The 110,600-nt window shown below is 64.3% G+C and carries 113 protein-coding genes, 1 tRNA gene and 2 pseudogenes (2 of these 116 cut by a window edge); 38 read left to right on the top strand and 78 right to left on the bottom strand.

The genetic code is table 11. The features are described from left to right. A protein-coding gene (locus ACNJYD_RS15875) for a winged helix-turn-helix domain-containing protein (protein ID WP_172783225.1) crosses the window boundary here: on the top strand, window positions 1-444 show its 3' portion. The gene continues 246 nt to the left of window position 1, outside the view; 444 of the gene's 690 nt are visible here — the last part of the coding sequence; its start codon lies beyond the left edge, outside the window; its stop codon occupies window positions 442-444. Window positions 445-667: 223 nt separating this feature from the next. Then, window positions 668-919, top strand: coding sequence for a GCG_CRPN prefix-to-repeats domain-containing protein (locus ACNJYD_RS15870; protein WP_172783804.1), 252 nt, complete (start codon window positions 668-670; stop codon window positions 917-919). Window positions 920-1,076: 157 nt separating this feature from the next. On the opposite strand, the pseudogene ACNJYD_RS15865 reads toward ACNJYD_RS15870, so the two are convergent. Beyond that, window positions 1,077-1,363: pseudogene (locus ACNJYD_RS15865) on the bottom strand (twin-arginine translocation (Tat)). Between the two features lie 114 nt (window positions 1,364-1,477). Then, window positions 1,478-1,792 (bottom strand): annotated as a pseudogene (locus ACNJYD_RS15860) (hypothetical protein). A 128-nt stretch (window positions 1,793-1,920) separates the two neighbouring features. Here ACNJYD_RS15860 and ACNJYD_RS15855 point away from each other — a divergent pair. Together ACNJYD_RS15855 and ACNJYD_RS15850 are read left to right on the top strand one after the other, a co-directional pair. Next, a complete protein-coding gene (locus ACNJYD_RS15855) occupies window positions 1,921-2,574 on the top strand; it encodes a glutathione S-transferase family protein (protein ID WP_439366862.1) in 654 nt (217 codons plus the stop codon). A gap of 75 nt (window positions 2,575-2,649) precedes the next feature. Beyond that, window positions 2,650-2,802, top strand: coding sequence for a hypothetical protein (locus ACNJYD_RS15850; RefSeq protein ID WP_172783222.1), 153 nt, complete (start codon window positions 2,650-2,652; stop codon window positions 2,800-2,802). Window positions 2,803-2,913: 111 nt separating this feature from the next. On the opposite strand, the gene ACNJYD_RS15845 is transcribed toward ACNJYD_RS15850, so the two are convergent. Continuing rightward, complete coding sequence (locus ACNJYD_RS15845) at window positions 2,914-3,261, bottom strand: hypothetical protein (protein WP_439366861.1); 348 nt, start codon at window positions 3,259-3,261, stop codon at window positions 2,914-2,916. Window positions 3,262-3,363: 102 nt separating this feature from the next. Further along, a complete protein-coding gene (locus ACNJYD_RS15840) occupies window positions 3,364-4,896 on the bottom strand; it encodes an acyl-CoA carboxylase subunit beta (protein WP_172783220.1) in 1,533 nt (510 codons plus the stop codon). A 140-nt stretch (window positions 4,897-5,036) separates the two neighbouring features. Between ACNJYD_RS15840 and ACNJYD_RS15835 the strand changes: the two genes are divergently transcribed. From ACNJYD_RS15835 to ACNJYD_RS15825, 3 genes are all read left to right on the top strand, one after another. Then, the gene (locus ACNJYD_RS15835) at window positions 5,037-5,441 is read left to right on the top strand and encodes a DUF4260 domain-containing protein (protein WP_439366860.1); all 405 of its coding nucleotides are present in this window, start codon (window positions 5,037-5,039) and stop codon (window positions 5,439-5,441) included. 147 nt (window positions 5,442-5,588) lie between these two features. Continuing rightward, window positions 5,589-6,179 carry a hypothetical protein gene (locus tag ACNJYD_RS15830; protein ID WP_439366859.1) on the top strand — a complete coding sequence of 197 codons (591 nt, stop codon included), beginning with the start codon at window positions 5,589-5,591 and terminating at the stop codon, window positions 6,177-6,179. A gap of 280 nt (window positions 6,180-6,459) precedes the next feature. Then, the gene (locus ACNJYD_RS15825) at window positions 6,460-6,879 is read left to right on the top strand and encodes a hypothetical protein (RefSeq protein WP_172783218.1); all 420 of its coding nucleotides are present in this window, start codon (window positions 6,460-6,462) and stop codon (window positions 6,877-6,879) included. An 11-nt stretch (window positions 6,880-6,890) separates the two neighbouring features. Here the strand turns inward: ACNJYD_RS15825 and blaOXA are convergent, their stop codons facing one another. The 4 genes from blaOXA to ACNJYD_RS15805 all read right to left on the bottom strand — a co-directional run bounded on the left by blaOXA (window position 6,891) and on the right by ACNJYD_RS15805 (window position 10,529). Next, the gene (gene blaOXA, locus ACNJYD_RS15820; RefSeq protein ID WP_439366858.1) at window positions 6,891-7,709 is read right to left on the bottom strand and encodes a class D beta-lactamase; all 819 of its coding nucleotides are present in this window, start codon (window positions 7,707-7,709) and stop codon (window positions 6,891-6,893) included. A 74-nt stretch (window positions 7,710-7,783) separates the two neighbouring features. After that, window positions 7,784-8,047, bottom strand: coding sequence for an EscU/YscU/HrcU family type III secretion system export apparatus switch protein (locus tag ACNJYD_RS15815; RefSeq protein ID WP_025036968.1), 264 nt, complete (start codon window positions 8,045-8,047; stop codon window positions 7,784-7,786). After that, window positions 8,044-9,678: a flagellar hook-length control protein FliK gene (gene fliK, locus ACNJYD_RS15810; protein ID WP_439366857.1), complete on the bottom strand. Its 1,635-nt coding sequence runs from the start codon at window positions 9,676-9,678 to the stop codon at window positions 8,044-8,046. The genes ACNJYD_RS15815 and fliK overlap by 4 nt, the downstream gene beginning before the upstream one ends. A 56-nt stretch (window positions 9,679-9,734) precedes the next feature. Beyond that, window positions 9,735-10,529, bottom strand: a complete 795-nt coding sequence (locus ACNJYD_RS15805; RefSeq protein ID WP_439366856.1) for an ATP12 family chaperone protein — start codon at window positions 10,527-10,529, stop codon at window positions 9,735-9,737. 75 nt (window positions 10,530-10,604) lie between these two features. Here ACNJYD_RS15805 and ACNJYD_RS15800 point away from each other — a divergent pair, with 75 nt between their 5' ends. Continuing rightward, a complete protein-coding gene (locus ACNJYD_RS15800) occupies window positions 10,605-11,051 on the top strand; it encodes a hypothetical protein (protein WP_212254957.1) in 447 nt (148 codons plus the stop codon). A gap of 167 nt (window positions 11,052-11,218) precedes the next feature. Here ACNJYD_RS15800 and ACNJYD_RS15795 read toward each other — a convergent pair whose 3' ends face one another. Genes ACNJYD_RS15795 through ACNJYD_RS15785 form a run of 3 tightly spaced genes read right to left on the bottom strand, consistent with a single transcriptional unit; the run spans window position 11,219 to window position 15,235 of the window. After that, window positions 11,219-12,442, bottom strand: coding sequence for an RluA family pseudouridine synthase (locus ACNJYD_RS15795; protein ID WP_439366855.1), 1,224 nt, complete (start codon window positions 12,440-12,442; stop codon window positions 11,219-11,221). Between the two features lie 52 nt (window positions 12,443-12,494). Beyond that, window positions 12,495-13,832: a replication-associated recombination protein A gene (locus tag ACNJYD_RS15790; protein ID WP_172783212.1), complete on the bottom strand. Its 1,338-nt coding sequence runs from the start codon at window positions 13,830-13,832 to the stop codon at window positions 12,495-12,497. Then, entirely contained in the window at window positions 13,829-15,235 is a 1,407-nt protein-coding gene (locus tag ACNJYD_RS15785; RefSeq protein WP_439366854.1) for a DegQ family serine endoprotease, read from the bottom strand. The genes ACNJYD_RS15790 and ACNJYD_RS15785 overlap by 4 nt, the downstream gene beginning before the upstream one ends. Before the next feature lie 312 nt (window positions 15,236-15,547). On the opposite strand from ACNJYD_RS15785, the gene ACNJYD_RS15780 reads away from it, so the two are divergent. Then, window positions 15,548-17,161, top strand: a complete 1,614-nt coding sequence (locus ACNJYD_RS15780) for an OprO/OprP family phosphate-selective porin (protein WP_439366853.1) — start codon at window positions 15,548-15,550, stop codon at window positions 17,159-17,161. A gap of 172 nt (window positions 17,162-17,333) precedes the next feature. Here ACNJYD_RS15780 and ACNJYD_RS15775 read toward each other — a convergent pair whose 3' ends face one another. After that, entirely contained in the window at window positions 17,334-17,708 is a 375-nt protein-coding gene (locus ACNJYD_RS15775; RefSeq protein ID WP_439366852.1) for a winged helix-turn-helix transcriptional regulator, read from the bottom strand. A 122-nt stretch (window positions 17,709-17,830) separates the two neighbouring features. Here ACNJYD_RS15775 and ACNJYD_RS15770 point away from each other — a divergent pair, with 122 nt between their 5' ends. The 3 genes from ACNJYD_RS15770 (at window position 17,831) to ACNJYD_RS15760 (ending at window position 21,434) form a co-directional block, all read left to right on the top strand. Then, complete coding sequence (locus ACNJYD_RS15770; RefSeq protein WP_212254954.1) at window positions 17,831-18,844, top strand: zinc-binding alcohol dehydrogenase family protein; 1,014 nt, start codon at window positions 17,831-17,833, stop codon at window positions 18,842-18,844. A 96-nt stretch (window positions 18,845-18,940) separates the two neighbouring features. After that, window positions 18,941-20,434 carry an amidase gene (locus tag ACNJYD_RS15765; RefSeq protein ID WP_439366851.1) on the top strand — a complete coding sequence of 498 codons (1,494 nt, stop codon included), beginning with the start codon at window positions 18,941-18,943 and terminating at the stop codon, window positions 20,432-20,434. A gap of 25 nt (window positions 20,435-20,459) precedes the next feature. After that, window positions 20,460-21,434 (top strand): Bug family tripartite tricarboxylate transporter substrate binding protein, encoded by a 975-nt coding sequence (locus ACNJYD_RS15760; protein WP_172783207.1) that lies wholly within the window; start codon window positions 20,460-20,462, stop codon window positions 21,432-21,434. Window positions 21,435-21,442: 8 nt separating this feature from the next. On the opposite strand, the gene ACNJYD_RS15755 is transcribed toward ACNJYD_RS15760, so the two are convergent. The 48 genes from ACNJYD_RS15755 to ACNJYD_RS15520 form a co-directional block, all read right to left on the bottom strand. Then, entirely contained in the window at window positions 21,443-21,739 is a 297-nt protein-coding gene (locus ACNJYD_RS15755; protein WP_212254952.1) for a DUF1330 domain-containing protein, read from the bottom strand. Window positions 21,740-21,749: 10 nt separating this feature from the next. After that, a complete protein-coding gene (locus ACNJYD_RS15750; protein ID WP_439366850.1) occupies window positions 21,750-22,538 on the bottom strand; it encodes an SDR family NAD(P)-dependent oxidoreductase in 789 nt (262 codons plus the stop codon). Between the two features lie 195 nt (window positions 22,539-22,733). Then, window positions 22,734-23,150, bottom strand: a complete 417-nt coding sequence (gene rplQ / locus ACNJYD_RS15745) for a 50S ribosomal protein L17 (protein WP_025036979.1) — start codon at window positions 23,148-23,150, stop codon at window positions 22,734-22,736. Window positions 23,151-23,271: 121 nt separating this feature from the next. Beyond that, window positions 23,272-24,303, bottom strand: a complete 1,032-nt coding sequence (locus tag ACNJYD_RS15740) for a DNA-directed RNA polymerase subunit alpha (RefSeq protein WP_029674561.1) — start codon at window positions 24,301-24,303, stop codon at window positions 23,272-23,274. 115 nt (window positions 24,304-24,418) lie between these two features. Further along, the gene (gene rpsK, locus ACNJYD_RS15735; RefSeq protein WP_007603045.1) at window positions 24,419-24,808 is read right to left on the bottom strand and encodes a 30S ribosomal protein S11; all 390 of its coding nucleotides are present in this window, start codon (window positions 24,806-24,808) and stop codon (window positions 24,419-24,421) included. A gap of 122 nt (window positions 24,809-24,930) precedes the next feature. After that, on the bottom strand, window positions 24,931-25,299 hold the full coding sequence (gene rpsM / locus ACNJYD_RS15730; protein WP_008549231.1) for a 30S ribosomal protein S13: 369 nt from the start codon (window positions 25,297-25,299) through the stop codon (window positions 24,931-24,933). A gap of 187 nt (window positions 25,300-25,486) precedes the next feature. Beyond that, window positions 25,487-26,329 (bottom strand): adenylate kinase, encoded by an 843-nt coding sequence (locus tag ACNJYD_RS15725; protein ID WP_172783205.1) that lies wholly within the window; start codon window positions 26,327-26,329, stop codon window positions 25,487-25,489. Further along, complete coding sequence (locus tag ACNJYD_RS15720; RefSeq protein ID WP_172783204.1) at window positions 26,326-27,537, bottom strand: preprotein translocase subunit SecY; 1,212 nt, start codon at window positions 27,535-27,537, stop codon at window positions 26,326-26,328. Before ACNJYD_RS15720 ends, ACNJYD_RS15725 begins: the two co-directional genes overlap by 4 nt. Further along, entirely contained in the window at window positions 27,534-28,865 is a 1,332-nt protein-coding gene (gene secY, locus ACNJYD_RS15715; protein WP_172783203.1) for a preprotein translocase subunit SecY, read from the bottom strand. The genes ACNJYD_RS15720 and secY overlap by 4 nt, the downstream gene beginning before the upstream one ends. A gap of 148 nt (window positions 28,866-29,013) precedes the next feature. Then, on the bottom strand, window positions 29,014-29,499 hold the full coding sequence (gene rplO / locus ACNJYD_RS15710; RefSeq protein WP_025036983.1) for a 50S ribosomal protein L15: 486 nt from the start codon (window positions 29,497-29,499) through the stop codon (window positions 29,014-29,016). Between the two features lie 75 nt (window positions 29,500-29,574). Beyond that, window positions 29,575-29,769: a 50S ribosomal protein L30 gene (gene rpmD / locus ACNJYD_RS15705; RefSeq protein WP_025036984.1), complete on the bottom strand. Its 195-nt coding sequence runs from the start codon at window positions 29,767-29,769 to the stop codon at window positions 29,575-29,577. 25 nt (window positions 29,770-29,794) lie between these two features. Continuing rightward, entirely contained in the window at window positions 29,795-30,391 is a 597-nt protein-coding gene (gene rpsE / locus ACNJYD_RS15700; RefSeq protein WP_014494507.1) for a 30S ribosomal protein S5, read from the bottom strand. Window positions 30,392-30,438: 47 nt separating this feature from the next. Further along, on the bottom strand, window positions 30,439-30,801 hold the full coding sequence (gene rplR, locus ACNJYD_RS15695; protein ID WP_024342458.1) for a 50S ribosomal protein L18: 363 nt from the start codon (window positions 30,799-30,801) through the stop codon (window positions 30,439-30,441). Window positions 30,802-30,812: 11 nt separating this feature from the next. Then, the gene (gene rplF / locus ACNJYD_RS15690; protein WP_172783202.1) at window positions 30,813-31,346 is read right to left on the bottom strand and encodes a 50S ribosomal protein L6; all 534 of its coding nucleotides are present in this window, start codon (window positions 31,344-31,346) and stop codon (window positions 30,813-30,815) included. A gap of 16 nt (window positions 31,347-31,362) precedes the next feature. Beyond that, window positions 31,363-31,761, bottom strand: a complete 399-nt coding sequence (gene rpsH / locus ACNJYD_RS15685) for a 30S ribosomal protein S8 (protein ID WP_018322269.1) — start codon at window positions 31,759-31,761, stop codon at window positions 31,363-31,365. A gap of 14 nt (window positions 31,762-31,775) precedes the next feature. Continuing rightward, the gene (gene rpsN, locus ACNJYD_RS15680; RefSeq protein ID WP_028137018.1) at window positions 31,776-32,081 is read right to left on the bottom strand and encodes a 30S ribosomal protein S14; all 306 of its coding nucleotides are present in this window, start codon (window positions 32,079-32,081) and stop codon (window positions 31,776-31,778) included. 46 nt (window positions 32,082-32,127) lie between these two features. Continuing rightward, window positions 32,128-32,685: a 50S ribosomal protein L5 gene (gene rplE / locus ACNJYD_RS15675; RefSeq protein ID WP_025036988.1), complete on the bottom strand. Its 558-nt coding sequence runs from the start codon at window positions 32,683-32,685 to the stop codon at window positions 32,128-32,130. Further along, window positions 32,678-32,992: a 50S ribosomal protein L24 gene (gene rplX / locus ACNJYD_RS15670; RefSeq protein ID WP_011088142.1), complete on the bottom strand. Its 315-nt coding sequence runs from the start codon at window positions 32,990-32,992 to the stop codon at window positions 32,678-32,680. The genes rplE and rplX overlap by 8 nt, the downstream gene beginning before the upstream one ends. Then, window positions 32,992-33,360 carry a 50S ribosomal protein L14 gene (rplN, locus tag ACNJYD_RS15665; protein WP_007603030.1) on the bottom strand — a complete coding sequence of 123 codons (369 nt, stop codon included), beginning with the start codon at window positions 33,358-33,360 and terminating at the stop codon, window positions 32,992-32,994. Before rplN ends, rplX begins: the two co-directional genes overlap by 1 nt. 84 nt (window positions 33,361-33,444) lie before the next feature. After that, window positions 33,445-33,693, bottom strand: coding sequence for a 30S ribosomal protein S17 (rpsQ, locus tag ACNJYD_RS15660; RefSeq protein ID WP_024342452.1), 249 nt, complete (start codon window positions 33,691-33,693; stop codon window positions 33,445-33,447). Between the two features lie 13 nt (window positions 33,694-33,706). Beyond that, entirely contained in the window at window positions 33,707-33,913 is a 207-nt protein-coding gene (rpmC, locus tag ACNJYD_RS15655) for a 50S ribosomal protein L29 (RefSeq protein WP_025036989.1), read from the bottom strand. Window positions 33,914-33,918: 5 nt separating this feature from the next. Then, window positions 33,919-34,332 carry a 50S ribosomal protein L16 gene (gene rplP, locus ACNJYD_RS15650; RefSeq protein WP_008136349.1) on the bottom strand — a complete coding sequence of 138 codons (414 nt, stop codon included), beginning with the start codon at window positions 34,330-34,332 and terminating at the stop codon, window positions 33,919-33,921. Window positions 34,333-34,362: 30 nt separating this feature from the next. Then, a complete protein-coding gene (rpsC, locus tag ACNJYD_RS15645; RefSeq protein WP_061876881.1) occupies window positions 34,363-35,088 on the bottom strand; it encodes a 30S ribosomal protein S3 in 726 nt (241 codons plus the stop codon). 17 nt (window positions 35,089-35,105) lie between these two features. Next, the gene (rplV, locus tag ACNJYD_RS15640; protein WP_024342451.1) at window positions 35,106-35,492 is read right to left on the bottom strand and encodes a 50S ribosomal protein L22; all 387 of its coding nucleotides are present in this window, start codon (window positions 35,490-35,492) and stop codon (window positions 35,106-35,108) included. 10 nt (window positions 35,493-35,502) lie between these two features. Beyond that, entirely contained in the window at window positions 35,503-35,781 is a 279-nt protein-coding gene (gene rpsS / locus ACNJYD_RS15635) for a 30S ribosomal protein S19 (RefSeq protein WP_008136357.1), read from the bottom strand. A gap of 12 nt (window positions 35,782-35,793) precedes the next feature. Next, window positions 35,794-36,627 carry a 50S ribosomal protein L2 gene (rplB, locus tag ACNJYD_RS15630; protein WP_172783201.1) on the bottom strand — a complete coding sequence of 278 codons (834 nt, stop codon included), beginning with the start codon at window positions 36,625-36,627 and terminating at the stop codon, window positions 35,794-35,796. A gap of 12 nt (window positions 36,628-36,639) precedes the next feature. Continuing rightward, complete coding sequence (locus tag ACNJYD_RS15625; RefSeq protein ID WP_025036992.1) at window positions 36,640-36,942, bottom strand: 50S ribosomal protein L23; 303 nt, start codon at window positions 36,940-36,942, stop codon at window positions 36,640-36,642. Continuing rightward, the gene (gene rplD / locus ACNJYD_RS15620; protein ID WP_018647243.1) at window positions 36,939-37,559 is read right to left on the bottom strand and encodes a 50S ribosomal protein L4; all 621 of its coding nucleotides are present in this window, start codon (window positions 37,557-37,559) and stop codon (window positions 36,939-36,941) included. Before rplD ends, ACNJYD_RS15625 begins: the two co-directional genes overlap by 4 nt. A gap of 1 nt (window position 37,560) precedes the next feature. Continuing rightward, a complete protein-coding gene (rplC, locus tag ACNJYD_RS15615; RefSeq protein ID WP_025036993.1) occupies window positions 37,561-38,274 on the bottom strand; it encodes a 50S ribosomal protein L3 in 714 nt (237 codons plus the stop codon). Between the two features lie 52 nt (window positions 38,275-38,326). Then, window positions 38,327-38,635: a 30S ribosomal protein S10 gene (gene rpsJ, locus ACNJYD_RS15610; protein WP_002712302.1), complete on the bottom strand. Its 309-nt coding sequence runs from the start codon at window positions 38,633-38,635 to the stop codon at window positions 38,327-38,329. A gap of 81 nt (window positions 38,636-38,716) precedes the next feature. Then, window positions 38,717-39,907, bottom strand: coding sequence for an elongation factor Tu (gene tuf, locus ACNJYD_RS15605; RefSeq protein ID WP_025036994.1), 1,191 nt, complete (start codon window positions 39,905-39,907; stop codon window positions 38,717-38,719). A 40-nt stretch (window positions 39,908-39,947) separates the two neighbouring features. Further along, window positions 39,948-42,020, bottom strand: a complete 2,073-nt coding sequence (gene fusA / locus ACNJYD_RS15600) for an elongation factor G (protein WP_212254949.1) — start codon at window positions 42,018-42,020, stop codon at window positions 39,948-39,950. 33 nt (window positions 42,021-42,053) lie between these two features. Continuing rightward, window positions 42,054-42,524 (bottom strand): 30S ribosomal protein S7, encoded by a 471-nt coding sequence (gene rpsG, locus ACNJYD_RS15595; protein ID WP_018647239.1) that lies wholly within the window; start codon window positions 42,522-42,524, stop codon window positions 42,054-42,056. A gap of 15 nt (window positions 42,525-42,539) precedes the next feature. Further along, on the bottom strand, window positions 42,540-42,911 hold the full coding sequence (gene rpsL / locus ACNJYD_RS15590) for a 30S ribosomal protein S12 (protein WP_007603006.1): 372 nt from the start codon (window positions 42,909-42,911) through the stop codon (window positions 42,540-42,542). Between the two features lie 886 nt (window positions 42,912-43,797). Beyond that, on the bottom strand, window positions 43,798-45,795 hold the full coding sequence (locus ACNJYD_RS15585; protein ID WP_439366848.1) for an ABC transporter ATP-binding protein: 1,998 nt from the start codon (window positions 45,793-45,795) through the stop codon (window positions 43,798-43,800). Window positions 45,796-45,929: 134 nt separating this feature from the next. After that, window positions 45,930-47,984 carry an FAD-dependent oxidoreductase gene (locus ACNJYD_RS15580; RefSeq protein ID WP_439366847.1) on the bottom strand — a complete coding sequence of 685 codons (2,055 nt, stop codon included), beginning with the start codon at window positions 47,982-47,984 and terminating at the stop codon, window positions 45,930-45,932. A 193-nt stretch (window positions 47,985-48,177) separates the two neighbouring features. Further along, window positions 48,178-52,374, bottom strand: coding sequence for a DNA-directed RNA polymerase subunit beta' (rpoC, locus tag ACNJYD_RS15575; protein WP_172783197.1), 4,197 nt, complete (start codon window positions 52,372-52,374; stop codon window positions 48,178-48,180). Between the two features lie 129 nt (window positions 52,375-52,503). Continuing rightward, window positions 52,504-56,628: a DNA-directed RNA polymerase subunit beta gene (rpoB, locus tag ACNJYD_RS15570; protein ID WP_124157675.1), complete on the bottom strand. Its 4,125-nt coding sequence runs from the start codon at window positions 56,626-56,628 to the stop codon at window positions 52,504-52,506. A 481-nt stretch (window positions 56,629-57,109) separates the two neighbouring features. Further along, a complete protein-coding gene (gene rplL / locus ACNJYD_RS15565) occupies window positions 57,110-57,487 on the bottom strand; it encodes a 50S ribosomal protein L7/L12 (protein ID WP_024342440.1) in 378 nt (125 codons plus the stop codon). A gap of 54 nt (window positions 57,488-57,541) precedes the next feature. After that, window positions 57,542-58,060 (bottom strand): 50S ribosomal protein L10, encoded by a 519-nt coding sequence (rplJ, locus tag ACNJYD_RS15560; RefSeq protein ID WP_025037001.1) that lies wholly within the window; start codon window positions 58,058-58,060, stop codon window positions 57,542-57,544. A 583-nt stretch (window positions 58,061-58,643) separates the two neighbouring features. After that, complete coding sequence (locus tag ACNJYD_RS15555; RefSeq protein ID WP_439366846.1) at window positions 58,644-59,597, bottom strand: 2-hydroxyacid dehydrogenase; 954 nt, start codon at window positions 59,595-59,597, stop codon at window positions 58,644-58,646. A 90-nt stretch (window positions 59,598-59,687) separates the two neighbouring features. Further along, window positions 59,688-60,380, bottom strand: coding sequence for a 50S ribosomal protein L1 (gene rplA, locus ACNJYD_RS15550; RefSeq protein ID WP_025037003.1), 693 nt, complete (start codon window positions 60,378-60,380; stop codon window positions 59,688-59,690). Window positions 60,381-60,386: 6 nt separating this feature from the next. Further along, window positions 60,387-60,815 (bottom strand): 50S ribosomal protein L11, encoded by a 429-nt coding sequence (gene rplK / locus ACNJYD_RS15545; RefSeq protein WP_011088164.1) that lies wholly within the window; start codon window positions 60,813-60,815, stop codon window positions 60,387-60,389. Between the two features lie 131 nt (window positions 60,816-60,946). Further along, window positions 60,947-61,501 carry a transcription termination/antitermination protein NusG gene (gene nusG, locus ACNJYD_RS15540; protein ID WP_018647229.1) on the bottom strand — a complete coding sequence of 185 codons (555 nt, stop codon included), beginning with the start codon at window positions 61,499-61,501 and terminating at the stop codon, window positions 60,947-60,949. After that, window positions 61,501-61,692 carry a preprotein translocase subunit SecE gene (gene secE, locus ACNJYD_RS15535; protein ID WP_026202711.1) on the bottom strand — a complete coding sequence of 64 codons (192 nt, stop codon included), beginning with the start codon at window positions 61,690-61,692 and terminating at the stop codon, window positions 61,501-61,503. Before secE ends, nusG begins: the two co-directional genes overlap by 1 nt. Window positions 61,693-61,998: 306 nt before the next feature. Then, window positions 61,999-63,195: a methyltransferase domain-containing protein gene (locus tag ACNJYD_RS15530; RefSeq protein ID WP_439366844.1), complete on the bottom strand. Its 1,197-nt coding sequence runs from the start codon at window positions 63,193-63,195 to the stop codon at window positions 61,999-62,001. 154 nt (window positions 63,196-63,349) lie between these two features. Further along, on the bottom strand, window positions 63,350-64,330 hold the full coding sequence (locus ACNJYD_RS15525; protein WP_257187441.1) for a lysylphosphatidylglycerol synthase transmembrane domain-containing protein: 981 nt from the start codon (window positions 64,328-64,330) through the stop codon (window positions 63,350-63,352). A gap of 49 nt (window positions 64,331-64,379) precedes the next feature. Next, window positions 64,380-64,967: an SIS domain-containing protein gene (locus tag ACNJYD_RS15520; RefSeq protein ID WP_439366843.1), complete on the bottom strand. Its 588-nt coding sequence runs from the start codon at window positions 64,965-64,967 to the stop codon at window positions 64,380-64,382. Window positions 64,968-65,132: 165 nt separating this feature from the next. Here ACNJYD_RS15520 and ACNJYD_RS15515 point away from each other — a divergent pair, with 165 nt between their 5' ends. The 18 genes from ACNJYD_RS15515 (at window position 65,133) to ACNJYD_RS15430 (ending at window position 83,929) form a co-directional block, all read left to right on the top strand. After that, window positions 65,133-66,146: an SDR family oxidoreductase gene (locus ACNJYD_RS15515; protein WP_172783193.1), complete on the top strand. Its 1,014-nt coding sequence runs from the start codon at window positions 65,133-65,135 to the stop codon at window positions 66,144-66,146. Between the two features lie 87 nt (window positions 66,147-66,233). Beyond that, the gene (locus ACNJYD_RS15510) at window positions 66,234-67,799 is read left to right on the top strand and encodes a PfkB family carbohydrate kinase (protein ID WP_172783192.1); all 1,566 of its coding nucleotides are present in this window, start codon (window positions 66,234-66,236) and stop codon (window positions 67,797-67,799) included. Between the two features lie 29 nt (window positions 67,800-67,828). Beyond that, window positions 67,829-68,830: an NAD-dependent epimerase/dehydratase family protein gene (locus tag ACNJYD_RS15505; protein ID WP_172783191.1), complete on the top strand. Its 1,002-nt coding sequence runs from the start codon at window positions 67,829-67,831 to the stop codon at window positions 68,828-68,830. Window positions 68,831-68,835: 5 nt separating this feature from the next. Next, window positions 68,836-69,447, top strand: a complete 612-nt coding sequence (locus ACNJYD_RS15500; RefSeq protein WP_246570703.1) for a hypothetical protein — start codon at window positions 68,836-68,838, stop codon at window positions 69,445-69,447. Further along, window positions 69,444-70,481, top strand: a complete 1,038-nt coding sequence (locus ACNJYD_RS15495; RefSeq protein ID WP_439366842.1) for an aminoglycoside phosphotransferase family protein — start codon at window positions 69,444-69,446, stop codon at window positions 70,479-70,481. The genes ACNJYD_RS15500 and ACNJYD_RS15495 overlap by 4 nt, the downstream gene beginning before the upstream one ends. Further along, the gene (locus tag ACNJYD_RS15490) at window positions 70,456-71,304 is read left to right on the top strand and encodes a transketolase (RefSeq protein ID WP_172783188.1); all 849 of its coding nucleotides are present in this window, start codon (window positions 70,456-70,458) and stop codon (window positions 71,302-71,304) included. Before ACNJYD_RS15495 ends, ACNJYD_RS15490 begins: the two co-directional genes overlap by 26 nt. A gap of 10 nt (window positions 71,305-71,314) precedes the next feature. Continuing rightward, a complete protein-coding gene (locus ACNJYD_RS15485; RefSeq protein WP_439366841.1) occupies window positions 71,315-72,274 on the top strand; it encodes a transketolase family protein in 960 nt (319 codons plus the stop codon). Window positions 72,275-72,282: 8 nt separating this feature from the next. After that, window positions 72,283-73,389, top strand: a complete 1,107-nt coding sequence (locus ACNJYD_RS15480; RefSeq protein ID WP_212254937.1) for a DegT/DnrJ/EryC1/StrS family aminotransferase — start codon at window positions 72,283-72,285, stop codon at window positions 73,387-73,389. Further along, window positions 73,379-74,497, top strand: coding sequence for a DegT/DnrJ/EryC1/StrS family aminotransferase (locus ACNJYD_RS15475; protein WP_212254936.1), 1,119 nt, complete (start codon window positions 73,379-73,381; stop codon window positions 74,495-74,497). The genes ACNJYD_RS15480 and ACNJYD_RS15475 overlap by 11 nt, the downstream gene beginning before the upstream one ends. Further along, window positions 74,494-75,300 carry a sporadic carbohydrate cluster 2OG-Fe(II) oxygenase gene (locus ACNJYD_RS15470; protein ID WP_439366840.1) on the top strand — a complete coding sequence of 269 codons (807 nt, stop codon included), beginning with the start codon at window positions 74,494-74,496 and terminating at the stop codon, window positions 75,298-75,300. Before ACNJYD_RS15475 ends, ACNJYD_RS15470 begins: the two co-directional genes overlap by 4 nt. Beyond that, window positions 75,293-75,685 carry an LIC12192 family sporadic carbohydrate cluster protein gene (locus ACNJYD_RS15465; RefSeq protein WP_439366839.1) on the top strand — a complete coding sequence of 131 codons (393 nt, stop codon included), beginning with the start codon at window positions 75,293-75,295 and terminating at the stop codon, window positions 75,683-75,685. Before ACNJYD_RS15470 ends, ACNJYD_RS15465 begins: the two co-directional genes overlap by 8 nt. 25 nt (window positions 75,686-75,710) lie before the next feature. Further along, a complete protein-coding gene (locus ACNJYD_RS15460; RefSeq protein ID WP_439366837.1) occupies window positions 75,711-76,376 on the top strand; it encodes a class I SAM-dependent methyltransferase in 666 nt (221 codons plus the stop codon). Beyond that, window positions 76,354-76,929, top strand: a complete 576-nt coding sequence (locus ACNJYD_RS15455; protein ID WP_212254934.1) for a WbuC family cupin fold metalloprotein — start codon at window positions 76,354-76,356, stop codon at window positions 76,927-76,929. Before ACNJYD_RS15460 ends, ACNJYD_RS15455 begins: the two co-directional genes overlap by 23 nt. Window positions 76,930-76,983: 54 nt before the next feature. Beyond that, the gene (locus tag ACNJYD_RS15450) at window positions 76,984-77,964 is read left to right on the top strand and encodes a lysylphosphatidylglycerol synthase transmembrane domain-containing protein (RefSeq protein WP_212254933.1); all 981 of its coding nucleotides are present in this window, start codon (window positions 76,984-76,986) and stop codon (window positions 77,962-77,964) included. A gap of 28 nt (window positions 77,965-77,992) precedes the next feature. Beyond that, window positions 77,993-80,281: a hypothetical protein gene (locus ACNJYD_RS15445; protein ID WP_349628381.1), complete on the top strand. Its 2,289-nt coding sequence runs from the start codon at window positions 77,993-77,995 to the stop codon at window positions 80,279-80,281. 180 nt (window positions 80,282-80,461) lie between these two features. Then, entirely contained in the window at window positions 80,462-81,667 is a 1,206-nt protein-coding gene (locus ACNJYD_RS15440) for a class I SAM-dependent methyltransferase (protein ID WP_439366834.1), read from the top strand. Window positions 81,668-81,679: 12 nt separating this feature from the next. Further along, window positions 81,680-82,885, top strand: coding sequence for a class I SAM-dependent methyltransferase (locus ACNJYD_RS15435; protein WP_439366833.1), 1,206 nt, complete (start codon window positions 81,680-81,682; stop codon window positions 82,883-82,885). Between the two features lie 36 nt (window positions 82,886-82,921). Beyond that, the gene (locus ACNJYD_RS15430; RefSeq protein ID WP_439366831.1) at window positions 82,922-83,929 is read left to right on the top strand and encodes a Gfo/Idh/MocA family protein; all 1,008 of its coding nucleotides are present in this window, start codon (window positions 82,922-82,924) and stop codon (window positions 83,927-83,929) included. On the opposite strand, the gene ACNJYD_RS15425 is transcribed toward ACNJYD_RS15430, so the two are convergent. Continuing rightward, a complete protein-coding gene (locus tag ACNJYD_RS15425) occupies window positions 83,913-85,574 on the bottom strand; it encodes a hypothetical protein (protein WP_439366830.1) in 1,662 nt (553 codons plus the stop codon). The two genes, ACNJYD_RS15430 and ACNJYD_RS15425, sit on opposite strands and share 17 nt — an antisense overlap. 166 nt (window positions 85,575-85,740) lie before the next feature. On the opposite strand from ACNJYD_RS15425, the gene ACNJYD_RS15420 reads away from it, so the two are divergent. The 3 genes from ACNJYD_RS15420 to ACNJYD_RS15410 all read left to right on the top strand — a co-directional run bounded on the left by ACNJYD_RS15420 (window position 85,741) and on the right by ACNJYD_RS15410 (window position 87,664). Next, on the top strand, window positions 85,741-86,247 hold the full coding sequence (locus ACNJYD_RS15420) for a hypothetical protein (RefSeq protein WP_212254927.1): 507 nt from the start codon (window positions 85,741-85,743) through the stop codon (window positions 86,245-86,247). A gap of 8 nt (window positions 86,248-86,255) precedes the next feature. After that, window positions 86,256-86,762 carry a hypothetical protein gene (locus ACNJYD_RS15415; RefSeq protein WP_172783174.1) on the top strand — a complete coding sequence of 169 codons (507 nt, stop codon included), beginning with the start codon at window positions 86,256-86,258 and terminating at the stop codon, window positions 86,760-86,762. 140 nt (window positions 86,763-86,902) lie between these two features. After that, window positions 86,903-87,664 carry a glycosyltransferase family 2 protein gene (locus ACNJYD_RS15410; protein WP_212254926.1) on the top strand — a complete coding sequence of 254 codons (762 nt, stop codon included), beginning with the start codon at window positions 86,903-86,905 and terminating at the stop codon, window positions 87,662-87,664. Window positions 87,665-87,780: 116 nt separating this feature from the next. Here ACNJYD_RS15410 and ACNJYD_RS15405 read toward each other — a convergent pair. After that, window positions 87,781-87,856: transfer RNA gene (locus tag ACNJYD_RS15405), tRNA-Trp, on the bottom strand. A 148-nt stretch (window positions 87,857-88,004) separates the two neighbouring features. On the opposite strand from ACNJYD_RS15405, the gene ACNJYD_RS15400 reads away from it, so the two are divergent. Beyond that, window positions 88,005-89,240: a serine hydrolase domain-containing protein gene (locus ACNJYD_RS15400; protein ID WP_439366828.1), complete on the top strand. Its 1,236-nt coding sequence runs from the start codon at window positions 88,005-88,007 to the stop codon at window positions 89,238-89,240. A 194-nt stretch (window positions 89,241-89,434) separates the two neighbouring features. Here ACNJYD_RS15400 and ACNJYD_RS15395 read toward each other — a convergent pair whose 3' ends face one another. Beyond that, window positions 89,435-90,202: an SDR family NAD(P)-dependent oxidoreductase gene (locus tag ACNJYD_RS15395; protein WP_439366827.1), complete on the bottom strand. Its 768-nt coding sequence runs from the start codon at window positions 90,200-90,202 to the stop codon at window positions 89,435-89,437. A gap of 33 nt (window positions 90,203-90,235) precedes the next feature. After that, window positions 90,236-90,934: a histidine phosphatase family protein gene (locus tag ACNJYD_RS15390; protein ID WP_172783171.1), complete on the bottom strand. Its 699-nt coding sequence runs from the start codon at window positions 90,932-90,934 to the stop codon at window positions 90,236-90,238. Window positions 90,935-91,067: 133 nt separating this feature from the next. On the opposite strand from ACNJYD_RS15390, the gene ACNJYD_RS15385 reads away from it, so the two are divergent. Then, window positions 91,068-91,853, top strand: coding sequence for an SDR family NAD(P)-dependent oxidoreductase (locus tag ACNJYD_RS15385; protein WP_212254923.1), 786 nt, complete (start codon window positions 91,068-91,070; stop codon window positions 91,851-91,853). A 1,220-nt stretch (window positions 91,854-93,073) separates the two neighbouring features. Then, window positions 93,074-94,252, top strand: coding sequence for an acetylornithine deacetylase (argE, locus tag ACNJYD_RS15380; protein WP_439366825.1), 1,179 nt, complete (start codon window positions 93,074-93,076; stop codon window positions 94,250-94,252). Between the two features lie 119 nt (window positions 94,253-94,371). Here the strand turns inward: argE and ACNJYD_RS15375 are convergent, their stop codons facing one another. The 3 genes from ACNJYD_RS15375 to ACNJYD_RS15365 all read right to left on the bottom strand — a co-directional run bounded on the left by ACNJYD_RS15375 (window position 94,372) and on the right by ACNJYD_RS15365 (window position 97,783). After that, complete coding sequence (locus tag ACNJYD_RS15375) at window positions 94,372-94,998, bottom strand: LysE family translocator (RefSeq protein ID WP_439366823.1); 627 nt, start codon at window positions 94,996-94,998, stop codon at window positions 94,372-94,374. Between the two features lie 350 nt (window positions 94,999-95,348). After that, entirely contained in the window at window positions 95,349-96,407 is a 1,059-nt protein-coding gene (locus ACNJYD_RS15370) for a phosphotransferase family protein (RefSeq protein ID WP_439366821.1), read from the bottom strand. 140 nt (window positions 96,408-96,547) lie between these two features. Beyond that, complete coding sequence (locus tag ACNJYD_RS15365) at window positions 96,548-97,783, bottom strand: acyl-CoA dehydrogenase family protein (protein ID WP_172783166.1); 1,236 nt, start codon at window positions 97,781-97,783, stop codon at window positions 96,548-96,550. A 207-nt stretch (window positions 97,784-97,990) separates the two neighbouring features. Here ACNJYD_RS15365 and ACNJYD_RS15360 point away from each other — a divergent pair, with 207 nt between their 5' ends. Beyond that, window positions 97,991-98,662 (top strand): TetR/AcrR family transcriptional regulator, encoded by a 672-nt coding sequence (locus ACNJYD_RS15360; protein WP_439366819.1) that lies wholly within the window; start codon window positions 97,991-97,993, stop codon window positions 98,660-98,662. Between the two features lie 182 nt (window positions 98,663-98,844). On the opposite strand, the gene ACNJYD_RS15355 is transcribed toward ACNJYD_RS15360, so the two are convergent. The 11 genes from ACNJYD_RS15355 to ACNJYD_RS15305 form a co-directional block, all read right to left on the bottom strand. Next, window positions 98,845-99,237 (bottom strand): RidA family protein, encoded by a 393-nt coding sequence (locus ACNJYD_RS15355; RefSeq protein ID WP_212260369.1) that lies wholly within the window; start codon window positions 99,235-99,237, stop codon window positions 98,845-98,847. 93 nt (window positions 99,238-99,330) lie between these two features. After that, window positions 99,331-99,546, bottom strand: coding sequence for a hypothetical protein (locus tag ACNJYD_RS15350; RefSeq protein WP_025037058.1), 216 nt, complete (start codon window positions 99,544-99,546; stop codon window positions 99,331-99,333). Between the two features lie 201 nt (window positions 99,547-99,747). Next, window positions 99,748-100,977 carry a CaiB/BaiF CoA transferase family protein gene (locus ACNJYD_RS15345; protein WP_439366816.1) on the bottom strand — a complete coding sequence of 410 codons (1,230 nt, stop codon included), beginning with the start codon at window positions 100,975-100,977 and terminating at the stop codon, window positions 99,748-99,750. Between the two features lie 186 nt (window positions 100,978-101,163). Continuing rightward, entirely contained in the window at window positions 101,164-103,359 is a 2,196-nt protein-coding gene (locus ACNJYD_RS15340; protein ID WP_439366815.1) for a pentapeptide repeat-containing protein, read from the bottom strand. 102 nt (window positions 103,360-103,461) lie between these two features. After that, window positions 103,462-104,682, bottom strand: coding sequence for an MFS transporter (locus ACNJYD_RS15335; protein ID WP_439366813.1), 1,221 nt, complete (start codon window positions 104,680-104,682; stop codon window positions 103,462-103,464). A gap of 131 nt (window positions 104,683-104,813) precedes the next feature. Then, a complete protein-coding gene (locus ACNJYD_RS15330; protein ID WP_439366811.1) occupies window positions 104,814-105,641 on the bottom strand; it encodes a 3-keto-5-aminohexanoate cleavage protein in 828 nt (275 codons plus the stop codon). Between the two features lie 117 nt (window positions 105,642-105,758). Beyond that, entirely contained in the window at window positions 105,759-107,156 is a 1,398-nt protein-coding gene (locus ACNJYD_RS15325; RefSeq protein ID WP_439366810.1) for an MFS transporter, read from the bottom strand. A 367-nt stretch (window positions 107,157-107,523) separates the two neighbouring features. After that, the gene (locus ACNJYD_RS15320; protein WP_192859617.1) at window positions 107,524-107,694 is read right to left on the bottom strand and encodes a hypothetical protein; all 171 of its coding nucleotides are present in this window, start codon (window positions 107,692-107,694) and stop codon (window positions 107,524-107,526) included. Between the two features lie 13 nt (window positions 107,695-107,707). Continuing rightward, complete coding sequence (locus ACNJYD_RS15315) at window positions 107,708-107,923, bottom strand: hypothetical protein (RefSeq protein WP_172783156.1); 216 nt, start codon at window positions 107,921-107,923, stop codon at window positions 107,708-107,710. Window positions 107,924-107,981: 58 nt separating this feature from the next. Next, complete coding sequence (locus ACNJYD_RS15310) at window positions 107,982-109,316, bottom strand: PQQ-dependent sugar dehydrogenase (protein WP_439366808.1); 1,335 nt, start codon at window positions 109,314-109,316, stop codon at window positions 107,982-107,984. Continuing rightward, window positions 109,313-109,705 (bottom strand): DUF2231 domain-containing protein, encoded by a 393-nt coding sequence (locus tag ACNJYD_RS15305; protein ID WP_439367480.1) that lies wholly within the window; start codon window positions 109,703-109,705, stop codon window positions 109,313-109,315. The genes ACNJYD_RS15310 and ACNJYD_RS15305 overlap by 4 nt, the downstream gene beginning before the upstream one ends. Before the next feature lie 363 nt (window positions 109,706-110,068). On the opposite strand from ACNJYD_RS15305, the gene ACNJYD_RS15300 reads away from it, so the two are divergent. Further along, window positions 110,069-110,600, top strand: partial view of a hypothetical protein gene (locus tag ACNJYD_RS15300; protein WP_439366807.1) — the start only. The gene runs 929 nt beyond the window's last position; the window shows 532 of its 1,461 coding nt (coding positions 1-532); it begins with the start codon at window positions 110,069-110,071; its stop codon lies off the right edge, out of view.

The raw sequence follows: 110,600 nt of genomic DNA, 5'->3' as shown, positions 1-110,600 counted from the left end.
CTCGAGGGGCTGGCTGGGCTTGCGGCGCGCACCGGCCATATGCGCGTGCGCACCGGGCCGAAGGATCCTGCGCTGCGGCGCGCGCGGATCTGCTACGACCATCTCGCCGGCGATCTCGGCGTGCAGATGCTGGACTCCTTGCGCGAGCGGCATCTGGTCAGGCAGAGGAAGCAGGAGATTGAGCTGACCGCCGAGGGCGAGCGCTTTCTCGCCAGGCACCTGCAGATCTCGCCCGACATGCTCAGCCACCCGCGCCGCCCGGTCTGCAAGGCCTGCCTCGACTGGAGCGAACGGCGTCACCACCTCGCCGGCACGTTGGGGGCTGCCATGATGCAGCGCTTTGCCGAGCTGAAATGGGCGGCGCGCGATCCCACGCCCGGCAGCCGCGTCGTGAATTTCACCCGCACCGGCGAGAAGCAGTTCGCTGCGTTGTTCGGCAAGTGATCCGGGCATCGGTCACCTTCGCGGCCGCTAGCGACAGCAGCGTGTCGTCCGAGACCCAATGCTGCCAACGTTCATGCCGCATTCAGGTCATGATTGGCAGGTTTGGATCGCGACGTCTCGGCACGTCCCAGATTTAACGTGTCGAATCGTGTCTCTTGATTCATTGTGCGCCCGCAAGCGCTATTCCCCGAAGCCTGCCCCCAAGGACAAGAAGGAAGATCAAATGAAATACCTGTTCGCCGCCGTCATGCTCGCCAGTGCGGTCGTCGGTTTCAGCGAGGCGGCCAGCGCCGCCGGCGGTTGCGGCCCGGGCTGGTATCGCGGCCCCTATGGCGGCTGCCGTCCGATGCGCGGCGCTGTCGTGGTTCGCCCCGCCCCGGTGGTGGTCGCCCCGGCGCCGGTCGTCGTCGTGCCTCGTGCGCGCGTATGCCCCTACGGTTTCCGCTGGTACGCCGGCCGCTGCCGCCCGTTCTGATCTCCTTCCATTCCGTTGCAAAATGGCCGCGCGGCGAAAGCCTGCGCGGCCAATTTTTGTTGCTGACGATTCGTCCGCAGCGGAACCGGAGCACTTCCCAAATCGAAACGGGGACCGCCAGCGGCGATCCCCGTCGCGTCCGAGAATGGCCGCGAGCTTACCAGTAATGGCGGCGGTGCCAGCGCCGGTAATGCCGGCGCCAATGGCGGCGGCGCCAGCCCCAGTGGCGGCCGCGCCCACGCCAATGAACCTGCTCAGGCGTCAGCTTGGCGGCTTCCTCGCTGGTGGTAACGCAGGATGAGCGTCGGGATTGCCTTGCGGCGTACGGGCGGGATCAGCGAGCGGCTGCGGTGACAGCGGCGCGGCCTGCGCGGCAGTCGCGGCGAAGGCGGCGGCGCCCGCCGTCAATCCCAAGGCAAGTTTCAAAAAGTTCCGGCGCTCCATGGCAATTCCTCTAGGCTACCTGGCAAGTGATGCAGAGGAAGTGTCGCGGCCACGACATGAACCAAGGCTGAATCGCGTGTTCAGAATTCGTTGCGAGCGGACATTCGGTGCGCCCTATTGAGAAAACTCCTGCGCCAGCAGCAGCGTCTCACGCGAGCGCTTCACGTCGGGCCAGTCGCGGTTGAAATCGGCGACGAGCTTTTGCAGCGCGTCACCGTTCAGCATCGCATTCAGCTTGGCCTCGTCCTCGAACTGATACATCGCCTGGTGCAGCGAGGGATCGTCGAGACTCCAGAACCGCCAGGCTTTGCTCACGCCGAAGGCCTTCACCGCGTCGGGCAAATGTTCCGACTCGTACCATCAGTCGAAAGCAGCGCGCTTGCTGGCGTCGGGAATGACGGCGCGAACGACGAAGAAGGCTGCTGGCATCGGGTTTCCTCCCTTTGTTTGCCGCAAAACTAACCGCTTTCCGCCGCCGGCGACAAAAAGGTTGGCCTTGGTGTCGGAACGGACGCCCTTCGCTCGTCCTATGCGTCGAACCAGGACGGAGACAGCAAATGGCCGACCTCACCCTGATCACCTTCAATTGGGTTCCCGAGCCGCCGCGTGGCCTCGTGCGCGACTTGCGCGTGCGCTGGGCCCTCGAAGAGGCCGCCCTGCCCTATCGCGTCGCCAGTACCCCATTCGACGATCGCGGGCCTGCGCACCTCGCACACCAGCCGTTCGGCCAGGTGCCGTGGCTGACCGACGGCGACATCTCGATCTTCGAGAGCGGCGCGATCCTGCTGCATCTCGGCGAGCGCAGCGACAAGCTGATGCCGACAGATCCGCGCGGCCGCACTGAAGCGACGAAATGGGTGTTCGCGGCGCTCAATTCGGTGGAGATGGCCAGCCTGCCCTGGACGATGTCAAAGTTCATGGGACATCCGACCGACACGGCGGCGTGGAAATTCGTCGACGACTTCCTCAAGCTCCGGCTCAGGCGTCTCGAGCCGGTGCTCGGCCCCCGCCAATGGCTGGCCGGATCCTTCTCCGTCGCCGACATCCTGATGGCGGACGTACTGCGCGTGGTCGACAAGTTCGACGGGCTTGCGGACAGTCCTGCCTGCCGCGCCTATGCCGCGCGCGCCACGGCCCGCCCGGCGTTCGCCAAGGCGCACGCCGACCAGATGGCGCATTTTGCTGCGGGGGACAAGGCGCGCGGGGCGTGATGCGCCTCACATAATCAATCCTGTGCCCGGCGTACAGTCGCCACCATTGGAAGAAAGCAATTTGACAGGTGCCACATGGTCCGCATCGAATATCTCAAACGACAGATCGCGCGCGCCGAGCGGCTGGCCAAGGCCATCCTCGACCGGCAGACCGCCGACCGGCTCCAGGCCTACGCCGCCGAATGCCGCGCCGAATTGTCGGAGCTGACGCTCAAGACCGCCGCGTGAGGCGGACCGGGGAGATACGTAGGGCGGATTAGCGCTAGCGTAATCCGCCAGTTCTCCATCCCGGTGACGCATACCTTGGTGGATTACGCTGTCGCTAATCCACCCTGCGCGTCACACCAGCTTCAGCGGAGCATCGGCGACGACCCTCAGATCAATGCTGCCGATCAACGCTGAACGCCGCGCCTCCGCAGCTCTGATGGCCTCGTCCGTCTGTCGCAACGTCGAGACGTTCGAGCCGAGCGAGACGATCCCGCCCAGCACAAGTGCGATCGATCCGAGCGCGGCAGTCTGACCGAAGCTGAACAGACCGAGGATCGTCACGAGCAGCAGCGCCGCCCCGCCCCCGATCGCGATCTTGGAGGCGAGGATGTACTTGCGGCACCGCTCGGCGATCTCGGCGAGCCGCTCGATCCGATCTTCGATCTCGGAGATTTCGTCGGTCGGGTCGTCTTCGGTCATTGGATTGAGGATACCGATTGTAGGGCGGAGTAGGCGCAGCCGTAATCCGCGGGTTCGGATGAGTGGCGGGTTACGCTTCGCTAACCCGCCCTACGCCTCCCCTCACAACGGCAAATTGTCGTGCTTCTTCGCCGGCATTTCCGTTTTCTTGTCCTTCAGCATCGAAAGCGCCCGCGCGATCCGCTTGCGGGTTGAGTGCGGCATGATGACGTCGTCGATATAGCCGCGCTCGGCGGCGATGAAGGGGGACAGGAAGCGGTCTTCGTATTCCTTGGTGCGGGCTGCGATCTTGTCGGGGTCGCCGATGTCGCTGCGGAAGATGATCTCGACCGCGCCCTTGGCGCCCATCACCGCGATCTGGGCGGTCGGCCAGGCGTAGTTCATGTCGGCGCCGATCTCCTTGGAGGCCATGACGTCGAAGGCGCCGCCATAGGCCTTGCGGGTGATGATGGTGACGAGCGGCACGGTGCATTGCGAGTAGGCGAACAAGAGCTTGGCGCCGTGCTTGATCAGGCCGCCATATTCCTGCGCGGTGCCGGGCAGGAAGCCCGGCACGTCGACGAAGGTGACGATCGGGATGTTGAAGGCGTCGCAGAAGCGGACGAAGCGCGCCGCCTTGCGCGAGGCGTCGCTGTCGAGCACGCCGGCCAGCACCATCGGCTGGTTGGCGACGAAGCCGACGGTGCGCCCCGCAATGCGGCCAAAGCCGGTGACGATGTTCTTGGCGAAGGCTTCCGCGATCTCGAAGAAGTCGCCCTCGTCCACGACCTTCAGGATCAGCTCCTTCATGTCATAGGGCTTGTTCGGATTGTCGGGGATCAGCGTGTCGAGCGACATGTCGACCCGCTCGATGTCATCGAAGCTCGGCCATTCCGGCACGCCGTCGGTGTTGTTGGAGGGCAGGAAGTCGATCAGGCGCCGCATCTGCAACAGCGTCTCGACGTCGTTCTCGAAGGCGCCGTCGGCGATCGAGGATCGCGTCGCATGCACCGAGGCGCCGCCGAGTTCCTCGGCGGTGACGACCTCGTTGGTCACGGTCTTCACCACGTCGGGGCCGGTGACGAACATGTAGCTGGTGTTCTTCACCATGAAGATGAAGTCGGTCATCGCAGGTGAATAGACGTCGCCGCCGGCGCAGGGGCCCATGATGACGGAGATCTGCGGGATCACGCCCGAGGCGAGCACGTTGCGGCGGAACACGTAGGAATAGCCGGCGAGCGCGGCGACGCCTTCCTGGATGCGGGCGCCGCCGGCGTCATAGAGGCCGATGATGGGCGCCCTCGCCTTCATCGCCATGTCCTGCAACTTGGTGATCTTGAGCGCATGGGTCTCGGACAGCGAGCCGCCGAACACCGTAAAGTCTTTGGCGAAGACGAAGGTCTTGCGGCCGTTGACGGTGCCCCATCCCGTGACGACGCCGTCGCCCGGCACCTTGGTCTTCTCCATGCCGAACTCGGTGGAGCGGTGCTCGACGAACATGTCGAACTCCTCGAACGACCCCTTGTCGAGCAACAGCTCGATGCGCTCGCGGGCCGTCAGCTTGCCGCGGGCGTGCTGCGCCTCGATGCGCTTCTCCCCGCCGCCGAGCTTTGCGCCGGCACGACGATCTTCAAGGGCGTCCAGGATGTGTTTCATTTGCTCCCGCCAGTTCTTAAGTGATGGGCGGGTTCTAACACGGCATTTTGCGACCCGGAAAGCCGCTTTCGCCGTCGCAGGGCTGGCTTGCCGTAGCGGGAAAGCGCAAGGAATTACAAAGTTTTGCCGAGGAGGCGAGCGTGACGGAAGGAAGGGGCGAGACGGGCGCCGCGACTGGCGGCGTCAACATCCTGCTGCGGCTGGAGGGCCTGACCCTGTTTGCAGCGATGGTGACGCTCTATGCGGCCTGGGACGGGTCGTGGCTGGTGTTTGCCCTGCTGTTCTTCGTGCCCGATCTGAGCTTCCTGGCCTACCTGTCCGACGCCAGGTTCGGCGCGATGATCTACAACGCCGCCCACAGCTACATGGCACCGGTGGCGTTGCTGACGCTGGGCTTCGGCCTCGCCTCGCCCCTCACCCTTTCCATCGCCTTGATCTGGCTTGCCCATATCGGCCTCGACCGGGCGCTCGGCTACGGCCTGAAATATTCCGCCGGGTTCGGCTTCACCCATTTGGGACGGATCGGGCGGCAGAAGGACTCCTGACCTCAAATTTGGCAGCCCGGCAGGTTGACCGGGCCGACCGATTCAGGCTTGCTCCGGAACGATCAGGCGCCGAATGTTGCGTGAGCCCAGTGTACGGCGGCGGTTCTTTACGCCTTAGCTCGAGCATCACCAACTGGCATCACCGAGATGTCCGCGACGGTCGTCCCCCTGCCGCCGAACCGAGCGTCCGAAACCATCGACTTCCTGCGCCGCATGGCCGGCATGGTGTCGGGGCGGAACGGCGAGATGCTGCTGCGTGCAGCCAGCATGATCGAGTCGCTGAGCCAGCGGGCGATGTCGGCCGAGCGGCTCTATCATCAGGCACAGGAAGAGAGCACGCGCAACGCCGAGCTGCGCGAGTCCGCCGAACTCGCTTCCGACGCCATGGTCGGCCAGATCGCGGCGCTGCGGGCGCAGCTCGCCGAGCTCACCGCCGCGACCGCAGCCGAGCGCGCCGCCTTCGATGCCGAGCGCAACAAGCTTGTCGGCCTGATGCAGCATGCGGAAAGCCATATCGTCAAAATCACCGGCGAGCTCGACAGCCTGCGCGCCTCCGTCGACAGTTTCAACGAGACAGCGGTCTCGGTGCCGATCGAGGCGCTGCGGCTGGCGCGGACGCAGTTCGATTATCTCTCGAGCGGCTTTGCCCGGCGCGGCGATCCAATCTCGCAGGCCATGAGCGAGATCGGCGGCTTCGCCATTGACCAGGCGCTGACGGCGAAGCCTGACCCTGCCTGAACGCCGCCCGGCGACCGAAGCAGGCCCGGTCTAGCCACGATAATCCCATGTCGATGCACTCTCTGAGAGGACCCGCAAGAGACTGCGGATCCGTGTCGGCATCTGTTTGCGGCTGACCTGGACGGCGTGGATCGGCGTATTCGGCACGCGCCAGCCGGAGTTGCTGATGGCTGCGTGGTGTTGCCATGACGTCATCATAGCAGTGACTTCGAAACCACTACAAGGCCGGGCGTCCGAAGCGATATCAGCTCGCAGCAAGAACTCACGACCGGAGAGAACAATGTTCGTCGATATCGATAATGGATCACTCGTGACCGCAGGCTCGAGCTTGCCCGGAGATCAACCCATCTTCATGCTCAATCTTCTACGCTATCGGGATGAGGCCTTGTACCGGGACAAGTCCGAGCTTCCGGCCTGCAGCGGGCGCGAAGCCTATTACACGCGCTATGTCCCCGCATTTCGCAAGGTCGCAATTCCGCTAGGGGTCACGCCGACTTGGCTTGGCTCTGTCGGAGCCCTGCTGGTTGCGGCGCAAGGCGAAGCCTGGCACGACGCCGCAATGGTCCGCTACCCCGACTTCGCGACCTTTCGAGCCATCGTCTTGAGCTCCGACTACCGACGTGAGGCCGAGCCCCACCGCTTGGCCGCGCTCGCCGATTGGCGTCTGATTGCGACGACCGAGGTTCAGGTGCCGGCTTGACGACGGTCGCGCTAGATCGCGCCGATCTCGGAAAGGCAGGCTTGCGTCAGCGTCATGCGAGCCTCGATGTGGCGCGGCTCCTTGCAATCCATGTTGAGCGCGAACACGGTATGCGCCTCGCCCTTCTCGGCCCAGCCGACCATCCAGCCGAGCGAAGGCTCGCCGCGCTCGGCGCCCAGGAGGCCGGACTTGGCGCGGATGACGCTGTTGCCGACCTTGGTCGCCGGCAGGATGTCGCAGACGAGGTCCTGGCTGCGCTTTGAGATCGGCAGCGCACGGCGGCGCAGCCGGTCGACGAAATCGACTTGCTCGACCGGATCGATGCGCAAGGCCCCGGTGAGCCAGAACTGGTCGATGCCGCCGCCGATGTCGCGATTGCCGTAGTCGAACGCGTCGACGTATTGCTGCATGCGCACCTCGCCGATGCGGCGCGCGATCTCCTGATAGACCGGCACCGCGCTCACGAGAATCGCGCTGCGCAGCGTGTGATCCTTGTTCCAGGCCTCGATCGGGCGCTTGACGCCGTCCCAGGGAAACACGTCCTTGTCGGGATCAGTGACGACACCGCTCTCGAGCGCAATCAGCGAGTTGGGAATCTTGAAGGTCGAGGCCGGCAGCTTGCCCTCGCCCGAGCGTTCCTTGTCGCTGGCGACGATCAGATAATCCTCGACCTTGTAGCCGACGAACGTGCCTGACGTGCCGAGCTCGGTGAAGCGCTTTGCAAGAGTGTCGCTGATTTCATTGCGCGGTGGCGCGACATGGGCGCGCGCGCGTCGGGGCAGGATCGCGGTTGCGGCGAGGAGGCCGAGGGTGGAACGGCGGGTGAGCAAGGCAGTGTCCGTCGAATGATGAAAGTGGCCGCGACCATGCAGCCGAGACGTGGTGAAACGATGACAGATGGTTTCTATCGCCCCCGGCCTGACAGCCGCAGCACGAACACCAGCACCTCGGCGACGGCCTTGTAGAGATCCGGCGGGATCTCGTCGCCGAGCTCGACCTTCGACAGCGCGCCGGCCAGAACCTCGTTCTCCTCGATCGGAATATCGTGGGCCTTGGCGATCTCGACGATCTTTTCGCCGATCGTGCCCTTGCCCTTGGCGACGACGACGGGCGCGCCGGAGCCCTTCTCGTAATGCAGCGCGATCGCGAGCTTGGACGGATCGCTCATGTGGCGCGATCCAGGAAGTGGCCGGCGCGGGCCGGCGCCGGTGGCGGCGGCGTGCCGTCGCGGACCACGATATCACCGGGCTTGAGCTCGGCCTTCGTCAAGGCCTGGCTGAGCTCACCGATGCCGGCGCGGAGCTGCCGCGCCGTCGCCGGCCGCTCCGCCCACATCCGTACGAAGGTCTTGTCGCCGTTCAGCGTGATCAGCGCATGCACGGGTCCGGCCGGCTCGACATTGAGCGAGAAGCGCGCGCGCCAGGCGCGCGTGGCGGGATCGGCGGCCTCGTTGCCGCCATCGCGCGAGATCTCGAACTGCGCCATCGCGGTGCCTTGCGGAGTCGCGAACGGAATCTCGAAATTCCACTGCGGCACGGCCGGATCGGTGCGGTGGCCGCTGGCGTCGGTGCGATCGGGGAGCGAAGCAATTTGCAACAACGTCTGCCGGGCGATCGCGGCATCGGTGTCATCGAGCAGACGATGCACGGTCGCAGCCAGCGGCGTGTCCGGCGCAAGCGACGGCGCGGCGATGGACTGCGGCGCCGGCAGCGCACCGCGGACTGGCGGAGGTGTCGGCTGTGCGGCAGCCTCGAAGACATGGGCATCCGGCAACGCCTTGTTGGAGCCCGGTACGTTGCCGGTCAGGCGCGGCAGGTTTTGCGTGAGCTCTTGCAGCAGGCTCGCGGCAAGGCCGGCGGACATGGTTCGCGGCACCGCGGCTTGCGGATTGTTGCCCGTCACCTCGGCCAGCACGGCGGCAGCAAGCGCACCGCGCGACAATTGCGCCGGTTGGGCGACGTCCGCATCCGGTGACGGCGACGCCGCTTGTGCCGTCCCGCCCGCCAGCCCAGCCGCGGAGGCTGCGGTCTGCGTCGTGGCCGCAGCACTCGCCGGCAGCGACACACCTTGCGGAGTTGCCTGCGGCACTCCCGTCTCGATCGCGCCGGAGGTCGACGCCAGCGTCTGGCGCAACACCAGCAGTGCGGCCTTCAAGTCCGGGATCACGCCGGAGGACGGCGTTGTGCCTGCCGCCAATGACGCCTCGAAAAACAGCCCGGACTTCTGGAAGGCAGATTCGATATCGCCGCCGTCGAGGGCCTGGTTGAGCGGCGTCTGTTGCGCAAGCACGTCGAGCACCGCCTGCTTCAGCCCTGCGGGCAGGTTGCTGCCTGTCACGACGGAGGCCAGGTTGGCGAACAGCGGCGCCTGGCTCCCCTGTTTGGTCGCGGCCTCGGCAGAGGCCGTCGCGACGGCGGCCTGCTCGGACGGCGTCAGGGTGTTCCGTGCCGTTGCCACTGACGGCGCCAGCGGCGGGCCGTCCACCAGCGCGGCCGCCCGCGGCGTCAGCGTAACCTGATCGCCCGCCGCCTCGCCTGCCCCGCTCATGACGGCGAGGCGAATGGTGCCGTTGTTCTGCGAGACCGCGAGCTGGAGGTTCTGCCCCGGCGTCAGCGCCACCTCCGACATCACGTCCATCGACAGGTTGGCGATCGCGATCCGCACCAGATTGTCGGCGAGCACGCTGACCACCCTGGCATCAACCACACTGCCCGCTTGAAGCACGAGATCCGGTGTCGCCGCATCAGCCGGGCGGCTGGCAGCGTTGACGGGAGCAATGGAAGTGACCGGCGTCGGCATCTCGGCAGCCCAAGGGGAGCGCCAACTACCGTAACCGCTGCCTCGTAAACCTCTCGTTAAGGACCTTGGACGGACGGCGACTTCACCGCCGCCAGAACCGTCACGGCGGCCTGGAAATCCTTCAGGCGGGCGGCGCGGCGGGCGGCCGCCTCCTCGTCCACGCCCCATTGCTCCGCGTTCCAGTCCTCGTCGACATGGGCGGCGGCCCAGACCTGGTCGGCATCGCGCACGCCCTGGTCCAGCGCCAGCGCCAGCAGCGCCGAGCCGGTCAGGGTGGTCACCATGTGGAGCGCAGCGACCGACCAGGGGTCGCCGGGCAGCGCGGCCCGTGCGGCCTTCAAAGCCTCGTCCGGCTGCTTCACGTGCATCACGCCCTCCGACAGGATGAAATGCGCCCCCAGCGTCTCCGCCGCCCAGAACAGCACGGGGTCCCAATGCGCAGCCTCGCGGGCGACCAGTCCCTCGGGATGGCCGGCTCGATAGAACAGCAAGTCGGACTCGAAATATTTGGCGAGGTCGTCGCTGACGAGCTCGACGCGATCGACGACGCCCTCGACCACGCTGTTGGCGATCCGCGTCAACGGCATGGTCACGGGATCGATCGTCTCACCCTGGGCCGCCCATTCCGCGGCGACGCGATCTGCAAGCGCGCGCGTCGGGATCACCACCTGGCGACCCGACGGAGTGCGGATCGGCTTGCCGTCGAGAGTGATGGCGAAGCGGCCCTCGGCATCGGCGACGCCGGCCTCCTTGTAGAAGCGCTTGCGCAGGGGCGCGCGCGCGGAGGCGCGCGCAGAGTCCCGGGGATCCGGCGGGGGCTGGCTTGCTGCTTCTTCGAACAATTCGCGCATGTCGGTTTTCGGTTCCGGTCGCTGGATGCTAGGCTTCTAAGATAAGACCGGCGGCCGATAAAGCGAGCGGCGGGCATGAGGGAAGTTGCGGGCATTGGGGCCCTGTTGGCAGGATTTTGGCTGGCCGCGGCGGAGGCCGGCTTCCGCACCCCGGAATCGCTGGTCCGCAACGTCTATGCCCATTACGGCGAAGGGGCGCCGGAGCTGTCAAAAGGCTTGCCGCGGGATGCCGTGACCGCCCGCCAATTCTTCGATCCGCCACTGCGCAAGGCCTGGAGCGCGCCGAGAGTCGAGCCCTATGATTTCCTGGTGCAGAGCCAGAGCTGGAAGATCGGCCCTGTTACGATCGCGGTCGTCCGTAGGCAATACGACAAGACATATGTCGCCGCGAATTTCGACAATCGCGGTCGCCGGGTGGCGCTGAACTTTGTCGTGGTCAACGGGCCCGAGGGCTGGCTGATCACAGATGTCGAGAGTCCGCATGACTCCTTGCGGATGTTTCTGGAGCAGTTCCGGAATTGAGGGTGGCCAACCATTGCTGTCTCCGCACCGTTATTGCGAGCGTAGCGAAGCAATCCAGAATCTCTCCGTGGAGGCAGTCTGGATTGCTTCGTCGCACCAGCGCAAAATTGCTACGCAATTTTGTCGCGGGCTCCTCGCAATGACGGGACTAACAGCGGAGCTCAGCCCTACTCCTCTGGCGCGTTCTCGATCGGATCAAATCTGGTTGCGTCGAGCCCGAGCAGGTTCCACGACTGCTGCATGTGCGGTGGCAATGGCGCGGTGGCGTCGATCACGCCGCCGCGCGGATGCGGGATGACGATGCGGCGTGCGAGCAGATGCAGCCGGTTCTGCAGGCCGCCCGGCAGCTGCCAGTTCTCGATGTTGAAATATTTGGGATCGCCGACGATGGGATGGCCGATATGGGCCATGTGGGCGCGCAGCTGATGGGTGCGGCCCGTCACTGGCTTCAGCGACACCCAGGTCAGCTTGTTGCCGGCGGTCTCGACCACGGCGTAGTACGTCACCGCGTGACTGGCGCCCTCATCGCCATGCTGGGCGATGCGCATGATGGTGTCGTCCTCGCCCTCCTCCTTTGCGAGGAAGGTCGAGATGCGGCCCTGCTTCGGCTTCGGCAGGCCCGGCACCAGGGCCCAATAGACCTTGCGCGCCGAGCGCGAGCGGAACGCGCCGGTCAGATGCGAGGCGGCAAAGCGTGTCTTGGCGATCAGGAGACAGCCCGACGTCTCGCGATCGATACGGTGGACGAGACGCGGCTTCTGGCCCTTGGCATCGCGCATCACCTCCAGCATCTGGTCGATGTGGCGCGTCATGCCCGAGCCGCCCTGCACGGCAAGGCCGGCCGGCTTGTTCAGGACGAGGACGTCGTCGTCTTCCCAGATCGTCATCTCCTTCAGCGCCTTGAGCGTCTTCTGCGCAGCCTCCGAGAGCGGGCCTGCCGCCTTCGGCGCATCGAGCTTCAGCGGCGGAATGCGGACGCTCTGCCCCTCCTCCAGCCGGTCCTTGCTGTCGACGCGCTTGCCGTCGACGCGCAGCTCGCCTTTGCGCACGACGCGCTGGATGTGGGAGAACGACAGGCCGGGAAAGCGCGCCTCCAGGAAGCGGTCAACGCGCATGTTGTTCTCGTCGGCCGTGACCGTGACGGTCTGCACCTTGGTCGGCAGCAGCGCCTCGACGGACTTCTCAGGCGCAGGCCTCTCCTGGACCGCTTTGGGTGGACGCCGCTCGGCGCGCTCGCCCACAAAGCGCGGCTTTGCACCCGGCTTGCCGCCGGGCTTGCCACCCGCACGCGGCCCGGCCTTCTTCGCGCTACGCGCCTGATGCGGGCGCGAATCGTCGCGCTCGTCACGCGAACGCGGCTTTGGGTTCATTCTCTTGATGCGGCGGCTCATGATTGCCTGCGTACCCTAAAAGCCGCCTGTCGTCACGACGAAATGGCCGCTTCTAGGGCGAGCCGCCCCGCTCCTTGCGCAGCTTGGCCCAATAATCCAGCCGCTTCCGAATCTCGCGCTCGAAGCCGCGCTCGGGCGGGTCGTAGAAGGTCTGGCGACCCAGGGCCTCCGGGAAATAGTCCTGGCCGGAGAAGGCGTCCGGCGCGTCGTGGTCGTATTCGTAGCCGGAGCCGTACCCTTCCGACTTCATCAGCTTGGTCGGGGAATTGAGGATGTGTTTTGGCGGCAGCAGCGAGCCGGCCTGCTTGGCGACCTGCATCGCGGTGCCGAAGGCGGTGTAGACCGCGTTCGATTTCGGCGCGGTGGCGAGATAGACCACGGCCTGCGCGATGGCGAGCTCGCCCTCGGGATGGCCGAGGAAGTCGAAGGCGTCTTTCGCCGCGTTGGCGATGACGAGCGCCTGCGGATCGGCAAGGCCGATGTCCTCCACCGCCATGCGCACGACGCGGCGGGCCAGGAACAGCGGGTCCTCGCCGGCGTCCAGCATGCGCGCGAGGTAATACAGCGCCGCATCGGGATCGGAGCCGCGCACCGATTTATGCAGCGCCGAGATCAGATTGTAGTGGCCGTCGGCCGATTTGTCGTAGATCGGCGCGCGGCGCTGCAGGATCTCCTGCAGCTGCGCGGCATTGAAGATCTCGTCCGCACGCGCCGAACGCCAGACCTCTTCGGCGAGCGTCAACGACGCACGGCCATCGCCGTCGGCCATGCGGACCAGCACCGCGCGCGCCTCCGCATCGAGCGGCAGCTTCCTGCCCTCGACGGCTTCAGCATGCGCGAACAGCTTTTCGATCGCGGCCGCATCGAGCGAGCGGAATACCAGCACGCGCGCGCGGGACAAAAGCGCCGCGTTGAGCTCGAAGGACGGGTTTTCGGTGGTGGCGCCGACCATCACCACCGTGCCGTCTTCCATCACGGGTAGAAAGGAGTCCTGCTGCGCGCGGTTGAAGCGATGCACCTCATCGACGAACAGCAGCGTGCCCTTGCCCATCTCGCGGCGGGCGCGCGCGGCGTCGAACGCCTTCTTGAGGTCGGCGACGCCGGAGAACACCGCCGAGATCTGCTCGAAATGCAGATCGGTCGCGTCAGCCAAGAGCCGCGCCACCGTGGTCTTGCCGGTGCCGGGCGGGCCCCAGAACACCAGCGAGCCCAGCGTGCGCGTCTCCAGCATGCGCGTCAGCGCACCGTCCGGACCGAGGATGTGATCCTGGCCGACGACTTCGGAAAGCGTGCGCGGGCGCAGCCGGTCCGGCAGCGGATGCGGAGCATCGTGATCGAGCCCCGCCGCGGCAAAGAGAGTCGGCGTCTCCTGTGGTCGCTTCGGACTCATCCGCCCAGCGTGACGTTGATCTGCTGGCCGCCGCGCACCAGCGTAATGCGCCAGATCCGCGGCCGCTCGCCCGCGGCCTTCTCGAGGTCGCCGGTCTTGCTGATCTTCTGGTTGTTCACGGCGAGGATGATGTCGCCTTTCTGGAAGCCGACACTCGCAGCCGCGGTATCGCCGCCGATATCGGTGATCACGACACCTTCGGTGTCGGCATCCAGACGCAGCTCATCGGCCACGGCCGGCGTGATGGTCGAAACCTTGGCGCCCTGGAACGGCGAGCGCGCGGTGACGACGAGCTCGTTGCGCCCGGTGTCGGGCGCCGTCTCCAGCGCCACCGTCAGCTTCACCAACTTGCCACCGCGCTGCACGTCGAGCTGCGCGGTGCCGCCGAGCGGACGTGTTGCGAAGCGATAGTCGAAGGCGTTGGGATCATCCACGGTCTGGCCGTCGATCCCGGTGATGAGGTCGGAGGATTTCAGGCCGGCTTTCGCCGCCGGACCGTTCGACACCACGCTCGCGACCAGCGCACCGGTCGGCGAGCGCAGGCCGAGGCTCTCGGCGATCTCCGGCGTGACCGCCTGCAATTTCGCACCGAGCCAGGGACGCTTCACCGCCTTGCCGCCGCTCTTGGCGGAGGCGACGACGACGCGCACCATGTTGGCGGGAATCGCAAAGCCGATTCCTTGCGAGCCGCCGGAGCGCGAATAGATCGCGGTGTTGATGCCGGCTAGCTTGCCGCTCATGTCGACCAGCGCGCCGCCGGAATTGCCGGGATTGATCGCCGCATCGGTCTGAATGAAGAACTGATAGTCAGTGATGCCGACTTGCGTGCGCGCCAGCGCCGAGATGATGCCGTGGGTCACGGTCTGGCCGACGCCGAAGGGATTGCCGATCGCGAGCACGACGTCGCCGACCAGGAGTTCATCGGAATTGGTGAAGTCGAGCGTTGGGAACTTCTCCCTGCTGTCCTTCAGGCGCAGCACGGCGAGATCGGTCCGGGAATCCTTGAGCAGGATCTCGGCCTCGAACTCGCGCTTGTCCGACAGCGACACCTTCACCTGGTCGGCGCCCTCGATGACGTGAACGTTGGTGACGACGAGACCGGAGGCATCGACGATGACGCCGGAGCCGAGCGAGCGCTGCATCTGCTCGGGCTGCTGGCCCGGCACGCCGAAGAAGCGGCGGAAGATCGGATCATCCAGCAGCGGGTTGCGGTTCTGCACGACCTTTGCGGCATAGACGTTGACGACCGCCGGCTGCACCCGCTGCACGATCGGCGCATAGGACATCCGCAGCTCGGCCGGCGACGACGGGACCCGACGGTCCTGCGCAACAGTCGGATTGAAGGTGGCCGAAAGGGCTACGCACAGCGCCGTGACGGCGGCAGTCCAGGTCGCTCGAAACATTCCTACCTCTTGGAAAAGACGCCGGAATATAGGCGCGTTCGCCCCCCAATAGAAGGGCGCCGGAGGGCAATATTCGCCCCCTTCTCCGGCGTGTCCGGCATGCAAGGGTGCCGTGCGAATCTGCAATTTACCCGGGCGGCGGATTGGCATGATGTGCATCATCTTGCATGGTGGTGTGAGGCGGATTCGGTTGCGGCGAATTTGCATCAGTGGGAACCCACGCAATCGTTCGCAGCGTCGCGGGGCAGTCATCGATCACACCTAGGCTCTCCGTTCGCGACTTGGGGAAACAGTCAAATGATGGAGCGTAACGTGAGCAGAACAAGAATTGCGGCCACCGCGATTGGTCTCGCCGGCGCGCTGGCGGCATCGCAGGCCCAAGCCCAATCGGCAAGCAGCAGCGAGCAGGAGATCGCGCTGTTGAAGCAGCAGCTGAAAATGCTCGAGCAGAAGCTCGACAAGCTCCAGAGCCAGACCGCGGCGAACACGGCGGCCGCGGCAAAGGCAAAAGCCGAAACCAAGGCAGAGGCAAAGGCCGAGGCGCGCGGGGAGGCAAAGGCCGCGGTGGCCAACGCCAACGCGGCAATCCCGGTCAAGGGGCCGGCGCCGACATCCGGCGTCGTCGTGACGATGCCAAACAACCGGCCGACGATCTGCACCGCCGACCAGGCCAACTGCGTCGCCATCACCAGCCGCGTGCATTGGGACGTCGGCGGCTATGACTACCGCCCCAACACCGCAGCCACCGTGCCGCAGAAGCTCGACAGCGGCCAGAATGTCCGCCGCGCGCGCATCGGCGTCACCGGCAAGTTCTTCAACGACTGGAATTTTGCGCTGGTCTACGATTTCGGCGGCTCGTCCGACGGATTCGGCGGCACAGCTCCGGGATCGCTGCCGGGCGGCGGCGTCTCCGGCGTCGAGAACGCGTATCTCAGCTACACCGGCCTGAAGCCGTTCGGCGGCAAGATGGCAATCGAGGCCGGCATCATGGACTTGCCCTACACCATGGACGAGGCGACGAGTTCGAACGACATCATGTTCATGGAGCGCGCCTCGCCCGGCGTGATCGCGACCAACATCGCCGCCGGTGACTTCCGTTCCGCAGCCGGTGCGCGCTGGTTCAACGACCAGCTCTGGATCGGCGGCTATGTCACGGGGCCCTCGACCGGCGCGATCCATTCCGCCTCGAGCGCGGCGCCGGGGGGCACCAGCGAGCAATATGGCGCCGTGGCACGCGTGGCCGGCAATCCCATCAGCGGCAAGGATTATTCGGTGCATATCGGCGCCGATGCGCAATGGCTGATCCAGCCGCCGCGCAATCTCATCGCCAACACGCAGACGGTCACGCTGAGCGATCGTCCGGAATTGCGTCTCGACCCGACCACGCTAATCTCGACCGGCGCCATCGCCAATGCCTCGGGCGCGCAGGTCTACAGCGTCGAGGCGGCAGCGACCTACGGCCCGTTCATCGTCCAGGGCGAGTATTTCTGGTACAATGTCGATCGCACCGCCAACACCGGTGTGCCGCTGGTCGGCGCACCGAGCCTGAAATTCCAGGGCGGCTATGCGCAGGCCGGCTATGTGCTGACCGGCGAAGGCCGCTCCTACAATGCGGCGAACGCGGCCTATAGCGGCGTCAAGCCGGCGCATCCGTTCTCGCTCGACGGCGGCGGCTGGGGCGCGTGGGAGATCGCCGGACGCTTCTCGACGATCGACCTCAACGATCAGCTCGCCACGGCGAGCGGCGTCGCAGGCGGTCGGCAGACGGTCTATACGCTCGCGCTCAACTGGTACGTCAACGGCAACGTGCGCTTCATGCTCGACTATCTGCACGGCACGGTGTCGCGGCAGGCCTCGCCGATATCGACCGCAGACGTCGGCTCGAAGTTCGACGCGGTCGCGATGCGCACGCAGTTCGCGTTCTGACTTTACACCTCTCCCGCAGGGAGAAGTCGCGAAGGCGCGGTGTGAGGGGTTACGCTCTATCGAGGATGCCGCGCCCCCTCACCCGAATTGCTCTGGACGATGCTGCGCATCGCCAGGCGTAATTCGACCTCTCCCCGTCGGGGAGAGGTAACGGCACCATCCCTCATCTTCATCACGCTGCGCGCTTCTTCTTCACGACCACGGGTGGCGGCGCGCAGGACAGCCGCTCCTGATGGCTCTCGCCCCAGGCCTTCAGGATATCGATCACGGGCCTCAGGCTCTCACCCAGCTCGGACAAGCAATACTCCACGCGCGGCGGCACCTCGGCGTAGACCTTGCGGATGACGAGCTTGTCTTCCTCCAGCGCGCGCAGCTGCTTCGTCAGCATGCGCTGGGTGATGCCGGGCATCCGGCGGCGCAATTCGCCAAAGCGCTGGGTGCCGCTCTGCAGGTGGTAGAGGATCACGCCCTTCCACTTGCCGTCGATCAGGTCCAGCGTCGCCTCGACCGAGCAGCCGGGACGACGGGCGAAATCGCGGCGTTTCATGCGGGTTTTCCCAATAGTATCCAAACAGGGACTATATCCCCGAATTTACAGTACTTGCCAAATCGGAGCCAGAGCGACAGTTAGGGCGGCAGGCGAATAAAACCATCTGATGGAGACACGCCATGAAGGCCGTCGGCTACAAAAAATCGCTCCCGATCGAGGACGCGGATTCACTGTTCGATTTCGAGACCGCAAAGCCCGACCCCAAAGGGCGCGACATCCGCGTCGCGGTAAAAGCGATCTCGGCCAACCCGGTCGACTACAAGGTGCGCAAGCGCGCCGCGCCCCCCGAGGGCGAGACCAAGATCCTGGGCTATGACGCGGCCGGCGTGGTCGATGCGGTCGGGCCCGAGGTCACGCTGTTCAAGCCGGGCGACGAAGTGTTCTACGCCGGCTCGATCCTGCGCCAGGGCACCAATGCCGAATTCCACCTGGTCGACGAGCGCATCGTCGGCAACAAGCCGACGAGCCTGTCGTTCGCGCAGGCCGCCGCCCTTCCCCTCACCTCCATCACCGCCTGGGAATTGCTGTTCGACCGGCTCGGCGCGGTGCCCGGCAAGAGCGTCGATCCGCGCACGCTGTTGATCACGGGCGGCGCCGGCGGCGTCGGCTCGATCCTGATCCAGCTCGCGCGCCGCCTCACCGGGCTGACGGTGCTCGCCACCGCCACGCGGCCGGAATCGCAAAAATGGTGCCTCGATCTCGGCGCGCATGCGGTGATCGATCATGGCAAGCCGATGAAGGAGCAGATCGAGAAGTTGAAGCTGCCGCCGGTCGCCCTGGTGGCCAGCCTCACCTACACCGACCAGCACTACAAGGCGATCGCGGAATTCATGGCCCCGCAGGGCAAGTTCGGCCTGATCGACGATCCCCCTGAGTTCACGGTTGCCGCATTCAAGGGCAAGGCGATCTCGGTGCACTGGGAATCCATGTTCACGCGCTCCTCGTTCCAGACGCCTGACATGATCGCGCAGCATCATCTGCTCAACGACGTGGCCGACCTCATCGACAAGGGCGTGTTGCGCACCACGCTGGACCAGACCTTCGGCACGATCAACGCCGCCAACCTCAAGCGCGCGCACGCGCTGCTGGAGAGCGGCAAGTCGCGCGGCAAGATCGTGCTGGAGGGGTGGTAGGCTTGGCACTCCGCGTCAATTGAGGCATCATGCGTCTGCGGTCCCGGAAAGAGGGCCGACCCCCGCCCGCCGGGACCAGCAACAAGCAGAGTGATGATGACCGAACCATGCGACCTGTCGGCGGTCGCGGCACGCGCGCTGATTGGCCAACGCAAGCTCTCCCCCGTCGAGCTGACGGATAGCTGCATCCGCCGCATCGAAGCGGTCGATCCGGCGGTCAACGCCGTCGTTGCGCGCTCGTTCGAAACCGCGCGCAAGACGGCGCGCGAGCGCGAGGCCGCCGTGATGCGCGGTGAGACCCTCGGCGCCGTGCATGGGCTGCCGCTCGGTGTCAAAGACCTGATCGATGCGGAAGGATTGCCGACCAGCTTCGGCTGCGTGCTGTTCGCGGACAATGTCGCCAGGCAGGACGAGGCCATCGTCGCGATGCTCAAGCGCGAGGGCGCGATCGTCATCGGCAAGACCAACGTGCCGGAATGGGGCGCCGGCGGCAACACGCGCAACGCCGTGTATGGCGCGACCGGCAATCCCTTCGATCCCAATCGATCGGCCGCCGGTTCGTCGGGAGGATCGGCCGTCGCGCTCGCCACTGGGATGGTGCCGCTCGCGACCGGATCCGATACCGGTGGCTCCGTGCGGAATCCGGCATCCTTTTGCGGCGTGGTCGGCTTCCGGCCCTCGCCCGGACTGATCGCCAGCAACAGCCGCAACATGGCCTGGCTGCAGATCTCGCAGCTCGGGCCGATGGCGCGAACCGTGCCCGACGCTTGCCTCATGCTGTCCTGCATGCTGGATCGTGACGCCCGCGATCCGTTATCGGCGATCCTTCATGCGGGCGGTTCGCCCTCGGCGGCGCTCTATCGCAATCCGCCGCGCGTCGATCTCTCCGCGCTCCGCATTGCTGCAACCAGCGATTTCGGCTTTGCGCGGACCGAGGGGGTGGTCGCCCGCGCCTTCAGACAGAAGCTCAATTCGTTCGAAACTGTATTTCGCGGAGTCGAATGGGCTCATCCTGATTGCACCGGCGCGGACGAGGTATTCAGCATCCTGCGCGCCGTCGCATTCCTCGGCCGCCATCGCGAGCTCGTGGAGAAGTTTCCGGACAAGATCGGGCCCAACGTTCGCGACAACGTCGCGGAGGGGCTCGGCTATTCCGCCGCCGACGTGGCGCGTGCGCTCTCGATGCAGACCGACCTTTACCGGCGCTGGCAGACCTTCTTCGCGGATCACGATTTCATTCTCGCGCCTGCGGTCACCATCAGCCCACGGCCGTGGTCGGAGCTCTATCCAGCCGAGATCGACGGCCGGCCGACCAAGAGCTATTTCCACTGGCTTGCGCTCGCCTATGCCGTCACCAATGTCGGCCATCCCACAGTCGCAATCCCGGCCGGACGCGACGACGCCGGCCTGCCGTTCGGCATCCAGGTGATCGGCCCGCGCGGCGGCGATCTCGCCACGCTCGCGGTCGCGCGCGAAATCGAAGCGGTGCTCGCCGCCAATCCGGATACCGCCCGCCCCGTTCCCGACGTTGCGTGGCTTGCCAGGCAGCCGCCGATTGCGGACAAGCCGGGATTTCTCGCCTTCGATTGAAACGTCAACCGCGGAAAACGACACGATGAAAACAACGTTCCTGACGCTAGCGCTCGCCGCGATCGGCTCGATCAGCGTCAACTCGCTCGCAACCGCGCAATCGTATCCCGAGAAATCACTGCAATTGATCGTCCCGTTCCCGCCGGGCGGAGCCTCCGACGTGGTGGCCCGCATCATCGGCGGCGAGCTCGAAGCCCGGCTCGGCAAGCCCGTCATCATCATGAACCGTCCCGGCGGGGGCACCACGATCGCGGCCAAGGAGGTGGCGCGCGCGGCGCCCGACGGATACACCCTGTTCTTCAGCTCGAACTCGAGCTTCACCTTGCCGGCCGCCGTGAAGGAGAGCGTTCCTTACGATGCGGCCAAGGATTTCGAGCCGCTCGGCCGGGTCGGCAAGATCACCCTGGCGCTGGTCACCTACAAGGACAATCCGGTCAAGGATCTGCCTGCGCTGGTCGCGGAGGCAAAGGCCAATCCGGACAAGCTGTCGCTGGCCTCCTTCGGCGTCGCGACGGTGTCGCATTTCGCCGGCGAGTTGTTCAAGTCGAACGCCGGAATCAAGATGGTCCACCTGCCCTACAAGGGCAGCGCGCCGGCGATGAACGATCTCATCGGCAAGCACATCCAGTACCATGTCGACACCGTGATCGCCGTGAAGCCGCAGATCGAGGCCGGCACCGTCAAGGTGATGGCCGTATTCTCCGGCCAGCGCACACCATTCCTGCCCGACACACCGACATTGGCAGAGCTCGGCTATCCCGCCATCGACTTCTCGTCATGGGGCGCGGTGGTCGCGCCCAAGGGGCTGCCGCCGCCGGTTCGCGACAAGCTCACGGCGACGCTGGAGGAGATCATCAACAGCCCTTCCGTTGTGGAGCGCTTCGTCAAGGTCGGCTTCGAGCCCGGCTTCGCACGCTTTGACGACTGGGCCGGAGCGGTGACCAAAGAGACGGCCGAGATGAAGGACATCGCGCAGAAGGCCGGCATCAAGGACGAGTAGCCGGACGCCTACGGTGTCGAAACGCCTTCGACAAGCAGCAGTCTGCGCTGAAGCGCGCTCGCGCGCAGCTTCAGGGCCTCGGCATACTCGGAAGAGGCGTACCACTCCTTCAGCCGTGCCATCGTCGGGAACTCGACGATGACGATGGCCTTCGGTGATGGACCGCCCTCAAGCAGCTCGGCCTGGCCGCCGCGGACGAGATAACGCCCGCCGTACTGCGCGATCGTCTCGGCAGCCAAGGCGCGATAGGCCTCGAATGCAGCGGGATCGCGCACCTCGACCTCGGAGATCACATAGGCCGTCATGCGCATCGCCTCAGGCGATCGTGTTGACGATGCCGCCCTCGGCGCGCAGCGCAGCGCCGTTGGTCGCCGACGCCTCCTTCGAGGCGACATAGACCACCATGTTGGCGATCTCGTCGACGCTGGCGAAGCGCTGCAGCAGCGAGCTCGGGCGATGCTGCCTGACGAAGTTGGCCGCGGCTTCGTCCACGGACTGGCCGCTCTGCCTGGCGAGATCCTTGACGAACGTCTCGACGCCCTCCGACATGGTCGGGCCCGGCAGCACGGAATTGACGGTGACGCCGGTGCCAGCGGTGAGCTGCGCCAGGCCGCGCGCAACGGAAAGCTGGGCCGTCTTGGTCATGCCATAGTGGATCATCTCGACGGGAATGTTGAGCCCGGACTCCGAGGAGATGAAGACGATGCGGCCCCAATTGCGCGCGAGCATGCCCTTCATGTAGGCCCGCGACAGCCGCACGCCGCTCATCACGTTGACCTCGAAGAAACGGCTCCAGTCCTCGTCCGGGATGTCGAAGAAATCCTTGGGCTCGAAGATGCCGGCATTGTTGATGAGGATGTCGACCTCGGGCAGCGCCGCAACGAGTGCTTTGCAGCCTGCCGCGGTCGAGACGTCGGCCGCGATCCCGCGGACCTTGGCGCCCGTCCCTTCCAGCTTGCGCACCGCCGCATCGACCTTGTCCTGGCTGCGGCCGTTGATGACGACGCTGGCGCCCGAGGCGGCGAGGCCCTTGGCGATGGCGTGGCCAATGCCGGCGGTCGAGCCGGTGACGAGGGCGGTCTTTCCGGAAAGGTCGATGTTCATGCAATATCTCCATGGATGTGGATGGAGATATCGGAAGCGGCTCCCTCAGCTGCAATCAGGACTCACTGACGCGTGAGGATTGTGAATGGTGGGCACGGCGCGCGAAGAGCGCGCGCCTTTGCCCACCCTACCGTTCCTACGCAACGAAAAAGCGGCGCCGAAGGCGCCGCTTTTGAAACGTCATGCCGGTCAGGCTTACGCCGCCTCGGCTTCCTTTTCCTGCACCGGGCCGGAATCCTGGCCCTTGGCATCGACGTCGCGATCGACGAACTCGATCACGGCCATCGCGGCGTTGTCGCCGTAGCGGAAGCCGGCCTTGATGATGCGGGTATAGCCGCCCTGGCGGTCCTTGTAGCGGGTCGCCAGCGTGTCGAAGAGCTTCTTGACCATGTCGACGTCGCGCAGCTCGGAGATGGCCTGACGGCGCAGCGACAGGCCGCCCTTCTTGCCGAGCGTGACGAGCTTCTCGACGATCGGGCGGAGCTCCTTGGCCTTGGGCAGCGTGGTGACGATCTGCTCGTGCTTGATCAGCGCGGCCGCCATGTTGGCGAACATCGCCTTGCGGTGCTCGGCCGTGCGGTTGAGCTTCCGATGAACCTTGCCGTGACGCATGTGTCTATTCCTTACGTATGAACTGCCGCGACGGTTCGTCGGACCAGTTGCTCAGGTGGGCTTCCTGCGTTCGCCCATAAAAATCGCGGCCAGATGTCTCCGGCCGCGACGGTGAAGTCGATCAGTAATGATCCTCGAAGCGCTTGGCGAGCTCGTCGATGTTCTCCGGCGGCCAGCCCGGCACTTCCATGCCGAGGTGCAGACCCATCTGGGCCAGCACTTCCTTGATCTCGTTCAGCGACTTGCGGCCGAAGTTCGGGGTGCGGAGCATTTCCGCCTCGCTCTTCTGCACGAGGTCGCCGATGTAGACGATGTTGTCGTTCTTCAGGCAGTTGGCCGAACGCACCGACAGCTCGAGCTCGTCCACCTTCTTGAGGAAGGCCGGGTTGAAGGCGAGGTCCGGGATGATCTCCTGGGCGACTTCCTTGCGCGGCTCTTCGAAGTTGACGAACACGTTGAGCTGATCCTGCAGGATGCGGGCAGCGTAAGCCACCGAGTCATCCGGCGTGATCGCGCCGTTGGTCTCGATCGTCATGGTCAGCTTGTCGTAGTCGAGGATCTGGCCCTCGCGGGTGTTCTCGACCTTGTAGGAGACCTTGCGGACCGGCGAGTACAGGCTGTCGACCGGGATCAGGCCGATCGGCGCGTCCTCGGGACGATTGCGCTCGGCGGGCACGTAGCCCTTGCCGGTCGAGACCGTGAACTCCATGCGGATCTCGGCGCCCTCGTCGAGCGTGCAGATCTGCAGATCGGGATTGAGCACGACCACATCGCCGACGGTCTGGATGTCGCCGGCGGTGACGACGCCCGGACCCTGCTTCTTCACGACCATGCGCTTGGGGCCTTCGCCCTGCATCTTGATCGAGATGTCCTTGATGTTCAGCACGATGTCGGTGACGTCCTCACGGACGCCCGCGATCGAGGAGAACTCGTGCAGCACGCCGTCGATGTGCACCGACTGCACGGCCGCGCCCTGAAGCGAGGAGAGCAGGATGCGGCGCAGCGCATTGCCGAGGGTCTGGCCGAAACCACGCTCGAGCGGCTCGGCGACGATGGTCGCAAAACGCGAGGGATCGCTGCCAGGCGTGACCTGGAGCTTGTTCGGCCTAATCAGTTCTTGCCAATTTTTCTGGATCGTCACTGTTTCACCCATACAGGCCAGTCGATTTGACGGTGCAAATACTGGCGTTGGAGAAAGGCCGCAGATCATTCCCGCGGCTTCTTGCAAAGTCACTGCGGGCGCCGATGCGCCCGCAGCTCGTCAAAAATCAAACGCGACGACGCTTGCGCGGACGGCAACCGTTGTGCGGGATCGTGGTCACGTCGCGGATCGAGGTGACGGTGAAGCCGGCGGCCTGGAGCGCGCGGAGCGCCGATTCGCGGCCCGAACCGGGACCGGCGACCTCGACTTCCAGCGTGCGCATGCCGTGCTCCTGCGCCTTCTTGGACACGTCCTCGGCGGCAACCTGCGCGGCGTACGGGGTCGACTTGCGCGAGCCCTTGAAGCCCATCGTGCCGGCCGAAGACCAGGCGATCGTGTTGCCCTGCGCGTCGGTGATGGTGATGGTCGTGTTGTTGAACGACGAGTTCACATGCGCGACGCCGGAGGCGATGTTCTTGCGCTCACGACGACGAACGCGGGTGGCTTCCTTGCCCATTGAGTCCCTTTCCTGAAGATCTCAAACGCCGCCGTAATGCCAGCGGCTACACCTGTGGAACGAAAAGCGCGTGGCGAACGGGCCTCCCCGCATCGCCACACGCCGTGACTGGATTCGAAAACTTACTTCTTCTTGCCGGCGATGGCCTTGGCCGGGCCCTTGCGCGTGCGCGCATTGGTGTGGGTCCGCTGACCGCGCACCGGCAGACCGCGACGATGACGCAGGCCGCGATAGCAGCCGAGGTCCATCAGACGCTTGATGTTGATGCCGACCTCACGACGCAGGTCGCCCTCGACGAGATAGTCGCGGTCGATGACTTCGCGGATCTGGAGCACTTCGGCGTCGCTGAGCTGGTTGACGCGACGATCCACGGGGATCTTGACCTTCTCCAGGATCTCACCGGCGATCTTCTGACCGATGCCATGGATGTACTGGAGCGCGATCAGCACGCGCTTGTTGGTGGGAATGTTCACGCCGGCAATACGGGCCACGGCCTTCTCTCCTGTTGCCGACCCCTCGTCAGGAATCGGGCTTTAAGTGCTTGCGTTCTCGGGCAGGTGTTCACAAACGCGAACACGACGCCCACCCCCGGTCTTCCTGGGGCCCGGCATCGTCTGAAACTATCCGACTTGGATGCGGGGCTTATTAGGGGATTCCAGGGGCTTTCGTCAACCGCTGCTAGCGTTTGGCTCGCTTTTTCGTGACCTTTTTTGCAGCCTTTTTGGCACCCTTTTTGACGGCCTTCTTGGCGGTCTTTTTGGCTGCCTTTTTGACCGTCTTCTTGGCGGTTTTCTTGGCCTTTTTGGCGGTTTTGGCCGATTTGGCGGCCTTCTTGGCAGCCTTCGCCGGCTTTTGGGGCGATTTCTTCCCCGCCTTGGCCTTCTTGGCCGGCGCCGCCTTGGCGGCGCTCCGGGCATGTGTCTTGGGCTCGACCGCCCCCAGCGCCAGGAGCTGGCGGTGGATGGCGCGGGTGACCTCGTCGATGGCCATCATGCCGTCGATGGTCGAGAGCTTCCGACGCTCGGAATAGTAGTGAATCAGCGGTTCCGTCTGGCTGCGGTAGCTGGCCAGCCGCTTGGTCAGGACCTCCGGGGTGTCGTCGAGCCGGACCTCCTCGCCGCGCTCCCGCATCTGGGCGACGCGGGTCTCGACGCGGCTCAGAAGCGCGCTCTCGTTGACCCGGAGCTCGATCACGGCGTCGAGCTTGAGATGCTTGCGCTTGAGCAGCTCGTCCAGCGCCTCGGCCTGCGGCACGGTGCGCGGAAAACCGTCGAGGATGAAACCGTTCTTGGCGTCCGGCTGGTCGATGCGGTCGGAAATGATTCCCACCACGACGTCATCGGGCACGAGGCCGCCGCTGGCCATGATCTCCTTGGCCTTCAACCCGACCGGGGTGCCGGCCGCAACCGCGGCACGCAGCATCTCGCCGGTCGAGAGCTGGACGATGCCATAGCGCTGCACCAAGAGCTGGGCCTGAGTCCCCTTGCCCGACCCCGGCGGTCCCAGAAGTATAATTCTCATCGGCGTACGCCCCCCGGATTGGTGAGCGATACGTCGCGCACCTGTGCTTTGATATCAAGAGCGGTGCAAACCACAACCAGCGCCCCACCGCCGTTGACGACCATACTATAAGGCAGCCCGATCCCGTAAAGCTCGAACACCTCCGGAATCAACTGCAACGCCGTCAGGTAGACGGCTCCGACGACTGTCGTCAATGACACCACGCGATCGAGATAGTCGGCCGTGGCTTCACCCCGAGCGACACCGGGAATGGTGCCGCCACGATCCGCCAGGGATTTGGCCGTGTGTTCGGGATCGACGACATAGGCGGTATAGACGAAGGCGAGCACGAACACGGCGATCGACACGAGAATGACGTGCACCGGCTGCCCGAGCTGGAGATGCCGGTAGGCCGCGGCGACGAGGGGATGATCGCTGCCCAGAAGGAAGCCTGCAAAGGCAAGCGGCAGATAGAATATCCACGGCGCTACGGTGACGGGAATCAGGAACCCGGCGCTGTTGAGCTTGATCGGCAGCATCGCATCGCGCACAGGCAGTTGCCGCGTGCCGACGCTGTGTGCGGCGAACTGGACCCGGATATTTCGCCGCGCGCCTTCGACAAGCACGATCACGACGACGGTCGCGATCCAGAACACGACATGGCCGAGCACAAGATTGCCCGAGATCGCCCCACTCCGCATGAGATCCGCGATACCGGTAATGTTTTGCGGAATGGCGACGATGAAGCCCGCGCTCAAGATCAACGCCAGGCCATTGCCAATGCCGTAGCGGGTCATCTGTTCGCTGAGCCACACCAGCACGAAGACGCCGCCGACCATCGAGGCCGTAGCCGTCGTCACGAACCAGCCGTCGGGATTTTTGACGAGGCCCGGGATCGACGTCAGTGCCGAGGCGATGCCGTAGGCCTGAAAGGCCGCAAGCCCGAGTGTGAGCCCGAGCGTGGCGCGCGCGATCTTCCGCCGTCCGCCCTCGCCCGACCGTTCGAGCGAATTCAGGCCGCGCCACACCACGGAGAGCAGCCGGATGAAGATTGCCGCAGTCAGATAGGGAATGAGGCCGAGCGCAAAGATCGAAAGCCGGGAGACGAGATCCAGCGTCGGCGAGACGTCGGAGAGATCCAGTCCCGGAATCGGGACCTGCGTGCCGAGCCTGAAAAGGAGCAGTGCGCCGATCGTGAAAGCGATTCGGCGCGCGAGCTCCCTGCTCATCTACGGCGGCCTCGCAGCTTGGACTTGCGGATCAGGCCTTCGTACTGGTGCGCCAGCAGATAGCCTTGCACCTGGGCCACCGTGTCCATGGTGACGCTGACGACGATCAAGAGCGAGGTGCCGCCGAAATAGAACGGCACCGAGGCGTAGGAGATCAGGATTTCCGGGATCAAGCAGACGATGGCGAGATAGATCGCGCCCAGCACGGTGATGCGCGACAGCACATAGTCGATGTATTCCGCGGTGCGCTCGCCCGGGCGAATGCCCGGAATGAAGCCGCCGTGCTTCTTCAGATTGTCCGCGGTCTCGGTCGGGTTGAACACGATCGCGGTGTAGAAGAAGGCGAAGAACACGATCAGCGCCAGATACATGATCAGGAACAGCGGGCGGCCATGGCCGAGCTGGGTGGTGATCCACTGGAACCACTCCGGCCCGCTTCCCGTGTTGAAGTTCGCAACCGTGGTCGGCAGCAGCAGCAGCGAGGATGCGAAGATCGGCGGGATCACGCCGGAGGTGTTGAGCTTGAGCGGCAGATGCGAGGACTGGCCCTCGAACATCTTGTTGCCGACCTGGCGCTTCGGATACTGGATCAAGAGCCGGCGCTGGGCGCGCTCCATGAACACGATGAAGGCGATCACGGCGACGGCCATGACGATGACGACCAGGATCAGGCCGGTCGACATCGCGCCCTGACGGCCGAGCTCGAGCATGCCGGCGAGCGCCGCGGGCAGCTCGGCGACGATGCCGGCGAGAATGATCAGCGAGATACCGTTGCCGATGCCGCGCGAGGTGATCTGCTCGCCGAGCCACATCAGGAACATGGTGCCGCCGGTCAGCGTGATCGCCGTGGACAGGCGGAAGAACAAGCCGGGGTCGGCGACGACGTTGCCGGCGCCTTCGAGGCCCACCGCGATGCCGTAGGACTGGAACGCGGCCAGGATGACGGTCAGATAGCGCGTGTACTGGTTCAGCGTCTTGCGGCCGGCCTCACCTTCCTTCTTCAGGGCCTCGAGCTGCGGCGAGACGGTGGTGAGGAGCTGGATGATGATCGAGGCCGAGATGTACGGCATGATGTTCAGCGCGAAGATCGCCATGCGGTGGATGCCGCCGCCGGCGAACATGTTGAACATACCGAGAATGCCGCCCGCCTGGGAGCGGAACACCTGCTCCCAGACGTTGGGATCGATGCCGGGCAGCGGGATGTAGGTCCCGAGCCGATAAACGAGCAGCGCACCCAGGGTGAACCAGATGCGCTTCTTCAGTTCGTCGGCCTTGGCAAACGCGCCGAAATTGAGATTGGCTGCCAGTTGTTCCGCTGCAGAGACCATCTTGGACTTTCTCCCGCCGCCTGTTGCGCCGTCATGCCCGCGGCCGGGCTAGTTTAGCGGACGCCGGACATTATCTGGGGCTCGGCTTCGATAAGTCCACGTCCCGCATGCGTAAAGGCCCGCGCGCCGCGGGCCAATGACGCAGTTGTTACGCCGCCTCGCCTTCTTCCTTGGGCTGGGCGAGGATCTTCACCGAGCCGCCGGCCTTCTCGACCGCCGCGATCGCGGTCTTGCTGGCGCCGTGCACTTCGATGTTGAGCTTGGACTTGAGTTCGCCACGGCCGAGCAGCCGCAGGCCGGCCTTGGCGCGGCGCAGCACGCCGCCCTTCACCAGGGCCTCGACGTTGACGACGCTGCCGGCGTCGATCTTCTTGGCATCGACCGCTTCCTGGAGCCGGTCGAGATTGATCTCGGCGAACTCGACGCGGAAGATGTTGTTGAAGCCGCGCTTGGGCAGACGGCGATGCATCGGCATCTGGCCGCCTTCGAAACCCTTGATGCGCACGCCCGAACGCGCGGTCTGGCCCTTGCCGCCGCGGCCGGACTGCTTGCCCTTGCCGGAACCGATGCCGCGGCCGACGCGCATACGCTTCTTGCGCGAGCCGGCGTTGTCGGCGATATCGCTGAGCTTCATCGCCCTTCTCCTTGTGTCTTGCGCACGATCTTCACCGAAAACCGCTTCCGGCTTTCCGGGACCGTTCGCCTTTGCTTACTTCTCGTCGATGATGCGGACGAGATGGTGAACTTTCTCGATCATGCCGCGGACCGCCGGGGTATCCGGCAGTTCGCTGGTACGGCCGATCTTGTTGAGCTTGAGCCCGATCAGGGTCGAACGCTGCGAGTGATGGCGGCGGATCGCGCTGCCGGTCTGCTCGACCTTGATCGTCTTTGCGGCCTTGGCCATGGGAGTCTACTCCGAAAAGCTTCCGTTAGTCGGCGGCCGCCTCGGCATCGCCGCCGATACGACGGGACTGGAGGGTGGACACCTTGATGTTGCGGCGGGCTGCGACCGAACGCGGCGAATCCTGGTGCTTCAGCGCGTCGAAGGTCGCGCGCACCATGTTGTACGGGTTCGACGAGCCGATCGACTTCGCCACCACGTCCTGGACGCCGAGCGTCTCGAACACGGCGCGCATCGGGCCGCCGGCGATGATGCCGGTACCGGCCGGAGCTGCACGCAGGTAGACACGGCCCGCGCCATGACGGCCGGCGATGTCGTGATGGAGCGTGCGGCCCTCGCGCAGCGACACCCGCGTCAGGTTGCGCTTGGCGGACTCGGTCGCCTTGCGGATCGCCTCAGGCACTTCGCGCGCCTTGCCGTGACCGAAGCCGGCGCGGCCCTTCTGGTCGCCGATCACGACCAGCGCCGCGAAACCGAAGCGCTTGCCGCCCTTGACGACCTTGGCCACGCGGTTGATGTGGACGAGCTTGTCGACGAACTCGCTGTCGCGCTCCTCGCGCTCCCTGCGTTCACGTCCGCCGCCGCGTTGATCGCGTCCACCACGTTGTTCGCGTTCAGCTGCCATGGTTTTTCCAATCCTTCAGAGGCTCGCGCCTCAATCCTCAAATTCTGTTAGAAGCTCAGCCCGCTCTCACGCGCCGCGTCGGCCAGAGCCTTGACGCGCCCGTGATAGAGATAGCTGCCGCGATCGAACACGACTTCCTTGACGCCCTTCTCGGCGGCGCGCTCGGCCAGCAACTTGCCGACCGCCTTCGCCGCATCGATGTCGGCGCCGGTCTTGCCGCCGTCGCGCATCGACTTCTCGAGCGACGAGGCAGAGGCCAGCGTCTCGCCCTTCAGGTCGTCGATGACCTGGGCGTAGATGTGCTTGGACGAGCGGAACACCGACAGGCGCGGACGGCCGCCGGCGGAACGGCGCAGCTTCAGCCGCACACTCCGCTTGCGCCGGGCATTCGTAACCTTGGCTTTGGACATGACCGGCTCCGTTACTTCTTCTTGCCTTCCTTGCGGAAGATGAATTCGCCAACATACTTCACGCCTTTGCCCTTGTAGGGCTCCGGCGGGCGATAGGAGCGGATCTCGGCGGCGACCTGGCCGACACGCTGGACGTCGCTGCCCGTCACCGTGATCTCGGTCGGCTTCGGCACGGTGATCGTGATCCCCTCGGGGATCGGATAGATCACGTCATGGCTGTAACCGAGCGCGAGCTGCAGATTCTTGCCCTGCATCGCGGCGCGATAGCCGACGCCGGTGATCTCGAGCTTCTTCTCGAAGCCCTTGGTGACGCCTTCGACCAGATTCGCGACCTGGGCGCGAGCGGTGCCGTACAGCGCCCGCGCGCGGTTGGTCTCAGCGCGCGGCTTGACCTTGACCTGGCCGTTCTCGAGCTTCACCTCGACGTCGTCATGAACGACGAACTGAAGCTGGCCCTTCGGCCCCTTCATCTTGACGGTCTGCCCATCGACGGTCGCGGTCACACCCGACGGAACCGCCACAGGCCTTTTGCCAACTCGTGACATGGATGAAAAATCCTTCTCAGAACACCGTGAAGAGGACTTCACCGCCCACATTCGCGTCGCGCGCGCTGTGGTCGGCCATGATCCCCTTCGGCGTCGACAACACCGAAATGCCGAGACCGTTATTCACCCGCGGCAGGTTCTTCACCGAGGCGTAAACACGGCGCCCGGGCTTGGAGACACGTTCGATCTCGCGGATGACGGGCTCGCCGTCGAAATACTTCAGCTCGATCTCGATCTCGCTGCGGCCCGAGGAGTGCTCGAGCGTGGCGTAGCCGCGGATGTAGCCCTCGGACTTGAGGACCTCGAGCACGTTCTCGCGCATCTTCGAACCAGGCGTGGAGACCTTGGTCTTGGAGCGCATCTGCGCGTTGCGGATACGGGTGATCAGATCGCTGATTGGATCGTGCGTAGACATCTAAACGACCCTCCTTACCAGCTGGACTTCACGAGGCCCGGGACCATGCCCTTGGAGCCAAGTTCGCGCAGCGCGATACGGGACAGCTTGTTCTTGCGATAGTTCGAGCGCGGACGGCCCGACAGCTCGCAGCGCAGGCGGATGCGGGTCGCCGACGAGTTGCGCGGCATTTCCGCCAGCTTCAGGGTCGCGGCGAACCGCTCCTCCATCGGCAGCGTCTTGTCGGCGATGATCGCCTTCAACCGCTCGCGCTTGGCGGCGGCGTTCTTCACCATCCGCTTGCGCCGGTTGTTCTTCTCGACTGAACTCTTCTTTGCCATGCTTGGCTCCTGGGTATCCGCGTTTGAGAGGCTCTAAGTCAGCGTCTCACTGCCGGAACGGGAAATTGAAAGCGGTCAACAAGGCCCTCGCCTCTTCGTCGGTCTTGGCCGTGGTGCAGACGGTGATGTCCATACCGCGGGCTTCCGTGACCTTGTCGAAGTCGATCTCGGGGAAAATGATGTGCTCCTTGATGCCGAGCGAGTAGTTGCCGCGGCCGTCGAAGCTCTTCGGGTTCAGGCCGCGGAAGTCGCGCACGCGCGGCAGCGCAACGTTCACCAGGCGATCGATGAACTCGTACATGCGGGCCTTGCGCAGCGTGACCTTGCAGCCGATCGGCTGGTTCTCACGCAGCTTGAAGGTCGCGATCGCGATGCGCGAATAGGTCACGATCGCCTTCTGGCCGGCGATCTGGGTCAATTCGGCAGCGGCGGTCTCGGCCTTCTTGCGGTCGTTGACGGAATCGCCAACGCCCATGTTCAGCACGACCTTGTCCAGGCGCGGAACCTGCATGACGTTCTCGTAACCGAACTTCTCGGTCAGAGCCGTGCGGATCTTCGCGTCATATTCCGCGCGCAGGCGCGGCGTGTAAGCGGCCTCAGCCATCGATCTCAGCTCCCGAGCTCTTGGCGATGCGGACCTTCTTGCCGTCCGCCAGAATCTTGAATCCGACGCGGGTCGGCTTTCCGTCCTTGCCGACATACGCGATGTTGGACAGTTGGATCGGCGCCTCTTTCGAGATGATGCCGCCCTCCTGGGCCTGCGTCTGCTTCTGGTGACGCTTGACCATGTTGATGCCGCGCACCAGCGCGGTGCCGGCGTCGGGGCGAACCTCGAACACTTCGCCGGTGCGGCCCTTGTCGCGGCCGGTCAGCACGACGACCTTGTCGCCCTTGCGGATCTTCGCAGCCATCACAGCACCTCCGGCGCGAGCGAGATGATCTTCATGTGGTTCTTGGCGCGCAGCTCGCGCGGCACGGGCCCGAAGATACGGGTGCCGACCGGCTCGGACTGGTTGTTGATCAGCACGGCGGCGTTGCGGTCGAAGCGGATGACCGAGCCGTCGGCGCGGCGGATGTCCTTGCGGACGCGCACCACGACGGCCTTCATCACGTCGCCCTTCTTCACCTTGCCACGCGGAATGGCTTCCTTGATCGACACGACGATGATGTCGCCGATCGTGGCGTAGCGGCGCTTGGATCCCCCGAGCACCTTGATACACATGACACGGCGTGCGCCAGAATTGTCGGCCACGTCGAGGTTGGTCTGCATCTGAATCATTGATGCACCTCGTCCTCTTTCTCTTTGCGCCAGCCCAGCCGGCGCTCAACATTTCCCTGAAGTCAGTCGGCTAAAGCCAACAGATCAGGCGCTTTTCTTGTGTTCGCCCCGGATCACGACCCAGCGCTTCAACTTCGAAATCGGCTTGGTTTCCTCGATCCACACCATGTCGCCCGGCTTGAACTGATTGCTCTCGTCGTGCGCGTGGTAATTCTTGGAACGGCGGATCGTCTTCTTGTAGATCGGGTGCGTGAAGCGGCGGTCGACGCGCACCACGATGGTCTTGGCTTGCTTGTCGCTGACGACCACGCCCTGCAAAGTACGTTTCGGCATCTTCGTAAGCCTCTTACTTCTTCTTCGCGCGCGTCTGCGCGGCGATGGTCTTGATCCGGGCGATGTCACGGCGGGCCTCGCGCAGGCGCGAGGTGTTCTCGAGCTGGCCGGTGGCGCGCTGGAAGCGCAGGTTGAAGCGCTCCTTCTTCAGGTTCAGGATGGCCTCATCCTGCTGGTCGGGGCTCATCGCGCGGATGTCTTCGATCTTCATCTGGGCCATGGCCATTACTCCGCAATGCGCTCGACGAAGCGCGTCTTGATCGGCAGCTTGGCGGCCGCCAGGGTCAGCGCCTCACGCGCCGTCTGGGTGTTGACGCCGTCGATCTCGAACAGCACCCGGCCCGGCTTGACGCGCGCGACCCACAATTCCGGCGAACCCTTGCCGGAGCCCATGCGGACTTCGGCCGGCTTCTTCGACACCGGAACGTCGGGGAACACGCGGATCCAGACGCGGCCGGCGCGCTTCATGTGGCGGGTCAGCGCGCGGCGGGCGGCTTCGATCTGGCGCGCGGTGACGCGCTCAGGCTCGGTCGCCTTCAGGCCGAACTGGCCGAACGCCAACGTCGCGCCCGAAGACGCAACGCCGTGGATGCGGCCCTTATGCGCCTTCCGGAACTTCGTTTTCTTAGGTTGCATCATGGCTTTAAGCCCTCAAATTCCTGTCTGGCTTTAGGCAGCGGCCGTCTCGCGGCGCTGACGGCCACCGCGATCGCCACTGCCGCCGGTCTCGCCTTCGGCCATTCTCTTGTCCTGGGCCATCGGATCGTGCTCGAGGATCTCGCCCTTGAAGATCCAGACCTTGACGCCGCAGGTGCCGAAGGTCGTGAACGCCGTCGCAACGCCGTAGTCGATGTCGGCACGCAACGTGTGCAGCGGCACGCGGCCTTCGCGGTACCACTCCATGCGCGCGATTTCCGCACCGCCCAGACGACCCGAGCAGTTGATGCGGATGCCTTCCGCGCCGAGACGCATCGCCGACTGCACGGCGCGCTTCATGGCACGGCGGAAAGCCACGCGGCGCTCGAGCTGCTGCGCGATCGACTCGGCCACCAGCGTCGCATCGAGCTCCGGCTTGCGGATTTCGACGATGTTGATGACGACGTCGGACGAGGTGATGTCCGCGACCTTCTTGCGCAACTTGTCGATGTCGGCGCCCTTCTTGCCGATCACCACGCCCGGACGGGCCGAATGGATGGTGACGCGGCACTTCTTGTGCGGACGCTCGATCACGATGCGGGCGACGGCCGCCTGCTTGAGCTCCTTGTGCAGGATCTCACGGATCTTGACGTCCTCGTGCAGCAGCTTGCCGTATTCCTGCTTGCCGGCGAACCAGCGGGAATCCCAGGTCCGGTTGATGCCGAGGCGCAGACCGATCGGATTGATCTTTTGACCCATCGTGTTCTCCTGCGCCCTTAAGCGGCGGCTTCAGCTTCGACCTGACGAACGATGATCGTCAGCTGCGAAAACGGTTTGTAGACACGGCCCGAGCGGCCACGGCCGCGGGCGGCGAAGCGCTTCATCACGAGGCCGTTGCCGACGAAGGCCTGCGCCACGACGAGATCGTCGACGTCGAGGTCGTGGTTGTTCTCGGCGTTGGCGATCGCCGATTCCAGGCACTTCTTCACGTCGACCGCGATCCGCTTGCGCGAAAACTGCAGGTCGGCGAGCGCGGCAGACGCCTTCCGGCCGCGAATGAGCTGGGCGACCAGGTTGAGCTTCTGCGGGCTCACCCGCAGCATCCGGGCGACCGCCTTGGCCTCGTTCTCGGCGAGGCTCCGTTCGCGCTTAGGTTTGCTCATCGTTTAATCCTCAAGCCTTCTTGGCTTTCTTGTCGCCGGAGTGGCCATGGAAGGTCCGGGTCGGCGAGAACTCGCCGAACTTGTGACCGACCATTTCCTCGTTCACGGCCACCGGCACGTGCTTCTGACCGTTGTAGACGCCGAAGGTCAGACCGACGAATTGCGGCAGGATCGTCGAGCGACGGCTCCAGATCTTGATGACGTCGTGACGGCCGGACGCGCGCGCGGCATCTGCCTTCTTGAGCAGAGAACCCTCGACGAACGGGCCTTTCCAGACTGAACGAACCATGTCCGGCGTTCCTTACTTCTTCCGCTTGTGGCGGCTTAGGAGAATGAATTTGTTGGTCGACTTGTTGGAGCGGGTCTTCTTGCCCTTGGTCGGCTTGCCCCACGGAGTGACCGGGTGACGACCGCCCGAGGTACGACCTTCACCACCGCCGTGCGGATGGTCGATCGGGTTCATCGAAACACCGCGGTTATGCGGCTTGCGGCCCAGCCAACGGTTGCGGCCGGCCTTGCCGATCGAGGTGTTCATGTGATCCGGGTTCGACACCGCGCCGATCGTGCCGCGGCAACGGCCGTGCACCAGGCGCTGCTCGCCCGAATTCAGGCGGATGATGACGTAGTCCTGATCGCGGCCGACGAGCTGGGCGTACGTCCCCGCGGAACGGGCCAGCTGGCCACCCTTCCCGATCTTGACCTCGATGTTGTGGATGATCGTGCCGACCGGCATGTTGCCGAGCGGCATGACGTTGCCCGGCTTCACGTCGACATAGTTCCCGGCCACGATGGTGTCGCCCACGGCCAGACGCTGCGGCGCCAGGATATAGGCCTGCTCGCCGTCCTGGTACTTGATCAGCGCGATGAACGCAGTGCGGTTCGGATCGTATTCCAGCCGCTCGACCGTCGCGGGCGCATCGACCTTGTCGCGCTTGAAGTCGACGAGGCGCAGCGTCTGCTTGTGACCGCCGCCGCGGAAGCGCACGGTGATGCGACCGGTGTTGTTGCGACCGCCCGAGGACTTCTTGCCTTCGGTGAGCGCCTTGACCGGCTTGCCCTTGTACAGGGCCGAACGATCGACCATGACCAGCTGGCGCTGGCCCGGCGTCGTGGGATTGAATGTCTTCAGTGCCATCGTCGTACGACCTTACAGACCGGTGGTGACGTCGATCCGGTGACCCTCTTCGAGGGTCACGATCGCGCGTTTGCTGTTCGACTGCGAGCCGATGGTGCCGCGGAAGGCCTTGACCTTGCCCTTGCGGACCAGCGTGTTGACGCTCTTGACCTTGACGTCGAACAGCTTCTCGATCGCTTCCTTGATCTGCGGCTTGGTCGCCTTGGCGGCCACCTTGAACAGCACCTTGTTGTGCTCCGAAGCGATCGTCGCCTTTTCGGTCACGACCGGCGACAGGATCACGTCGTAGTGGCGAGGCTCGATGTTCTTGCTCATTTGAAGCGCGCCTCCAGCGCATCGATGGCGGCCTTGGTCAGAACGAGCTTCTGACGGCGCAGGATGTCATAGACGTTGATGCCCTGGATCGGCAGCACGTCCATGTTCGGGATGTTGCGGGCCGCAGCGGCGAAGCCGTTGTTGAGCTCGGCACCGTCGATGATCAGCGCGTTGGTGAGGCCGAGGCCCGAGAAGTGGCCGAGCAGCGCCTTGGTCTTGGCGGCTTCCAGCGCGGCCTTCTCGATCACGACGAGATCGCCGTCCTTGGCCTTGGCCGAGAGCGCATGCTTCAGTGCGAGCGCGCGGACCTTCTTCGGCAAGTCGGTGGCGTGCGAACGCACCACCGGACCGAAGGCACGACCGCCGCCGCGGAACTGCGGCACGCGAGCCGAGCCGTGACGAGCACCGCCGGTGCCCTTCTGCTTGTACATCTTCTTGCCGGTGCGCCAGATCTCGGCGCGGCCCTTGGCCTTGTGCGTGCCGGCTTGGCGCTTGTTGAGCTGCCACTGCACGCAGCGCGCGATGATGTCCTCGCGCGGCTCGAGACCGAAAATGGCGTCGGACAGCTGGACGGAGCCGGCTTCCTTACCTTCGAGGGTGGTGACCTTCAATTCCATCTCACGCCTCCTGCGCAGCCGGAGCGGCTTCCGCGTCGCCAGCAACCTTGAACTTGCCGGGCTTCGGAGCTTCCTTCGGCAGCGGCTTCTTGACGGCGTCGCGCACGCGGATCCAGCCGCCCTTGGAGCCGGGAACGGCGCCCTCGACGAGGATCAGGCCACGCTCGACATCGGTCTGGACGACGCGAAGGTTGAGCGTGGTGATGCGGTCGACACCCATGTGGCCGGGCATCTTCTTGTTCTTCCAGGTCTTGCCGGGGTCCTGACGGCCACCGGTCGAACCGATCGAGCGGTGCGAGATCGACACACCGTGTGTGGCGCGCAGACCGCCGAAGTTCCAGCGCTTCATGCCGCCGGCGAAGCCCTTACCGACCGAGGTGCCGGTGACGTCGACGAACTGACCGACAACGAAGTGGTCAGCCTGGATCTCAGCGCCGACCGGGATCATGGCGTCCGCGGTGACGCGGAATTCCTCGACCCGGCGCTTCGGCTCGACCTTGGCGACCGCGAACTGGCCGCGCTCGGCCTTCGGCATGTAAACGGTCTTGCGGCTGCCCGAACCGAGCTGGAGCGCGACGTAACCGTTCTTCTCTTCGGTGCGGTGGCCTACGACCTGGCAATTGCCGAGCTTCAGCACGGTCACGGGGATATGTTCGCCGGCCTCCGTGAAGACCCGCGTCATCCCGACCTTTTGTGCGATCACTCCGGAGCGCATCGGCTTGCTTCCTGTTCTCTTTGTCCGCTTTTGGCGAACGGGATCCAAAATCTTAGAGCTTGATCTCGACGTCGACACCGGCGGCCAGGTCGAGCTTCATCAAAGCATCGACGGTCTGCGGGGTCGGATCGACGATGTCGAGCAGGCGCTTGTGAGTGCGCATCTCGAACTGTTCGCGGCTCTTCTTGTCGACGTGGGGCGAACGGTTGACGGTGAACTTCTCGATGCGGGTGGGCAGCGGAATGGGTCCGCGGACCTGCGCGCCGGTGCGCTTCGCCGTGTTCACGATCTCGCGGGTCGACGTATCGAGGATACGATGGTCGAACGCCTTGAGACGGATACGAATGTTTTGGCCGTTCATTGCCGTGGTCTCTCTTCAGTGGGTGGCGAATAGCGAATAGCGAATGTCACCATTCGCTACTCGCCGTCCCTTTTCTCGTAATTACTCGATGATCGAGGCGACGACGCCGGCGCCGACGGTGCGGCCGCCTTCGCGGATCGCGAAGCGGAGCTTCTCTTCCATCGCGATCGGCACGATCAGGTGCACTTCCATCGCGATGTTGTCGCCCGGCATCACCATCTCGGTGCCTTCCGGCAGGTGCACGACACCGGTCACGTCGGTGGTGCGGAAGTAGAACTGCGGACGGTAGTTGGTGAAGAACGGGGTGTGGCGACCGCCCTCTTCCTTGGTGAGGATGTAGGCCTCAGCCTTGAACTTGGTGTGCGGCTTGACCGAACCCGGCTTGGCCAGAACCTGGCCGCGCTCGACGTCCTCGCGCTTGGTGCCGCGGAGCAGCGCGCCGATGTTGTCGCCGGCCTGGCCCTGATCGAGCAGCTTGCGGAACATTTCGACGCCGGTGACGGTGGTCTTCTGGGTGGCGCGGAGACCGACGATCTCGATTTCCTCGCCGACCTTGACGACGCCGCGCTCGACACGGCCGGTCACGACGGTGCCGCGGCCCGAGATCGAGAACACGTCTTCAACCGGCATCAGGAACGGCTGGTCGATCGGACGCTCCGGCTGCGGGATGTACTCGTCGACGTTCTTCATCAGCTCGAGGATGGCGTCGTGGCCGAGCTTCTTGTCGGAGTCTTCGAGAGCGGCCAGCGCCGAACCCTTGATGATCGGGATCTTGTCGCCGGGGAATTCGTACTTCGAGAGCAGCTCGCGGACTTCGAGCTCGACGAGCTCGAGCAGCTCCGGATCGTCGACCATGTCGCACTTGTTGAGGAACACGACGAGCGCGGGCACGCCGACCTGGCGGGCGAGCAGGATGTGCTCGCGGGTCTGCGGCATCGGGCCGTCAGCGGCCGACACGACCAGGATCGCGCCGTCCATCTGGGCAGCGCCGGTGATCATGTTCTTCACGTAGTCGGCGTGGCCGGGGCAGTCGACGTGGGCGTAGTGCCGGTTCGGCGTCTCGTACTCGACGTGCGCGGTCGAGATGGTGATGCCGCGGGCCTTCTCTTCCGGCGCCTTGTCGATCTGGTCGTACGCGGTGAACGTCGCACCGCCGGCTTCGGCGAGAACCTTGGTGATCGCCGCGGTCAGCGACGTCTTGCCATGGTCGACGTGACCGATGGTGCCGATGTTGCAGTGCGGCTTGGTACGTTCAAACTTTGCTTTGGCCATTTGACTCTCCGTTCAATCGTCAGCTTTCAACCGACGACAATCAGGCAAACTTCTTCTGGACTTCTGCCGACACGTTGGCCGGCGCTTCTGCGTAGTGATCGAACTGCATGGTGAAGGTCGCGCGACCCTGGCTCATCGAGCGCAGATTGTTCACGTAACCGAACATGTTCATGAGCGGCACCATCGCGTTGATGACGTTGGCGTTGCCGCGCATGTCCTGCCCCTGGATCTGACCGCGCCGGGAATTCAGGTCGCCGATGACCGAGCCGGTGTAGTCTTCCGGGGTCACCACCTCGACCTTCATGATCGGCTCGAGCAGGACGGACTTGCCCATCTGCAGCGCTTCGCGGAAGCAGGCACGCGAGGCGATTTCGAAGGCGAGCGCCGACGAGTCGACGTCGTGATACTTGCCGTCGACCAGCTGCACCTTGACGTCGACCACGGGGAATCCCGCGACCACGCCGGACGACAGCACGCTCTCCAGGCCCTTCTCGACGCCGGGGATGTATTCCTTCGGCACCGCGCCGCCGACGATCTTCGATTCGAACTCGAAGCCCTTGCCGGCTTCGTTCGGCTCGACGATGAACGACACGGCCGCGAACTGGCCGGTACCGCCGGTCTGCTTCTTGTGGGTGTAGCTGTGCTCCACCCGCTTGGTGATGCGCTCGCGGAACGCCACCTGCGGCGCGCCGATGTTGGCATCGACCTTGTAGGTGCGCTTGAGGATGTCGACCTTGATGTCGAGATGGAGTTCGCCCATGCCCTTGAGGATGGTCTGGCCGGACTCGTGGTCGGTCGACACGCGGAAGGACGGATCCTCCGCGGCGAGCTTGGCCAGCGCCACGCCCAGCTTCTCCTGGTCGGCCTTGGACTTCGGCTCGATCGCGATCTCGATGACCGGCTCGGGGAATTCCATCTTCTCCAGGATCACCTGCTTGTCGGGATCGCACAGCGTGTCACCGGTGCGCGCTTCCTTCAGGCCGGCCAGCGCGACGATGTCGCCGGCGTAGGCTTCCTTGATGTCCTCGCGGTTGTTCGCATGCATCAACAGCATGCGCCCGATCCGCTCCTTCTTCTCGCGGGTCGAGTTCACGACGCCGGTGCCGCTCTGCAGAATGCCGGAGTAGATGCGGCAGAAGGTGATGGTGCCGACGAACGGGTCGTCCATGATCTTGAACGCGAGCAGCGCCAGCGGCTCCTTGTCGTCCGCCTTGCGCACGACTTCGTTGCCCTTGTCGTCGGTGCCCTTGATCGCGGGCACGTCGAGCGGCGACGGCAGGTAGTCGACGACGGCGTCGAGCAGCGGCTGCACGCCCTTGTTCTTGAAGGCCGAGCCGCACAGCACGGGATAGAACGCGCCGGTCAGCACCGCCTTGCGGATCAGGCGCTTCAGGGTCGCCTCGTCCGGCTCCTTGCCGTCGAGATAGGCGGCCATGGCGTCATCGTCGAGCTCGACGGCGGCTTCCACCATCTTCTCGCGGTATTCCTTGGCCTGGTCGACGAGGTCTTCCGGAATGTCGACGTAGTCGAACTTGGCACCGAGCGACTCGTCGTTCCAGACGACGCCCTTCATCTTCACGAGGTCGACGAGACCCTTGAAGTTGTTCTCGGCACCGATCGGAAGCTGGATCGCGACGGGCTTGGCGCCCAGGCGATCGACGATGTCCGACAGACATTTGAAGAAGTCGGCACCGATCTTGTCCATCTTGTTGGCGAAGACGATGCGCGGAACCTTGTACTTGTCGCCCTGGCGCCAGACGGTCTCGGTCTGGGGCTCGACGCCCTGGTTGGAGTCGAGCACGCAGACGGCGCCGTCGAGCACGCGCAGCGAACGCTCGACTTCAATGGTGAAGTCGACGTGGCCGGGCGTGTCGATGATGTTCAGGCGCTTGCCGTTCCAGAACGCGGTGGTCGCGGCCGAGGTGATCGTGATGCCACGCTCCTGCTCCTGCTCCATCCAGTCCATCGTCGCGGCACCTTCGTGCACTTCGCCGATCTTGTGGCTCTTGCCGGTGTAATAGAGGATGCGCTCGGTGGTCGTGGTCTTGCCGGCGTCGATATGCGCCATGATACCGAAGTTACGGTAGTCCTCGATGGCATGTTGGCGGGGCATGGGTCGTTCCTTGCGAGTCCGAGTGTGTCGCCGTTACCAGCGGTAGTGCGAGAAGGCGCGGTTGGCTTCCGCCATGCGGTGCACGTCTTCGCGCTTCTTGACGGCGTTCCCCCGGTTGTTCGATGCGTCCAAGAGCTCCGCCGAGAGCCGCTCGGTCATCGTCTTCTCGTTGCGCTCGCGCGCAGCCGCGATCAGCCAGCGAATGCCGAGAGCCTGACGGCGGGTCGAGCGAACCTCGACCGGAACCTGGTAGGTCGCGCCGCCGACGCGGCGGGAGCGAACCTCGATGGTCGGCATGACGTTCTCGAGCGCCTGCTCGAACACGCCGAGCGGGTTCTGCTTGGTCTTGGATTCGATGATGCCGAACGCACCATAGACGATGCCTTCCGCAACCGACTTCTTGCCGGCGTACATCACCGAGTTCATGAACTTCGTGACGATGATGTTCCCGAACTTCGGATCCGGAAGAACTTCGCGCTTTTCCGCAGAGTGGCGACGAGACATAGGCTTGGTTCCCGCTTACTTCGGACGCTTGGCGCCGTACTTCGAACGACGCTGCTTACGGTTCTTGACGCCCTGGGTGTCCAGAACGCCGCGGAGGATGTGGTAGCGCACGCCCGGCAAGTCCTTGACGCGGCCGCCGCGGATCATGACCACCGAGTGCTCCTGGAGGTTATGGCCCTCGCCGGGGATGTAGCCGATCACCTCGAAGCCGTTGGTCAGGCGCACCTTGGCAACCTTACGAAGCGCCGAGTTCGGCTTCTTCGGGGTCGTGGTGTAGACGCGCGTGCAAACACCACGCTTCTGCGGCGACTGCTGCAGCGCCGGCACCTTCTTGCGCGACTTCTGCACTTCCCGCGGTTGAGCGATCAGCTGGTTGATCGTCGGCATACTGGCCTTCACCCTTTTTCTGCCGCGGCCCCTCTCGGGTCCGCTGTCTTGCCGCGGCCCGTCACCGGGTCCGCAAATTCTGTTCGAGCCACCCGCCCGAGGAGGCCACCTTGCGCGAAATAACCCGCGCAAAGCGAAATTGCGCCAACCGCTCCATCAACGAGCGGAAAGCGCTTCGACGCCACAGAGGACCGCAGTCTTGAAGCCGTTCAGCGCAATGCCGCGGCCCGCACACTGAGGTCATGCATCCGAATTCGATCTCAAGAGAACGTGCTCGAGAGAACTAAAGTCGCACTGGCATTGCCTAGCTATGATCGACAGCGTTTGAGCGGCATTCGTCGAGGTTGGTGCCCGTCTTTGCGACCCCTGGCAGATCTAGTCTTTGGGGATCAACGGGTGGCCCGTTCCGACGCTGGCGATGCTCACCGCCTGTCGTTAAGTGAGGCGCTTTCTATAAGTGAGAATCGGTCAAGTCAAGGTGAAACGACAGTCACAAAGCGCTTCATGCGCTTGCCAAAATCGCTGTTTGCCGCCCTCGCCGCGCCGCCCCCAATATGGGACCTAAGTCTCCAATTCGCCAGCCCACAAGCAATTTATATCCGGACAAAAAGAAACTTTATTATCGGCGGCGAGGGGCTTTTGTGCTCGAAATGCGTTAAGGCGCGTTAATCTCTCCGCGTCGGCAGCAATCCGCGACGAACATCACCATGATCGGCGTGGGGTGGTCCGGTCCAACCGACAACGGCGGTGTCGGCTGCACGGCGCTTTTCGACGGCCCGGCCGGTCTGCATGAGAGCCATCTGACCGCGTTTTTCGAATCGAAGAACTCGCCGCCAGGTTCGGCCCGCGCGCCACGGACCAGAATCACGGGCTCGCTACGGCCCGGTCAGTCCTCCTCGTCGTCGTCATCGTCGTCATCGTCGCGGTCGTCGGCGGCGTGAGCTGCGGTGCCGTGGGGCTGGTGGATCTGATCGTTCCACAGCTTGCGATAGGTGCCGTTCTTGGCGAGCAGCTCGGCGTGGGAGCCGCGCTCGATCGCCCTGCCCCCTGAAATCACGATGATCTCGTCCATTTCGACCACCGAGGTCAGGCGGTGGGTCGACCAGATCATGGTGCGGCCCTTGGCGACCTTGAGCAGCGTGCGGTTGATCGCGGCCTCGGTGGTCTGGTCCAGCGCCGAGGTGGCTTCGTCCAGCAGCAGCACGGAGGGGTTCCGGATGATCGCGCGCGCGATCGCGATGCGCTGGCGCTGGCCGCCCGACAGCGTATCGCCGCGCTCGCCGACCAGCGTGTCGTAGCGCTGCGGCAGGCTCATGATGTAGCGGTGGATCTCGGCCTTCTTGGCGGCCTCCTCCACCTCCTCGTCGGTTGCGCCCTCCTTGCCGAGCCGGATGTTCTCGCGGATCGACATGTTGAACAGCATGTTCTCCTGGAACACCACCGCCATGCTCCGGCGCAGCGAGTCCAGCGTCACCTTGCGGACGTCGACGCCGTCGATGGCGACGCGGCCTTCGTCGGGCACGTAGAGCCGCAGGATCAGATTGAGCAGCGTGCTCTTGCCGGAGCCGCTCGGACCGACGATCGCGATGCGCTTGCCGGCATTGAGCTTGAGGCTGAGATTGTCCAGCACCGGCGTCTGGCTGCCCTCGTACTGGAAGGTGACGTGATCGAAAGTGATGTCGTTGGTGATGCGCGGCAGGTCCGGCGCGCCGGGACGATCGGCCCCGCGGGTCGGCTCGTCGAGCAGTTCCTGAATGTGACGGATCGCGGCGGCCGAGGAGATCGACACCGGGATGAAATGCATCACATGGGCGATGTTGTAGGAGACCTCCCAGAACGCGCTCTCGAAGGTGACGAAGGTGCCGATGGTGATCTGGCCCTTGGTCGCCAGATAGGCGCCGATCGCGAGCACCACCAGGTGCAGGAGGAGCACCGAGATGGTGACCGTCCGCTCCACCATGGTCGAGAGGAATGTGGCCGAGGCAATCCTGTTGCGGGTCTCGTCGTTGCGCAAGGTGAAGAAACCGAACATCTTGCGTTGCAGGCTGAACGCCTTGATCACCGCCTGGGCCGCCACGTTCTCCTGCACCAGGCCGAGCAGCGCCGATTCGTTGAGCTTCTGCTCGTAATTGGCCTGCACCGCCTTCGGCGTCAGGATCCGGGGGCCGATCAGCGTGATCGGGAACACCAGCAGGGCGACGACGGCGAGCTGCCAGTTGAGGAAGACCATCAGGATGATGCCGGCGATCAGCTCCAGGAACGGCAGCGCGGCACTGTTGGCGAACGTCTTGACCGCGCCTTCGAAGGCCGAGAGATCGACCGAGAAGCGCGACAGGATCTCGCCGCGCCGGGTGCGGCCGAAATAGGCCGCCGGCAAATCCTGAACGTGCTCGAACAGGCGCTTGCGGACATCGGAGATGATGCAAGCGGCAAGGCGCGCGTCCCAGCGTTCGTACCAGACCGCAACGATCGAGGTGAAGATGCCGGCGACGGCGAGCACGCCGAGGATCTTGTAGAGCGCCTGAAAATCCTCCTCGCCGAGCGCATCGTCGATCAGGAACTTGAGGCTGAGCGGCATGATGACGTTGAACAACGTCTCGATCACGACGCCGAATGCCACGAATGACAGCATCCGCTTGTAATTGGAGAGATAGGGCTTGACGAACCCGACGATGGTCGCGAGGGCGCCGGCAGCTTCGCGCGCGGTAAAGACGACGAGGTCCTCGTCTTCTTCGTCGTCGTCCTCGAGCTCAAGCTCGTCATCCGCCTCATCGTCGTCGTCCTCGTCGAGGTCCGGCTTGGCGACGGCAAGCTTGTCGTCGAGCTCGGCCGCCTCTTCCGCGGCGAGCTTCTGTTTGTCGGGCGGGAGGGGTTTGGACGCCATGAAACCAACCGATGCTGACGGCCGGCATGACCGCAGAGAACGCAGGAATAGCGGCAACCGCTATTGCACCGATTCTATGCGATCAGGATGAATTCGGCAAAACAATTGGCGAACTCGATCCGCGTTCCCTGGGACTAGTCCTCGTCCTCGACCTTGTCGAAGAAGGAATAGCGCAAGCTGTCCGCGTCGGCGTACCACTGCCCCGGCCCCTTGTTGGCGGCGAGTGTCGCCTCCCACAGCGCATCGGTGCAATCCTTGCGGTGCATCGACAGGTCGAAGCCGTTGCCGAAGAACAGCTCGGACCATTCCCACCAGGTGCCGAGCTTCTTGACCCCGCGCAGGAGGTCGTAGCGGTCGATCAATGCCGGCGCCATGTCCGAGGTGATGGAGCCGAACACGAGGCCGGTCTTGACCACGCGGTTGAACTCGCGGATGGCGCGGACCACCTGCTTCGGGGAAACGTGGCAGAGGCTGGTCTCGAACACGAAGTCGAACGTGCCGTCCTTGAACGGCATGTCGGTGATCGAGCCGAGCTTGTTGTACTTCTTCAGCGCCTTCGGCGTCTTGGCATGGATGGCGCGGTTGTTCTCCATCCCCCATGCATCGATGCCGCGATCGCGCAGCGCGCCGACCAGTTCGCCGCTGGCGGAGCCCGCGATGAGCAGCTTGGCGCCCGCCGCCTTGCCCCAGACGATGCCGATCAGCTTGGTCAGGTAGTCGGGATCGGTGAAGTGCCGCCACGCCTGGTGATAGGGGCCGAGGCCGCGATAATTCTCGAAATAATCGCGATCGATCTTGTCAGAGAGCGGCTTCTCGCTCTGCGCGCGTTCGCGGCGCAAGCGCATCATCTCGGTCAGGATGATGTCGGTCGCCGCGTCCGAGGAATCGAGCAGGCCGTTCAGCGTCGAATCGAACAGATAGTCGCCGACCACCACGATGCCGGGGTGCTCCTTCGGCTCGGGCCGGTGATTGGTCATGACGTCGCGCACGGGCAAGCCACCAGGCAGCGCGTTCACCGAGGACAGCCAGCGATGGATCTTGCCTTCGATGAAGTGCAGACGCGCGTCGCCGAGAGAGGCCGGCAGCGACTTCAGGGCGGCATCGATCAGCTCCTGGTCCGACAGATTGGCAAAAGCCAGCGCGTCGGAGCCGGGAATAAGCCAGTTCAGAACACCATGCTTGCCGACGTCGTGACGTGCGCCCTCGTTGTAGACGCAGCAGCCGCCGAAGGCTTCCGACATGAACCATGCGCCCGGAATCCTGTCGCCCCAGAACGGCTCGTCGAACAGGATCGAGACGCGCAAATAATGCGCGGGCCGGTCGAAGTATGAGACGTGCTTGACCATCGACTTGCGCAGCTGCTCGCCTTCCCACCCCATGGTGGCGAGCCAGGAATGCGGCAGGCAGACCAGCACGAGATCGAAGTCGCGCGTCTCCGGACCCTTGCCGTTCATCATCTTGAGCTGATAGCGGCCGGTCGGCGCCTTGCCGACGGTGAGCACGCGGTGATTGAGCTGGATGTCGGCATTGACCTCCGACTGCAGGCATTCGATCAGCTGCTCGTTGCCGTTCTGGATGGAATAGAGGCCGATATAGCCGTCGACGTCCATCAGATAGTTCTTGAGCGCGTTGAGGCCGTTGGTGTTGTGGCTTTCGGTCGCGATGTCGGAGCGCGCCATCACCTTGAAGAAGCGCTTTGCGATGGCGTCCTCGACCTCCTCGTCGAGCACCTGCTCGGCCGTCTTGTAGGCCCAGGGATGCTCGTTGTCGTGCGCGCCGACGCCCTCGTAATATTCCACCGGCGACATCACCTCGGCGCAGCGCTTGCGGAAGGCTTCGATCGCGGCCGCAGTCTTGGCGCCGTATTTGCGGCGCATGCCCGGAACGTCGTTGAGCAGCTCACCGCCGAACTGGACCTGCTCGGCATCCATCGGAATGGTCTGGAGTCCGAAATGCTGGATCAGCTCGCGCAAGGGGTCCGGGCCCGTCATCGAGTAGTCGTAGATCTCGGCAACGCCGGCCTCGTACATCGCGGGCGCCGAATCGAACGTGCGCGTGACGATCTTGCCGCCGAGCCGGTCGGAGGCCTCGTAGATGGTGACGCGGCAGAGGTCGCCGAGCTTGCGCTTCAGGTACCAGGCGCTCATCAGCCCGCCGGGGCCGCCGCCTACGATTGCAAGATCAAGCATGAGAGTTCCGTGGTCTTCCGGCCCTGCCCCCTTCACGGGACCACCGGTCTAAGTCGCCTTAGCAGAAGCGCTTTTGCGGCTGAAGGAAAGATGAACAAAGGGCGATCCTGCATCGCAGCAAGCAAAGAAAGCAGCAAAAAGGCCGGCAAAAGCCGGCCTTTTCATTGTCCTCGGTATTCCTACGGATGAACGATCATTCCGCAGGCGGCAGCGCGGGAAGCTCGGCTTCCGGCGCCGGCGACACGACGGCGGCCTGCTTCTCGCGCTCGTCCAGGATCAGCTTGTCGCGCTTCATGGCGACTTCGCGGATCTTGGCCATGGAGGCGCCGGTGCCCGCCGGGATCAGCCGGCCGACGATGACGTTCTCCTTGAGGCCTTCGAGCGGATCGATCTTGCCGTTGACCGCCGCCTCGGTGAGGACGCGGGTGGTCTCCTGGAACGATGCCGCCGAGAAGAAGGAGCGGGTCTGGAGGCTCGCCTTGGTGATGCCGAGCAGAACCGGCGTTCCCGTGGCGGGCTTCTTGCCCTCTTCCCTGGCCTTCTCGTTCAGCGCGTCGAACTCGATCTTGTCGACCTGCTCGCCGGAGATCATGTCCGTGTCGCCCTGGTCGGTGACTTCCACCTTCTGGAGCATCTGACGGACAATCACCTCGATGTGCTTGTCGTTGATGAGCACGCCCTGCAGCCGGTAGACCTCCTGGATCTCGTTGACCAGATAGGCCGCGAGCTCCTCGATGCCCTTGACCGCAAGGATGTCGTGCGGCGCCGGGTTGCCTTCCACGATGAAGTCGCCCTTTTCGACGACGTCGCCGTCCTGAAGGTGGATGTGCTTGCCCTTCGGGATCAGGTACTCGCGCGGCTCGTCGGTCTTGTCCATCGGCTCGATCGAGATGCGACGCTTGTTCTTGTAGTCGCGCCCGAACCGGATGGTGCCCGCGATTTCGGCGATGATCGCCGCATCCTTCGGGCGCCGAGCCTCGAACAGTTCCGCCACCCGCGGCAGACCGCCGGTGATGTCACGCGTCTTGGCGCTTTCGGTCGAGACACGGGCGAGGATGTCGCCCGGCTGGACCTTGGCTCCGATGTCGACCGAGAGAATGGCGTCGACCGACAGCATGTAGCGGGCGTCGCCGCCACGGGCGAGCTTGAGCACCTTGCCGTCCTTGCCCTTGATCACGATGGCCGGACGCAGGTCCGAGCCGCCGCGCGTCGAGCGCCAGTCGATGACCACGCGCTTGGCGATACCGGTGGCCTCGTCGAGCGTTTCCGAGATCGACTGTCCCTCGACCAGATCCTCGAAGCCGATGGTACCTTCGACCTCGGTGAGCAGCGGACGGGTGTAGGGATCCCACTCGACGATGCGCTGGCCGCGCTTGACCATGTCGCCCTCGTCGACGTGCAGGCGCGAACCGTACTGGATACGGTGCGTCGCACGCTCGGTGCCGTCGGCATCGACGATCGCGACAACCATGTTGCGCACCATCGCGATCAGGTGACCTTCGCTGTTGCGGGCGATGGCCTTGTTCCTGATCACGATCTTGCCGTCGAAGTTGGCTTCGACGAAGGACTGCTCGTTGAGCTGCGCCGCACCGCCGATGTGGAAGGTGCGCATGGTGAGCTGGGTGCCCGGCTCGCCGATCGACTGCGCCGCGATGACGCCGACCGCTTCGCCGTGGTTGACCGGCGTGCCGCGGGCGAGGTCGCGGCCGTAGCACTTGCCGCAGATGCCGTTGACGAGCTCGCAGGTCAGTGCCGAGCGGATCTTCACCTCCTGGATGCCTGCCTGATGGATGGCATCCACGTGGCTCTCTTCCATCAGCGTGTCGCGCTTGACGATCACCTGGCCGGAGCTGTCACGCACGTCTTCGCAGGCCGTGCGTCCGAGGATGCGCGAGCCGAGCGAGGCGACCACGGTGCCGGCATCGACGATGGCCCGCATCTTGATGCCGAGCTTGGTGCCGCAATCGCTCTGCGTGATGATGCAGTCCTGCGCCACGTCGACGAGACGACGGGTCAGGTAGCCGGAGTTCGCGGTCTTCAACGCAGTGTCCGCGAGGCCCTTGCGGGCGCCGTGGGTCGAGTTGAAGTACTCGAGCACCGAGAGGCCTTCCTTGAAGTTCGAGATGATCGGCGTCTCGATGATCTCGCCCGACGGCTTGGCCATCAGGCCGCGCATGCCCGCGAGCTGGCGCATCTGGGCCGGCGAACCGCGGGCACCGGAGTGAGCCATCATGTAGATCGAGTTGATGTCGGCGTCGGCTCCGCTCGCCGTCTTCTTGGTGGCGGAGATCTCCTTCATCATCGCCTTGGCGATTTCTTCCGTGGCCTTCGACCAGGCGTCGACGACCTTGTTGTACTTCTCGCCATGGGTGATCAGACCGTCGTTGTACTGCTGCTCGAAATCCTTCGCCAGCGTACGGGTGGTGTCGACGATCTTCCACTTGCCGTGCGGCACGACCATGTCGTCCTTGCCGAACGAGATGCCGGCCTTGAACGCGTTGTAGAAGCCGAGCGCCATGATGCGGTCGCAGAAGATCACCGTCTCCTTCTGGCCGCAGTGGCGGTAGACTTGGTCGATGACGCCGGAGATCTCGCGCTTGGTCATCAGCTTGTTGATGATCTCGTAGGAGATGCGCGGGTTCTTCGGCAGCAGATTGCCGAGCATGACGCGGCCGGCGGTGGTCTCGATCCAGCGCTTGGAGACCTTGCCGGTCTCGTCCATGCCCTCCCACCGGTACTTGATCTTGGTGTGGAGGTGGATGACCTTCGCGTGCAGCGCGTGCTCGAGCTCGGCCATGTCGCCGAACACCTTGCCCTCGCCGGGCAGTCCTTCGCGCATGATCGAGACGTAGTACAGGCCGAGCACGATGTCCTGCGACGGCACGATGATCGGCTGGCCGTTCGCCGGATGCAGGATGTTGTTGGTCGACATCATCAGGACGCGCGCTTCCAGCTGCGCTTCGAGCGACAGCGGAACGTGCACGGCCATCTGGTCGCCGTCGAAGTCGGCGTTGAACGCGGAGCAGACCAGCGGGTGAAGCTGGATCGCCTTGCCCTCGATCAGCACGGGCTCGAACGCCTGAATGCCGAGGCGGTGCAGCGTCGGTGCGCGGTTGAGCAGCACCGGATGCTCGCGGATCACCTCGTCCAGGATGTCCCAGACCTCGGGCCGTTCCTTCTCGACCAGCTTCTTGGCCTGCTTCACGGTGGTGGACAGGCCCTTGGCGTCGAGCCGCGAATAGATGAACGGCTTGAACAGCTCGAGCGCCATCTTCTTCGGCAGGCCGCACTGATGCAGGCGCAGCTCGGGACCGACCACGATCACCGAACGGCCCGAATAGTCGACGCGCTTGCCGAGCAGGTTCTGGCGGAAGCGGCCCTGCTTGCCCTTGAGCATGTCGGCGAGCGACTTCAGCGGACGCTTGTTGGCGCCGGTGATGACGCGGCCGCGGCGGCCGTTGTCGAACAGCGCATCGACCGCTTCCTGAAGCATGCGCTTCTCGTTGCGGATGATGATGTCGGGCGCGCGCAGCTCCATCAGCCGCTTCAAGCGGTTGTTGCGGTTGATGACGCGGCGATAGAGGTCGTTGAGATCAGAGGTCGCGAAGCGGCCGCCGTCCAGCGGCACCAGCGGACGCAGGTCCGGCGGAATCACCGGGATCACGGTCATGATCATCCATTCCGGCTTGTTGCCGGAATGGCGGAACGCTTCCACGATCTTCAGGCGCTTGGCGAGCTTCTTGTGCTTGATGTCGGAGTCGGTCTCCTGCATCTCGGCACGCAGCGAGGCCTCAAGCTTCTCGAGGTCCATGCCCTTGAGCAGCTCGCGGATCGCCTCGGCGCCGATCATGGCGGTGAAGCTGTCCTGGCCGTACTCGTCCTGGGCCTTCAGATACTCGTCTTCCGACAGCAGCTGACGGTCCTTCAGCGCGGTGAGGCCCGGCTCGAGCACGACGTAATATTCGAAGTAGAGGATCCGCTCGAGATCCTTCAGCGTCATGTCGAGCAGGAGGCCGATGCGCGAGGGCAGCGACTTCAGGAACCAGATGTGGGCGACGGGGGCTGCGAGCTCGATATGGCCCATGCGCTCGCGCCGGACGCGCGACAGCGTGACCTCGACCGAGCACTTCTCGCAGATGATGCCCTTGTACTTCATGCGCTTGTACTTGCCGCACAAGCACTCGTAGTCCTTGATCGGCCCGAAGATGCGGGCGCAGAACAGGCCGTCGCGCTCGGGCTTGAAGGTGCGATAGTTGATGGTCTCCGGCTTCTTGATCTCGCCGTAGGACCAGGACAGAATCTTCTCTGGAGACGCGATCGAGATCCGGATCTGGTCGAAGACCTGAGCCGGCGTCGTCGGGTTAAAGAGATTCATAATTTCTTGGTTCATCGTCTTCTCCTCGCGTGCCGGTCGCCTCCGGCCGCAAATTCGAAAATCACTTCTGCACGGCACTCTGCCCTCAAGGCCTCGGGCGGGGCGCCGATGCCCGGCCGCGAAGGCCGGGCATGACAGGTCGAATTACTCGGCCGCTTCCGACGTCGGCGCCGGTCCCATCTTGGAGTTGTGCAGGTCGACGTTGAGGCCGAGCGAGCGCATTTCCTTGACCAGCACGTTGAACGATTCCGGAATACCGGCCTCGAACGTGTCGTCGCCGCGCACGATCGCCTCGTACACCTTGGTACGGCCGGCGACGTCGTCCGACTTCACCGTCAGCATCTCCTGGAGCGTGTACGCCGCGCCGTAAGCCTCGAGCGCCCACACCTCCATTTCGCCGAAGCGCTGGCCGCCGAACTGCGCCTTGCCGCCCAGCGGCTGCTGGGTGACGAGCGAGTACGGACCGATCGAACGCGCATGGATCTTGTCGTCGACCAGATGGTGCAGCTTGAGCATGTAGATGTAGCCCACCGTCACCTTGCGATCGAACGGATCGCCGGTGCGGCCGTCATAGACGGTCGACTGACCCGAAGCGTCGAGACCGGCCAGCTTCAGCATCTCTTCGATGTCGGCTTCCTTGGCGCCGTCGAACACCGGGGTTGCGATCGGCACGCCGCGGCTGAGGTTATGGCCGAGTTCGAGCAGCTCGTTGTCGTTGAGCGACTTGATCGTCTCGTCCTCGCCGTACACCTTCTTCAAGGTTTCCTTCAGCGGCTTGATGTCCTGCTTCGACAGGTATGCATCGACGGTCTGGCCGATACGCTTGCCGAGGCCGGCGCAGGCCCAGCCGAGATGGGTCTCGAGGATCTGTCCGACGTTCATGCGCGAAGGCACGCCGAGCGGATTGAGCACGATGTCGGCATGCGTGCCGTCTTCGAGGAACGGCATGTCCTCGATCGGCACGATCTTCGACACCACGCCCTTGTTGCCGTGGCGGCCGGCCATCTTGTCGCCGGGCTGGATCTTGCGCTTCACCGCGACGAAGACCTTGACCATCTTCATCACGCCGGGCGGCAATTCGTCACCGCGCTGAAGCTTCTCGACCTTGTCGAGGAAGCGCTGTTCCAGCCCCTTCTTCGACTCGTCGTACTGCTTCCGCATGGCCTCGATCTCGGCCATCAGCTTGTCGTTCGGCGAAGCGAACAGCCACCATTGCGACTTCGGGTACTCCTCGAGCACCGCGCGGGTGATCTTGGTGTCCTTCTTGAAGCCCTTGGGACCTGCAATGCCCTGCCGCCCCTCGAGCAGCTCGGCAAGACGGTTGTAGACGTTGCGGTCCAGGATCGCCTGCTCGTCGTCGCGGTCCTTGGCAAGGCGCTCGATCTCCTCCCGCTCGATCGCCAGCGCACGCTCGTCCTTGTCGACGCCGTGGCGGTTGAACACGCGCACTTCGACGATCGTGCCCTGCACGCCCGGGGGAACGCGCAGCGAGGTGTCGCGGACGTCGGAGGCCTTCTCGCCGAAGATGGCGCGCAGCAGCTTCTCTTCCGGCGTCATCGGGCTTTCGCCCTTCGGCGTGATCTTGCCGACCAGGATGTCGCCGGCGCGCACTTCCGCGCCGATGTAGACGATACCGGCTTCGTCGAGGTTCTTCAGCGCTTCTTCCGAGACGTTCGGAATGTCGCGGGTGATTTCCTCGGGTCCGAGCTTGGTGTCGCGGGCCATCACCTCGAACTCCTCGATGTGGATCGAGGTGAAGACGTCTTCCTTCACGATCCGCTCGGAGAGCAGGATCGAGTCTTCGAAGTTGTAGCCGTTCCATGGCATGAACGCGACCAGCACGTTGCGCCCCAGAGCGAGCTCGCCGAGATCGGTCGAGGGACCGTCGGCGATGATGTCGCCCTTCTTGACGATGTCGCCGACCTTCACCAGCGGACGCTGGTTGATGCAGGTCGACTGGTTGGAGCGCTGGTACTTCATGAGGCGGTAGATATCGACGCCCGACTTGGTCGGATCGAGATCTTCCGTGGCGCGGATGACGACGCGGGTCGCGTCGATCTGGTCGATCACGCCCGAACGGCGCGCCGCGATCGCAGCGCCCGAGTCGCGGGCAACCACGCCCTCCATGCCGGTGCCGACGAACGGCGCCTCGGCGCGAACCAGCGGCACCGCCTGGCGCTGCATGTTCGAGCCCATCAGCGCGCGGTTGGCGTCGTCGTTCTCGAGGAACGGGATCAGCGCCGCGGCGACCGAAACGAGCTGCTTCGGCGACACGTCCATGTAGTCGACCTTGTCGGGCGTCATCGGCACGACGTCGCGGGTGCCGCTCGAACGGCAGACCACGAGGTCTTCGGTGAAGCGGCCCTTGGCGTCGACCGGCACGTTGGCCTGGGCCACGGAATAGCGCCCTTCCTCCATCGCCGACAGGTACACGACCTCGTCGGTGACACGACCATCCTTGACCTTGCGATACGGCGTCTCGACGAAGCCGTACTTGTTCACGCGCGCGAAGGTCGCGAGCGAGTTGATCAGGCCGATGTTCGGACCTTCCGGCGTCTCGATCGGGCAGATGCGGCCGTAATGCGTCGGATGCACGTCGCGCACCTCGAAGCCGGCGCGCTCGCGGGTCAGACCGCCCGGTCCGAGCGCCGAGAGGCGGCGCTTATGGGTGATCTCGCTGAGCGGGTTGGTCTGGTCCATGAACTGCGAGAGCTGCGAGGAGCCGAAGAACTCGCGCACCGCGGCGGCCGCCGGCTTGGCGTTGATCAGGTCCTGCGGCATGACCGTGTCGATGTCGACCGAGGACATGCGCTCCTTGATCGCGCGCTCCATGCGCAACAGGCCGATGCGGTACTGGTTCTCCATGAGCTCGCCGACCGAACGCACACGGCGGTTGCCGAGATGGTCGATGTCGTCGATCTCGCCCTTGCCGTCGCGCAGATCCACCAGCGTCTTGATGACGGAGAGGATGTCCTCCTTGCGCAGCGTGCGCTGGGTATCGGGCGCATCGAGGTCGAGGCGCATGTTCATCTTGACGCGGCCGACCGCGGAGAGGTCGTAGCGCTCGGCGTCGAAGAACAGCGACTGGAACATGGCCTGCGCCGATTCCAGCGTCGGCGGCTCGCCTGGACGCATCACGCGGTAGATGTCGAACAGCGCGTCCTCGCGCGTCATGTTCTTGTCGGCCGAGAGCGTGTTGCGGATGTAGGGGCCGACATTGACGTGGTCGATGTCGAGCAGCGGCAGCTCCTTGTAGCCCTGCTCGTTGAGCGCCTTCATCAGCTTGTCGGTGATCTCCTCACCGGCCTCGGCGTGGATCTCGCCGGTCTTGGGGTTGACGAGATCCTCGGCGACGTAGTTGCCGACCAGCTCCTCATCGGCCATGCGCAGCGCCTTCAGCCCCTTTTCCTGGAGCTGGCGGGCGGCGCGGACGGTGAGCTTCTTGCCGGCCTCGAGCACGACCTTGCCGGTGTCGGCATCGATCAGGTCGTTGACCGTGGAGTAGCCGCGGAAGCGGTTGGCGTCGAACGGAACGCGCCAGCCTTCCTTGGTCCGCTTGTAGAGAATCTTCTTGTAGAACGTGGACAGGATCGCCTCGCCGTCGAGACCGAGGGCGAACATCAGCGACGTCACCGGAATCTTGCGGCGACGGTCGATACGCGCATAGACGATGTCCTTGGCGTCGAACTCGATGTCGAGCCAGGAGCCGCGATACGGGATGACGCGGGCGGCGAACAGCAGCTTGCCCGAGGAATGGGTCTTGCCCTTGTCGTGGTCGAAGAACACGCCGGGCGAACGGTGCATCTGCGAGACGATGACGCGCTCGGTGCCGTTGACGATGAAGGTGCCGTTCATCGTCATGAGCGGAATGTCGCCCATGTAGACGTCCTGCTCCTTGATGTCCTTCACCGACTTCGCACCGGTTTCCTCGTCGATATCGAACACGATGAGGCGCAGCGTCACCTTGAGGGGCGCAGCGAAGGTCATGCCGCGCTGGCGGCACTCGTCGACGTCGTATTTGGGCTGCTCGAACTCGTAGCGGACGAATTCCAGCATCGAGGTGCCCGAGAAGTCGGAGATCGGAAACACCGAGCGGAACACCGCCTGCAGACCCTCGTCGAGACGTCCGCCCTGGGGTTCGTCCACCATCAGGAACTGGTCATAGGACGCCTTCTGAACCTCGATGAGGTTCGGCATCTCGGCGACTTCCTTGATGTGTCCGAAGAACTTGCGAACGCGTTTGCGACCGGTGAATGTCTGCTGCGCCATCGTGGCCTCTCATTTTCGTCGCCCGCCCTGGGCGCACCGTCCGGAACGCGGCTGCCACCGCTTTCCGGGTTGAATTTTCGAACCCGTCTTGGGGGCCGGAGACGCAGTTTCAGGCGCCGATGTCCTGAATCTGTTCTTCAGACCTTCAAAACGCAAAACGACGCGCGGGGCGCAGATGCGCGCCCGCCCGTCACAACGATCATCTTCACGGACTGCAAAAGCCCGAAATAGCCTGCTCTCCCAACGGCTTACAGGGAAATCCGGCATCCCTGCCCACCGCGCTTTCGTGCTGCCGACCCGATATGGGGCGACAATAGTGCAGATTCGAGGGTCAAACCCTCAAATCCCCACACTTTTTCGTGTTCGGCCCGCGTCGGATCGTTCCGTCGCACGCCTTTTGCATCCGGTCCACCCTCGCGAAGGGGGACCAGGATCCCGGGCAGAGCCGTTGCCCGCCCGGGATCCCACCAGTAAGCAGTGCTTACTTGAGCTCGACCTTGGCGCCAGCCTTCTCGAGCTGGGCCTTGATCTTGTCGGCTTCTTCCTTGTTCACGCCTTCCTTCAGCGGCTTCGGAGCACCCTCGACGAGGTCCTTTGCTTCCTTCAGGCCGAGACCGGTGATGGCGCGGACTTCCTTGATGACCTCGATCTTCTTGTCGCCGGCGGAGGCCAGAACGACCGTGAACTCGGTCTTCTCTTCCGCCGGAGCGGCGGCAGCGCCACCAGCAGCCGGGCCGGCCACGGCGACAGCCGCGGCAGCCGAAACGCCCCACTTCTCTTCGAGGAGCTTCGCGAGTTCGGCAGCTTCGAGCACGGTCAGGCTCGAGAGGTCGTCAACGATCTTCTGCAGGTCAGCCATTGTTCAGTTTCCTTGAGTGTAAGTCTGGTTCGGGTTTGAGTTTTGCGAAGGGCGTCAGGCCGCTTCGCCCTTTGAGGCATGAGCCTGGATGACGCGCGCGAGCTTGCCCGCGGGCGCGTTGGCGAGCTGGGCCAGCTTGGTCGCCGGGGCCACGATGAGGCCGACGATCTTGCCGCGCAGTTCGTCAAGCGACGGCAGCGAGGCAAGCGCCTTCACGCCGTCGACATTCAGGACGGTCTTGCCCATCGATCCGCCGACGATGACGAACTTCTCGTTCGCCTTGGCGAATTCAATGGCGACCTTCGGCGCCGCTACCGGATCGTTGGAAGTCGCGATCACGGTCGGCCCCTTCAGCATGGGGCCGATGGCAACGACGTCAGTGCCTTCAAGAGCAATTTTGGCGAGACGGTTCTTCGAGACCTTCACCGCAGCGCCCGCCTGCTTCATCTGCTGGCGCAGCTTCTGCATCTGGGCGACGGTGAGGCCGGAATATTGAGCAACGACCGCGACGCTCGTGGTCTTGAAGACCTCATTGAGCTGTTCGACCGCTTCTTTTTTTGCCGCTCGTTCCACAGCAAGCTCTCTCCGGTTGGCGGTCATCGCGAGAAGCGGGACCGCCGGGTTGCACCCATCGTCCCGCCCAAACCTGAACCTCCGGGTCAAAAACCCATCGGACACGCCGGGCAAGACGACAATTCAAAGCCTGCCCTCCGGGAGCCCAAGGGCCCACGGCGTGTCGAGGTCCGAACCAGACCCGTTTCGCAAAGTCAGCCCTTAAAGCTGGATGCGAAGTGAAATCCGGTCTTCACCCGTCTATGCAGGCCATGCGATTAAGCCGTTGAGGAATCGAAATTCTTCGCGGGCGCCTGCAGTCTTGGACAGGACGAGGCCAGCCGGCGAACCGCCCGACCTCTGCCCGCATCCCTGCCAACCGACGGGTTTTCCTTCCTTTTCGGGCAAATCCTTGCGGACGTCCTGAAAAGGAATGATCTCCTGTCGTGTCGGGTTTTCGGAATGCGTGCACGAACGCGCCTGCCGAGGCCGGCACGTCCGGAGGCGGTTCTTTAACCGCTCGGAGCCTGCTTGCCAAGAGCAAAATTCACACCAGTTCCAATCGATTGCCGGTTGGGTTTGAGATGGCCCAACAAGGACCGATTCAGGCCGATTTGACCCTATAAGGCAGCGGCTTGCCCTCGAAGAACGCCGTCAGGTTGGCCAGCACGCAGTTCTGCATGGCGACGTGCGAATCCAGGGTGTGGCCGCCGATATGCGGGGCGAGCACGACGTTGGGAAGGGCCGTCAGCGCGTCCGGCGCGTGCGGTTCCTTCTCGAAGACGTCGAGGCCGGCCCCCGCGATGGTCTTGTCGGTGAGCGCCGCGACCAGGGCCTTCTCGTCGATGACCGAGCCGCGGGAGATGTTGACGACATAGCCGTCCGCGCCGAGGCGCTTGAGGATATCGGCGCTGACGACATGTTGGGTCTCGGCCCCTGCCCGCACCGCGATCATCAGGACGCTGCACCAGTCGGCCAGCGCCTCCAGCGATGGGAAACATTGATAAGGCAGATCGTATTTGGTGCGGCTGAAATAGCCGACCTCGCTCTCGAAGGCGGCGCAGCGCGCCGCGATCTTGCGGCCGATCTCGCCCATGCCGTAGACGCCGATGCGGCGCCCGGGCATGCCGGCCTGGGGCCGCATCATCGGCGATTGTTTCGAGGCCGCCCAATCGCCGCTGCGGACATATTGGTCGGCCACCAAAATCCGCCGCGTGGTCGCCAGCATCAAGGTCATCGCGATGTCGGCGACGGAAGCCGCATTGGCGCCCGGGCTGTGGCCGACTGCGATGTTGCGGCTGGCCGCTGCCTTCAGGTCGACGCCGTCATAACCGGTGCCGTAGCAGACGATGGCGCCGAGCTTCGGAAACAGGTCCATCGCCTCCGCACCGAACGGCGAGCCGCCCGCGGTGAGCAGCGCGCGGATGCCGTTGAGCTCCTCGACCGGAAACACCTCGCGCGCCGGCTTGCCGCCGGTGTCGAGCAGCTCGAACCGCTCGGCGAAACGCGCCATCATCGACTTGGGAAAGCGCGAGTAGATCAGGACCTTGTCAGTCATTGTTGTTGTTTCCGGTCAGCGGCGCCACAAGCGACGAGGGGCGGAATCGGTCACCCGATTCCGCCCCTCGCCTCATGCAATTTCCAAACCTCAGCCGAGAATGGTGCCCGGCTCGACCTTCACGCCGGGGCCCATCGTCGAGGACACCGCAACGCGCTGGATGTAGGTGCCCTTGGAACCGGCCGGCTTCGCCTTCGAGACAGCATCGGCCAGAGCCTTGATGTTCTCGACCAGCTTCTCCTCGGAGAACGAGGCCTTGCCGACGCCGGCCTGCAGGATGCCGGCCTTCTCGACGCGGAACTCGACCGAGCCGCCCTTGGCGCCCTTCACCGCACCGGTGACATCCATGGTCACGGTGCCGATCTTCGGGTTCGGCATCAGGCCGCGCGGGCCCAGCACCTTACCGAGGCGGCCGACCAGCGGCATCATGTCGGGAGTGGCGATGCAGCGGTCGAAATCGATCGTGCCGTTCTGCACCTTCTCGACCAGGTCCTCGGCGCCGACGACGTCGGCACCGGCGGCCTTGGCTTCGTCGGCCTTGGCGCCGCGGGCGAACACGCCGACGCGCAGCGTACGGCCGGTGCCGTTCGGCAGGGTCACGACACCGCGGACCATCTGGTCGGCGTGACGCGGATCGACGCCGAGATTGATCGCGACCTCGATGGTCTCGTCGAACTTCGCTTTCGCGCGCTCCTTGACCATCTTGATGGCGTCCGCGAGCGGGTAAAGCTTTTCGCGGTCAATGCCTTCGCGGGCTTTGTTCAAACGCTTTCCGATTGCCATAGCCGCTTACCCCGCAACTTCCAGACCCATCGAACGGGCCGAGCCCTCGACCATCTTCATGGCCGATTCGATGGTGTCGCAATTCAAGTCCTTCATCTTCTTCTCGGCGATCTCGCGCACCTGCGCCTTGGTCACCTTGCCGGCCTTGTCACGGCCCGGCGCCTTCGAGCCGGACTGGATCTTGGCAGCCTGCTTGAGGAAGTAGGACATCGGCGGCGTCTTCATCTCGAAGGTGAAGGAACGGTCCGCATAGATGGTGATGATCACCGGGATCGGGGTGTTCTTCTCTTCCTTCTGGGTCTGGGCGTTGAACGCCTTGCAGAACTCCATGATGTTGAGACCGCGCTGACCGAGCGCGGGACCGATCGGGGGCGAGGGATTCGCCGCACCGGCCGGGACCTGAAGCTTCAGGTATCCGGTCACTTTCTTTGCCATGTATCACTCCTGTTGTGCCGGCAGAGCCGGCGGTTTCAGGTTCGTGGTCGGGATCAACGGGCGGCTGGCAACCGCCCTCGTCCTCCCACGGCCTCTTGTTGCGCGAGACCGAAGCCTCGCGCGTTACCCGATCAGACCTTCTCGACCTGACCGAATTCCAGCTCGACCGGAGTGGCGCGGCCGAAGATCGACACCGCGACCTTCACGCGCGAACGCGCCTCGTCGATTTCCTCGACCACACCCGAGAACGAGGCGAACGGGCCGTCGGCCACGCGCACGTTCTCGCCGATCTCGAACGACACCGACGCCTTCGGCCGCTCCACGCCCTCCTGCACCTGGTGCAGGATGCGCATGGCCTCGGCTTCCGAGATCGGCATCGGCTTGTTCTCGGCGCCGAGGAAGCCCGTGACCTTCGGCGTGTTCTTGATCAGATGGAATGCCTCGTCGGTCAGCTTCATCTTCACCAGCACGTAGCCGGGGAAGAACTTGCGCTCGGCGTCGATCTTGCGGCCGCGGCGCACTTCCGTGACCTTCTCCGTCGGAACCAGCACCAGTTCGAACAGCTCCTCGAGCCCGCGCTGCTTGGCCTGCTCGCGGATCGATTCGGCGACCTTCTTCTCGAAGTTCGAATAGGCGTGGACGATGTACCAGCGCTTGTCGGACACTTGAGCGGTTGCTGTTGCCATCAGTGAATGCCCAGAAGGTAGGTGATGAGAACACGGATGATCTGGTCGGCGGCGAAGAAGAAGATCGAGGCCACGGCGACCATCACGAACACCATGATGGTGGTGATCGTGGTCTCACGGCGGGTCGGCCAGGTGACCTTGGCGGTCTCCGAGCGCACTTCCTGCAAGAACTTGAACGGGCTGACTGCCATCGCTTGAGACGCCAATAAGGATTTCAGGGATCCGAACAGCCGCCGTTGGCCCAGCCCTCTGTCTCGAAGGATGAGCCGGAAACCGGGCTCGATTGTTCGGGGATTTCAAGGCCGCGCCGGAAATCCGCGTCTAACGGGCCGGCTGCGAGTGCGGGGTATCTACTGCGGATGGGGCCAAAGGTCAAGGTAGAGAGAGTTCGCCCGGGCAGGCCGCCTTCCCCGAATGGCCGTGCAGAAGCCATCTGGATCAAGGACTTGTCGTCCGCCCGCAAGGCGCCCGCAGGAGGCTATCCGAAGCCCGGCCCGTCAGTCGGCCCGGTCGACCATGGAAATCCCCGGCAGCGGCACCACGAACTTCCCGCCATCGGCGAAATAGCGGGCGTGCTTGGCCCGGATCGGGTCGACATAGCGCCAGGCGAAGACCACCACGAACGCCGGCTTCCGCTCGTAAAGGGCAGCAGGCGGCAGGATCGGGATGTCGTAGCCGGGTCCGGCCATCACCTTCCCCTTGTTGGGATCGTCGTCCACCAGGAAGTCGATCTTGTTCTCCAGGCCGAACTGAGGCAGCAGCGTCGTGGTTCCCACCGACACGCCATAGCCGGCGACCAGCTGACCGCGCGCATGGGCGGCATCGGCCATCGCGACCAGTTCGTCGCGGATGGCGGCGATCCTCTTCACATACGGCGCATAATAGGCCGGCTGATCGACACCGAGCCGTTCTTCCTCCGCAACGAAACGCGCGACCTCGGCCGACGGCTTCTTGGCGCCGCCGGCGCGCTGCACGGTTACGCGGATCGAGCCGCCCTTGGTCCAGATGTGCTGGACGTCGATCAGCTCCATGCCCAGCCGGGCGAAGAAACGGATCAGCGGCTTGATGTTAAAATAGGACAGATGCTCGTGATAGACGGTATCGAGCAGGTTCTTCTCGGTGACGTCGACGCCGTATTGCGTTTCGAAGACGAACAATCCGTCCGGCGCGAGCACGTCACGAACCCCGATCACCAGCGGATCCAGATTGTCGACATTGGCGATCATGTTGTTGGCGATCACGACGCTCGCCGCGCCATGGCTCTGCAGGATGCGGCGACCGATGGCATCGGTGAAGAAATCGCCGATGGTCTCGATGCCCGCCTCCGTGGCGCGCCGCGCGATGTCGACGGCGGGATCGACGCCCAGCACCCGCATGCCGCGCTCCCTGAAGAATCCGAGCAGCGATCCGTCATTGCTGCCGAGCTCGACCACCAGCGAACTCGGCGCGATGCCGAAACGGCTGACGACGTCGTTGGCATAGCCTGCGAAATGCTCGCGCAGGCCGAGCGAGAGCGAGGTGGTATAGACGTAGTTTCGGTACTGGATCTCCGGATTGCCGACATGGAGAATCTGGAGGTGGCCGCAATCCCGGCACAGATGCAGCGACATCGGCACCGCAGCCCGGAAGACGGGATCGTCGACGCTGGCATTCGGCACCTGGAAGTTCGGCGTGCCGATGGGCATGCCTGCCATCGGGACGACCAGCTCTTGGTTGTCCGAATGACAGAGGCGGCAGGTATTGCGGACGTAGAACAGGTTTTTCATCGTGCAACCGAAAAATGAGATACGCGCGCGAGTGAGATCATCCCACCCTGTGAAGACCAGTTCGGCAACGGGCTGAAGCGGGTCATGGGTGGCTCGAGGCCTCATTGCCCAGCCCGTAACTGGGTGCGTCCTCTGCCGCCTTGGCCGCCTTGTCGGCCGCATACGAGCCGCGCTCCCGACTTGCCAACCAGATTGCGCCACCGGCCAGCCCGATGATCACGCTGATGGCGCCCAGCAGGAGCGATATCGACAGCGCCTCCTCGGACGGCACACCCGCCAGACCAAGGCAGGCGACCATCGCTCCCTCGCGAACGCCCCAGCCGCTGATCGAGATGGGGACGGCCGTGAGCAGCACCACCGGCGGAATCAGGATGCCGGCGTCGAGGACAGAGAGCTGCGCTCCGACACCGCGCGCCAGGGCGTAACAGGCCGCGGCGGTGACGAGGTGGATGAGGAGCGCCGATCCGAACAGCAGCGCGCGATGATCGGACTGCAGGAGCAAGAACCTGACCAGCGTTCCGAACCGAACGAAGCTCGCGATCGCGGGCAGCGCGATGAAGCGCTTCGGCAGACGGTCGAGCGTCAACAGGACCACCGTGCCGGCGACGCCCGCCACCGTCAGTCCGCCGATGGCCAGGATCGCGGCCTGATTCGATACGCGTGACAGCAGAAACGGCAATCCGGCCACCATCAGCACGATCAGCCCGATCAACGCCGTGAAGCGGTCAGCTGCAACGCCCTTGACCGCCTCGGGCCACTGCACGTCGCGTTGGCGCAGCAGCCACATCCGCACCGCATCCCCGCCGACCGACGACGGCAACACCTGATTGAACCAGAGGCTGATCATGAGAATCCGCCAGCCCGCGAGCCAATCCAGCGACACGCCGAGCGCGCGCATGATCAGCTCCCACCGGCCGTTGAGCAGGAAGGTCTGAAAGAAGATCAGCGCAAGCGCGACGACGAACAGGACCGGATCGACCGAGACGAGATGATTGCGCAACTGGCGCAGGTCGAGACCACGCGCGATGTAGACCAGCACGGCGATCGACAGCAGCAGCTTCACCGAAAACAGGGCCGCATGCTTGAATCGCGTCCGCATCAAGATGCCCGCCTCAGGACGCCGGATATTCCGCACGACCGATGACGAGGTCGATTGCGGCCATCATCCAGAACTGGTGCGTGGTCTCGACAATGTTGTAGCTGCGGCTGTCGACCCAGAAATTGACGTCGCCGAGATTCCGCAGCGGATTGTCCGTGTTCATGCCCGACAACGTGATCACGTCGAGCTTCATCTTGCGCGCCTGCGCAACCGCGTTGAGGATGTTCTTCGAACGTCCCGACGAGCTGATCGCGACGAGGCAATCGCCGGCGCGCGCATTCAGCCGCACGGCGTGGGCGATCCAGTCCTCGAACCCGTAATCGTTGGCAAGGCACGACATCATGCTCGCATCGCTGAAGCACAGTGCAGGCACCGACGCATTCTTCGCCAGATCGATCGCCAGATGCGAGGCGATCCCGGCCGATCCGCCGTTGCCGACGAAGATGACGCGGCCGCCCTGCTCGCGCGTGCGCAACCAGGACGCGCGTGTCGCGGAGATCCTTGCAAAAATACCGTCGTCGACCGCCGTCGCGCGATGCAGGCGCCCCACGTAATCGTCGAGGAAGGCTTTATGCTCGGGATCGACGGATTCGGCAGGCATGGGCTGGCGGCTCGATTGCAACATCACGGGGTGATACCGGCTATTACCAAGGATTGCAAAGGTATAATACTTGCAAAGTTTGCGAGCGGCTGATAGTCGGCTTTCGGGTTTCACTCAACATTGGCGGGCCTGTTTCGCTGGGCATTCGCGTCACGGATGTTCCCCATGAAATGCATCGTTACTGGCGGCGCCGGTTTCATTGGAAGTCACCTCGTCGATCGCCTGCTCGATGACGGCCACGAGGTCACCGCGCTCGATAATTTCGTGATCGGACGCGCCGAAAACCTCGCCGCGCGCGCCGGTTCGAGCCAGTTGAAGGTCGTGCGGGCAGACGTCACCGATCTCGACGCGATCAAGCCGTATTTCCACGGGGTGGATTGGGTCTTCCATCTCGCCGCGCTGGCGGACATCGTTCCCTCGATCGAGTCGCCGATCCCCTATCACCGCGCCAATGTCGATGGCACGGTCAACGTTCTCGAGGCGGCGCGGCACGCCGGCGCCCGCCGCTTCATCTATGCGGCTTCCTCCTCCTGCTACGGCATTCCGGATGTTTACCCCACGCCGGAGAGTGCCGAGATCCGGCCGATGTATCCCTATGCGCTCACCAAGAATCTCGGCGAGCAATGCGTCATGCACTGGTGCCAGGTCTACAAGCTGCCCGCCGTGGCGCTGCGCCTGTTCAACGTGTTCGGACCGCGCCATCGCACCACCGGCACCTACGGTGCCGTGTTCGGCGTGTTCATGGCACAGAAGCTCGCGGGCAAGCCCTTCACGGTGGTCGGCGACGGCGAGCAGACGCGCGACTTCACCTTCGTCAGCGACGTCGCCGATGCCTTCGTGACCGCCGCCCGATCCGACGTCTCGCACGAGATCTTCAATGTCGGCTCGGACAACACCTACAGCGTGAACCGTCTGGTCGAACTCCTCGGCGGCGACAAGGTCCACATTCCCAAGCGTCCCGGCGAGCCCGACTGCACCTACGCCGACATCACCAAGATCAAGCGCGTCCTGAAATGGGCGCCGAAGGTGAAGTTCGAGGACGGCGTCGCGACGATGTTGAAATCGATGGACCAGTACAAGGACGCTCCGCTCTGGACGGTGGACAAGATCGCCGACGCCACCAAGGACTGGTTCAAATATCTCGGTGACGAGGTCCCCCCGCAGAAGGCAGGCCGTTGAGCAGATTCGTTCACCCGCATATTTTGCCGCCAGCCAATCATTTCCGGGTCGGCCAACTGAGACCGACCGGCGCCTTGGGTCATTCACATGGGTAATGCTGCGACAGACAGGCCGGCCGGCCATCCGGCACCGCACGAGAAGATCAAGACGATCGAGGAGCTCGGCGAGATTGCGCGCACCGCACAGGCAAAGGGCCTGACCGTCGCGCTCTGCCACGGCGTGTTCGATCTGGTGCATCTCGGCCACGTCCGGCACATCCTGGCAGCCCGCAACGAGGCCGACGTGGTCGTGGTGACCATCACCGCCGACCGTTACGTCAACAAGGGCCCGGGACGGCCGATCTTCCCGGAGAACATGCGCGCCGAGATGCTGGCCGCGCTCGGCACGGTCGACTGGGTCGGCATCAATCAGACCTCCAGCGCCGAGCCGGTCCTCGATACCGTGCGCCCCGACATCTACGTGAAGGGCTCGGACTACGAGAATCCCGAGGATGACGTGACCGGCAAGATCGCGGTGGAGCGCGAGGCCGTCGAGCGTCATGGCGGACGCATCGTCTTCACGCGCGACGTGACGTTCAGCTCCTCGTCGCTGCTGAACCGCTATTTCGACATCTACGATCCCCCCTTGCGCGACTACCTCCAGAAGGTGCGCGATGGCGGCGGCGCCGAACGCCTGCTGAAGCTGATCGACAAGATCCAGGACATGCACGTCGTGCTGGTCGGCGACACCATCATCGACGAATACCAGTACGTCACGGCGCTCGGGAAGGCCTCCAAGGAGAACATCGTCGCGACCCTGCTCAAGAATGGCGAGCAGTTTGCCGGTGGCGTCATTGCCGCCGCCAATCACGTCGCGAGCTTCTGCAAGTCGGTCGAGATCGTCACGACGCTGGGCGGCAACGACTACCCCGAAGAGTTCATTCGGGCGCATGTCCGCCCGAACGTAAAGCTCACGCCGATCCGCGTTCAGGGCCGTCCGACCACCCGCAAGCTTCGGTACGTCGAGATGGGCTACCTGCACAAGCTGTTCGAAGTCTACACGATGGACGACACGCCGCTCGACGAAGCCGCGCGCACGGAGATCGACCGCGTCACCGCCGAGCGCGTCCGCGGGGCGGACGTCGTCATCGTCACCGATTTCGGTCACGGCATGATCGCATCCAGCACGATCGACACCCTGATCGCGAATTCCAAGTTCCTGGCCGTCAACGCCCAGAGCAACAGCGGCAATCACGGCTACAACCTGATCACGAAGTATCCGCGGGCCGACTACGTCTGCATCGACGCACCGGAAGCGCGCCTCGCCGCCACAGACAAGTTCAACGACATCGCATCGGTGATCGAGGGCGGCCTGCATCGCAAGATCGATTGCGACAACATGATCATCACGCACGGCTCCTTCGGCTGCTACCCCTTCTCGTCGAAGACCGGCGTTGCGCGCGTCCCCGCCTTCACCAAGACCGTCGTCGACACCGTCGGCGCGGGCGACGCCTTCCTGACGATCACGGCGCCGCTGGTCGCGGCCGGCGGCAATATCGAGGACGTCGCCTTCATCGGCAACGCAGCGGGCGCGATCAAGGTCGGCATCGTCGGTCACCGCAACTCGGTCGAAAAGGCGCCGCTGGTCAAGTTCGTCACCGCGTTGTTGAAATAGCGCAAAAAGAAAAATCCCGGAGAGCGACAGTGATTGGTCAAAAATGGAATGTGATGGTCACCGGTGGCGCCGGCTATGTCGGCAGCGTGCTGGTCCCCCAGCTGCTTGCAGCGGGTCACAAGGTCACCGTGCTCGACTTGTTCATGTATGGCGAGGACGTCTTCAACGCCGTTCGCGACAATCCGAACCTGCGCCTCATCAAGGGCGACATCCGCGATGAGGCCGCGATCAACGAGGCGCTGCGCGGCAACAACGCGGTGATTCACCTCGCCTGCATCTCCAACGATCCCTCGTTCGAGCTGGACCCGGGGCTCGGCAAGTCCATCAACTACGACTGCTTCCGTCCGATGGTGCGCGCCGCCAAGAAGGCAGGCATCAAGCGCTTCATCTATGCTTCCTCATCGAGCGTCTACGGCATCAAGGACGAGGCCGAGGTGACAGAGGAGCTGTCCTGCGAGCCGCTCACCGACTACTCCAAGTTCAAGGCGATGTGCGAGACCGATCTTGCCGACGAGGCCGCGTCGGGCTTCGTCACCTGCACGGTTCGCCCCGCCACCGTCTGCGGCTACGCTCCGCGGCAGCGGCTCGACGTCGTCGTCAACATCCTGACCAATCTCGCCGTCAACACCGGCCGCATCCGCGTGTTCGGCGGAACGCAGAAGCGGCCCAATTTGCACATCCAGGACATGTCGGCGGCCTATCTGTTCCTGCTGCAGCAGGACGATGCGAAGATCGACGGCAAGACCTACAACATCGGCTACGAAAACCACTCGCTGATGAAGATCGCCGACATCGTCAAATCGGTGGTCGGAAACAATGTCGACGTGGCCGTCGAGCCGACCGACGATCTGCGCTCCTACCACGTGTCGTCGGAGAAGATCCGCCGCGAGCTCGGGTTTGCGCCGACGCATACGATCGAGCAGGCCGTGTCCGGCCTCGTCGACGCCTTCAAGGCGGGCCGCCTGCCGAACTCGCTCAACGATCCCAGGTATTTCAACATCAAGATGATGCAGAACATCAGCCTGAAGTGAGCGGCGTGCGGATCGGCATCGATTTCGACAATACGATCATATGCTACGACAGGGTCTTTGCCGCGGCCGCGCGCCAGCGCGGGCTGGTGCCGGAGGGCTGGGACGGGCTGAAGACCGACGTGCGGGACTATCTGCGCTCCGGCGCCGGCGGCGAGCTTGCCTGGCAGGGGCTGCAAGGCTTCGTCTACGGCAAGGGCATCGGCGGCGCCGAGATCTACCCTGGAGTCCGCGAGTTCCTTGTCGCGTGCCGCAAGGCCGGCGCGAGCGTCTATATCGTCAGCCACAAGACGCAGTTCGGCCATCAGGATCCCGATCGGGTCGACTTGCGCGAGGCTGCGCGCGGCTGGCTGAAGAGCGCGGGCCTCATCGACATCGCCGACGCGGCGATCTCGGCGGGCAATGTCTATTTCGAGGACACGTTGGCGGCCAAGGTCGAGCGGCTCGCAAGCCTGCAGCTCGACATCTTCATTGACGATCTCGTCGACGTTTTCGCGCAGCCGCATTTTCCGAAGACGACGCGATCGATCCTGTTCACGCAGGCGCGGCCGCCGCATCCCGCGCATTGCGAGCCGCTCGCGACCTGGGCCGATATCCACCGCGGAGTGTTCACGGCATGAGCGAGCCGGACATCAGCGTACAGGATGCGGTCTCGATCGGCAGTCGTCTCGCCGGGGCGCAGGTCGCGGCCGCGCAACCGGCGCGGTCCGGCGGCAACAACCGGGTGTTCCGGCTGGAGATGGCGAAAGGTCCGCCCCTCGCCCTCAAGCACTACCCGTCCGACGGACGTGATCGCCTGGCACAGGAATATGACGCGCTCACGTTTCTCTCGCGCCACGGCATCACGTCGACACCGCGGCCGGTCGCGAAGGATCCGGCGGCGTTCTGCGCGCTGTATCAATGGTTCGACGGTGACGCCGCGGTCCTGCATCCCCGGCACGACGACGCCGACCAGCTGGCCGATTTCCTGATCGCGCTGCAAAGACTGCGCGACGCTGAAGGCGCGCAGACTTTGCGGAACGCATCGGCCAGCATCTTTTCGCCCGAGGCGGCCATCGCCCAGTACGAGCAACGCCTCGACGGCCTGCGGCGGGCCTCGGATGATGATCCGGACCTGCGTGCGTTCATGGACGGCAGCCTCGTTCCCACCACTGCCGTCGCAATCCGGCAACTGCGTAGGCGCTATGCGGAACTGAGCCTCGATCCCGCCGCGGATCTTGCGCCCGCCCATCGCGCATTGAGCCCGTCGGATTTCGGACTGCACAACGCGCTGCGCGCCGACGACGGCAAATTGCGCTTCATCGACTTCGAGTATTTCGGCTGGGACGACCCGGTCAAGCTCGTGTCCGACACCGCGATTCACCCCGGCAGCGGTCTGCCCGACGCCGACGCGAACCGATTGATCGAGCGGCTCTCCCAGGCCTTCGCGGCTGGGGATGACGCGTTTGCGATCCGTCTTGACGTACTGTATCCTGTGTTCGGGGCGATTTGGTGCCTGATTGTCCTGAATGCCTATTTGCCGGAAAGCCGCTCCCGGCGCGCCCTGGCTATGCAAGGTGGTGATCTGACGGTCCGCCTTGCCGGCCAGCTCGACAAAGCCCGCCGGCTCCATCAAACGATTTGCCAACGTGATCCAGATCTCACCCCACGCTGAAGCTGCTCTCACCTGCACGCTGGACGAGCGCAGCCTGTATTTGCGCCGCCTGGTCCTCGGTTCGGTCCGTTCCGCGGGACGCGGCCATGTCGGGCCTGCCCTGTCGCTGATCGAGATGGTCCGCGTGCTTTACGACGATGTGCTGCGGATCGACCCGCAGAACCCGGGCGATCCCGATCGCGACCGCGCCATCCTCAGCAAGGGACATGGTTGTCTGGCGCTCTACGCGCTATTGGCCGACCGCGGCTTCTTCCCGCTGGCGGAACTGGAGGGCTTTTGCGGCTCCGACAGCATTTTGGGCGGGCATCCCGAATACGGCATGGTGCCCGGCGTCGAGGCCTCGACCGGCGCACTCGGACACGGTCTGTCGATCGGCGTCGGCCTTGCGCTTGCCGCCCGCATGCGCGAGCGCAGCTACCGGACCTTCGTGCTGCTCGGCGACGGCGAGATCAACGAGGGATCGGTGTGGGAAGCTGCGATGGGCGCGGCCAAGCACGGCCTGGACAATCTGGTCGCGCTGATCGACTACAACAAGCTGCAGAGCTACGGCCCCACCGACTACGTGCTGCCGCTGGAGCCGCTCGCGGACAAATGGCGCAGCTTCGGCTTCGCGGTGCAGGAGGTCAACGGCCACGACGTCGGCGCGCTGCGCACGGTGCTGAAGCAGGTCCCGGCCGTGGCCGGCAAGCCTAGCGCCATCATCTGCCATACCGTCAAGGGCAAGGGTCTTCCGGCTGCGGAATCCAATGCCGATTGGCATCACAAGAACAAGCTGACCGACAGCGAGCTCGACGCCATTCGCGTCGCCGTCGGCGATTTTTGATCGGCTCCCCATGCGCAACACCGCGATGAACATGGTCCACAAGCTCGCCGCGCGCGACGAGCGAGTGCTTTACATCGGTTCCGATCCTGGCGCCGGCACCCTGCGCGCGATGAGCAAGGAGTTTCCCAAGCGCCATCTGATCGAGGGCATTTCGGAAGCGCATATCATCGGCATGTCGGCCGGCCTCGCGATGGAGGGCTTCGTCCCCTACGTCAACACCATCGCGACCTTCCTCACCCGCCGCTGCTACGAGCAGGTCGCCGTCGATCTCTGCCTGCACAATCTGCCGGTGCGGCTGATCGCTAATGGCGGCGGCCTCGTCTACGCGCCGCTCGGTCCCACCCACCAGGCGATCGAGGACATCGCCATCATGCGGGCGCTGCCGAACATGACGGTGATCTGCCCGTGCGATGCCGATGAAGCCGCGCGCATGATGGAGCAGACGCTGGATTGGAAGGGTCCGATCTACATCCGGCTCGGCAAGGGCGGCGATGCCATCGTCTCCAAGGCCGAGCACGGTTTTGAGATCGGCAAGGCCATCCTGATGCGCCCGCAGGGCGACGTCCTCATGGTGACCACCGGCATCATGCTCCAGCGCGCCCTCGCTGCGGCCGACCTGCTGGCCGCGCAAGGCATTCGCGCCGGCATCCTGCACATGCATACCGTGAAACCGCTCGACACCGCAGCGCTGCTGCAGGCGCTCCGCGGCACCAGGCTCTTGGTCACGCTGGAGGAGCACGTGCCCTCCGGCGGCCTCGGCAGCGCGGTCGCGGAGGCGCTGATCGACAAGCTCGGCTCCGGTTTCCCTGCGATGCTGCGGCTGTCGCTGCCGGACCGCTTCATGCACAATTACGGTTCGCAGGACTCGCTGCTGAAGAAGCACGGGCTCTCCGCCAGCGCCATCGCGACCTCGATCGAGCATGCGCTCGCGGCGTCGCACACTTCCGCTCCTCAACTTCATTCCACCTGACGGGTCACATGTACGACGTTCGATATTCCTATCTGCTCGAGCAATTCGCCGATCCCGCACCGATCCTCGCCGAGATCGGCCGGCTGGTTGCGACCGGTGACTTCACCCTTGGCAAGCCCGTCGCCGAATTCGAGAAACGCTTCGCCGAATTGATCGGCGTCCGTCACGCCATCGGCGTCGGATCGGGCACCGACGCGCTCAAGCTGCCGCTCAAGGCGCTCGGCATCGGTCATGGCGACGAGGTCATCACCGCCGCCAACACCTTCATCGCCACCGTCGGCGCGATCGCGGAAACCGGCGCGACGCCCGTCCTGGTCGATTGCGACGATTCCTTCTGCATGAACGTGGACCAGGTCGAGGCTGCGATCACTGGCAAGACCAAGGCGATCATGCCGGTCCAGTTGACCGGCGAGGTCACCGACATGGGCAAGCTGATGCCGATCGCGCAGCGTCACAACCTGCCGGTGGTCGAGGACGCCTGCCAGGGCATCCTGTCGGAGTTTGCGGGGAAACGCTCCGGCACCCACGGCATCGCGGCCGGCTTCTCGCTGCATCCGCTCAAGAACCTCAACGTCTGGGGCGATGCCGGCGTCGTCGTCACCAATGACGACGGCATGAACGAGAAGCTGCGCCTGATCCGCAACCACGGCATGAAGAACCGCGACGAGATCGCGATCCTCGGCTGCAACTCGCGGCTCGATTCCTTGCAGGCCGTGGTCGGCAACTGGCTGATCGGCCAGACCAGCGAGATCACGCGCCGGAGAATCGAGAATGCGGCCTATTACGATGCGGGTCTCGCCGGCCTGCCCGGCCTGCGCATCCCGCCGCGCCGTCCCAACGTGAAGCACGTCTACCATCTCTACATGGTGTTCGCCGAACGCCGCGACGAGCTCTACAAGTACTGTCTGGATAACGGCATCGAGGCCAAGATCCACTATCCGATCCCGCTGTATCAGCAGGAAGGCCTGAAGCATCTCGGCTACGCGCCGGGCACGTTCCCGGTCACCGACCGCCACGCCAAGGAAGTCATCAGCTTCCCGGTCGACCAGCACCTGACGCGTGCCCAGCAGGACCGCGTCATCGAGACCGTCAGGAAGTTCTGCCATGGACGCTGACACCGGCCGCCGGCGCATCGGTTACGTCAATCTTCCCGCGCAGTTCGAGGAAGAGCGCGCCGAGATCATGCAGGCGGTCGAGGGCGTGTTTTCCCGCGGCGACTTCATCGGCGGCGCCGCGGTTGGAAAGCTCGAGGAGGAATTGTCGGCCTATCTCGGCTCACCGCATGTCGTAACGCTGAATTCCGGCACCGACGCGCTGATCCTCGCCATGCGGGCGCTCGACATCGGCCCCGGCGACGAAGTCATCACGCCGCCGAACTCGTTCGTGGCATCGACCGCCGCGATCATCGCGGTCGGCGCCACGCCGGTGTTTGCCGACGTGCTGCCCGACCAGAGCATCGATCCGGCCGCGGTCGAGGCCGCCGTCACACCGCGCACCAAGGCGATCATGCCGGTGCATCTGACCGGACGCATGGCCGACATGGCTCCGCTGATGGCAATAGCGGCCAAGCACGCGCTCGCCGTGATCGAGGACAGCGCCCAAGCGGTCGGCTCGACCTATGACGGGCGCATGAGCGGCACCCTCGGCACGTTCGGCTGCTTCTCCGCCCACCCCTTGAAGAATCTCAATGCCGCCGGCGATGCCGGCTTCCTCGTCACCGCCGATGCGGAGCTTGCCGCAAGAATCCGCCGGCTGCGCAATCACGGCCTGATCAACCGCAGCGACGTCCAGGAATGGGGGATCGTGTCGCGGCTCGACACGCTGCAGGCCGAGGTGCTGCGCATTCGCCTGCGTCATCTGCCCTCGGTGATCGAACGCCGGCGGCGCAACGCCGCGCAATACCGCGCCGAGCTCGCAGGGCTGCCCCTGTTCATTCCGCCCTGTCGGAATATCGAGTTCAACACCTTCCACACCTTCGTGGTGCAGACCGAGCGGCGCAACGACTTCCAGAAATATCTTGCCGACAAGGGCATCGAGACTGCGATTCACTATCCGGTCCCGATCCACCTGCAGCCGGCAGCGGCGCATCTGGGCCATGGCCGCGGCGCGTTCCCGGTGACGGAACGGCAGGCGGACCAGATCCTCACGCTTCCCATCAACCAGTTCCTGTCGGCCGCCGACATCAGCTATATTTGCGCGACCGCCCGGGAGTATTTTGCATGACGGACACGGACTTCCTGCACGCCGACGAGCAGGCGCTGGCGCAACGCTTCATCGACGATGGCTTCGTCACCACGCCGGCCGACGATCGCGCCGGGCTCGACCGGATCCAGCGCCGCGCCGCCGAGCTCGCGGCCGACTACCTGAAGCTGCCGCACAGCAACGATCCCTACGCGATGCTGGACACGATCCACACGCGGGTGAGCGTGGATAATCTCAACGGATTGCGGCTGCACGTCTTCAACGGCCTCAACGCCGAGCCCTGGTTCCGCCCGACCTATTTCCGCCTGGCGCGCTCGACGATCGAGACCATCGTCGGCAACGAGCTCTGCATGCAGCGCCGCGTCAATCTCAGCATCCAGCTTCCCGGCGACAGCTCCTCGCTGCTCGCCACCCATTCCGACGTCTGGTCGGGCGACTCGCCGTTCGAGGTCGTGGTGTGGGTGCCGCTGGTCGACGTCCATCGCACCAAGTCGATGTACCTGCTGCCGCCGTCCCTGAACGGCGAGATGCAGGACCGCATGGCGGCCTTGCGCAGCGCCGAAGAGCTGTACAAGACCATCAAGCCGCACGCGACCTTCATCGAGATCCCCTACGGTCACGTGATGCTGTTCAACCAGACCCTGATGCACGGCAATCGCGTCAACGAGGAAGCCGGCACGCGCTGGAGCATGAACTGCCGCTTCAAGAGCATCATGTCGCCCTATGCGGACAAGCGCTTCGGCGAGTTCTTCGAGCCGATCCTGCTGCGCCCGGCAACCCGGGTCGGCATGCAGTACAAGTTGCCAGGAGGCTTCCATGGCTGAGCGAGCCGGCCACCGCGGCTATATCGGCGCCAGGCCGCTGAACGGCAGCCGCACCCCCCAGCACGTCCAGAACATCGTGATCCGCGACTATGCGCGGCGGAAGAACCTGCAATATCTCCTCAGCGCCGCCGAGCACACCATGCCCGGCAGCTACATGGTGCTGGAAGATATCCTGGACGAGCTGCCGCAGCTGCGTGGGCTCATTCTCTACAGCATCTTCATGCTGCCGCCCGACGAGGCACGGCGGCGGCGGATCTACGACCGCGTGCTGCGCGAGGGCTGCGACCTTCACGCGGCGGTCGAGGAGATCACGTTGGCGTCGCAGAAAGACATCCGGGCCGTCGAGGACATCCTGCTCGTCAACAAGTTCGCAACCATCCTGTGACGATGCCGCGGAACGGTTGGGCCCCATGACCGAGATCAACCTGCTCCAGCCGATGCACGCATCGACGAAGCGGGACTACGTCCAGCGCGTGGTCGAGCACGACAAGGCGGAATCCGCCACCGTCGCCCGGCAATGGGGACGCGACTATTGGGACGGCGACCGGCGCTACGGCTACGGCGGCTATCGCTATGACGGACGGTGGCGCCCGCTGGCCCAGACCCTGATCGATCGCTACGGCATCAAGCCGGGCATGAGCGTGCTCGACGTCGGCTGCGGCAAGGGCTACCTGCTCTACGAGTTCGCCCAGCTCGTCCCCGACCTCAGGATCGCCGGCATCGACATCTCCGAGTACGGCATCGCCAACGCCAAGGAGGAGGTGCGGCCGCATTTGAACGTCGGCAGCGCCGTCGCGCTCCCCTACCCCGACCACAGCTTCGATCTCGTCGTCTCGCTCGGCGTGTTGCACAATCTTCCGCTCGAGGACGTGTTCCGCGCCGTACCTGAGATCGAGCGCGTCGGACGCGGCACCTCGAAATATCTGATGGTCGAATCCTTCCGCAACGAGCGGGAGAAGGCCAATCTGCTTTACTGGCAGCTCACCTGCCTGAGCTTCCACGGCCCGCAAACATGGGCCTGGATCTACGACAAATGCGGGTACCGGGGCGACCATGGGTTCATCTTCTTCGAATGAAACAGGCCGGCGCCGGCCGACCTCATTGCGCGCACAGAATCCGGAAGTGTACTATTCCGACGACGCCATCGTCACCGCGGACGATGGCACGATCGCGGAGCTGAAGCGCATCGCCGCCGGCAACCCGCGCCTGCGCAGCCGGCTGTGCACGCATCCCGATCCCGCCTCGGGCCTGCACGAGATGCTGATCGTGCACCATCGCGAGGCGTATGTGCGGCCGCACAAGCACCTTGGCAAGCCTGAATCGTTCCACGTCATCGAGGGCACCGCGCAGGTCGTGATCTTCGAGGATGACGGCCGCATTCGCGAAGTGCTCGAGATGGCGCCCTACGGTCAGGGCAAACGCTGCTATTACCGCATGCCCGAAAAGGTCTTCCACTCGATCCTGATCACCTCGGAATGGCTGGTGTTTCACGAAACCACCGCCGGCCCGTTCGATCCTTCGCGCACGGCATTTCCCGACTGGGCCCCGGATGGCGGCGACGCCGCCGAGGTCCAGGACTACGTCACACGGACTGGCGCGCTCGCTGCGGAGCATCTGGCGAGACCATAGATTTCGACCGCTTTCGACGATCGCACCGTGAATGATCGAGGACGACACCAGACGATGAAGCTGCCTGCAAAAGCACTGGTTACCCTGGTCAAGTTCGCGGTGTCGATCGGGATCCTGGTGTTGCTGTTGCGCGGTCAGGATCCGTCGACCCTGAAAGCCGATCTTCTCGCCGTCGATCTCAACGTGCTTGCGCTTGCGGTGCTGCTGCTGTTCGCCCAGACCTTCGTCCTCTGCCACCGCTGGATGCTGATCCTCCGTGCCATGAACGTGCCGCTCGATTGGCTGCCCGGCTGGCGCATTCTCATCGTCAGCACCTTTTTCAATCAAGTATTACCCGCGGGCGGTGACGCGGTTCGGATCTGGATGCTGCGGCGGCAGGGCGTGCAATGGTCGCAAACGATCGGCAGCATCGTGGCTGACCGCTTTCTCGGCCTGTTGGGTCTTGGTTTCATCCTCCTGGCGGGATTGCCGTTCCTGCTGGCGCGCGTCCCCGACAATTCGCTCCTGTTCGCGATCGCGATCATTCTGGCGGCCGCATGCCTCGGCGCAATCGCCCTGGTCACGCTGGACCGGTGGCCGCCGCATGTGATCGCGGCCGTGCCGGCCAGGGTCGTGCAGTTCGCGATGCTGATCAGAGCTCCGTTGCTGGCGACCGCGGGGCGAGCGATGCTGATCGGATCTGCCATCGCGGTCCATCTCATCACCGTCGCGACCTGCTATGTCCTCGCGATCGGACTGCAGGCGCCGCTCTCCGCACTCGACGCCTTCGTCCTGGTCCCGCTCGTCATCCTGTCCTCTGCGATTCCCATCTCGATCGGGGGATGGGGCGTGCGCGAAGGCGCTATGGTCGCGGTGCTCAGTCTTGCCGGAATCGCATCCGACAAGGCACTCGCGATATCGGTCTTGCTGGGACTTGGCGCCCTGATCGTCGGGTTGTTCGGCGGGCTGGTATGGCTGATCGCGCCGGAGCGCGCCAGCTTCAGCCCCGACCAGGCGCGGACCGTCACCGAACGAGCCGATGCAGCGCCGGTCTAGCATGGGCGACCCCAGACAAGATCAAGCGGTGGTAGCCGCCGAGTTGCGCCTGCGCACCATCGTCGAGACGTGGTCGTTGCGTATCCTCATTCTCGTGCCTGCTGCACTGTCCATCTGGTTCGTCAACCGAACGGGCACCTACCGCACCCTGCTCTTCGATGGCGGCTGGACGACGCGATTTTACGTCCTCGCCTGGATTGTGCTGACGCCGTATCTCGGCTGGCTCGTCATGGCGACCGGTCGCCTGACGTTCTCGCTCATCAGGCACGAACCCACTCAACGCGTCGACGAGTTCTTCGTCGGCGCGGCCGCGCTCATCTTGACGGGATTTGGCTTCGGCGCTCTCTCCGTCCTGTACCCCCAAATCGTCCTCGGATTCGCGACCCTCATGCTGCTGTGGGATAGCCGCAGCTGCAGGAAGCCGCAAAGATTCGCGCTGACCTTGCCGCTGATGGCAACTTCGCTACTGGGTCTTTGGCTCCTCGTAACGGTGTTCATCGACAGAGCCGTCATACCCGACGTCATTTCGACCGACGTTCAGCAGCTCTATGCGCCCTATCTTGCAGAGGTCGCGAGAAATCACAGCATCTGGCTTGCAGCTGACAATCCCATCTTCTCCGACTTCGAGATCGGCCACGGCAACGGCCTGCATTTGATGTTTGCGACGTTCTTGCCTCCCCACGTCGCGCAGATTGTTTCCTTCCTCTATTTCGTCGCAATCGGTGCAGTCATTTTTGAGCTCGCCCGCATCGTTTTGCCGTGGCAGGCGCTCGGACGCCGTTGGGAGGATGCGGCGATCCCGATTGCACTTGCGCTGGCGATCCTCGGACTTGCGTGGCCGCGAACGATGCCGCGCGTCTCGCCCGGCCTCTACATCATGGAATTCGGCAAGTACCACCTTCAGACGGCGGCGTTCTTTGTCTATTTCCTGCTTGTCGTTGCGCGAACGTCCCAAAAACGCGACAAGTTCGCCGCAGGGATTTGCGCCATCGCCGTCGCGGCATCCTATCCACCGTACGCAGCGCTGGTCTTCGTGATTTCGTCGTTGGGCGCGTTTGCCAAGGTGGTTCAGCGCGACCGATCCGGCTTCATCACCAGCGTGCTGCTGGGCGCCGGGGCGATCGCGGGCTGCATCCTTAGTCTCTCGATCAATTACCTCTACCTCGGAATCCCCGCGACGAATCCATACTCTCTGTTCCGGCACGTCGTTTCACTCGAACGCTTTTCGAAGTTCGGCAGCCTCGATCTTCTGGATTATTTCGTGGTGTCACAGTCGCTGGAGGTCACCGACTTTCTGAGCAAATCGGGCTTCGTCGCCTTCCTCAGGGAGGCCAGGTCCGTTCTCGCGGTCGCGCTGCTCCTCGCGCTGGCGACCTATGCCGTCGCTTTCGTGGACTCAAAGCTTCGTTCCGATCGCCCGGAATCCCATAAGCTCGCGCCGCTGCCCAATCCCGCGGGACTTTTTGTCGTGGTCGCCTATGTCGCCAGCGTCCGGCTGCTGGACATGGCGCTGAATATTCCGAGCCTCATGAGATTGTCGGTCCACGTGAACGCGCTTTTCCCGCTTGCGACCGTCGGCATGGCCTACTGGGGATTGGCTGTCGCGCGACGCTTCAAGCCGGCTTGGTTCAGCGACCGCCTCGCTCCCCATGCCGCTCTCGCTGCCATCTTGCTCGCCGGCACCTGGATGACGGCAGCGCATCCCTGGAAGAGCTTCAAAGTTGATGAGGCCATCACCTTCGTGGGGGGAACTCCTCTCACTCATATGCCTCGGGTCACCCAGGACTGGAAGCGGTGTGACGAGCTGGAGCAATCGACGGGCTCGGATCGCATCCTCGCGCTCAACGGTTATCGCGCCATGGTGCCCTGCTATTTCTCGTCGCTGCTCACGCGCGGCAAGATCATTCATACCTACGAGAGCGACGTCGCACGCGATTTCGCGAAGATCGCACTCGGAAGCGCCGAAACGGCGGAAGCCGCGCTTCGATCACTGGGCGTAAAACTATTCTACGTCCAGAAGAACAATTGCGACTTTTGGGTCAACGGTTTCTCCGACCTGTTTCAAAAGGACGAACTCGTGCGACGTTTTGCTGTTCGTCGCGAGACCCCGGAGTATTGGTTATTGACGTGGACGCAAGGTGATCAATCATTAAGTCCGGAAGACGCGACCGCAATCTCAGCGCTCAGGACAAGATCGAAAGAGATCTACCGGGAGGCATACGGCGTCGAACCATTCGAGGTGGTCAAGCACCGTCTACCACCGAATAGCAGGCGTGGAGATCTCGATGTCCTCGGCCAGCTATCCCAATGCTTCTGAGCCTCGCCACGGCCGCCGGCCCTCTCCCCAGAGGCGCCATGTCCGAGGATCACGAATCGGCGCCAGCATCGGTAACTTAAGAATTGTAGCACGGCCCGTTGCACTATATAGGCTTCAACTGCGCCGCGTACCGTTTCAGGGCGCCGATGTTCCCTTGCTTTCCTGCAAAGAGCTAGAGCCGTGACCGACCATTGCCGCCTCTGCCATTCGACCGACCTGCGACCGGTCATCGACCTCGGTTTGATGCCGATTGCGCATCGGCTTCGGCATAGCCGAAACGAGCAGGAGGAACGCTATCCGTTCGAGGTGCTGGCGTGCGGCGAATGCGGCCTGCCGCAGATCGTCAAGCCGATCGATCCAGACATCCTGTATCGCCAGTTCAACTACAATTTCAGCAGCTGGAAGCCGGAGCCGCACCAGGTCGACGAGCTCGACACCATCGCGAAGTTCTCGAAGCATCAATCCGTGTTCGAGATCGGCTGCAACGACGGCCTGTTCATGGACAAGCTTCGCGAGCGCGGCACCAAGGTCATGGTCGGTGTCGAACCGAATCCGGTCTCAGGCAAGATCGCCCGCGAGCGCGGCATCAAGGTCTATGCCGACATGCTCAGTCCGGAGATGGCCCACGACGCGGTCGCTCAGTCCGGCAAGTTCGACCTCGTCGTCTCGCGCCAGGTGCTCGAGCACATCGTCGATTTCGAGAACTTCTTCGCTTGCGTGAAGATCGCGCTCAGCGATGAAGGGCTGCTGTTCATCGACGTGCCCGACTTTGATCCCGGTTCGACGGCGGGCGACCTCTCGGTCCTGTGGGAGGAGCACGTCAGCTACTTCACCGAGCCGACCCTGCTGGCGCTGCTGGCTCGCCACGGCTTCGAGGCGGTCTCGGTAAAGAAGTACAATTTCAGCGGCGGCAGCCTCGCGATCGCAGCCCGTCGCGCAACCCGTGACGTGACGCCGCCGCCTGCGCCCGCCGGCGTCGGCGAGAAATTCGGTCAGCGCGCAAGGGAGTACGGCGCGCGCCTGCGGCCGATCCTCGCCAAGGCCCGCACGAGCGGCGCCGAGATCGCCATCTACGGCGCGGGCTGCCGCGCCTGCACCTTCACCAACGCGCATGAACTGGCGGATCTCGTCGATCTCTCGGTCGACGACCAGAAGGAGCGCCAGGGGCTGTTCCTACCCGGCACGGGCATACCGATCCGTTCACCGGACGAGCTCGCCGGCAAGTCGGGTCCGCTCGTCTGCCTCCTCGCCGTGAACCAGGAGAACGAAGCCAAGGTCAGCAGCCGGCTGCGCGAGAACGCGAAGCGGCCGCTACACATCGTCTCGATCTTCGCGCCCTCCGACATCTGGAGCGAGCTCGACCGGCTCGAGGCGGCCTTGGGTTAGGGACGCCGCGGCATGGCTGACGAGAAGCTCTTCAATTACTACGAACGTCAGGACGTCCTACCGACGTTCGGGAATTTCAAATCGGCCGCCGAACTCGACGCATATGCCAGCCAGCGGCGCGAGCTGTTTTCAGACAAGCTGGTGCTGCCGCCGCGGCTGTTCCGCGATGCGGAGGTGCTCGAATTCGGTCCTGATTCCGGTGAGAACGCGCTGGTGTTCGCCGGCTGGGGCGCGAACATGACGCTCGCCGAACCGAACCGGCATGCGCATCCGAAAATCGAGGCCTATTTCGCGCATTTTGGCCTGACCGAGCGTCTGCGCGAGCTCGCATTGGCCGACGTCGAAGGATTTCGCAGCGAGCGCCGCTACGACATCATCGATGCCGAAGGTTTCATTTACACCGTGCAGCCGACTGAAAATTGGCTCGGCGTCTTCCACCGGCTGCTCAATCCGGACGGTTTCGCCATCGTGTCGTATTACGAACGCTATGGCGGCTTCTTCGAGCTCGCGCTCAAGGCAATCCATGCGGCCGGCAAGGCATTGTCAGGCCGTCCTGCACTGGAAACGGCAAGGTCGCTGTTCGAGGCGAAGTGGAACAGTATTCCGCACACCCGCAGCTTCGAATCCTGGCTGATGGACGTGCTCGAAAATCCGTTCGTCCGGCATCGGTACTTCCTCGACGCAACGGCTTTGTGCACGGCGGCGCATGCACAGGGATTCGACATCCATTCGGCGTGGCCAGCCTATCGCGACAGCCTGGACGTCTACTGGCACAAGAAGGTTCTCTCCCCGGACGAGAAGCTGCGGCGCGCGGCGCGCCATCTCGACCGCAGCCGTCTCAGCTTCCTCGGCGGACGCAAGCTCTACCTGGTCGGCAAGGCCGATGCGGCGGCGGCGATTTCGGCATCGATCGAAACGCTGGTTCTCGACGTCGATGCGATGATCGACGACCCCTTCGGCGAGAGCCTGCCGCGCGCGGTCGCGAACCTTGCATCCTTACGCGAGGCGATCCGGACGACGGACATTCTCGCCGACGATGCTTCGGACATCGAAACGATCGTTGCCACGCTCGACAGCTTCCATCGCATCTTCGGCGCGATCGGGCGGCGGGATGCGTCGGCGGTCGCTGCCCTCACCCAGACTGATCCGGCGTTCATCAACACCTGGGGACAGCCGGCGCACTTCCTCGTCATGCGGAAGCGCTTCGGGGGATCATAGCCAGTGAGGCCAGGCATTGGCATCATCGGAACGGGGATGGTCGGCCAGATGTGCCACCTCGCCAATTTCGTCGCCAATCCCGCCTGCCGCGTCGTTGCCATCGCCGATCTCCGGCCCGATCTGGCGGCCGCCGCCGCGCAGAAATTCGGTATCTCGCGGGTCTACGGCACGCACCGCGAGTTGCTCGCGGACGCTGCGGTGTCCGCCGTCGTGGTCGTGACGAAGCGGCGAGCCACCGGCCCGATCGTGCTGGAAGCGTTGAAAAGTGGCCGGCACGTGCTGTCGGAGAAGCCGATGGCCTACACGACGGTTCAGGCCGCGTCGCTGGTCGAAGCGGCGCGGCGACAGCACCTCGTCTACAGCATCGGCTACATGAAGCGTCACGATGCCGGTGTGGCACGCGCGCTGGCCGAGCTCGCGCGCTTGCGCACGGACGGCTCGCTCGGACGCGTCGTCGGAGCAAGAGGCTGGTGCTTCGGCGGCGACACCGGCCGATCGCAGGACAACTTCGTCATGACCGGCGAGACCCGGCCGGACGGACTCGAACTCTGGCAGGATGGTCCCGACTGGATGCCGGGCGCGTTGCGGCCTGGCTACGACAACTTTCTGAACGTGTTCAGCCATATCATCAACCTCGTGCGCTACCTGCTCGGATCGTCGCCGACTGTCGCCGAAAGCACCGTCGAGACTTCTGGCACTGCGACGGTGACGCTCGACTTCGAGGGCGTTGCCTGTGTGCTGCAGCTAGCGAACGGGCCCGAAGGTGCGTGGCGCGAGGGGCTGTCGATCGATTTCGAGCACGGCGCGGTGACTATCGAACTGCCCCCGCCCTTTGCCGAGCGGGAGGCGGGGGTCATCCTCGACCAGGGCGGACAAATCACGCGCTTGACGGGTGAAGGCAGCTGGGCGTTTCGGCGTCAGGCTGATGCTTTCGTCGCCGACATCGTCGAACGGAGGACGCCGCTTGCGTCCGGCGCAGATTCGGTGACCGACATCGCGCTGGCCGAGGCGATCTGGAAGCGGCAAGTCAGCGGCCAGGCGTGACACTCTTGCTCGCGCCGTCGAGCGGCAGGATGCCGCCGATCGGGCCAAGCTTGATCGTGACCTCTGCAAGTTGGGAGAGCAATTCCGCAACATCGCAGCGCGCCAGCAACCGACACACGTAGTACTTCCGCGCCAGAATGTGGTTCGGCGCGGCTCCCGGCCCCGGCTGCAGCGAGATGGTTGCCTGCGGCCCCGTCGGATCGAAATGACGGAACGCACTTCCCGGAGCCTTCCGCGCCTCGTCCATCTCTCGGAGGATGTCGGGCCGCTCGGCACGCAGGGCAAATCCGAAGACCGGCTGATTGCCCCAAGCAAGGCGGAGCATGCCCGTGACTTCGGCGACACCGAAAGGCACGTGCCGCGACGGGTAGTCGAAGAAACCATCATCGAGCGCATAAACCGTCGCCGCCGGCTGCACCCGGCTGGCAAGGTCGCGCGCCAAGGCCTGCTGTTTCAGGGTTCTCGCCTGCATGAAGACGTAGTCGCTCCATAGCATGCCGATCGACACGATCAGGCTTGCCCCGAATATCGCAGCAAGGGCGGCGCCGGGGCCCGTCCATCGTTCGGCCTGTCGCTTGAACGCCAGCAGTGTCAGCGCGAGCGGCACGCCGAACATCAGCAGGTGACGGCTCTCATAGAAATGCACGGAAGACGGCCGCAGGCCGGCGATCAGATACGGCGACGACAATGCGAGGAACAAGACCACGGCGAGTGCGAGCGGCACGGTGATCGCGCTTCTGGACGCGGTCGTCTTCGCGTCCCGACGCAGCAGCAACAATACGATTCCAACGAGGACTGCAGCCGCGATGAAGAGCGCTGGAACCTGAATCGCGGCGCGGATCGCGTGGGTGAGGACATCCCTGTAGCTGGCGGCGAAGAACGCCGACCACCCCCGCGCCAACTCGCCGAGCGTCGGAAAATGGGCGCCATAGTGCTGTGCGTAGACGCCGATCCGCTTGAACCAGATATTGAGCGTGCCCCAATAGACCAGCGGAAGCACCACCAATTCCGGATAGCGCAGGACACAGCGCCAGGCTGCGAGCCATGTCCGGCGAACGAAGCCATGCGCCGCGTCTCCGCTCCGCCATATCGCAACGAACAGGCCGAACATCACGACGGCATACAGCACGATCGTCGAGTTGAGCGCGAAGCTCAGCAGGAACACCAGCGAAGCGAGCACACGAAGCAGCACGCGCCGCAGGCCGACGGCGCTGAAGGCGAGCGTCAACAGCCATGCACCGATGAACAATAGCCCGAAGCTGAACACGTAGACCGCGTTCGCCTTGCCCGCCCAGAGTTGATAGCCGGGATAGGTCCAGACGATCAGCGCGAAGCCGACCGCTTCGGCGCGATCGAGCAGACCGAGCCGTGTCGCCGTCAGCATCAGACACACCGCGCCGAAGACGATTCCGGCGAACGCCAGCGATACCATCACGACGAGCGGGGCGCCGGTCCAGTTCGCGAACCTGTCGTAGCTGTAGAAAATCGGATGGCCCGCGCCATTCAGCAGGAAATCGATGTCGATGAAATAGTCCGGACGCGGCTTGAGCACCAGCCAGTCGTCCATGAAGAGGCCGTCATTGAGGAGCATCGGCGCATGCGCAACCAGCAACACGACGATCAGGATGGCTATCGCTCGCAGCAACGGGGGCAAGCTCGGAGGGGAGAGGGAGGACATCGTCGGCGAGGATTCGCACGCCCACGGGACGACCGCAAGGCCGGGCGCCGGGGCTCCCTTGACCGCAAAAATGCGACCTCCTATAGACTTTGCTCTGGCTGGGCCTGAGAGGCGTCCGGGACGATTTTCCACGATGAACATGCTCCCGGGCCCTGCGCAAGCCGCTGCAATTGGTCTCAGCATCGCCTTTCCATTGCTGTTGCTGTGCTACGCGCGCATCGCTGCCACCGGCGGATCGGGCCGCCGCTTCCGGCTGGGCTGCGTCACCATCGTCGTGCTCTACGCGATCGCCTGTCTCGCGCTTCCGGGGCAACGCCAGCTCGCGGACGTGCTTGGCGGTCTCCTGCTGTTGGGGACAGCGATGATGTTTTGCTACATCCTGTTCAGCCTGCTGGCCTGGGGCTTTACGCTGACGCTGCTCACGGCCCTCGTCCAGGCCGAACGTCCCCTCACCCTGGAGCAATGGGCCGAGGCGTACATGCAGGGCGGAGATCTCGGCACGTTCGCGCACAACCGCCTGAAGCTCCTGGTCGGCGCGGGAATGGTGATCACGGCAGACGGCAGGCTGGCCCCGACGGCCAAGGGGGTAGCGATCGCGCATCTCGCCAAGCTTGTTCGTTTGTCGACGGGCCTTGGGTGAGCGGCACGATGTCCTTCGCCGTCGGGCTCATCGCCGTTGCCGTTTTCGCCCTGCTCGCGCCTGCCTTGCAGATCATGGCCCGCGCTCGCGCATGGCCGCTCGGACCCGTCACCCTGCTTGCGATCGCCGCACTCGTCTCGCATGGTCTCGGCGTGGCGCTCGGCATCGTCGCGATTCCGCAATTTCAGTATTGGGACGCCGCATCGATATTCGCATTTTGCGTCATGGCCTACGTTTTCGCCTTTGGCGCAGTGTACAAGTCGGTGTCCCTGGAGATCCTGCTCGGTCTCGTCGACCGCCCCGGTCGGACCGCGCCGCTTTCGGAGATCATCGAAAGGCAGGTTCCAGATTTGTTCCAGGGACGAATTGGGATCCTGGTCGATCGCGGCCTGGTCGAACGGGTCAATTCAGGCTTGTCGGCGACCACGGCCGGGCGGAAAATGGCAGCTCACGTCGGCCGGCTGCGCCGCGCCTTCGGCATCGGTGATACCAGCCTCTATGATTTTTCCGACTAGTTGCGCGGAACACACACATCGCCGGTTTCGTGCCGGTTGTGTGGATCATATCGGCGAGTCGCATTGTTCGTCCGGCGCAGATGACCTAGAGTTGCGCTGAGGGTTCACCAGTAAAGAGTGGCCGGCAACGGCGGTATCAAATGACACCTTCCAGGGCGGCAAAAAGGCTTACGATCGTCATTCCTGCTCTGAACGAGCAGGACAAGATCGCCGACACGATCGGCGGCGTGCTGCCGCTTGCCCGCGAGCTGCTCGACGATTTCGAGATCTTCCTGATCGACGACGGCAGCACCGACGCCACCGGCGCGATCATGGACGAATTCGCGGCCGGCGAGCCGCGCATCATCGTGCATCACAATGCCGAACGGCGCGGTGTCGGTGCCGGCTTCGAATATGCGCTGTCGCGCGCGAAATTCGATGCCATCACGCTCATCCCCGGCGATCACGCCTTCCAGAACGAAGGTATTGCCCGGATGTTCAAGGCGGCGGGCGCCGCCGACCTCGTCATTACCTATCGCGACAACCAGTCGGACCGCTCGGTCAACCGCTCATTGCAGTCGCATTCGCTGCGGTTCATCCTGAACTGCCTATTCGGCTTCTGGCTGTCCGATTACCACAGCATGATCGTCTACCCCGTGAAATGGCTGCGCCAGATCGCGGTCAAGGCGGACGGCTACGGCTATCAGATCTGTGCCCTGATCTCGCTGCTCCAGCTCGGCCTCACCTACGTCCAGGTTCCGGTGAGCCTGAACGCGGAGCTGAAGGGGTCGTCCCGCGCGCTGCGGCTGCGCACCTATTTCGAGCTCGGCGGGACCATCCTTTCACTGCTGCGCCGCGTTCCCATCCGGAACGTCAATCTCAGTCAGATCCCCGCCGACGCGGAACGGACCCCGGCGCGCTAGCCTCGCCGGGCCCTGACACGGGACGTCCAGCACAGGGGCTGCAGCATCCCAGCGCGCACGCGGGACGCCTTCCCGCCAAGACCCTACCAAGTCCTAATCTAAGTGATTGATTTGACTGGCAGGAGTGGCAGGGCTCGAACCTGCGACCCCCGGTTTTGGAGACCGGTGCTCTACCAATTGAGCTACACTCCTACGAACCCGCGTCGCCGCGGATCAGGGGCGCTTTCAAGCACAGAGAGCGGCCGGTTTGCAAGGGTGAACCGCGCCGGCTTCGCTTGTTTGTGCCGGGGGTTCTGGGCCACAGTCCATCGGCCATAACGAAGAACAATCGGGAGTGCCCATGACCGTTACAGCGACCGCCACAGCCGCCCCACAGGCCCCGACCGCGCTCCATACCCCGGCTTTGCCGGAAGCCCGCCCGGAGACGCTCGGGCTGTCGCGGCCGCGTCTGCAGGCCATGTCGGACGCCTTCAAGCGCGAGATCGACAAGGGAACCGTTCCGGGGGTCACCGTGCTGGTGGCGCGGCGTGGCCAAATCGGCTGGTTCGAGGCGCTCGGCAAGCAGAGCCCGGCAGGCGCGGCGCCGATGGCGCGGGATTCGATCTTTCGCATCTTCTCGATGACCAAGCCGATCGTCTCGGTCGGCATCATGGCGCTGGTCGAGGACGGCCAGCTCCTGCTCAGCGATGCCGTCGCAAAGTTCATCCCGGAGTTTGCGAGCCAGCAGGTCGGCATCGTCAAGGACGGCAAGCTGGAGCTGGTGCCGCCGGCACGGCCCATGACCGTTCAGGACCTGCTCCGCCACACCTCCGGCCTCACCTACGAGCACCAGGGCGACGGCCCCGTGCACAAGCTCTACCAGGAGTCCCGCGTCCGCAGTCGCAAGATCACCAATGCCGAGCACGCCGCGCTGGTGGCGAGCTTCCCGCTGGTCTGCCAGCCCGGCGCGGAATTCAACTACAGCCGCTCCACGGATATTTTGGGCCGCATCATCGAAGTCGTCAGCGGCATATCGCTCGGCACCTTCCTCACCGAGCGCGTGCTCGCGCCACTGCAGATGGCCGAAACCGGCTTCTCGACAAGCCAGGCCAACGCCGGCCGCCTTGCTGAGCCGTTCGCGGCCGATCCCTGGACCGGCGACAAGGTCGCGCTGTTCAACATGCTCGAGCAGCCGGTGATGGAATCCGGCGGCGGCGGCCTGGTCTCGACCACGATGGATTATGCCCGCTTCTGCCTGATGCTGCGCAATGGCGGTACGCTGGACGGCAACAGGATCATCGGCCGCAAGACGCTGGAGCTGATGGCCTCCGATCACCTCGGGCCAGGCGTTGCGACCAATGGCACGCTGCTGTCGCCGGGCCATGGCTTCGGTCTCGGCTTTGCCGTGCGCCGCGAGGCCGGTATCGCCCCCTTCCCCGGCAGCGTCGGCCAGTATTTCTGGAGCGGCATTGCCGGTACGTTCTTCTGGATCGATCCGAAGGAGGATCTGTTTGCGGTGTTCATGAGCCAGGGGCCGGGCCAGCGCGACTACACGCGGACCCTGGTGCGGGATCTGGTTTACGCGGCGGTGGAGTGAGGCTCTGCGCTTACGCACCAATCTTTATTTACATTTTCGCTGTCATGCCCCGGCTTGACCGGGGCATCCAGTACGCCGCGGCAGCAGTTCGTTTACGCAACTTCCGCCGCGGAGTACTGGATCGCCCGCCTTCGCGGGCGATGACACTGGTTGTTGGGTGGGCAGGTGCCGCTTCCCTTCTAAGCTCTATCGCGTCAGCTGATCGTCGCGCCGCCGTCGATCACCATGGTCTGGCCGGTCATGAAGTCACCGGCCTTCGAGCCCAGGAACACGGCCGCGCCCGCGATCTCGTCGGGGATGCCGATGCGCAAGAGCGGCGAGCGCGAGGTCGAGGCTTTCAGGTTCTCCGGATTGTCCCACAGCGCCTTTGCGAAATCGGTCTTGATCAGGCCGGGCGCGATGCAGTTCACGCGAATGTTGTGCTTGCCGTATTCGCAGGCGAGATTGCGCGCGAGCTGCATGTCGGCGGCTTTCGAAATGGCGTAGGCGCCGAGGATGGTCGAGCCCTTCAGGCCGCCGATCGAGGAGACGATGATGATCGAGCCGTCCTTGCGCTCGATCATCTGCGGCACAACCATCGAGATCAGCCAATTGTTGGCGACGATGTTGTTGTCCAGGATCTTCCTGAACTGATCGTCGGAAATGCCGGCGAGCGGGCCGTAATACGGATTCGACGCCGCGTTGCAGACCAGCACGTCGATCTTGCCGAAGGCACGGTTGCTCTCGTCGACGAGGTTTTGCAGGTTCTCTTTCGACGAGATGTTGGCGGCGACCGCGACCGCGGTGCCCTTGCCGAACTTATCGTTGATGCCCTTCGCCACCTCTTCGCAGACGTCGGCCTTGCGCGAGGAGATCACCACCTTCGCGCCGTGCTCGGCCATGCGCTCGGCGATCGCGAGCCCGATGCCACGCGTCGATCCCGTGATGACGGCGACTTTCCCCTTCATGTCGAACAAGGTCATGCTTCTCTCCCAGATTGATTTTCGTATTCAGTGTCAGGCCAGCTTCTTGACTTCCGGTCCCGCCGGCTGATGCATTGCCGCGTGCGCGGGATCCGCGATCCACGGCTGCTGATTGACCATCGGCAGCCGCCAGAGGGTGCGCTCGGGGCTCGCGAAATGATCGAGCCGCGTCACCGACACATTGTCGATATCGAATCCGAGCCCCTGCTCCGGCCGGTCACCGAGCGCAAGACCGACCGCCGCCTTGATGGTGCCGCCGTGCGCCACCGCGATAATGTCCTGCCCGGCCGCCTCGGCGTTGATCCGCTCGATGGTGCGGCGCGTGCGGTTGTAGAGGTCCATGAAGCTTTCGCCGCCGGGCGCGGGCTCGTTGATGTCGGCGAACCAGCTCGCGCCGACGGGGCGGCTGGCAATGAACTGGGCGCGGTTCATGCCCTGCCAGCGGCCGAGGTTCTGCTCGGCGAGATCCGCCTCCCGCTTCATCGATGCCGGCCTTGGAAAACCTGCGGCCCAGATCGCCTCGGCGGTCTGATGGGTGCGCATCAGATTGCTCGAATACCAGACCGCCTGATGTGGCAGCACCTTGGCGACAGCATTGAACACATAGGTATCGCTGGTGTCACAGGCGATGTCGCTCTGCCCGTAGATGTTGCCGCCGTCATTGCGCACCGGCGCGTGACGGACCCACCACCACCGCGTGATGACCACATTCGGCTTGTCTGCACCTGCCATCGAAACCCTTCCATCCCGTCTGATGTCGCTGTACGTGAGTAGCGAACGTGTCTCAAGACACTTTGCCGTTTGAAATCTTGTTTGAAATTCCGTCGCACGGCAAGCGTCGTGCGCGAGCAAAAGGGAGAAACGCATGGGCCGCCTGCAAGGCAAATCCGTCATCATCACCGGCGCCGGCAGCGGCATCGGCCGTGCGGCTGCGCTGCTGTTCACCAGGGAAGGCGGCAAGCTGATCGCGGTCGATCGCACCGAAGCTGTGAAGGAGACGGTCGAGGAGATCAAAAAGGCCGGCGGCGTCGCGGAAGCGATGGTTGCGGATGCCGGCTCCGAAAAGGACGTCATCGCAATGATCGACAAGGCGGTGAAGACGCACGGCCGGCTCGACGTCATCTGGGCCAATGCCGGCGTCTCCGGCGGGCTCGTTCCGCTCGCCGAGCAGACCGTCGAGCATTGGCAGGAGATCCTGCGCGTCAACCTCATCGGGCCGTTCCTCGCGGTGAAATACGCGATGCCGCATATGGTCAAGCAGCAGTCCGGCGCGATCGTGCTGACCGCCTCTGTTGCCGGTCTCAAGGCTGGCGCGAGCGGGCATCCCTATGCCGCGAGCAAGGCCGGCGTGATCAGCCTGGTGCAAACGACGGCCTATTCGCTCACCGGCACCGGCGTGCGCATCAATGCGGTCTGCCCCGGCCTGATCGAGACCGGCATGACCAAGCCGATCTTCGACCGCGCCAAGGAGCGCGGCACCGCCGACAAGATCGGCCAGCTCAATCCGCTCAAGCGCCCCGGCCAGCCGCACGAGCTCGCGGCGATGGGACTGTTCCTGGCGAGCGACGAGGCCTCGTATGTCAACGGGCAAGCGTTCCCGGTGGACGGCGGCTTGACGGCATCGATGCCGTATACGGGCAAGCCGGTTTAGTTCGCACTCGTGTCCCCGACGCGACGCAGCGCGCAAGCGATGCGGCGCAGAGCCGGGACCCAGGAAGGCTACGGCGTTCGTTGCTGCATGGGCCCCGGCTCTGCAGCGCATCACTTCGTGCTGCGCAGCGTCCGGGGCACGAGAGCGGGAGTTTTGGCGCACACCTGCCTCCGCATCGTCATTGCGAGCGCGGCGAAGCAATCCAGGATGCATCCGCGGAGAGACTCTGGATTGCTTCGCTGCGCTCGCAATGACGGGGTGGCAGGACAAATGCTACTGTCATTCCCCGCGAAGGCGGGGAATCCAGTACGACGCGGCCTATCGATTGAGCCATAACTGTCTCGGAGTACTGGATCGCCCGGTTAAACCGGGATGACAGCGAGTGTGTCGTTGCAGACGCGCTTCCGCATCCTCGCGGCGCATTTCGCCCGAGCTTTGCTCGTCGTCTCACCCTCAATTGAAAGAGGGCGCAGGGAAGACCGGGTGCCGGCCGGGCACCCACGGTCCACTGTGCGAAAGGTGGCAACAAGAATTTGCACAGCGGCATACAGGTGAAGCCAAACATCCGGCCTTCCCTGCGCAGTGGTTTTACGGCTTATGTCGCGCTCTCCCCGGGGAGCGATGCACTATTGCCCCCGTCACCTTGCGGATGGCTGATGCGCATCGCCCGGTCGGGCAACCACATCACCACAAGACTTGACGCACAGACCCCGGGCGTCAGGACCACACGATTTTGCCGTACGCTGATGACACCGGTCGTATGCGCGACGACCTCGCTCACGGTTGCCCGCCCTGCAAAGCCGTTCGCGCCGACGCCATCCGCGTCCACCGCCGCCCGGCCCGCGTTCGTGACGATCGCGATCCGCCCCTCTTCCTTGGGCCGAGTTACGCGACACATACGCGGTTTCCGAATTTCGGTAAAGCGGAATATTTTATCGGCCTCGTCTTGACCGATGCCTCGGTGTTTTGCCCGACGGACAACGCAAGGTTTGGTAGACCTCCCCGTCATTCCGGAGCGCGACGAAGTCGCGAGCCCGGAATCCATTTCTCAGCGCGTCGTGCGGTCCGATGGATTCTCAGGTGCGCAATTGCGCACCATAGCTCGATGCTGCGCATCGCCCCGGAATGACGGCTGCGGTGTTGATTTGCCCATCCCACCGCCACGTTGGTATGGTTCCTGCAGGCACCTCAGCCTTCCTGCTCTCCAACAGAATATGACAATGCCAAGCTCAAGACCCGACCGCATCCGAAAGCTCCTCGCCGACCTCGTCTCGTTCGACACCGTCAGCGACCGCACCAACCTGCCCCTGATCGCCCATATCGAGGGCTATCTCGCCTCCTTCGGGATCAAGGGCGAGCGCATCGTCGACGACACCGGCGAGAAGGCTTCGCTCTGGGTCACGATCGGGCCGGAGGATCGGCCGGGATTCGTGCTGTCGGGCCATACCGATGTGGTGCCTGTCGTGGGCCAGGACTGGAGCCATGATCCGTTCAAGCTGGTGGAGCGCGATGGCAAGCTCTACGGCCGCGGCACCACCGACATGAAGGGCTATGTGGCGGTGTGCCTCGCCATGGTGCCGGAGATGACGGAGGCGAGACTCAAGACGCCGATTCATCTGGCGATCTCCTATGACGAGGAGATCGGCTGCGTCGGCGTGCGGCCGATGCTGCACGAGGTCGCGAAGAAGACGATCAGGCCGCTCGGCGCCTTCATCGGCGAGCCGACCCAGATGCAGGTCATCATCGGCCACAAGGGCAAGCATGGCGTGCGCGCCACGTTCCGCGGGCTCGCGCGTCATTCCTCGATCGCCCCCGACGGCGTCAATGCGATCGAATATGCCGCCGAGCTGATCGTCGAGATCCGCCGCCGCGCCGTGGCGCTCGAGGCTGCGCGGTCGGCTGACAGCCTCTACGACGTCCCGCATTCGACGCTGCTCACCAGCATCGTGCATGGCGGCGCGGCGCTGAACATCGTGCCTGATACCTGCACCGTGGATTTCGAATGCCGCGGCATCGGCATCACCGAGTCCAAGGAGGTGACCGATGCGATCGTCGCCTGGGCCAAGGCCGAGATCGAGCCGGCGATGAAGGCGAGACATGCCGACTGCGGCATCGATTTCGAGGAGATCCTCGACTATCCCGCGCTCGACACCGCCGCCGACGCCGCCATCGTCACGTTGGCCAAGAGCCTCGCAGGGCGCAACGACCACGCCAAGGTCGCCTTCGGCACCGAGGCGAGCCTGTTCGCCAGCATCGCCGACATCCCCTCGGTGGTGATCGGCCCCGGCGCGATAGCGCAGGCGCATACGCCGGACGAGTTCGTGGAGATGGCGGAACTGGAGAAATGCGCGGGCTTCGTGGAAAGGCTGATCGCGCATTGTGCGAAGACGGCGTCTTAGGCGGCGTTGCCGTAGGGTGGGCAAAGCGAAGCGTGCCCACCACTATTACCTGATCGCGCAAAGATGGTGGGCACAAGCTACGCGCTTTTGCCCACCCTACCAGAGCCAGCCTGGCCGCCTCACCGCTCCTGCAGGGCGAGCCGAACGCCGACTGCGCAGTAAATGGTCCCGACCACCTTGCCCTGCCATCTGACGACAGCCGGGTGGCGGCGAAGAAGTTGGCCGAGACGCCCCGCCCCCACGGCGAACACGACCGTGCTGACGAGGCCGAGCAGCACGAAGACCATGCCGAGGATCGCAAGCTGAAGAGCGGTTGATCCTGACTCCGGCTGGACGAATTGCGGCAGGAACGCCAGGAAGAACAGCGCGGTCTTGGGATTGAGCACTTCGGCCAGCACGGCCTCGCGGAATGCGCGACCTGCGCTGATCATAGGGGCGCTGCCGTTCAGCTCGATCGGCGCCTTGTCCAGCATCGCGCGAATGCCGAGATAGATCAGGAACGCGGCACCCGCATATTTGACGATGCTGAACAGCAACGCCGATGTGGCGATGATCGCCGAGAGTCCGACAATCGCCATCCCCGTGTGTACCAGGTCTCCGGTGGCGATTCCCGCACCCGTGGCGATGCCGACCTTCGTTCCCGAGCTTGCCGCCCGCGCCATGGTGAGCAGCGTTGCCGGTCCCGGAATGAAGACGAAACCGAGCACGATGAGGACGTAAGTGATGAGGGTAGTGTGGTCGATCATGCGCGGGTCTCCCGGAGCGGATTGGGCACACAAGGAATACAAGGACTCGGTCGCTGCGAAAGGCGCTTGCGCGGTGTGAATTGCGAGTCTCGCATTCCGCCTCCTCGTCATTGCGAGCGCAGCGAAGCAATCCAGGCTGCCGCCGCGGAAAGAATCTGGATTGCTTCGCTGCGCTCGCAATGACGGAGACTACGAAGCGTAGGTGCCGTAGGGTGGGCAAAGCGAAGCGTGCCCACCGTTTTCGTGTGATCGCGGAGAGATGGTGGGCACGGCGCTACGCGCCTTTGCCCACCCTACGAAACCAGCCGCGAAGGAAAAAGGCGCGGCCATCAGCCGCGCCTTCGTTGTTCCTACACCGCGCCTGCCTTCTGCGCGTATTCCCATGAGGCCTTTGACAGCGGCACGGTGCGCTTGGCTGACTCCAGCGCCTTGGCGTTGGCGGCGGTGCCGTCGCGGACGCGGCCGGCGATGCCCTGGGTGATGCCGGCAAGACGGAACAAATTGTAGGCGAAATACCAGTTGAGATCAGGCACCGTCATCTTTGTGACGTCGCAATAGATCTGCGCGGCCTCTTCCAGGCTCGGGATGTTGAGCGCCTCGAGGTCGGCACCCTCGAGGCCCGGCATGATCCATTGCATCAAGAGATAGGTGAAGTCGGCCATGGGATCGCCGAGCGTCGACAGCTCCCAGTCCAGCACGGCCTGCACGCGCGGTTCCGTCGCGTGGAAAATCATGTTGTCGAGGCGGTAATCGCCATGGACGATCGAGACGCGCGCCTGCTCCGGCACGGTCCTGGGCAGCCATTCGGCGACCTTCTCGAACTCGGGAATGTGCTGGGTCTCGGACGCCCGGTACTGCTTGGTCCAGCGGTCGATCTGCCGCGCAAAATAGTTGCCGGGCTTGCCGAAGTCGCCGAGGCCGATGGCGACGGGGTCGAACATGTGGAGCTTCGCCAGCGTCTCGATCTTGCTGGTGAAGATCTTTCGGCGCGCATCGTTGTCCTGGCTCGGCAACGTCGGATCCCAGAACACGCGCCCCTCCTCCATCGACATGATGTAGAAGGCCGCGCCGATGACGCCGTCGTCCTGGCACAGCGCATAGGCGCGCGCGACCGGAAAGCCCTGCTTTCCAAGGGCCGCGATGACGCGATATTCGCGGTCGACCGCATGCGCCGAGGGCAGCAGCTTGCCGAACGGCTTGCGGCGCATCACGTAGGAACGGTTCGGCGTGTTAAGGCGATAGGTCGGGTTGGACTGGCCGCCCTTGAACTGGAGCACGACCAGCGGGCCTTCATAACCTTCGACCTGCTCGCGCATCCACGCCTCAAGGCGCAGCTCGTCGAAACGATGCCGCTCCTCGACCGGCTTGGTGCCCGAGAACTCTTCGTCTTTCCTGACGCCGTCAGCCACGGTGACGCTCCCTCTTCAGTCCTGACCATTTCAGGTCGAGCATGATCCTAATCGGTAACCGCTGACGCACTTGCGTCAAGCGGTCACCGGATCAAGCCCTGTCGTTGCTTCAGGTCGGGAGCGCCGTCGGGCCCTCCCTCTCAGTGACTTGGAGAGTTTGCATACTTCCGAAGCTCGAGCCTGGCAATGGCGCGGTTGTGCACCTCGTCCGGGCCGTCGGCGAGCCGCAGCGTGCGGATGTGGGCGTAGTCCTTGGCAAGGCCCGCTTCATCCGAGACGCCGCCGCCGCCGAAGGCCTGGATCGCCTCGTCGATGATCTTCAACGCCATGTTGGGCGCGGCGACCTTGATCATGGCGATCTCGGCCTGCGCGGTCTTGTTGCCGACCTTGTCCATCATGTCGGCCGCCTTGAGGCACAGAAGCCGCGTCATCTCGATGTTGGTCCGGGCTTCGCCGATGCGCTGTTCCCACACAGAGTGCTCGACGATCTTCTTGCCGAACGCGGTGCGCGATGCGAGCCGCTTCACCATCTTCTCCAGCGCCTCCTCGGCCTTGCCGATAGTGCGCATGCAGTGATGGATACGGCCCGGACCGAGACGGCCCTGCGCAATCTCGAAGCCGCGGCCTTCGCCGAGCAGGATGTTCTCTTTCGGCACCCGCACGTTCTCGAGCAGCACCTGGGCATGGCCATGCGGCGCGTCGTCGAAGCCGAACACGGGCAGCATCTTCTCCACCTTGATGCCTGGCGTGTCGAGCGGAACCAGGATCTGCGACTGCTGCTGGTGCTTGGCCGCCTTGAAGTCGGTCTTGCCCATCAGGATCGCGATCTTGCAGCGGGGATCGCCGACGCCGGACGACCACCATTTGCGGCCGTTGATGACGTAATGGTCGCCGTCGCGCTCGATGCGGGTCTCGATGTTGGTGGCGTCGGACGAGGCGACCGCCGGTTCCGTCATCAGGAAGGCGGAGCGGATCTCACCGTCCATCAGCGGGCGCAGCCATTTCCGCTTCTGCTCCTTGGTGCCGTAGCGGATGAACACTTCCATGTTGCCGGTGTCGGGCGCGGAACAATTGAACACTTCCGAGGCCCAGGTGATGCGGCCCATCTCTTCCGACAAAAGCGCGTATTCGAGATTGGTCAGTCCCGCGCCGCGGAATTCGTCGTCCTCATGCTCGCTCGGCGGCATGAACATGTTCCAGAGGCCTTCGGCCTTCGCCTTCTTCTTGAGGTCCTCGAGAACCGGGATCACCTTCCAGCGGTCGCCGCTCTTGTCCTGCTGATCGTAGATCGGCACAGCCGGGCGCACGTGCTTGGCCATGAAGGACCGCACGCGGTCGAGCCATTCCTTCTGCTTGGGCGACATATCGAAGTCCATGGGACGCTCCTCTCTTTCGCTAGTCCTTTTGCCCGGACTGTCCTCCCGCATCGCGTGACCCGCAAGCGCGAATGCGCCGGCGCTGCGGACCCGCCGAAACCCAGCCGCTTTTGCGAACGAGTCCCGATTGCGGATTGACTTTTCCCGGCCTTCAAACGATAGTTTCATACAACTGTTTGAATTGCAACTCCCTCCCCGAGGGCATCCATGGCCAGCGATCATACGAGGTCTGCCATTCTCGCCGCCGCCGAAAGGCTCTATGCCGACCGCGGCTTCGGCGACGTGACGCTGCGCGACATCGTCGCGGAGGCGGGCGTCAACCTCGCCGCGGTGAACTATCATTTCGGCTCCAAGGACGAGCTGATCGCGGAATTGTTCGTCACGCGGTCGATCGCCACCAACCGCGAGCGCCTGCGCGAATTGAAGGCGGCGGAGGAGCAAGGCGGCGGCCGCGCGCCGATCGAGGTGATCCTGCGCGCGCTGGTCGGGCCGACCTTGCGCGGCTGCCTCGGTCCTGAGAACCAGCGCTCGACCGCGGCGCGCTTCATGATCCGCGCCTCGATCGAATCCGTGCCGCCGATCCGGCGCATCAAGAACCGCGAGATCGACCATTTGCGCAAATTCGTCGGCGCGATGCGACGATCCCTGCCCGACCGCAGCGACGTCGACATCTATTGGGGCCTCAACTTCGCGCTCGCGATGGCGCATCACACCATCCGCGAGAGCGAGCGGCTGACCAAGCTGTCGGAAGGCAAATGCGATCTCGACGACGTCGAGGACGTGGTCGCGCGCGTCGTCAGCGTGGCGACTATGGCCCTGACGGCGGGGCGGGCGGAGAGCAAGGCGCCGGCGCGTACATTGGTGCGGGATGCGCGTTGAAGATCGAGCCGCCGCCGCAGCGACGGTGTGCTCCCTCGCCCCGTTCTTACGGGGAGAGGGTTGGGGTGAGGGGCCTCTCTCCGCGCGTGAGACTTTCGAGGCACCTGTACCCCCTCACCCGGATTGCATCTTCGATGCAATCCGACCTCTCCCCGCAAGCGGGGAGAGGTGAAGCCACCACCTCACATCATCGCGATGCAGTCGATCTCGACGTCGAAGGGGCCAAACCATTCCGGCGTGCAGACGAAGATCCGCGCCGGCGCGTCATGCGGGAAGTAACGCGCATAGACCGCGTTGAAGGCCGCGAAGTGTTTTGTGGAGGTGCAGTAGACGTTGCACTTCATGACGTTGTCGAGGGAGGCGCCGGCCGTCTCGAGGCACAGCTTCATCTGCTCCATGATGATCTCGCTCTGGCGCTCGATCGGGGCAACGGCGATCTCGCCGGTGCCGGGGTCGAACGGTGGCAGGCCGGAGACGAAGATCATGTTGCCGGCGCGCGTCACCGGCGAGGCCGGCGCCTTCCAGCGATCGAGGAACGACGAGATCGGTTCGACGCGGAGCGCTTCGCGTTTCATGGCGGCCACCTTCGGTTCGAGCGAGTCTATCCGCTGACTACACTAATCGTAGCCGGCATGGTTCGCTTAAGCTCGAAGTGTGGATGCGGGGAACTACGCCCGCTGCGGCATCTCCTCAGCCTCTTCCTTGGCGAGCAGCAACAGCATCTCGATTCCCATCTCACCTTCCTGCGGTGAGCGGATGAACTTGATCTCGTCAGCGCTCTGCCGCAGCGCGGCAATGATGGCGACGGCCTGATTGGCGGTGGCCGCCTCGGTCGCCAGAACGGCCTTCTGGTCCTTGGCCTGGAACCCGATCGTGTAGGACATTCACTTCCCTCCCCGAACTCAAGTGGAGAGATCGAAACAGAGTCTGAGGCAAAGCGGAAGCCTGTGCGACTACGGACCGGGATTAGCTGGGGATTGTGGGCAAGCTTCACGCAAGCCCCAACATGGCGCGCGCGTCCATGGCTGTCGCAACAGTCGCGCTGCGCCTGAATTCCGGCCTCTCGGCGGCGGGAACAGAGAGCGTCAGATGATGCCCTGCTGCTTCAGCGCCTCGATCTTGCCGGCATCATAGCCGAGCTTGCCGCCCAGCACCTCCTGTGTGTGCTCGCCCAGAAGCGGCGGGGCACGGTAGTCCTTGATCGGGGTCTCCGAGAGCGTCAGCGCGTTGCGGACCAGCGACAGATCGGGCTCGAAGGGGTGGTTGACCTTCACCCGCATCCCGCGCGACTGGACGTGCGGGTCGGAGAACACCTGCTCGAAATTGTTGATCGGCCCCGAGGGCACACCGGCCTCCTCCAGCTTGTCCAGCCAGTAGGCTACCTTTTGCTTCAGGAACAGGCCGGCGAAGATCGCCATGATCTCCTTGCCGTGCACAACGCGGTCGTTGTTCTTGACGAAGCGCGGATCGTTCGCGAGCTCGGGCGCGCCGAGCACGGCGCAGGTGCGCTGAAACTGGCCGTCATTGCCGACCACCAGCATCAGCTCGCCGTCGGCGCAGCGGAACACGCCGGCCGGCATGCCGCCATTGCCCCAGGTGCCGCGGCGCGGCGGCGTCTTGCCGTTGACGAGATAGATCTGCAGCCAGTGCGACAAGGATGCGATCACGGTATCGAACAGGCAGACGTCGATGTGCTGTCCCTGGCCGCCCCTGGCGTCGCGATGGTAGAGCGCCGAGAGAATTCCGATCGAGGCGTTCATGCCGGTCATGTAATCGACGATCGACGGGCCGACCTTCATCGGGCCCTCGCCAGGCTCGCCGTCGATATGGCCGGTGACGCTCATCAGCCCGCCCATCGCCTGCAGGATGGCGTCGTAGCCGGCGCGCGGCGCATAGGGTCCGGTCTGGCCGAAGCCGGTCACCGAGCAATAGATGATGCCGGGATTGATCGCCTTGATGGTCTCGTAGTCGAGGCCGTAGCGCTTGAGATCGCCGACCTTGTAGTTCTCCATGAAGACGTCGGCGTTCTTGGCGAGCTCGCGGACGATCGCCTGCCCTTCGGGCTTGGCGATGTTGACGGTGACCGACTTCTTGTTGCGGTTGGCGCAGAGATAGAACGAATTGTTGTTGTTGGCCTTGCCCTCGGGGTCGGCCAGGTAAGGCGGGCCGAAGGCGCGCGCATCGTCGCCGGTACCCGGCCGCTCGATCTTGATCACCTCCGCACCGAGATCGCCCAGCATCTGGGCCGACAGCGGCCCGGCCAGCACGCGGGTGAGGTCAAGGATCTTGATGCCTGAGAGCGGCAGGGCCGACATGTCGATTTCCTCCGGGGAACTAGATCTTGGCGGCTCAAAGCGGCCGGATCCCTTGCGGATACACCATTTTTCTCGCGCTGAGTCCTGCGCTCCGGGCATACGGCTATCCTCGGACGCTGCTCCGCAGAGCGTTCCGCACGGCGGTATTCCGCCCGGTCCCGCGTGTTCTTCGGCACACCCCTTGGCCTACGGTGCGAAGGAAGCTGTGCTCGTCCTCACACGTTCGAGCAGAGCTCTGTCCTGCGAACTCAGCTTGTTCATTTCCGGACAGGACTTGCCGTCCAGCAAGTCGCCCGCGAATTCCTTCAGCACGCCCCTGTCCTCGAGCAGAATGTCATCGAACCGGCGCTTCAGCAACGCGCGCAGGACGTAAATGCCGCCATCTCGGCAACACGCTCGATGCAGATGCTTCGCGCGCGTCTTCAGGAAATTGGGCTCGCTCGGCGCTTTGTGCTCCAGATCTTCCCAGACTGAGGGCCGGCGAGACTCAGGCTGGTCGGACACAGCCGGATCAAGGACACTAATGCGCTTGATCGCATCGTTTCGGCGCCTGACATCGGAAATGCCGTCCTGAAGCGATTGCTTGAGCGCTTCGAACGTCTCATTCGTCCAGGGGCAAGCGTTCCCGACCATCCCCTTGCATGGCATAAATCTGTTGCCCCGATAGGTTTGATCGAAAACCGGAATGCGAACCCAGGGTTGGACGGCGGCGTCGGTCAGCGGATTTGGAGGCCTGCTTCTCCAGAAGAATGATGCCTGAAGTCTGGCCCCCTCTAATCTGGCCGCGGCGAACTCGGTGCCCTGGAGATCGGCAAAATTCAGTTTGGCCGCCGACAGATCGGAGAGCAGGAACGTTACACCGTACATTTTCGTCGTTTGCAGATCCGCACCGATCAGGGACGCGCCGCTGAGCGAGGCGCCCGGCAATTCAGCGCGAAACAGTGAGGCTCCATCCAGATTGGCCAGCTGCATCGACGCCCCATGCAGATGAGCCCGGGTCAGATCGGCCCCCTGCATTTGCGCCCCATCCAACAGGGCTCCCTGCAGCGAAGCGTTTCTCATGGAGGCTGCGCGAAGCCAGGTGCAATCATGTTTGTCGTGCGGATTGGCGAGTCTCGAAGTCAGATCGTCGACCCAGTCATGCTCCCACGGCTTTTCATTGCCGTTCGAGTCAGTCCTGACAAACTGCGTCTCGCCGCATCCGAATTGCGCACCTCGCAGGTCCGCACCGTCGAAATTGACCTCCTGAAGATAGGCCCCGGTGAAATCGACACCCGTGAACCGAGCCGCGGTCAGCACGGCCCCTTCCAGTCGCCGGCCTCGCAAGGACATCGGCTCGCTAGAGGACGACGCTGCACTGAACTCCGGCAGCACAAGGCGGTTGGACCAGACGCTTACGGGCCTGCGCGTCACCGCATCGACGTCTCCTGCAACCAGCAGCGTATGCAGGGACAGGAATTTGGCCTCGCGCGAGTGTTGCTCGGCCTTTGCCGGAAGTGCCGGCGACACCCATGAGGCCGGGATAAACCGCAGGGCCGGCAACGCCGAATGCAGCCATTCCCCCGGGAATGTCGCAAGCGCGCCGATCATCAGTATCACCAGCGCGCTTGCCACAACCGCCCCCTCAACAGGCCACCGCAGGCTATTGCGTAACCTGAGACGCGCGATCCGTCCCCGGTTGATCGAGGGCCATATCGCCCAGATGAGAGCGAGGTCGATCACCACGGCCACCCGCTGCCACCAGGTGACTTGCTCGCTGTGATAGGCCAGGAACTGGAGCTGAAACAGCATCAGCAACCCGATCGGCAGCACGATCAAGCTGATCTGCGCAATGAGGCGAAACATTAAACCTACTCCGCCCGATCGGACGCCGGGAGGCCCGGCGACGAATTGAACGAAGACGTTGCTCGGCAATTGCCGGCGCAAGCTCGCGCGGATGTCATCATCGTCGATTTGCAGCCGGAGCTGCTGGTGGAAGGCGCCCGCCTTGTCGGCGAGCAGCATGAAATGCAGCAGCACATAGGCATGGACGACGAGGAAAAGGGCCGGCCCCATGATGAAGAAGGCGACTAGGGGCAGTTCGACATTCAGGAACGGAAGCTTGACCGATTTCTCGAACAGGAGATCGCGATGGGTCACGCTGCCGGCTGCGATGGCGAGATACAGCAGCACGAAGAGATAGCTGAGCCAGAGGCCGGCGCTGACATTTGCCGCATCGACGACCGCGCCGCGCAATGCGTCGAGATCGTTCGCCTTGGAAGCAAATGCCGGCAGGCTCGGCTTCGGCTGGGGAGACGCATGCCCGGCAGGCGAGTCCGCAGGCGCCGGATTGGTGCCTGCGGACGGCTCGGGACCTCCTGCAGGCACCACCGGATCCGTCATCGCTGAAACCGCTTTCGGACGAAGCGACCGAAATAAAGAACAAACGGCAATATCGCCGCACAAGGCGGCCCTGCCGACTCTATACGAAAGGGGGTCGGCAATCTATGGGTGTATTCCTGACACCGCACCGGCCGCCCGCGCCTGCGGCCGGCGTCGAGCGAGCAGAACGAGGATCAGCACCGTCGCGCAGGAGAACGCCAGCGTCAGGCCGAGCGCGCCGCGGCTGCCGAATTGGGTGAGCAGACCGACCAGGAGCGGCGGCGAGATCGCGGAGGCCAGATTGAGCGGCAGCGCGATCATCGACACCGCCTTGGCGAACTCGGCCTGGTCGTAGAACACGAGCGGGATGGTCGCCCGCGCCACCGCCATTGCGCCGCTGCCGGCGCCATAGAGCAGGATGAAGACCGCCACCGCCCAGGTGGTGCCCTCGCTCGTCATCAGCAGCAGCATGGCGAGCGGCAACGCACTGCCCGCGACGAGCCCGGTGGTGATGCCGTCCCATCGCCCGCCGCCGAGGAAATCCAGCCCGCGGGCGCTGACCTGGATCACGCCCAGCATCGAGCCGAACAAAAGCGCCTGAGCCGGCGCCAACCCCTCCGCGCGCAACAGCTCGATCAGGATCGCGCCGATGCCGAAATTGACGAAGGCGTTCAGCGTGATTGCGGCGACGACGAGGCCGAACGTGCTCCGTGCAATCGCGGGTGGCGGCAGCCGCTTCGCCGGCGCGGCGCCATCGTCCTTTGCGATCTTCCGGCGCGGCGCGGCGAACGCATAGAGCGGGAGGCTGACGAGGAGCATCATCGCCGCGTAGACCAGGCACGTCCCCCGCCAGCCGAGATGACCGCTCAGGAACGAGGTCATCGGCCAGAAGATGCTGCTGGACAGGCCCGTCACCAGCATCAGCGCGCCGATCGCGTTCTTGGCCTGCCGCCCCGCGATCTCGTTCAACATGATGTAGGCGCCGGTCGACAGCGTCGCGCTGCCGGCGATGCCGAGGACGATCCATGCGGCGAAATACAGCATCGGCTCGCGCGCGAGCGACAGCAGCACGAAGCCCGGCGCAGTGACGATCGTGCCGACCATCATGACCGTCCGCGCCCCGTGCCGCGCAAACGATTTGGCGAGCAACGGGCCGCACAGCCCCATCGAGACGTAGAGGACGGACGTCCCGGCGAACACTGCCGGCAGGCTCATGCCGAGATCGGCGGCGAGATCGCGCCCGACGATGGCGGGAAGCCCGATCGTGCCCCATCCGACCAGCTGCGTGATCGCAAGCACCAGCAGGACCCCGATGAGCCTGCCGTCAGATTTCAAGAACTGCATTCCAAACGTCGCCTGCCCGGCAGGCGCCGAGTACGCCTGTAGCACCTGTCTACTCGGAGACTCGGGCCACGGGAACGCCGGCCGCCGAATGGCAGGCGGCAGCCGGAAGCATGTCAGGCGAGGAAGTCGCCCTACCCTGCGATGGCGAGCAGCGATCGCGCTTCGGTCGCGGTCGCAACGCGCCGGCCATGGCGCGCGACCGCCTCGCAGGCCAAGGTCACGAGCTCGGCGTTGCTGGCAGCAAGGCGGGTCTTGTCGATGCGGATATTGTCCTCGAGTCCGGTGCGGACCGCGTCCGCGCCGCGGGCGAGCGCCCAGCCCATGACCTCCGCCTGGTGGCGGCCGATTCCGGCCGCGGTCCAGGTCGCCTTCGGGATCAGCCGCCTGAGCTCGCCCAGGAGAATGTCGAGCACATGCTCGTCCGCCGGCATCGCGTTCTTGACGCCCATGACGAACTGCACGTGCGGACGCGCGTCGATGAGGCCCGCCTCGGTCAGGCGGCGGGCGCCATGCAGATGCGACAGATCGAAAATCTCGATTTCCGGCCGGATGCCGTTCGCCTTCATGCCGGTGGCGAGCGTCTCGACCAGCGCGGCGCTGTTCTCGTAGACGATGGTCGGAAAGTTCACCGATCCCGTCGACAGCGAGGCCATGTCGGGCTTGAGGTAGAGCGCCGATCCGCGCGCCGAGGGATCGCGGCCCCGCCCGCCGGTCGAGAACTGGACGATCATATCAGGGCAATGCTTCTTGATCCCCTCCTGCACCTGAGCAAAACGCTCGGGGTCGGAGGACGGCGTCTCGTCATCGTTGCGGACGTGGATATGGGCGAGCGTGGCGCCCGCCTCGAAGGCCTGGTGCGTCGATTCGATCTGCTCGGAGGGCAGGATCGGCACGGCCGGATTGTCCTTCTTGCGCGGAACGGAGCCGGTGATGGCGACGGCAATGACAGCGGGGTTCATCCAGCGACCTCATGATCTTCGCGCTCGCGCGCACAACGTTCGGCTCGTCTTGCTACGCGTGAAACCCTGCCGCCGCAACATTGGTCAATCGCGGCGACAGGGCCTTGTTCGTCCGGATCAGGTCGGAAGTGCGGTCGCCCGGCTTGCTGCTGCCGCACGCTGCCGCTCATAATCGGCCCGGGCCATCGGAACGGCCTGGGGATTGCCGAGATCGTCGATCTTGATCCGATAGGTTTCGCGGGCCGTGACAGCCGCCAGCGCCGCGATGACCGTGATGCCGAAGGCGATCGCCCCGACAGTCAATGGGATGTTGGCCGAGCCGGGAGGCGCCACTGTCGCGAACAGCGCAGGCAGCAATGCGGTGATCGTGGTGCCGATGTTCTGCGAGATCGCCATCGCCGACACCCTTGTGCGGGTCGGAAACAGCTCCGGATAGAAGCTCGGGAAGATCGCGTTGTAGCCCTGATAGACCACGCCCCACATCAGCAGCGACAGCAGGATGGCGAGCGGCACGTTCCGGATGCTGATGGCATAGAGATAGCCGAAGGCGAGCAGGCCGGAGAGCAGCGCGCCCACGATGATCGGAGGCTTGCGGCCGACCTTGTCGGAGAGATGGCCGACGAAGGGAATGACGAACACGGCCAGCATGTTGCCGAGCACCGGGATCCAGAGATAGACGTCCTTCGCAAAGCCGATACCATAGGCCGGCTGCACCGCGTAGGCCGCGCCAAAGATGGTCGCAACGACCGGAATCACGTTCATCAGCGCCATGCAGATGACCCGGAGCATGTCGGGCCAGCTCAAGCGGATGGCCTGGACGATCGGAGCCCGCGGCGTTTCTCCGCGCTTCTCCTCTCGGGCAAAGGCCGGCGTTTCGTCGACTTCGCGGCGAATGATGTAGCCGGCGACGATGACGAAGAAGCTGAGCAGGAACGGGATCCGCCAGCCCCAGCTGTTGAAGGCCTCGGTCGGCATGTAGGCTGCCAGCGGCAGGAAGACGGCTGCCGCGAGAATTTGTCCGGCCTGCACGCCCTGAAGGGCGAAGCTCGCATAGAAGCCGCGCCGGCCGAACGGCGCGTGCTCCAGGATCATCGAGCTCGCGCCGGAGATTTCGCCGGCCACGGCAAATCCCTGCACGAGGCGCAACATCACGAGCAGGATCGGCGCCAGGATGCCGGCTTGCTGATAGGTCGGCAGCAATCCGACCGCCATGGTCGAAACGCCCATCAGGAACATGCAGACGATGAGCACGGTCTTGCGGCCATGCGTGTCGCCCCAATGACCGAGCACGAACGCCCCGATCGGCCGCGCGACGTAGCCGACGCCATAGGTCGCCAGCGATGCGACGATCGCAACGGTGGGGTTGTCGGATGGGAAGAATATCTGCGGGAAGATCAGCGACGCCGCCGTCGCGTAGATGAAGAAGTCGTAATATTCGAGAGCCGAGCCGATCCAGCCGCTTGCAGCAGCCTTTCTGGACTGACTCATGTCATGGATCGCACGCGTGGTAGCCATCAGAGAATGTCCTCCCGATCTGTTTTGTTTGTTGACGTCCCGTTGGCGGGCTTCGTTGGAAAATTGGGCAGCAATCCCCACGCGCTCTGCGGGGCTCCGCGAGCGCTTGGCACTGCCGATCGGTGTCTTGAGTGAGGAGGAGCATAGGCTTTCGCCTGGATAACACAATTACCCAGTTATGCGATAAACCTAACACGATGTTATGGCGGGCGAACGCCCGGGCAGCGGCTATGCCCGGAGGCCGGCGGCGGTACGCGCGATGACCGCGAAGCCGACTGCCTCGATTTCAAATGCCTAGACGGAAATGATGGGGGATTGCCGCGCGCGTGCGATTGATCGTTTGATCAGTTAGCTGCGCAGAGCCGCGTCAAGCCGTGTGGCCGGGATCGACGTGCTTCGGCGTCTTCTTCTCGCGCTGCGGCGTCATCTTGGCCGGATCGGGCGCGCCCGGCACGCCGCGCGGGCCGAGCTGTTCGCGCTGGATGTCGTCTTCGGAGCGGGATGGCTCGACGCCGTTGGGCTCACGGGGCTTGGTCATCGCGTCGTCCTTCTCAAGCGTTGTCCCGGACGCCGAGCGCGTTGCCTCCCGCCTCGCGGCCGGGCACGCTGACATGCACTTCGTGGCCCTCACGGAGGGCCAGGGAGGCCGCGGCGACCGCGGACTCGAAGGCGGCTTCCTTGGTGGCGTACCGGCTCTTGACGTCGCCGTCATGCAGCACGCCCCATTCGTCCTGCACCGGCACGATGGCGTATTGAGCGAGACCCATTGTCCAACTCCTGGCTTTGCGTTCAAAACATCGTCTGACCTTCAACGCAGGACCGGGCTTAACGTTGCGTCAGCTGCGGATGGGTCGCGCTTACCCGCCAGACCGTGTTGCCGCTGTCGTCCGCGACCAAAAGCGCGCCTGATTTGTCGATGGCGACACCGACCGGGCGGCCGCGCGCCTGGTTGTCGCTGTTGAGGAACCCCGTGACGACGTCCTGCGCCGGTCCGCTCGGCTTGCCGTCCGTGAACGGCACGAACACGACCTTGTAGCCGTTGAGCACCTGCCTGTTCCAACTGCCGTGCTCGCCGACGAAGGCGCCGCCGCGATAGGCGGCCGGCAGGCTGCTGCCGGTGTTGAAGGCGAGCCCGAGCGGGGCGACATGCGAGCTCAGCGCGTAGTCCGGCACGATCGCCTTGGCGACGAGATCCGGCCGCTCCGGCTTGACGCGGGGATCGACGTGCTGGCCGAAATAGCTGTAGGGCCAACCGTAGAAGCCGCCGTCCTTCACCGAGGTCATGTAATCGGGCACGAGATCGGGACCGAGCTCGTCGCGCTCGTTCACGACCGTCCACAATGCGCCGGTCTGCGGCTCGAAGCTGAGGCCATTGGGATTGCGCAGGCCGCTTGCGAAGACGCGCCAGCGGCCGCTGGCGCGATCGATCTCGAGGATGGCGGCGCGGTTGTGCTCGGCCTCCAGGCCGTTCTCGGTGATGTTGCTGTTGGAGCCGACACCCGCATAGAGCTTCGAGCCGTCCGGGCTGGCGACCAGGCTCTTGGTCCAGTGATGGTTGATCGGACCGCCCGGCAGCGGCGTCAGCACCGTGCCGGGCGCGGTGATCTTCGTATCCCCTTCCGTGTAGGGATATCTGACGATGGCGTCGGTGTTGGCAACGTAGAGATCGTTGCCGACCAGCGCGACGCCGAAGGGCGAGTTGAGATGGTCGAGGAAGACGCTTTGCGTCTCCGGCACGCCGTCGCCATTGCTGTCGCGCAGCAGCGTGATGCGGTTGCTCTCGCCGCTGTCGCCGCCGGAGGTCGCCCAGGACTCGACGAAGCCCATCACGATCTCCTTGGGCCGCTTGATCGGGGCGCCCGTCGGCGCCTTGGATTCCACCACCAGCACGTCGCCGTTGGGCAGGACGTAAACCGAGCGCGGGTGCTGCAGGCCTGTGGCGAAGGCCTTGGCCTGCAAGCCCTGCGCGACCGTCGGCGTCTCGTCCTTCTTCCAGCCGACGATGCGGGCGATGTGGATCGGCGGCAGCAGATATTGCTGGATCTCGGGAAGTGCCGGGTTGGCGCCGACTTGCGCATTGGGATCGCCGCTGCCGTCGTTGCAGCCGGCGAGACCCAGCAGCGACGCGCACACCAGCGCGCAGGTAATCGCAGACTTCATCGCGCAACTCCCACGCCGTGGCGATAGACCATGGCCCAGCCGAGCCATCCCGCGATCGGCAGGATCAGCACGGTGAGCGCGGACAGAACCAGCCCGCTCGGCCACACCGAGGTCCAGGCATCGCGCATGTGGATCATGGTGTTGACGATCGCGACGATCAGCGCCACCGCATTGCCGATCAGATGCGGCCAGGCCGGCGCCTGCGTCCGCACCAGCCGGTTGCCGAGGAAATCGGTCAGACCCGCGATCGCCGCCATCACGCCGAAGATGATTCCGGCGAGCAGCAGCCAGGCCGAAAAATCCGCCCACATCATCTCGGCGCTTGCGACATAGGCGATGTCGGTCAGCAGCGCCCCGACGAAGCACGCAATCGGGATCGGTACCAGCATCGGATGAATCGGATGACCCGCGATCTGCGCTGTGGGACGCACGCGCACGTCGTGTGGCACGATTGGCCTCGCGATTTTCAGCCTTGCCCGACCGGCCAACTCGTGCTGGACGCGATGGTTCCTGCTCTTGCGCGCCCGACGATTCAGCCACGAAGCGCGCGCGTCGCCGACATGCCCGCCGGGGGTCGTCAAACTCTCGCTCGAAAGGCGGAGTCTCGGCCGGCAGGTGCGCGTCAGGTTCCTGTGCATAAGTTGTGGCTTGCGGCCTCCGAACCTCGATGGCGAGTCGAGTTGCGCGTACCATCTTAGGTAGTTTTCGATTTTGTCTTTGCGGCTTTACGTCTTTTTTTCATGGAGGGACATTTGTTCGATTTCCCGCAATCGGCCATTGTGCCAGTTGATAGCCGTCACCGGGCTTCTGCCTGCGTCACTACGTTCCTCGCCGCCCTGCTCGCCGCTTCCGTGTTGGCGGCCCCTTGCTTTGCTCAACAGGGAGGCGATGCCGTCTCCCCCGCCGCCGAAACGAAGGGTGTCCAAGCGGCGGCCAAGGAAAACACGACCAACACGAAGAAAGCGAACGGGAAGAACGCGACGGGCGCCCGGACGGACATTTCCGATTGCGCAGGCGGCGAGGTTTTCCAAACACTCGCCAATACGGCCAACAGCGCGGCAATCATCTACAACAGCAATCTCGTACCCGCCGGAAGCGTCGTCGAATTCGGACTTGCGAGCTCGCTCGATCCCGAAGCCCATTATTTTGCGGTCTTCCTCCAGGATAAGGAAATTCCGCAGGACGAGGTCAGGCACGGCGCCCGCGCGCGAAGAGCGGGCGAAACCGACGATCTCGTCGTGAAGCGCCTACTGAAGGCCGGCGACACCATCGTTTCCATCGATG

It is taken from the genome of Bradyrhizobium sp. SPXBL-02 (assembly GCF_051853065.1).
In the GTDB taxonomy this organism is placed as follows: Bacteria; Pseudomonadota; Alphaproteobacteria; order Rhizobiales; family Xanthobacteraceae; genus Bradyrhizobium.
The sequence above is the reverse complement of the archived record's forward strand: the minus strand, read 5'-3'. Positions and strand labels throughout refer to the sequence as shown.

What these genes read in the sequence shown, in the direction of transcription:
- rpoB (WP_124157675.1), bottom strand. Translation starts at nt 56,628, where the DNA reads ATGGCGCAGCAGACATTCACCGGTCGCAAACGCGTTCGCAAGTTCTTC.
- ACNJYD_RS15760 (WP_172783207.1), top strand. Translation starts at nt 20,460, where the DNA reads ATGAAAACAACGTTCCTGACGCTAGCGCTCGCCGCGATCGGCTCGATC.
- ACNJYD_RS15395 (WP_439366827.1), bottom strand. Translation starts at nt 90,202, where the DNA reads ATGACCTTGTTCGACATGAAGGGGAAAGTCGCCGTCATCACGGGATCG.
- ACNJYD_RS15455 (WP_212254934.1), top strand. Translation starts at nt 76,354, where the DNA reads ATGGGTTCATCTTCTTCGAATGAAACAGGCCGGCGCCGGCCGACCTCA.
- ACNJYD_RS15815 (WP_025036968.1), bottom strand. Translation starts at nt 8,047, where the DNA reads ATGAGCGATCCGTCCAAGCTCGCGATCGCGCTGCATTACGAGAAGGGC.
- rpsQ (WP_024342452.1), bottom strand. Translation starts at nt 33,693, where the DNA reads ATGCCGAAACGTACTTTGCAGGGCGTGGTCGTCAGCGACAAGCAAGCC.
- tuf (WP_025036994.1), bottom strand. Translation starts at nt 39,907, where the DNA reads ATGGCCAAAGCAAAGTTTGAACGTACCAAGCCGCACTGCAACATCGGC.
- argE (WP_439366825.1), top strand. Translation starts at nt 93,074, where the DNA reads ATGCCAAGCTCAAGACCCGACCGCATCCGAAAGCTCCTCGCCGACCTC.
- ACNJYD_RS15315 (WP_172783156.1), bottom strand. Translation starts at nt 107,923, where the DNA reads ATGGGTCTCGCTCAATACGCCATCGTGCCGGTGCAGGACGAATGGGGC.
- ACNJYD_RS15510 (WP_172783192.1), top strand. Translation starts at nt 66,234, where the DNA reads ATGGGTAATGCTGCGACAGACAGGCCGGCCGGCCATCCGGCACCGCAC.
- ACNJYD_RS15725 (WP_172783205.1), bottom strand. Translation starts at nt 26,329, where the DNA reads ATGAGAATTATACTTCTGGGACCGCCGGGGTCGGGCAAGGGGACTCAG.
- ACNJYD_RS15335 (WP_439366813.1), bottom strand. Translation starts at nt 104,682, where the DNA reads ATGCAGTTCTTGAAATCTGACGGCAGGCTCATCGGGGTCCTGCTGGTG.
- ACNJYD_RS15325 (WP_439366810.1), bottom strand. Translation starts at nt 107,156, where the DNA reads ATGGCTACCACGCGTGCGATCCATGACATGAGTCAGTCCAGAAAGGCT.
- ACNJYD_RS15750 (WP_439366850.1), bottom strand. Translation starts at nt 22,538, where the DNA reads ATGAACATCGACCTTTCCGGAAAGACCGCCCTCGTCACCGGCTCGACC.
- ACNJYD_RS15805 (WP_439366856.1), bottom strand. Translation starts at nt 10,529, where the DNA reads ATGCGCGAATTGTTCGAAGAAGCAGCAAGCCAGCCCCCGCCGGATCCC.
- ACNJYD_RS15320 (WP_192859617.1), bottom strand. Translation starts at nt 107,694, where the DNA reads ATGACCAAGCCCCGTGAGCCCAACGGCGTCGAGCCATCCCGCTCCGAA.
- ACNJYD_RS15530 (WP_439366844.1), bottom strand. Translation starts at nt 63,195, where the DNA reads ATGGCAGGCATGCCCATCGGCACGCCGAACTTCCAGGTGCCGAATGCC.
- ACNJYD_RS15800 (WP_212254957.1), top strand. Translation starts at nt 10,605, where the DNA reads ATGAGGGAAGTTGCGGGCATTGGGGCCCTGTTGGCAGGATTTTGGCTG.
- ACNJYD_RS15755 (WP_212254952.1), bottom strand. Translation starts at nt 21,739, where the DNA reads ATGACGGCCTATGTGATCTCCGAGGTCGAGGTGCGCGATCCCGCTGCA.
- ACNJYD_RS15795 (WP_439366855.1), bottom strand. Translation starts at nt 12,442, where the DNA reads ATGAGCCGCCGCATCAAGAGAATGAACCCAAAGCCGCGTTCGCGTGAC.
- ACNJYD_RS15850 (WP_172783222.1), top strand. Translation starts at nt 2,650, where the DNA reads ATGGTCCGCATCGAATATCTCAAACGACAGATCGCGCGCGCCGAGCGG.
- secE (WP_026202711.1), bottom strand. Translation starts at nt 61,692, where the DNA reads ATGGCAGTCAGCCCGTTCAAGTTCTTGCAGGAAGTGCGCTCGGAGACC.
- rplN (WP_007603030.1), bottom strand. Translation starts at nt 33,360, where the DNA reads ATGATTCAGATGCAGACCAACCTCGACGTGGCCGACAATTCTGGCGCA.
- ACNJYD_RS15340 (WP_439366815.1), bottom strand. Translation starts at nt 103,359, where the DNA reads ATGACGGATCCGGTGGTGCCTGCAGGAGGTCCCGAGCCGTCCGCAGGC.
- ACNJYD_RS15740 (WP_029674561.1), bottom strand. Translation starts at nt 24,303, where the DNA reads ATGGGTGAAACAGTGACGATCCAGAAAAATTGGCAAGAACTGATTAGG.
- rplP (WP_008136349.1), bottom strand. Translation starts at nt 34,332, where the DNA reads ATGATGCAACCTAAGAAAACGAAGTTCCGGAAGGCGCATAAGGGCCGC.
- ACNJYD_RS15625 (WP_025036992.1), bottom strand. Translation starts at nt 36,942, where the DNA reads ATGAGCAAGAACATCGAGCCTCGCCACTACGACGTGATCCTGTCGCCG.
- rpsJ (WP_002712302.1), bottom strand. Translation starts at nt 38,635, where the DNA reads ATGAACGGCCAAAACATTCGTATCCGTCTCAAGGCGTTCGACCATCGT.
- ACNJYD_RS15790 (WP_172783212.1), bottom strand. Translation starts at nt 13,832, where the DNA reads ATGAGTCCGAAGCGACCACAGGAGACGCCGACTCTCTTTGCCGCGGCG.
- fliK (WP_439366857.1), bottom strand. Translation starts at nt 9,678, where the DNA reads ATGCCGACGCCGGTCACTTCCATTGCTCCCGTCAACGCTGCCAGCCGC.
- rpoC (WP_172783197.1), bottom strand. Translation starts at nt 52,374, where the DNA reads ATGAACCAAGAAATTATGAATCTCTTTAACCCGACGACGCCGGCTCAG.
- ACNJYD_RS15355 (WP_212260369.1), bottom strand. Translation starts at nt 99,237, where the DNA reads ATGAAACGCGAAGCGCTCCGCGTCGAACCGATCTCGTCGTTCCTCGAT.
- ACNJYD_RS15475 (WP_212254936.1), top strand. Translation starts at nt 73,379, where the DNA reads ATGGACGCTGACACCGGCCGCCGGCGCATCGGTTACGTCAATCTTCCC.
- ACNJYD_RS15775 (WP_439366852.1), bottom strand. Translation starts at nt 17,708, where the DNA reads ATGAAACGCCGCGATTTCGCCCGTCGTCCCGGCTGCTCGGTCGAGGCG.
- ACNJYD_RS15415 (WP_172783174.1), top strand. Translation starts at nt 86,256, where the DNA reads ATGTCCTTCGCCGTCGGGCTCATCGCCGTTGCCGTTTTCGCCCTGCTC.
- ACNJYD_RS15360 (WP_439366819.1), top strand. Translation starts at nt 97,991, where the DNA reads ATGGCCAGCGATCATACGAGGTCTGCCATTCTCGCCGCCGCCGAAAGG.
- ACNJYD_RS15485 (WP_439366841.1), top strand. Translation starts at nt 71,315, where the DNA reads ATGCGCAACACCGCGATGAACATGGTCCACAAGCTCGCCGCGCGCGAC.
- rplK (WP_011088164.1), bottom strand. Translation starts at nt 60,815, where the DNA reads ATGGCAAAGAAAGTGACCGGATACCTGAAGCTTCAGGTCCCGGCCGGT.
- ACNJYD_RS15420 (WP_212254927.1), top strand. Translation starts at nt 85,741, where the DNA reads ATGAACATGCTCCCGGGCCCTGCGCAAGCCGCTGCAATTGGTCTCAGC.
- fusA (WP_212254949.1), bottom strand. Translation starts at nt 42,020, where the DNA reads ATGCCCCGCCAACATGCCATCGAGGACTACCGTAACTTCGGTATCATG.
- rpsK (WP_007603045.1), bottom strand. Translation starts at nt 24,808, where the DNA reads ATGGGCAAGGAAGCCACCCGCGTTCGTCGTCGTGAGCGCAAGAACATC.
- rplR (WP_024342458.1), bottom strand. Translation starts at nt 30,801, where the DNA reads ATGTCCAAAGCCAAGGTTACGAATGCCCGGCGCAAGCGGAGTGTGCGG.
- ACNJYD_RS15830 (WP_439366859.1), top strand. Translation starts at nt 5,589, where the DNA reads ATGTCCGCGACGGTCGTCCCCCTGCCGCCGAACCGAGCGTCCGAAACC.
- ACNJYD_RS15470 (WP_439366840.1), top strand. Translation starts at nt 74,494, where the DNA reads ATGACGGACACGGACTTCCTGCACGCCGACGAGCAGGCGCTGGCGCAA.
- ACNJYD_RS15855 (WP_439366862.1), top strand. Translation starts at nt 1,921, where the DNA reads ATGGCCGACCTCACCCTGATCACCTTCAATTGGGTTCCCGAGCCGCCG.
- ACNJYD_RS15515 (WP_172783193.1), top strand. Translation starts at nt 65,133, where the DNA reads ATGAAATGCATCGTTACTGGCGGCGCCGGTTTCATTGGAAGTCACCTC.
- rplQ (WP_025036979.1), bottom strand. Translation starts at nt 23,150, where the DNA reads ATGCGTCACGGCAAGGTTCATCGGAAGCTCAACCGCACGGCCGAGCAC.
- ACNJYD_RS15435 (WP_439366833.1), top strand. Translation starts at nt 81,680, where the DNA reads ATGGCTGACGAGAAGCTCTTCAATTACTACGAACGTCAGGACGTCCTA.
- ACNJYD_RS15400 (WP_439366828.1), top strand. Translation starts at nt 88,005, where the DNA reads ATGACCGTTACAGCGACCGCCACAGCCGCCCCACAGGCCCCGACCGCG.
- ACNJYD_RS15305 (WP_439367480.1), bottom strand. Translation starts at nt 109,705, where the DNA reads ATGCTGGTACCGATCCCGATTGCGTGCTTCGTCGGGGCGCTGCTGACC.
- ACNJYD_RS15460 (WP_439366837.1), top strand. Translation starts at nt 75,711, where the DNA reads ATGACCGAGATCAACCTGCTCCAGCCGATGCACGCATCGACGAAGCGG.
- ACNJYD_RS15840 (WP_172783220.1), bottom strand. Translation starts at nt 4,896, where the DNA reads ATGAAACACATCCTGGACGCCCTTGAAGATCGTCGTGCCGGCGCAAAG.
- ACNJYD_RS15330 (WP_439366811.1), bottom strand. Translation starts at nt 105,641, where the DNA reads ATGAACCCCGCTGTCATTGCCGTCGCCATCACCGGCTCCGTTCCGCGC.
- ACNJYD_RS15845 (WP_439366861.1), bottom strand. Translation starts at nt 3,261, where the DNA reads ATGACCGAAGACGACCCGACCGACGAAATCTCCGAGATCGAAGATCGG.
- rpsG (WP_018647239.1), bottom strand. Translation starts at nt 42,524, where the DNA reads ATGTCTCGTCGCCACTCTGCGGAAAAGCGCGAAGTTCTTCCGGATCCG.
- rplD (WP_018647243.1), bottom strand. Translation starts at nt 37,559, where the DNA reads ATGGAATTGAAGGTCACCACCCTCGAAGGTAAGGAAGCCGGCTCCGTC.
- ACNJYD_RS15770 (WP_212254954.1), top strand. Translation starts at nt 17,831, where the DNA reads ATGAAGGCCGTCGGCTACAAAAAATCGCTCCCGATCGAGGACGCGGAT.
- rplV (WP_024342451.1), bottom strand. Translation starts at nt 35,492, where the DNA reads ATGAGCAAACCTAAGCGCGAACGGAGCCTCGCCGAGAACGAGGCCAAG.
- ACNJYD_RS15375 (WP_439366823.1), bottom strand. Translation starts at nt 94,998, where the DNA reads ATGATCGACCACACTACCCTCATCACTTACGTCCTCATCGTGCTCGGT.
- ACNJYD_RS15785 (WP_439366854.1), bottom strand. Translation starts at nt 15,235, where the DNA reads ATGTTTCGAGCGACCTGGACTGCCGCCGTCACGGCGCTGTGCGTAGCC.
- ACNJYD_RS15585 (WP_439366848.1), bottom strand. Translation starts at nt 45,795, where the DNA reads ATGGCGTCCAAACCCCTCCCGCCCGACAAACAGAAGCTCGCCGCGGAA.
- rplX (WP_011088142.1), bottom strand. Translation starts at nt 32,992, where the DNA reads ATGGCTGCGAAGATCCGCAAGGGCGACAAGGTCGTCGTGCTGACCGGC.
- ACNJYD_RS15480 (WP_212254937.1), top strand. Translation starts at nt 72,283, where the DNA reads ATGTACGACGTTCGATATTCCTATCTGCTCGAGCAATTCGCCGATCCC.
- ACNJYD_RS15390 (WP_172783171.1), bottom strand. Translation starts at nt 90,934, where the DNA reads ATGGCAGGTGCAGACAAGCCGAATGTGGTCATCACGCGGTGGTGGTGG.
- rplF (WP_172783202.1), bottom strand. Translation starts at nt 31,346, where the DNA reads ATGTCACGAGTTGGCAAAAGGCCTGTGGCGGTTCCGTCGGGTGTGACC.
- ACNJYD_RS15720 (WP_172783204.1), bottom strand. Translation starts at nt 27,537, where the DNA reads ATGAGCAGGGAGCTCGCGCGCCGAATCGCTTTCACGATCGGCGCACTG.
- ACNJYD_RS15450 (WP_212254933.1), top strand. Translation starts at nt 76,984, where the DNA reads ATGAAGCTGCCTGCAAAAGCACTGGTTACCCTGGTCAAGTTCGCGGTG.
- rplO (WP_025036983.1), bottom strand. Translation starts at nt 29,499, where the DNA reads ATGAAGCTCAGCGATATCGCCGACAACGCCGGCTCGCGCAAGAAGCGT.
- ACNJYD_RS15580 (WP_439366847.1), bottom strand. Translation starts at nt 47,984, where the DNA reads ATGCTTGATCTTGCAATCGTAGGCGGCGGCCCCGGCGGGCTGATGAGC.
- rplE (WP_025036988.1), bottom strand. Translation starts at nt 32,685, where the DNA reads ATGGCTGAGGCCGCTTACACGCCGCGCCTGCGCGCGGAATATGACGCG.
- rpmC (WP_025036989.1), bottom strand. Translation starts at nt 33,913, where the DNA reads ATGGCCCAGATGAAGATCGAAGACATCCGCGCGATGAGCCCCGACCAG.
- rpsE (WP_014494507.1), bottom strand. Translation starts at nt 30,391, where the DNA reads ATGGCAGCTGAACGCGAACAACGTGGTGGACGCGATCAACGCGGCGGC.
- rplL (WP_024342440.1), bottom strand. Translation starts at nt 57,487, where the DNA reads ATGGCTGACCTGCAGAAGATCGTTGACGACCTCTCGAGCCTGACCGTG.
- ACNJYD_RS15385 (WP_212254923.1), top strand. Translation starts at nt 91,068, where the DNA reads ATGGGCCGCCTGCAAGGCAAATCCGTCATCATCACCGGCGCCGGCAGC.
- rpsS (WP_008136357.1), bottom strand. Translation starts at nt 35,781, where the DNA reads ATGGTTCGTTCAGTCTGGAAAGGCCCGTTCGTCGAGGGTTCTCTGCTC.
- rplC (WP_025036993.1), bottom strand. Translation starts at nt 38,274, where the DNA reads ATGCGCTCCGGAGTGATCGCACAAAAGGTCGGGATGACGCGGGTCTTC.
- ACNJYD_RS15870 (WP_172783804.1), top strand. Translation starts at nt 668, where the DNA reads ATGAAATACCTGTTCGCCGCCGTCATGCTCGCCAGTGCGGTCGTCGGT.
- secY (WP_172783203.1), bottom strand. Translation starts at nt 28,865, where the DNA reads ATGGTCTCTGCAGCGGAACAACTGGCAGCCAATCTCAATTTCGGCGCG.
- ACNJYD_RS15350 (WP_025037058.1), bottom strand. Translation starts at nt 99,546, where the DNA reads ATGTCCTACACGATCGGGTTCCAGGCCAAGGACCAGAAGGCCGTTCTG.
- ACNJYD_RS15825 (WP_172783218.1), top strand. Translation starts at nt 6,460, where the DNA reads ATGTTCGTCGATATCGATAATGGATCACTCGTGACCGCAGGCTCGAGC.
- ACNJYD_RS15555 (WP_439366846.1), bottom strand. Translation starts at nt 59,597, where the DNA reads ATGACTGACAAGGTCCTGATCTACTCGCGCTTTCCCAAGTCGATGATG.
- rplA (WP_025037003.1), bottom strand. Translation starts at nt 60,380, where the DNA reads ATGGCAATCGGAAAGCGTTTGAACAAAGCCCGCGAAGGCATTGACCGC.
- rpsC (WP_061876881.1), bottom strand. Translation starts at nt 35,088, where the DNA reads ATGGGTCAAAAGATCAATCCGATCGGTCTGCGCCTCGGCATCAACCGG.
- rplB (WP_172783201.1), bottom strand. Translation starts at nt 36,627, where the DNA reads ATGGCACTGAAGACATTCAATCCCACGACGCCGGGCCAGCGCCAGCTG.
- ACNJYD_RS15765 (WP_439366851.1), top strand. Translation starts at nt 18,941, where the DNA reads ATGACCGAACCATGCGACCTGTCGGCGGTCGCGGCACGCGCGCTGATT.
- rpsH (WP_018322269.1), bottom strand. Translation starts at nt 31,761, where the DNA reads ATGTCTACGCACGATCCAATCAGCGATCTGATCACCCGTATCCGCAAC.
- rpmD (WP_025036984.1), bottom strand. Translation starts at nt 29,769, where the DNA reads ATGGCCAAGGCCGCAAAGACGATCAAGGTCGAGCAGACCGGCAGCGCG.
- ACNJYD_RS15310 (WP_439366808.1), bottom strand. Translation starts at nt 109,316, where the DNA reads ATGAAGTCTGCGATTACCTGCGCGCTGGTGTGCGCGTCGCTGCTGGGT.
- ACNJYD_RS15520 (WP_439366843.1), bottom strand. Translation starts at nt 64,967, where the DNA reads ATGCCTGCCGAATCCGTCGATCCCGAGCATAAAGCCTTCCTCGACGAT.
- ACNJYD_RS15430 (WP_439366831.1), top strand. Translation starts at nt 82,922, where the DNA reads ATGGTCGGCCAGATGTGCCACCTCGCCAATTTCGTCGCCAATCCCGCC.
- rpsL (WP_007603006.1), bottom strand. Translation starts at nt 42,911, where the DNA reads ATGCCGACGATCAACCAGCTGATCGCTCAACCGCGGGAAGTGCAGAAG.
- nusG (WP_018647229.1), bottom strand. Translation starts at nt 61,501, where the DNA reads ATGGCAACAGCAACCGCTCAAGTGTCCGACAAGCGCTGGTACATCGTC.
- rpsN (WP_028137018.1), bottom strand. Translation starts at nt 32,081, where the DNA reads ATGGCAAAGAAGAGTTCAGTCGAGAAGAACAACCGGCGCAAGCGGATG.
- ACNJYD_RS15465 (WP_439366839.1), top strand. Translation starts at nt 75,293, where the DNA reads ATGGCTGAGCGAGCCGGCCACCGCGGCTATATCGGCGCCAGGCCGCTG.
- ACNJYD_RS15495 (WP_439366842.1), top strand. Translation starts at nt 69,444, where the DNA reads ATGAGCGAGCCGGACATCAGCGTACAGGATGCGGTCTCGATCGGCAGT.
- ACNJYD_RS15345 (WP_439366816.1), bottom strand. Translation starts at nt 100,977, where the DNA reads ATGTCGGCCCTGCCGCTCTCAGGCATCAAGATCCTTGACCTCACCCGC.
- ACNJYD_RS15410 (WP_212254926.1), top strand. Translation starts at nt 86,903, where the DNA reads ATGACACCTTCCAGGGCGGCAAAAAGGCTTACGATCGTCATTCCTGCT.
- ACNJYD_RS15365 (WP_172783166.1), bottom strand. Translation starts at nt 97,783, where the DNA reads ATGGACTTCGATATGTCGCCCAAGCAGAAGGAATGGCTCGACCGCGTG.